This is a genomic window from Pseudomonas sp. SDO5522_S412 (assembly GCF_054071215.1).
This window is the reverse complement of the sequence record NZ_JBSVWQ010000004.1, coordinates 1-89,405: the sequence shown is the minus strand read 5'-3', so window position 1 is coordinate 89,405 and position 89,405 is coordinate 1. Positions and strand designations below refer to the sequence as shown.

73 protein-coding genes, 1 other RNA gene, 3 pseudogenes and 1 riboswitch are annotated in these 89,405 nt (G+C 61.7%); of the genes and pseudogenes, 40 read left to right on the top strand and 37 right to left on the bottom strand.

Annotation, left to right across the window (positions count from 1 at the left end):
* Window positions 1-77: 77 nt before the first annotated feature.
* Window positions 78-2,216 (bottom strand): annotated as a pseudogene (locus tag ACW9I6_RS02285) (methyl-accepting chemotaxis protein).
* Window positions 2,217-2,468: 252 nt separating this feature from the next.
* Between ACW9I6_RS02285 and ACW9I6_RS02280 the strand changes: the two are divergent.
* On the top strand, window positions 2,469-3,287 hold the full coding sequence (locus ACW9I6_RS02280; RefSeq protein ID WP_003216165.1) for a M48 family metallopeptidase: 819 nt from the start codon (window positions 2,469-2,471) through the stop codon (window positions 3,285-3,287).
* 160 nt (window positions 3,288-3,447) lie between these two features.
* Here ACW9I6_RS02280 and ACW9I6_RS02275 read toward each other — a convergent pair whose 3' ends face one another.
* From ACW9I6_RS02275 to ACW9I6_RS02265, 3 genes are all read right to left on the bottom strand, one after another.
* Window positions 3,448-4,032, bottom strand: coding sequence for a TMEM165/GDT1 family protein (locus ACW9I6_RS02275; RefSeq protein WP_003216166.1), 585 nt, complete (start codon window positions 4,030-4,032; stop codon window positions 3,448-3,450).
* Between the two features lie 87 nt (window positions 4,033-4,119).
* Window positions 4,120-4,241: riboswitch (yybP-ykoY riboswitch) on the bottom strand.
* Between the two features lie 50 nt (window positions 4,242-4,291).
* Window positions 4,292-5,290 carry a class I SAM-dependent methyltransferase gene (locus ACW9I6_RS02270; protein ID WP_008434258.1) on the bottom strand — a complete coding sequence of 333 codons (999 nt, stop codon included), beginning with the start codon at window positions 5,288-5,290 and terminating at the stop codon, window positions 4,292-4,294.
* Between the two features lie 30 nt (window positions 5,291-5,320).
* On the bottom strand, window positions 5,321-6,286 hold the full coding sequence (locus ACW9I6_RS02265) for a 2-hydroxyacid dehydrogenase (protein ID WP_003216168.1): 966 nt from the start codon (window positions 6,284-6,286) through the stop codon (window positions 5,321-5,323).
* Between the two features lie 84 nt (window positions 6,287-6,370).
* Here ACW9I6_RS02265 and ACW9I6_RS02260 point away from each other — a divergent pair, with 84 nt between their 5' ends.
* From ACW9I6_RS02260 to ACW9I6_RS02240, 5 genes are all read left to right on the top strand, one after another.
* On the top strand, window positions 6,371-7,003 hold the full coding sequence (locus ACW9I6_RS02260; protein WP_003216169.1) for a LysE family translocator: 633 nt from the start codon (window positions 6,371-6,373) through the stop codon (window positions 7,001-7,003).
* A 131-nt stretch (window positions 7,004-7,134) separates the two neighbouring features.
* Window positions 7,135-8,817: a fatty acid--CoA ligase gene (locus ACW9I6_RS02255; protein WP_134327311.1), complete on the top strand. Its 1,683-nt coding sequence runs from the start codon at window positions 7,135-7,137 to the stop codon at window positions 8,815-8,817.
* Between the two features lie 331 nt (window positions 8,818-9,148).
* Window positions 9,149-11,011 (top strand): DUF1302 domain-containing protein, encoded by a 1,863-nt coding sequence (locus ACW9I6_RS02250; protein ID WP_003216171.1) that lies wholly within the window; start codon window positions 9,149-9,151, stop codon window positions 11,009-11,011.
* Window positions 11,012-11,054: 43 nt separating this feature from the next.
* A complete protein-coding gene (locus ACW9I6_RS02245) occupies window positions 11,055-12,419 on the top strand; it encodes a DUF1329 domain-containing protein (protein ID WP_003216172.1) in 1,365 nt (454 codons plus the stop codon).
* 309 nt (window positions 12,420-12,728) lie between these two features.
* Window positions 12,729-15,458 (top strand): LuxR C-terminal-related transcriptional regulator, encoded by a 2,730-nt coding sequence (locus ACW9I6_RS02240; RefSeq protein WP_457338801.1) that lies wholly within the window; start codon window positions 12,729-12,731, stop codon window positions 15,456-15,458.
* Between the two features lie 9 nt (window positions 15,459-15,467).
* Here ACW9I6_RS02240 and ACW9I6_RS02235 read toward each other — a convergent pair whose 3' ends face one another.
* The 5 genes from ACW9I6_RS02235 to ACW9I6_RS02215 are packed head-to-tail and all read right to left on the bottom strand — an operon-like array spanning window position 15,468 to window position 19,281.
* On the bottom strand, window positions 15,468-15,812 hold the full coding sequence (locus ACW9I6_RS02235) for a hypothetical protein (protein ID WP_003216175.1): 345 nt from the start codon (window positions 15,810-15,812) through the stop codon (window positions 15,468-15,470).
* A 23-nt stretch (window positions 15,813-15,835) separates the two neighbouring features.
* On the bottom strand, window positions 15,836-16,390 hold the full coding sequence (locus ACW9I6_RS02230; RefSeq protein ID WP_008434246.1) for a PqiC family protein: 555 nt from the start codon (window positions 16,388-16,390) through the stop codon (window positions 15,836-15,838).
* A gap of 17 nt (window positions 16,391-16,407) precedes the next feature.
* Window positions 16,408-18,063 carry a PqiB family protein gene (locus ACW9I6_RS02225; protein ID WP_177020460.1) on the bottom strand — a complete coding sequence of 552 codons (1,656 nt, stop codon included), beginning with the start codon at window positions 18,061-18,063 and terminating at the stop codon, window positions 16,408-16,410.
* The gene (locus ACW9I6_RS02220) at window positions 18,044-18,688 is read right to left on the bottom strand and encodes a paraquat-inducible protein A (protein WP_003216181.1); all 645 of its coding nucleotides are present in this window, start codon (window positions 18,686-18,688) and stop codon (window positions 18,044-18,046) included. Before ACW9I6_RS02220 ends, ACW9I6_RS02225 begins: the two co-directional genes overlap by 20 nt.
* On the bottom strand, window positions 18,685-19,281 hold the full coding sequence (locus ACW9I6_RS02215) for a paraquat-inducible protein A (RefSeq protein WP_008434242.1): 597 nt from the start codon (window positions 19,279-19,281) through the stop codon (window positions 18,685-18,687). The genes ACW9I6_RS02220 and ACW9I6_RS02215 overlap by 4 nt, the downstream gene beginning before the upstream one ends.
* A gap of 179 nt (window positions 19,282-19,460) precedes the next feature.
* On the opposite strand from ACW9I6_RS02215, the gene ACW9I6_RS02210 reads away from it, so the two are divergent.
* The gene (locus tag ACW9I6_RS02210; protein ID WP_003216184.1) at window positions 19,461-20,105 is read left to right on the top strand and encodes an MBL fold metallo-hydrolase; all 645 of its coding nucleotides are present in this window, start codon (window positions 19,461-19,463) and stop codon (window positions 20,103-20,105) included.
* Between the two features lie 218 nt (window positions 20,106-20,323).
* A complete protein-coding gene (locus ACW9I6_RS02205) occupies window positions 20,324-21,094 on the top strand; it encodes an OmpA family protein (RefSeq protein ID WP_032899265.1) in 771 nt (256 codons plus the stop codon).
* Window positions 21,095-21,161: 67 nt separating this feature from the next.
* Here the strand turns inward: ACW9I6_RS02205 and ACW9I6_RS02200 are convergent, their stop codons facing one another.
* The 4 genes from ACW9I6_RS02200 to ACW9I6_RS02185 all read right to left on the bottom strand — a co-directional run bounded on the left by ACW9I6_RS02200 (window position 21,162) and on the right by ACW9I6_RS02185 (window position 24,608).
* Window positions 21,162-21,743, bottom strand: a complete 582-nt coding sequence (locus ACW9I6_RS02200) for a BON domain-containing protein (protein ID WP_087692852.1) — start codon at window positions 21,741-21,743, stop codon at window positions 21,162-21,164.
* Complete coding sequence (locus tag ACW9I6_RS02195) at window positions 21,740-22,333, bottom strand: phosphoheptose isomerase (protein WP_003216190.1); 594 nt, start codon at window positions 22,331-22,333, stop codon at window positions 21,740-21,742. The genes ACW9I6_RS02200 and ACW9I6_RS02195 overlap by 4 nt, the downstream gene beginning before the upstream one ends.
* A gap of 92 nt (window positions 22,334-22,425) precedes the next feature.
* The gene (locus ACW9I6_RS02190) at window positions 22,426-22,797 is read right to left on the bottom strand and encodes a YraN family protein (protein WP_003216193.1); all 372 of its coding nucleotides are present in this window, start codon (window positions 22,795-22,797) and stop codon (window positions 22,426-22,428) included.
* Window positions 22,797-24,608, bottom strand: a complete 1,812-nt coding sequence (locus ACW9I6_RS02185; RefSeq protein ID WP_307520973.1) for a penicillin-binding protein activator — start codon at window positions 24,606-24,608, stop codon at window positions 22,797-22,799. Before ACW9I6_RS02185 ends, ACW9I6_RS02190 begins: the two co-directional genes overlap by 1 nt.
* 176 nt (window positions 24,609-24,784) lie before the next feature.
* Here ACW9I6_RS02185 and rsmI point away from each other — a divergent pair, with 176 nt between their 5' ends.
* The 18 genes from rsmI (at window position 24,785) to lpxC (ending at window position 44,293) form a co-directional block, all read left to right on the top strand.
* Entirely contained in the window at window positions 24,785-25,690 is a 906-nt protein-coding gene (gene rsmI, locus ACW9I6_RS02180; RefSeq protein ID WP_161635740.1) for a 16S rRNA (cytidine(1402)-2'-O)-methyltransferase, read from the top strand.
* 95 nt (window positions 25,691-25,785) lie between these two features.
* Window positions 25,786-26,139: RNase P RNA component class A (gene rnpB / locus ACW9I6_RS02175), an RNA gene on the top strand.
* A 355-nt stretch (window positions 26,140-26,494) separates the two neighbouring features.
* Complete coding sequence (mraZ, locus tag ACW9I6_RS02170; RefSeq protein ID WP_003171868.1) at window positions 26,495-26,950, top strand: division/cell wall cluster transcriptional repressor MraZ; 456 nt, start codon at window positions 26,495-26,497, stop codon at window positions 26,948-26,950.
* Entirely contained in the window at window positions 26,947-27,894 is a 948-nt protein-coding gene (gene rsmH / locus ACW9I6_RS02165; protein WP_457338800.1) for a 16S rRNA (cytosine(1402)-N(4))-methyltransferase RsmH, read from the top strand. Before mraZ ends, rsmH begins: the two co-directional genes overlap by 4 nt.
* On the top strand, window positions 27,891-28,184 hold the full coding sequence (gene ftsL / locus ACW9I6_RS02160) for a cell division protein FtsL (protein WP_003216203.1): 294 nt from the start codon (window positions 27,891-27,893) through the stop codon (window positions 28,182-28,184). The genes rsmH and ftsL overlap by 4 nt, the downstream gene beginning before the upstream one ends.
* Window positions 28,184-29,926 carry a peptidoglycan D,D-transpeptidase FtsI family protein gene (locus ACW9I6_RS02155; protein WP_166742205.1) on the top strand — a complete coding sequence of 581 codons (1,743 nt, stop codon included), beginning with the start codon at window positions 28,184-28,186 and terminating at the stop codon, window positions 29,924-29,926. Before ftsL ends, ACW9I6_RS02155 begins: the two co-directional genes overlap by 1 nt.
* On the top strand, window positions 29,926-31,389 hold the full coding sequence (locus tag ACW9I6_RS02150) for a UDP-N-acetylmuramoyl-L-alanyl-D-glutamate--2,6-diaminopimelate ligase (RefSeq protein WP_003216207.1): 1,464 nt from the start codon (window positions 29,926-29,928) through the stop codon (window positions 31,387-31,389). The genes ACW9I6_RS02155 and ACW9I6_RS02150 overlap by 1 nt, the downstream gene beginning before the upstream one ends.
* A complete protein-coding gene (locus ACW9I6_RS02145) occupies window positions 31,382-32,752 on the top strand; it encodes a UDP-N-acetylmuramoyl-tripeptide--D-alanyl-D-alanine ligase (protein WP_457338799.1) in 1,371 nt (456 codons plus the stop codon). The genes ACW9I6_RS02150 and ACW9I6_RS02145 overlap by 8 nt, the downstream gene beginning before the upstream one ends.
* Window positions 32,752-33,834 (top strand): phospho-N-acetylmuramoyl-pentapeptide-transferase, encoded by a 1,083-nt coding sequence (gene mraY, locus ACW9I6_RS02140; protein ID WP_008434230.1) that lies wholly within the window; start codon window positions 32,752-32,754, stop codon window positions 33,832-33,834. Before ACW9I6_RS02145 ends, mraY begins: the two co-directional genes overlap by 1 nt.
* A 6-nt stretch (window positions 33,835-33,840) precedes the next feature.
* Window positions 33,841-35,187 carry a UDP-N-acetylmuramoyl-L-alanine--D-glutamate ligase gene (gene murD, locus ACW9I6_RS02135; RefSeq protein WP_076014386.1) on the top strand — a complete coding sequence of 449 codons (1,347 nt, stop codon included), beginning with the start codon at window positions 33,841-33,843 and terminating at the stop codon, window positions 35,185-35,187.
* On the top strand, window positions 35,184-36,407 hold the full coding sequence (gene ftsW / locus ACW9I6_RS02130) for a putative lipid II flippase FtsW (RefSeq protein ID WP_003216215.1): 1,224 nt from the start codon (window positions 35,184-35,186) through the stop codon (window positions 36,405-36,407). Before murD ends, ftsW begins: the two co-directional genes overlap by 4 nt.
* The gene (gene murG, locus ACW9I6_RS02125) at window positions 36,397-37,467 is read left to right on the top strand and encodes an undecaprenyldiphospho-muramoylpentapeptide beta-N-acetylglucosaminyltransferase (protein WP_008434228.1); all 1,071 of its coding nucleotides are present in this window, start codon (window positions 36,397-36,399) and stop codon (window positions 37,465-37,467) included. Before ftsW ends, murG begins: the two co-directional genes overlap by 11 nt.
* Window positions 37,460-38,905, top strand: coding sequence for a UDP-N-acetylmuramate--L-alanine ligase (murC, locus tag ACW9I6_RS02120; RefSeq protein ID WP_003216219.1), 1,446 nt, complete (start codon window positions 37,460-37,462; stop codon window positions 38,903-38,905). Before murG ends, murC begins: the two co-directional genes overlap by 8 nt.
* Window positions 38,902-39,858, top strand: a complete 957-nt coding sequence (locus ACW9I6_RS02115; RefSeq protein ID WP_003216220.1) for a D-alanine--D-alanine ligase — start codon at window positions 38,902-38,904, stop codon at window positions 39,856-39,858. The genes murC and ACW9I6_RS02115 overlap by 4 nt, the downstream gene beginning before the upstream one ends.
* Before the next feature lie 4 nt (window positions 39,859-39,862).
* Window positions 39,863-40,729, top strand: coding sequence for a cell division protein FtsQ/DivIB (locus ACW9I6_RS02110; RefSeq protein WP_023659197.1), 867 nt, complete (start codon window positions 39,863-39,865; stop codon window positions 40,727-40,729).
* A 15-nt stretch (window positions 40,730-40,744) separates the two neighbouring features.
* A complete protein-coding gene (gene ftsA, locus ACW9I6_RS02105) occupies window positions 40,745-42,007 on the top strand; it encodes a cell division protein FtsA (RefSeq protein WP_003216224.1) in 1,263 nt (420 codons plus the stop codon).
* A 65-nt stretch (window positions 42,008-42,072) separates the two neighbouring features.
* Window positions 42,073-43,269, top strand: a complete 1,197-nt coding sequence (ftsZ, locus tag ACW9I6_RS02100; protein ID WP_003216225.1) for a cell division protein FtsZ — start codon at window positions 42,073-42,075, stop codon at window positions 43,267-43,269.
* A gap of 112 nt (window positions 43,270-43,381) precedes the next feature.
* Window positions 43,382-44,293 carry a UDP-3-O-acyl-N-acetylglucosamine deacetylase gene (lpxC, locus tag ACW9I6_RS02095; protein WP_003216227.1) on the top strand — a complete coding sequence of 304 codons (912 nt, stop codon included), beginning with the start codon at window positions 43,382-43,384 and terminating at the stop codon, window positions 44,291-44,293.
* Between the two features lie 103 nt (window positions 44,294-44,396).
* On the opposite strand, the gene ACW9I6_RS02090 is transcribed toward lpxC, so the two are convergent.
* The 3 genes from ACW9I6_RS02090 to ACW9I6_RS02080 all read right to left on the bottom strand — a co-directional run bounded on the left by ACW9I6_RS02090 (window position 44,397) and on the right by ACW9I6_RS02080 (window position 48,856).
* The gene (locus ACW9I6_RS02090; RefSeq protein ID WP_457338798.1) at window positions 44,397-45,902 is read right to left on the bottom strand and encodes a diguanylate cyclase; all 1,506 of its coding nucleotides are present in this window, start codon (window positions 45,900-45,902) and stop codon (window positions 44,397-44,399) included.
* A 51-nt stretch (window positions 45,903-45,953) separates the two neighbouring features.
* Window positions 45,954-47,447: a sensor domain-containing diguanylate cyclase gene (locus tag ACW9I6_RS02085; RefSeq protein ID WP_177027787.1), complete on the bottom strand. Its 1,494-nt coding sequence runs from the start codon at window positions 47,445-47,447 to the stop codon at window positions 45,954-45,956.
* 86 nt (window positions 47,448-47,533) lie between these two features.
* A complete protein-coding gene (locus ACW9I6_RS02080) occupies window positions 47,534-48,856 on the bottom strand; it encodes an OprD family porin (RefSeq protein ID WP_457338797.1) in 1,323 nt (440 codons plus the stop codon).
* Between the two features lie 350 nt (window positions 48,857-49,206).
* Here ACW9I6_RS02080 and ACW9I6_RS02075 point away from each other — a divergent pair, with 350 nt between their 5' ends.
* From ACW9I6_RS02075 to ACW9I6_RS02055, 5 genes and pseudogenes are all read left to right on the top strand, one after another.
* Window positions 49,207-50,181, top strand: a complete 975-nt coding sequence (locus ACW9I6_RS02075) for a 2-hydroxyacid dehydrogenase (protein ID WP_003216236.1) — start codon at window positions 49,207-49,209, stop codon at window positions 50,179-50,181.
* Between the two features lie 28 nt (window positions 50,182-50,209).
* Window positions 50,210-50,308, top strand: a pseudogene (locus tag ACW9I6_RS02070) (outer membrane lipoprotein carrier protein LolA); the annotation flags it as partial.
* Between the two features lie 51 nt (window positions 50,309-50,359).
* Window positions 50,360-51,262: a chemotaxis protein CheV gene (locus ACW9I6_RS02065; RefSeq protein WP_102369883.1), complete on the top strand. Its 903-nt coding sequence runs from the start codon at window positions 50,360-50,362 to the stop codon at window positions 51,260-51,262.
* A gap of 3 nt (window positions 51,263-51,265) precedes the next feature.
* Window positions 51,266-51,748 carry a GNAT family N-acetyltransferase gene (locus ACW9I6_RS02060; protein ID WP_457338796.1) on the top strand — a complete coding sequence of 161 codons (483 nt, stop codon included), beginning with the start codon at window positions 51,266-51,268 and terminating at the stop codon, window positions 51,746-51,748.
* Window positions 51,749-51,856: 108 nt separating this feature from the next.
* Window positions 51,857-52,600 (top strand): YkgJ family cysteine cluster protein, encoded by a 744-nt coding sequence (locus tag ACW9I6_RS02055; RefSeq protein ID WP_003216242.1) that lies wholly within the window; start codon window positions 51,857-51,859, stop codon window positions 52,598-52,600.
* Window positions 52,601-52,603: 3 nt separating this feature from the next.
* Here ACW9I6_RS02055 and ACW9I6_RS02050 read toward each other — a convergent pair whose 3' ends face one another.
* The 4 genes and pseudogenes from ACW9I6_RS02050 to ACW9I6_RS02035 form a co-directional block, all read right to left on the bottom strand.
* Window positions 52,604-53,743: a methyl-accepting chemotaxis protein gene (locus ACW9I6_RS02050; RefSeq protein WP_457338802.1), complete on the bottom strand. Its 1,140-nt coding sequence runs from the start codon at window positions 53,741-53,743 to the stop codon at window positions 52,604-52,606.
* Window positions 53,744-53,896: 153 nt separating this feature from the next.
* Window positions 53,897-54,178, bottom strand: a pseudogene (locus ACW9I6_RS02045) (PAS domain-containing protein); the annotation flags it as partial.
* Window positions 54,179-54,285: 107 nt separating this feature from the next.
* Window positions 54,286-55,077 (bottom strand): transporter substrate-binding domain-containing protein, encoded by a 792-nt coding sequence (locus ACW9I6_RS02040; RefSeq protein ID WP_457338795.1) that lies wholly within the window; start codon window positions 55,075-55,077, stop codon window positions 54,286-54,288.
* Window positions 55,078-55,246: 169 nt separating this feature from the next.
* Window positions 55,247-55,489: a hypothetical protein gene (locus ACW9I6_RS02035; RefSeq protein WP_457338794.1), complete on the bottom strand. Its 243-nt coding sequence runs from the start codon at window positions 55,487-55,489 to the stop codon at window positions 55,247-55,249.
* A 214-nt stretch (window positions 55,490-55,703) separates the two neighbouring features.
* Between ACW9I6_RS02035 and ACW9I6_RS02030 the strand changes: the two genes are divergently transcribed.
* From ACW9I6_RS02030 to ACW9I6_RS02015, 4 genes are read left to right on the top strand one after another with little or no spacing between them, the layout of a single operon-like run.
* Window positions 55,704-56,870 (top strand): efflux RND transporter periplasmic adaptor subunit, encoded by a 1,167-nt coding sequence (locus ACW9I6_RS02030; RefSeq protein ID WP_457338793.1) that lies wholly within the window; start codon window positions 55,704-55,706, stop codon window positions 56,868-56,870.
* Window positions 56,867-59,962 (top strand): multidrug efflux RND transporter permease subunit, encoded by a 3,096-nt coding sequence (locus ACW9I6_RS02025; protein WP_008434191.1) that lies wholly within the window; start codon window positions 56,867-56,869, stop codon window positions 59,960-59,962. Before ACW9I6_RS02030 ends, ACW9I6_RS02025 begins: the two co-directional genes overlap by 4 nt.
* A 31-nt stretch (window positions 59,963-59,993) precedes the next feature.
* Window positions 59,994-60,671 (top strand): heavy metal response regulator transcription factor, encoded by a 678-nt coding sequence (locus ACW9I6_RS02020; RefSeq protein WP_003216255.1) that lies wholly within the window; start codon window positions 59,994-59,996, stop codon window positions 60,669-60,671.
* Window positions 60,661-62,025, top strand: coding sequence for a heavy metal sensor histidine kinase (locus ACW9I6_RS02015; protein ID WP_003216256.1), 1,365 nt, complete (start codon window positions 60,661-60,663; stop codon window positions 62,023-62,025). Before ACW9I6_RS02020 ends, ACW9I6_RS02015 begins: the two co-directional genes overlap by 11 nt.
* Before the next feature lie 12 nt (window positions 62,026-62,037).
* On the opposite strand, the gene ACW9I6_RS02010 is transcribed toward ACW9I6_RS02015, so the two are convergent.
* A complete protein-coding gene (locus ACW9I6_RS02010; protein ID WP_003216257.1) occupies window positions 62,038-63,006 on the bottom strand; it encodes a LysR family transcriptional regulator in 969 nt (322 codons plus the stop codon).
* A 182-nt stretch (window positions 63,007-63,188) separates the two neighbouring features.
* Here ACW9I6_RS02010 and ACW9I6_RS02005 point away from each other — a divergent pair, with 182 nt between their 5' ends.
* From ACW9I6_RS02005 to ACW9I6_RS01990, 4 genes are read left to right on the top strand one after another with little or no spacing between them, the layout of a single operon-like run.
* On the top strand, window positions 63,189-64,700 hold the full coding sequence (locus tag ACW9I6_RS02005; protein ID WP_032899258.1) for an efflux transporter outer membrane subunit: 1,512 nt from the start codon (window positions 63,189-63,191) through the stop codon (window positions 64,698-64,700).
* 10 nt (window positions 64,701-64,710) lie between these two features.
* The gene (locus ACW9I6_RS02000) at window positions 64,711-66,894 is read left to right on the top strand and encodes an FUSC family protein (protein WP_457338792.1); all 2,184 of its coding nucleotides are present in this window, start codon (window positions 64,711-64,713) and stop codon (window positions 66,892-66,894) included.
* Window positions 66,884-67,084, top strand: coding sequence for a DUF1656 domain-containing protein (locus ACW9I6_RS01995; protein WP_003216262.1), 201 nt, complete (start codon window positions 66,884-66,886; stop codon window positions 67,082-67,084). Before ACW9I6_RS02000 ends, ACW9I6_RS01995 begins: the two co-directional genes overlap by 11 nt.
* Window positions 67,085-67,094: 10 nt before the next feature.
* Window positions 67,095-67,955 carry an efflux RND transporter periplasmic adaptor subunit gene (locus ACW9I6_RS01990; RefSeq protein WP_087692839.1) on the top strand — a complete coding sequence of 287 codons (861 nt, stop codon included), beginning with the start codon at window positions 67,095-67,097 and terminating at the stop codon, window positions 67,953-67,955.
* A 102-nt stretch (window positions 67,956-68,057) separates the two neighbouring features.
* Here the strand turns inward: ACW9I6_RS01990 and ACW9I6_RS01985 are convergent, their stop codons facing one another.
* A complete protein-coding gene (locus ACW9I6_RS01985; RefSeq protein ID WP_003216266.1) occupies window positions 68,058-68,456 on the bottom strand; it encodes a hypothetical protein in 399 nt (132 codons plus the stop codon).
* Entirely contained in the window at window positions 68,453-69,643 is a 1,191-nt protein-coding gene (locus ACW9I6_RS01980; RefSeq protein WP_457338791.1) for an MFS transporter, read from the bottom strand. Before ACW9I6_RS01980 ends, ACW9I6_RS01985 begins: the two co-directional genes overlap by 4 nt.
* 111 nt (window positions 69,644-69,754) lie before the next feature.
* Here ACW9I6_RS01980 and ACW9I6_RS01975 point away from each other — a divergent pair, with 111 nt between their 5' ends.
* A complete protein-coding gene (locus ACW9I6_RS01975) occupies window positions 69,755-70,618 on the top strand; it encodes a LysR family transcriptional regulator (RefSeq protein WP_177044397.1) in 864 nt (287 codons plus the stop codon).
* A gap of 60 nt (window positions 70,619-70,678) precedes the next feature.
* Here ACW9I6_RS01975 and ACW9I6_RS01970 read toward each other — a convergent pair whose 3' ends face one another.
* The 14 genes from ACW9I6_RS01970 to ACW9I6_RS01905 form a co-directional block, all read right to left on the bottom strand.
* A complete protein-coding gene (locus ACW9I6_RS01970; protein ID WP_457338790.1) occupies window positions 70,679-71,491 on the bottom strand; it encodes an SDR family oxidoreductase in 813 nt (270 codons plus the stop codon).
* 20 nt (window positions 71,492-71,511) lie between these two features.
* Window positions 71,512-71,976, bottom strand: coding sequence for a hypothetical protein (locus ACW9I6_RS01965; protein ID WP_003216273.1), 465 nt, complete (start codon window positions 71,974-71,976; stop codon window positions 71,512-71,514).
* Between the two features lie 154 nt (window positions 71,977-72,130).
* A complete protein-coding gene (locus tag ACW9I6_RS01960) occupies window positions 72,131-73,582 on the bottom strand; it encodes a mannose-1-phosphate guanylyltransferase/mannose-6-phosphate isomerase (protein ID WP_003216275.1) in 1,452 nt (483 codons plus the stop codon).
* A gap of 149 nt (window positions 73,583-73,731) precedes the next feature.
* A complete protein-coding gene (locus ACW9I6_RS01955) occupies window positions 73,732-74,379 on the bottom strand; it encodes an alginate O-acetyltransferase AlgF (RefSeq protein ID WP_008434181.1) in 648 nt (215 codons plus the stop codon).
* A 16-nt stretch (window positions 74,380-74,395) separates the two neighbouring features.
* Window positions 74,396-75,583, bottom strand: a complete 1,188-nt coding sequence (locus ACW9I6_RS01950) for an alginate O-acetyltransferase (protein WP_177008751.1) — start codon at window positions 75,581-75,583, stop codon at window positions 74,396-74,398.
* Between the two features lie 11 nt (window positions 75,584-75,594).
* Window positions 75,595-77,160 carry an MBOAT family O-acyltransferase gene (locus ACW9I6_RS01945; RefSeq protein WP_008434176.1) on the bottom strand — a complete coding sequence of 522 codons (1,566 nt, stop codon included), beginning with the start codon at window positions 77,158-77,160 and terminating at the stop codon, window positions 75,595-75,597.
* Window positions 77,161-77,377: 217 nt separating this feature from the next.
* Complete coding sequence (locus ACW9I6_RS01940) at window positions 77,378-78,487, bottom strand: mannuronate-specific alginate lyase (RefSeq protein WP_457338789.1); 1,110 nt, start codon at window positions 78,485-78,487, stop codon at window positions 77,378-77,380.
* 8 nt (window positions 78,488-78,495) lie between these two features.
* Complete coding sequence (locus tag ACW9I6_RS01935; RefSeq protein ID WP_076014451.1) at window positions 78,496-79,944, bottom strand: alginate O-acetyltransferase; 1,449 nt, start codon at window positions 79,942-79,944, stop codon at window positions 78,496-78,498.
* A gap of 11 nt (window positions 79,945-79,955) precedes the next feature.
* Window positions 79,956-81,515, bottom strand: coding sequence for a mannuronan 5-epimerase AlgG (gene algG / locus ACW9I6_RS01930; RefSeq protein WP_043225844.1), 1,560 nt, complete (start codon window positions 81,513-81,515; stop codon window positions 79,956-79,958).
* Entirely contained in the window at window positions 81,515-83,002 is a 1,488-nt protein-coding gene (locus tag ACW9I6_RS01925) for an alginate export family protein (RefSeq protein ID WP_177027775.1), read from the bottom strand. The genes algG and ACW9I6_RS01925 overlap by 1 nt, the downstream gene beginning before the upstream one ends.
* Entirely contained in the window at window positions 82,999-84,423 is a 1,425-nt protein-coding gene (gene algK / locus ACW9I6_RS01920; RefSeq protein WP_457338788.1) for an alginate biosynthesis TPR repeat lipoprotein AlgK, read from the bottom strand. Before algK ends, ACW9I6_RS01925 begins: the two co-directional genes overlap by 4 nt.
* A gap of 90 nt (window positions 84,424-84,513) precedes the next feature.
* Complete coding sequence (locus tag ACW9I6_RS01915; RefSeq protein WP_003216292.1) at window positions 84,514-85,683, bottom strand: alginate biosynthesis protein Alg44; 1,170 nt, start codon at window positions 85,681-85,683, stop codon at window positions 84,514-84,516.
* Between the two features lie 36 nt (window positions 85,684-85,719).
* Window positions 85,720-87,201 carry a mannuronan synthase gene (gene alg8, locus ACW9I6_RS01910; RefSeq protein WP_003216294.1) on the bottom strand — a complete coding sequence of 494 codons (1,482 nt, stop codon included), beginning with the start codon at window positions 87,199-87,201 and terminating at the stop codon, window positions 85,720-85,722.
* Window positions 87,202-87,285: 84 nt separating this feature from the next.
* Window positions 87,286-88,602, bottom strand: coding sequence for a nucleotide sugar dehydrogenase (locus tag ACW9I6_RS01905; RefSeq protein WP_003216295.1), 1,317 nt, complete (start codon window positions 88,600-88,602; stop codon window positions 87,286-87,288).
* Window positions 88,603-89,405: the final 803 nt, after the last annotated feature.

The following is an 89,405-nucleotide window of genomic DNA, read 5'->3' as shown; positions in this document are numbered from 1 at the left end:
GCATTTCAACTGAAGGAATGCGATCAAATGTGGGAGCGGGCTTGCTCGCGAAGGCGCCCGAAAGGGCGCCGCTTGACTCAAACCTTGAACTGATTGATCAACCGCCGCTGCTGTTCCGCCAGCTTGGTCAGGTCTGCGCTGGCCGCGCTCGACTCATCCGCTCCGCCTGCCACTTCATTGGCCACCTGTCCGATATTGATCACGTTACGGTTAATGTCCTCGGCCACCGCGCTCTGTTCCTCGGCGGCGCTGGCGATCTGGGTGTTCATGTCGTTGATCACCGACACCGCCCGGGTAATGGTCTCCAGCGCCTGAGCCGCCTTGGCCGCGTGCTGCACGCTTTCATCGGTGCGGTTCTGGCTGTCTTCCATCACCCGCACCACGTCGCGGGTGCCCTGCTGCAGTTGCTGGATCATGGCCTGGATTTCTTCGGTAGCCTTCTGGGTCTTCTGCGCCAGGTTGCGCACCTCGTCGGCCACCACCGCAAACCCGCGCCCTTGCTCACCGGCCCGTGCTGCTTCGATTGCCGCGTTGAGCGCCAGCAGGTTGGTCTGCTCGGCAATCCCGCGAATCGCCGTGAGGATGGCATTGATGTTCTCGCTGTCCTTGGCCAGCGCCTGCACCACACCGACCGCCTTGCCGATTTCCTCGGCGAGGGCGCCGATGGAGGTGGAGGTGTCGCGCACAATCTGCATGCCCTGGCTCGCCGCTTGATCAGCGTGGCTGGCGGCCTGTGCGGCCTGGGTGGCGTTGCGCGCCACGTCCTGTGCGGTCGCGGTCATCTCGTGCACGGCGGTAGCCACCTGGTCGATCTCGACCATTTGCTTGTGCACGCCCTGGTTGGTACGAATCGCGATGTCGGCGGTGTGCTCCGAGGAGTCGCTGACCTTCTGCACCGAACTCACCACCTGGGTAATCATCCCCTGCAACTTGGCCAGGAATGTATTGAAGCCGCTGGCAATCGCCCCCAGTTCGTCGGCGCGATCACTGGTCAGGCGCCGGGTCAGGTCGCCCTCGCCCTGGGCGATGTCATTGAGCATCGCCACCATTTGCTTGAGCGGCCGGGCAATGCCGTGGCCCACCAGCCAGATCACCAGCAAGCCGATGCCGGCGATCAGCAGCCCGGCCACGGCCATGCCGAAAATATCGGTTTTGCGCTGGGCGTCGAGGTCGTGCTGCATCGCCTGCAGGTCGGCCATTACCGCACTCAGGGGCAGTTGCAGGAGCAGGGTCCAGCGGGCGTCGGTCTGGCCGATGTTGAACGGCAGGAACAGCTCGATATGCCCGTGTTGCTTGTCCACGTCGTAGCGCACTTCGCCGATATTCAACTGGCCGAGGTTGGCCAACTCGTTGCTGTCGAGCAGGTCGCTGGCCTTTTCCCCGAGCTTGCTGGCGTCCTTGGTGTAGGCCACCAGGCGGCCGTTGCTGGAAATCAGCGCCAACTCGCCAGCACCGTTGTACAAATTCTGATCGGCCTTGGTGAGCATTTCCTAGATGAAGTTCACCGACAGGTCGGCGCCGACGATGCCCTGAAAGGTGCCGTCGATCATGATTGGTTCGATAAACGAGGCGAGCATCACCATCGCATTCCCGACTTTATAAGGGGCCGGATCGATGGCGCAGGGCTTTTTGCTTTCCTTGGAACACAGGTAGTACTCACTGGCGCGCACGCCGGTGGACAGGATGGTCTGGTCGGCCACGTCAGCCAGTTTATCCAGGCCCAGGCTGCCGTCGGCATTGCGGAACCACCACGGCAGGAAGCGGCCGTTGGTTTCGATGCCGACCACCGGGCTGTTGACGTAGGCAGCATCGTTGTGGTCGATGGCGTTGGCTTCCCAGCCTATATAGGCGCCAAGAATCTTCGGGTTACGCACCACGGTTTCGTGGATCAGGTTGATCAGTTGTTCACGGGAGACCGCCAGTTGCGGGTTGCCGTTGGCGTCTTTCATGCCCATCAGGGCGTTGGCGGTGGCCAGGCCCTTGGCTGTCACCAGCGGTGCTTCGAGTTCGCGCTGGATCAGCGTCGCCTGGGTTTGCGCCAGGGCGGTCAGGCGCTGCTCGATGATTTGTTCGAATTGACCCTGGGTGCGTTCCTGCACCATCTCCTGGGTGCGCGCCCCGGCGAACAAGGCATACAGCACCAACACCGCCACCACGCTCAGGACAATGGCCCCGGCCAGTGCCGCGACAGAAAATTGAATCGACTTGAACTTCATGACGGCTCCGAACGCAGGGGGAGATTGGCTGCTTGTGTATATCGGCCGCGGGCGGGGGAGACATGAGGGCCATTACCTCAAAATGGCTGTGCCGGATGGGCGAATGTCGTAAATGGAAAGGTTGCCAGCGTTTGTGAATTTTTTGCGGCAGTGTGGGATGTATCTGAAATCAGGTGGCTATACGTCTGTTGTATCTGGCGTCGATACAATTGGCCGACTACGATACGCGCCATGTTTTCAGGGAGCAGGTTGATGAAAAAGACAGTGGCGGTATGTGCGTTGGGCGCGGCTTTGTTGCTCGCCGGTTGTCAGTCGGTCAACACCACCAGCGGCGGCGCCGTGGGCGTTGAGCGCAAGCAGTACATGTTCAGCATGTTGTCGAGCCAGGAAGTCGACCAGATGTATGCGCAGTCCTACCAGCAGACCCTGGGTGAAGCCAGCGGCAAGGGCCTGGTGGACAAGACCAGCGCCAACGCCAAGCGCGTGCAGGCGATTGCCAACCGCCTGATCGCCCAGGCGCCCACCTTCCGCCCGGATGCGGCGCAGTGGAAGTGGGAAGTGAACCTGATCAAAAGTGACGAGATGAACGCCAACTGCGGGCCTGGCGGCAAGATCTTTGTCTACAGCGCGTTGATCGACAATCTCAAGTTGACCGACGACGAACTCGCCGCCGTGATGGGCCATGAAATTGCCCACGCCTTGCGTGAGCACGGCCGCGAAGCCATGTCCAAGGCCTACGGTATCGAAATGGCGAAGCAGGGGGCCGGTGCGTTGTTCGGCCTCGGTCAGGACAGCTTGGCGCTGGCCGATACCGTGGCCAACTACGGCATGACCTTGCCCAACAGCCGCAGCAATGAAAACGAAGCGGACCTGATCGGCCTGGAGTTGTCGGCGCGTGCCGGTTACAACCCGAACGCGGCGATTACCCTGTGGAACAAAATGGCCAAGGCTTCGGAAGGCTCGCCACCTGAATTCATGAGCACCCACCCTGCCTCCGACAGCCGGATCGCCTCGTTGCAGGCGGCGATTCCGAAGGTGATGCCGTTGTATCAGCAGGCGAAAAAATCCTGATTTATAAGGCTGAAATGCAAATCTGAATGTGGGGGCCCGGCTTGTGTGGGAGTCGGGCTTGCCCGCGATGCAGGCACCTCGGTGTGTCAGTTGCACCGAGGTGATGCTGTCGCAGGCAAGCTAGCTCCTTCAAAAGCCCAGCCCCCATATGGGGTTGCGTTTAGATCCAGCCGCTGCTCTGCATGGCCTTGTACACCGCAACAATGGCCAGGATGAAGAATGCCGTAGCCGCCAGTCGACGAATCAGCGTCAGCGGCAGTTTGTCCGCGGCAAAATTACCCGCCAGCACCACCGGCACGTTGGCAATCAACATGCCCAGGGTCGTGCCGATAATTACCAGCCACAGTTCCGGGTATTGCGCCGCGAGCATCACGGTAGCGATCTGGGTCTTGTCGCCGATTTCCGCGAGGAAGAATGCGATCAGCGTGGTCAGGAAGGGCCCGAACTTGCGGGAAGTGCTGGCTTCGTCATCGTCGAGCTTGTCGGGCACCAGGGTCCACAGCGCCGTGGCGCAGAAGCTCGCCGCGAGTATCCAGTGCAGCACCGCATCCGAGAAGAAACTCCCGAACCAGGCCCCCACGGCACCGGCGGCCGCATGGTTGGCCAGGGTCGCGGCAACGATGCCGGCGATGATCGGCCAGGGTTTGCGAAAGCGTGCAGCGAGAATGAGTGCGAGCAGTTGCGTCTTGTCGCCAATTTCGGCCAAGGCAACGATTGCAGTAGGGACGAGCAGAGAATCCAGCATCAGGTAAGTTCCAGGGGCGGGTCGACACGGCTATGACACGTACAGCCTTCCCGCCCCGGGTAAGGTGTTCGTGTCATAGGTCTTGTCAAACCCCGGTCCGTCTGTGCGGACTCCTGGGTCGCATACGCCATGGCCTGTTGACCAAGTATGTTGACGTATGCCGGACGAGCGTGGCGCTCGTGGGAGACTACTCCCCTAGGACGGAGCGGATTCTGCCTAGGCAAAATCCATTCGGCAAGCCTTCTTTTGGAAAAAGATCTCAGCCGCGCTTGGCACGGTAAATGCGAAAACCCTGACCTTCTGCCTTGATTGCGCACACGCCAAGATGCTCTTCGATCAGCGGCTGATACTTCAGGAAACTGTTCGCAACCAAGCGAAGTTCGCCGCCTTTTGCCAGATGTTTGGCCGCTTTTCGTAGCAGGTTCTCGGTGGCGAAATAATCGGTGTGCACCCCGACGTGGAACGGCGGGTTGCTCAGAATCGCGTTCAGATTCATCGGAGCAGCGTCGATGCCATCACCGGTCAACACCTCGGCTTCCAGGCCATTGGCCGCCAATGTCAGGCGACTGCTGGCAGCGGCAAAGGCATCCACGTCGAGCATTGTCACCGTGTTATGCGGGTAGCGACGCTTGACCGCTGCCCCGAGCACACCCGCGCCACAACCGAAATCCAGCAAGTGACCGCTCGGCAACTTGTCCAGATGCTCCAGCAGCAATGCGGTACCGCGATCCAGCCGACCGTGGCTGAACACGCCCGGCAGGCTTACCACCTTGAGCGGGCCCTCAGCCAGCGGCACCTCGAACACCTGCGCCAGGCTCTCCAGTTCTACCGGCTCGGGGGCGTTGGCCACCGTCACCAGCCACAACTGGCAGTGCCGCGCATTGTCGAGCTTGCGCGGTTTGCCGAACGGGTTCAGTTGCTTGGCCGCGCTTTCGATGCCGCCTTTCTTCTCCCCCACCAGGTACAACTCCTTGCCGGGCAAACGCGCCGCCACGGCATTGAGCAGGTAATCGGTGAGGTCCTTGGACTTGGGCAGGAATACCACCGCGGTCTCGAACGAACGCTCGGGCACGTTCACACCAAACTGGCTGCGCTCGGCAAAACGTGCGTCCAGCGCGGCCTGGTCGCCGGCGTGCCAGCTCCAGCCATGGGCATTGGGCAGGCGGCCCAGCAGGTCGTCGGCGGGCAAGCCCACCAGCAGCACGTCGCCTTGAAAAAGTTCGGCCTGGCGAAGCAGTACTTCACTGCGCGGATCCATGGTCTGCTCCTTGAAAAGGGGCGCAGTTTATCAACTGACGACGCGCAGCGGGGCGCCGCTGAAAAAGCCCTGAGCGTTTTCGATCAATTGGCCGACGATCCGCTGCCGGGCTTCGCGGCTGCCCCAGGCGTTGTGCGGGGTGACGATCAAGCGCGGGATGTCGCCGGCCAGCAACGGGTTGCCGTTCACCGGCGGTTCCACGCTCAATACATCGGTCGCCGCGCCGCCCAGGTGCCCACTGCGCAAGGCATCGGCCAGGGCCTGTTCGTTGATCAAGCCACCACGGGCCGTGTTGACGATAAACGCGCCGGGCTTGAGCAAGGCGAGTTCACGGGCACCGATAAAGTCGCGGGTGTGTTCGTTGAGCGGGCAGTGCAGGGTCAGCGCGTCGACCTGCGCCAGCAACTCGTCCAGCGGCACGCGATCGGCGCGGGCCGGGCGGCCTGGAATCGCACCCAGGATCACGCGCATGCCAAAGGCTTCAGCCAGGCGCGCAACGGCACCGCCCAATTCACCATGGCCCAGCAGCCCGAGGGTTTTGCCTTCCAGTTCGACGATCGGGTAGTCCAGCAGGCAGAACTGCTTGGCTTGTTGCCAGTGCCCCGCCTGCACATCCCGTTGATAGTCGTTCAGGCGCGTCGCCAGGTTCAGCAGCAGCATGATCGTATGCTGCGCCACCGATGGCGTGCCGTAACCCTGGCAATTGCTCACGGTAACGCCGTGGGCGCGGGCGGCGGCGAGGTCGACGTTGTTGGTGCCGGTGGCGGTCACCAGGATCAGCTTCAGCTCGGGGCAGGCCGCCAGGGTCTCGGCATTCAGCGCGATCTTGTTGCTGATGGCCACCTGCGCGCCTTGCAGGCGTTCGATAATGTTTTCGGGTGTGGTCTGCTGGTGCAGGCTCAGTTCGCTGAAGAGTGCCTGCAACCCGCTGAGGTCCAGGTCCCCGAGGTCCAGGGAAGGGTGATCAAGGAAGACGGCGCGGCGATTGTTCGTCATCAACTGTACCTTTTGCGGCGGGATTCGAAGGCGTAATCTGCCGAGCCTATCAGATGAAATAATCAGTTACTTCCTGGAGTGTGCATGTACCTCACCGAGTTCTTGACCGTGGCACTGATTCACCTGTTGGCGGTGGCCAGCCCTGGCCCGGATTTCGCCGTGGTGGTACGTGAAAGCGTGACCCATGGCCGACGGGCCGGCACCTGGACGGCGTTGGGCGTCGGTTCGGCGATTTTCCTGCACGTGGGGTATTCGCTGCTGGGCATCGGCTTGATCGTGTCCCAGTCCATCGTGCTGTTCAATGCGCTGAAATGGGCGGCGGCGGCCTACCTGCTGTACATCGGCTTCAAGGCCCTGCGCGCCCAGCCGGCCAAGCCTGCCAGTGAAGAAGACCTGCACCTGGAAGCGGGCGAGCGCACTGCCCGTGGTGCGTTTACCTCAGGGTTTGTCACCAACGGCTTGAACCCCAAGGCCACGCTGTTCTTCCTGTCGCTGTTCACCGTGGTGATCAATCCCCACACGCCGTTGGCGGTCCAGGCCGGTTACGGCGTGTACCTGGCCGTGGCGACCGCGATCTGGTTTTGCCTGGTGGCCATGCTGTTCAGCCAGCAACGCGTACGCGCCGGTTTTGCACGCATGGGCCACTGGTTCGACCGCACCATGGGCGCGGTGCTGATTGCCATCGGCGTGAAGCTGGCGTTTACCAGCATGAAATAAGCCGGATGCTGGCGCAAAGCTAGCATTCATTGGGTTCTGCAAATCATTCCTTTGGCTGATTTGGCTGAAACATAAGCGCTCTACAGTGCAGATGTTTCAGCCAAGACCGTGCAGTCAGATAAGGGATTCGTATGTTGCAGACTCGTGTTATCCCGCCCGCCGAAGGCGCCTACCAATACCCGCTGTTGATCAAACGCCTGTTGATGTCCGGGACACGCTACGAGAAGACCCGGGAAATCGTCTACCGCGACCAGTTGCGCTACACCTATCCGACCCTGATCGAGCGCGTCGCCCGCCTGGCCAATGTGCTGACCGAGGCCGGGGTCAAGGCCGGTGATACCGTGGCCGTGATGGACTGGGACAGCCACCGCTACCTGGAATGCATGTTTGCCATTCCGATGATTGGTGCGGTAATCCACACCATCAACGTGCGCCTGTCCCCGGAACAGATTCTGTACACCATGAACCACGCCGAGGACCGCTTTGTGCTGGTCAACAGCGAGTTCGTGGGGCTCTACCAGGCCATCGCCGGCCACCTCACCACCGTCGACAAAACCCTGCTGCTCACCGATGGCGCGGACAAAACCGCCGAGCTGCCCAACCTCGTGGGTGAGTACGAAACATTGCTCGCGGCGGCGAGCCCCCGCTACGACTTCGAGGATTTCGACGAAAACTCCGTCGCCACCACCTTCTACACCACCGGCACCACGGGCAATCCCAAGGGCGTGTACTTCACCCACCGCCAACTGGTGCTGCACACCATGGGCGTGGCGACCATCATGGGCAGCGTCGACAGCGTGCGTCTGTTGGGCACCAACGACGTCTACATGCCGATCACTCCGATGTTCCACGTCCACGCCTGGGGCCTGCCGTATGTGGCGACCATGCTCGGCCTGAAGCAGGTTTATCCAGGCCGCTACGACCCCGAATACCTGGTGGAGCTGTGGCGCAAGGAGAAGGTCACCTTCTCCCATTGTGTGCCGACCATCCTGCAAATGGTGCTCAACGCCAAGGCCGGGCAGGGCGTGGATTTCGGCGGCTGGAAAATCGTCATCGGTGGCAGCGCCCTCAATCGTTCGCTGTATGAAGCCTCCAAGGCCCGGGGTATTCAGCTGACGGCGGCGTACGGCATGTCCGAGACCGGGCCGCTGGTGTCCTGCGCCCACCTCAATGAAGAACTGATGGCGGGTACCGAAGACGAGCGCACCACTTACCGCATCAAGGCTGGCGTGCCCGGGCCATTGGTGGAAGCGGCGATCATCGATGGCGAGGGCAACTTCCTGCCCGCCGACGGTGAATCCCAGGGCGAGCTGGTGCTGCGCGCGCCATGGCTCAGCGAAGGCTATTTCAACGAGCCGCAGAAGGGCGCCGAGCTGTGGGCCGGCGGCTGGATGCACACCGGTGATGTGGCCACCCTCGATGCCTTCGGCGTGATCGATATTCGCGACCGCATCAAGGACGTGATCAAGACCGGCGGCGAGTGGATCTCCTCGCTGGCCCTTGAGGACCTGGTCAGCCGCCACCCGGCGGTACGCGAAGTAGCGGTGGTGGGGATTGCCGACCCGCAGTGGGGTGAGCGCCCGTTTGCGTTGCTGGTGGTGCGTGATGGCCATGTGATAGGGGCCAAGGAGCTGAAGGAACATCTCAAGCCATTCGTGGAATTGGGCCACCTGAGCAAGTGGGCGATTCCAAGCCAGATCGCCGTTGTTACGGAAATTCCCAAGACCAGTGTCGGCAAGCTCGACAAAAAACGTATCCGTATCGACATCATCGAATGGCAGGCCAACAACAGCACCTTCCTCTCTACCCTCTGACGCTGCTTGCCGTGCCCTCGCGGGCACGGCAGCGCTCTAGTCCAAGCCTTCACTTGTGATTTGCCAATTTTCAGCCATCCTTCCGTCGCTGACCTTCGTCAGCATGGCGAAAAGGACTGTGGCAGACGGGTTGGTGATGCAAATCACACTTTAGAGGGATCAAGCGGTACCCCCTGCTGGCTATAGTTCATCCCAGAGTTTTTCAAGGTGCGGTGCTGTGAGCCCGGCGGGTTCATGTGTTCGCCCGGCATTGGAATCGTTGTATTCCGGCCGTTACAAGCCCTTGGAAACGACTCACTGCCATAACAATAATGCACATGGAGTAGCGTCGATGATCTCAGCACACCAGTTCTGGCGCCGGGCAAAACTGCCTTTGGCCGTCAGCCTCGCCTCTACGCTCGCCGGGCCTGCATTCGGCGTCAGTTTCAACATCGGTGAAATCGAAGGCAGCTTTGACTCGTCCCTGTCGGTCGGGGCCAGTTGGTCGACGGCGGGTCGCAATAAAGACCTGATCGGTGCCAACAACGGTGGCAGGGGGTTGTCGCAAACCTCGGATGACGGTCACCTGAACTTCGACAAAGGTGATTCCTTCTCGAAGATCTTCAAAGGCATTCATGACCTTGAGTTGAAATACGGCGACACCGGCGTGTTTGTCCGGGGCAAGTACTGGTATGACTTCAAGCTTAAAGACGACGACCTCGATTTCAAGAACATCAGCGACAACAACCGCCCAACAGGCGCCCGATCTTCCGGCGGGCAGATTCTCGACGCCTTCGTCTACCACAACTACTCGATTGGTGATGAACCGGGTTCCGTACGGTTGGGCAAGCAGGTAGTGAGCTGGGGTGAGAGCACGTTCATTGGTGGCGGTATCAACGCCATCAACCCGATCGACGTGGCTGCATTCCGTCGTCCGGGGGCCGAGATCAAGGAGGGCCTGATTCCGGTCAACATGTTCTACGTGTCGCAAACGCTGACCGACAACCTGTCGGCTGAAGGCTTCTATCAGATCGGTTGGGACAAGACCGTGACCGATAACTGCGGCACGTTTTTCTCGCAGCCCGACATCATTACCACCGGCTGTAACGATAATTTGCGGGTGTTGAACAAGCGTTCCACGATCAACCCGGCCGCTTTGCCGAGCTTGGCCGCCTTGGGCGTCGACGTTAATGACGAGGGCGTCCTGGTGCGCCGCGGTCCGAACCGTAACGCACGTGACGGCGGCCAATACGGCGTCGCAATGCACTACAACTTTGAGCCGCTGGACACCGAGTTCGGCGCCTACTACATGAACTACCACAGCCGTGCGCCGATTTTCAGTGCAACTGGCGCGCCTCAGTCGGTCTACGACAGAGCCAGGCCTTTGGGTCAGGCAGCTGCACTGGTGGTGGCGGGAAACTCGCAATACTTCGTTGAGTATCCGGAAGACATCCACCTCTTTGGCTTGAGTTTCTCCACCACGTTGCCTACCGGCACGGCATGGAGCGGCGAGTTGAGCTACCGGCCCAACGCGCCTGTGCAGTTGAACTCCACCGACATCCTGTTTGCCGGTGTTCGCCCTCTGGGCTTCCCGGTGCTCAAGGATGCTTCGTTGTTAAGCGGTGTACCAGGCCAGGATTTGCATGGTTATCGCCGTAAGGAAATCACTCAACTCCAAACCACGTTCACCCACTTCTTTGACCAGGTCATGGGCGCCAGCCGCCTGACGCTGGTGGGCGAAGTCGGTATGACCTATGTCGGCGGGTTGGAGAGCAAGTCCAAGGTTCGCTATGGCCGTGATCCGGTGTTTGGCCCGGGTACCCTGCCTAACGGCGCGTGTGCGGCATTGAACAACTCTACCGCCCAAGGTGCTGGCCTTCCCAATGCCAACGGCCTGAACACCAGTTGCAACAACGACGGCTTCACTACTGCAACTTCGTGGGGCTACCGTGGCCGTGCGATCTGGGAATACCCGGATGTGTTTGCCGGCGTCAACCTCAAACCCAACGTGGCCTGGTCCCATGACGTTAAGGGTTACTCGCCTGGCCCTGGCGGTAACTTCGAGGAAGGCCGCAAGGCGATCAGCCTCGGGCTGGACGCCGAGTACCAGAACACTTACACCGCGAGCCTGGCCTACACCAACTTCTTTGGTGGCGACTACAGCACCGTGGACGACCGCGACTTTGTCGCCTTGAGCGTCGGCGTGAACTTCTAAGCACACTCTCTTTAAGCAGTATGTTTTAAGGAAGAACCAGAACATGAAAATAACTAAAAATCTGTTGCAGGTGGGTGTGCTGGGGCTGTCGATCATGGCGGGTAGCGTCATGGCGGCGGTCTCGGCGGATGAAGCCGCCAAGCTCGGCACGACCCTGACCCCGATGGGCGCCGAAATGGCCGGTAACGCGGCCGGCACCATCCCTAAATGGTCGCCGCTGCCAACCAACGCCGGTGCCGTGGATGCCCGTGGCTTCCTGGCCAACCCATACGCCAACGAACAACCGCAATTCACCATCACCGCGCAGAACGTCGAGCAGTACAAGGACAAGCTGGCGCCGGGGCAGTACGCGATGTTCAAGCGCTACCCCGACACCTTCAAGATGCCGGTCTACCCGACCCATCGCGGCGCCACGGTGCCAGCTGATGTGTTCGCCGCCATCAAGAAAAACGCCACCAGCACCAACCTGGTGTCCGGCGGCAACGGCCTGGAAAACTTTGAAACCGCCGTACCGTTCCCGATTCCGAAAAGCGGCGTTGAAGTGATCTGGAACCACATCACCCGCTATCGCGGCGGCAGCGTGACCCGCCTGGTGACCCAGGCCACGCCGCAAACCAACGGCTCGTTCAGCCTGGTGTACTTCCGCGATCAGTTCGTGTTCCGCGACAAGATGAAGGACTACGACCCGAAAAACCCGGGCAACATCCTGTTCTACTTCAAGCAGCAAGTGACTGCGCCGGCACGTCTGGCCGGTGGTGTGCTGCTGGTGCACGAAACCCTCGACCAGGTGAAAGAACCCCGTTCGGCGTGGGTCTACAACGCCGGCCAGCGTCGTGTGCGCCGGGCGCCGCAAGTATCGTATGACGGCCCGGGTACCGCCGCCGACGGCCTGCGGACTTCCGACAACCTCGACATGTTCAACGGTGCACCGGACCGCTACGACTGGAAACTGGAAGGCAAGAAGGAACTGTACATCGCCGAAAACAGCTACAAACTCGACGATCCGAAGCTCAAGTATGTCGACATCATCAAGGCCGGCCACATCAACCAGGACCTGGCGCGCTACGAGCTGCGCCGTGTGTGGCATGTGGTTGCAACCCTGAAGGAAGGCCAGCGCCACATTTACGCCAAGCGTGACTTCTTCATTGACGAAGACACCTGGCAAGCCGCGGTCATCGACCACTACGACGGTCGTGGCCAGCTGTGGCGCGTGGCTGAAGCCCATGCCGAGAACTACTACGACAAGCAAGTGCCGTGGTACGCCCTCGAAACCCTCTACGACCTGCAGTCCGGCCGCTACCTGGCACTGGGCATGAAGAACGAAGAGAAACAGGCCTATGACTTCGGTTTCACCGCCACCACCAGCGACTTCACCCCGGCGGCCCTGCGCCAGGATGGTGTTCGCTAACTTGCTGTAAACGAGGCCGCATCCTCGAAGAAGCCCCGACTGGTTCGGGGCTTTTTTTTGCGCGACCACTGTGGCGAGGGAGCTTGCTCCCGCAGGGATGCGTAGCAGCCCCAAAAACGGGAGCGCTGCGCACTCCAGCGAGAGCAAGCTCCCTCGCCACAGAGTGTCGGTCGTTACAGAAGAAGTCCGGATATTTTTTGTTGTAGTCTTTTTCAGACAAATGTTGCAAAGATCTACAAAGCTGCCGCTTTTACCGCTAGTCTGCGGACATCTGCAATGCCGACAACAGCCTTCTACAAGAGCCCGGCGATGACTGATCTGTCCCGAATTCAAGGGCCTGCCAGCACGGTGATTCCGACCCTGGAAGGGCGCTTCTATCGACCCCCACTGCCTGACGGCTATGTGTTGCGACCGCGCCTGTGCGAACGGCTGAGCGAAGGGCTGGCCGGGCGTCTGTTGCTGGTCAGCGCCCCGGCCGGGTTCGGCAAGAGTTCGCTGGCGGTGGAGTTCTGCCAGAGCCTGCCGGCCCACTGGCAAAGCCTGTGGTTGGGGCTAAGTCCCCGGGACAACGACCCGGGACGTTTTCTTGAACGCCTGCTCGACGGCTTGCAGCAATACTTCCCGCAGTTGGGCGCCCAATCCCTGGGCCTGCTGAAAATGCGCCAGCGTCACCAACCCTTCGCCTTTGAAGAATGGCTCGACGGCCTGCTGGATGAACTGACGGTGCACCTGTCGACCCAGGCGCCGCTGTTGCTGGTGCTGGATGACTACCATCTGGCCCAGGGCCCGGTACTCGACCGCTGCCTGCAATTTTTCCTCAATCACCTGCCCGACGGCCTGCTGGTGCTGGTCACCAGCCGCCAGCGTCCCGACTGGCACCTGGCCCGACTGCGCCTGTCCCGGCATTTGCTGGAACTGCACGAGCAGGACCTGCGCCTGACTCACGGCGAATCCCTGGCGCTGCTGGATCGCCACAGCAGTTCATTGCGTGGTGAAGCCCTGGATAACCTGATCCGGCGCAGCGAAGGCTGGGTGGCCGGCCTGCGTTTCTGGCTGCTGGCGGCTTCCGAGGCCGGCAGCGAAGGTACGCTGCCCCAGGGTTTGCACGGCGGGGAAGGGCTGATCCGCGATTACCTGCTCGAAGAGGTCATCGACTGCCTGCCCTCGGAAGTCCAGGCGTTCCTCTACGACACCGCGTCCCAGGAGCGCTTTTGCAGCGAGCTGTGCGACGCCGTGCGCGAGGCCCACGACAGCACGGAAATCCTGCGCTACCTGCAAGCCCACCAGGTATTCCTGGTGCCGCTGGACGAGCAGGGCCATTGGTACCGTTATCACCATCTGTTTTCCGACCTGCTGCGCACCCGGCGCGCGAGCAATGCCGTGTTGCCGGCAGCCAGCCTGCACCTGCGGGCCTGCCGCTGGTTCAATGCCCAGGGCTTGATCGACGAGGCAGTGGAGCAGGCGCTGCGTGCGGGCCACCTGGATGTGGCGGCAAACCTGGTGCAGAACCTGTCCGAAGAGCAACTGCTGGCGGAGCAGAATGTCGGCATGCTGCTGCGCTGGAAAATGGACTTGCCCGACAGTTTGCTGATGAGTACGCCACGCCTGATCGTGCTCTACAGCTGGGCGTTGGGCCTGGCCTGCCAGCTGGATGCGGCGCAGGAACTGGCCAGCCACCTCAGCCGTTTTTTACCGGCCCCGTCGGCCACCGCGCAAAAGTCGATGCTGGCGCAATGGCTGGCCCTCAGCGGGATTATTGCCCGGGGCCGTGGTGATCGTGAGCTGACCCAGTCGTATTGCAGCGAGGCCCTGGAAAGCCTGCCGCACAAACGCTATGGCCAGCGGTTGATGTGCCTGTCGACCCTGTCCAACCTGGCCATTGTCGACGCCGACCTGTGGCGCGCCCGCGGCCTGAACCGCGAATCCCTGGAGTTGGCGCAGCGGGTCGGCAATCCATTGTTCGAAGCGCTGGCCCATTACGACCGAGCGCGTGTACTGCAGGCCCGTGGCGAGATCCTGCGGTCGCTGGATGAAGTGCGCCAGGGCCTGCAACGTTTGCAAGGCCTGGCGCCGCAACGGCTGTACGCAGTGCGCGCGCGCCTGGCGTTGTACGAAGGCTATTTGCTGCTGATGCGCTGCCAGCCTGAAGCCGGGCTCGCTCGGCTGCGTGCCGGGTTGACGGAGGCGCGAGCCTGTCGGGATATCAGCGTGTTGATCGGCCACTGTGTGATCGCCAGCTTCGAAGGTCGCCGTGGCGACTTCTCCGTGGCCTTTGCCGAATTGGCCGAGGCCGAGCGCTTGATGCATATCTGGGACGTGCCGCCGATTTTCTATCTGGCGATGATCACCCTGGTCAAATGCGAGCTATGGCTGGCTCAGGGGCGCACCGACCTGGCCGATGCCTGGCTGACGCGGCTGGGGCAAACCTACAACGGTGAACAGGCCGCTGCCGCACCGGAGTTCCACCCGCACCTGCCGCAACATATCGAGTTGCAACAGGCGGCACTCGACGCCATCCGTCATCAGCCGGCGGCTTCACTGCAACGGCTCGACGAACTGGCACGCCAGGCCCATAACAGCGGCCGGCAGATGATCAGCCTGATGGCGCTGACCCAGCAGGCACTGTTACTGCTGGACGGTGGCCAGGAAGCCCAGGCCCGCCCGGTGTTTGCCCGCGCGCTTGAAGCGGCTGCCGGTGGCGCGATGCAACCTTTCCAGCGCCTGTTGGAACGCTATCCCGAGTGGACGCGGGAGCAGCTTTCCCGGGATCCCCATGGACTGTTGAACCAGGGCCTGCTGGCACTCTTGCCGGATGTTGCAGTAGTTGAAACCCCACACACACTGGAGACCCTGAGCACCCGTGAACTGGCGGTGCTGCACCTGATCGCACAGGGTTGTTCAAACCAGGAGATCAGCAATCAGCTGTTTATCTCCCTGCACACCGTGAAAACCCACGCCAGCCATATCAACAGCAAGCTCGGGGTTGAGCGGCGCACACAGGCGGTGGCGCGGGCGCAGGAGATGGGATTGCTGGGGTAGAAACCTGGATCAATGGGATCGAAAGCCCCAGACGATTTCCACCACGCGGGCTGCCACCAGCACATAGATCAGGATAAGCAGCAGCTGAAGGACCAGGTGATAACGCAGCTTGGCGAGCCGGCGGATGCCATCGCTCACATTCAGCACCATCAGCAAGCTTGAGACCACGATCAAGCCCCACCCGGCCACGCTTGACGCCAGGATGCCGAGGAACAGCTCATGTTTCCCGGCCAGTGCGTTGGTGCCCGCAGCAAACAACAGCGCGCATACCAGCAGGTTCTTCACATTGTCGAAGACCTGGGTGCTGAAGTCATTCTCCAGCAGTTGCTGATACCACTTCCAGAATGTGCGCATGGCTCGATCCCCTGGATCAATGTTTACCGCACGGCGGGGCACTCACTCGATGACTTGTCGGCGGCCTGGCTGAGCAGCGCGGCAAACCGTTTGACGTTGTTTTGCTGCGCGATCACCAGGTCGTCAATGGTCGGGCCGGATGGCGACTGCACCACCGTGCGACACGTCAGCGGCGTGCGTTCGTCCGTGCCCGTCTGGCGAAGCCGCCATTTGACGTCGAGCAGGGCGTACTGCCCGGGGATCGAGTCAAAGCGCTGGACCTCAATGCGCACCGCCAGGTTTTTCCGGCTGCTGGCGAGTTGATCCACCAGCGCGCTGCGCAACTCATCCACCAGGCTGGCAGCCCACCATTGCGTCTCGAGAATGGCCACGCCGCTGTCACCCTGGCGGATGACAATCTGTGGCCGGTCGACCTGTGGCGGGACCGTGATGCTTTCAATCCGGATCTCGCCCCCCGCGGCCAATGACGCATTGCTGCGCTGCACCGGCGTCAGGGTATGAAATTGAATGGGCTCACTGCGGCACGCCGTCAGCAGCAGCAACCCGGTGAGCAGCGTGATCTTCAGCGGCAAAGCCATGGTGGTTGCTCCTGTGGTCATTTGCGCGGTGGCCCTTGCAGGTCGGAGGGCGCGGCGTTGTCGGGGCGACCGCGAATCAGCGATTCGGGATGGCGTGCCAGGTAGTCCGACAGCTCTCGCAGGGAGCGCGACATGCGGCTCAGTTCGTCCAGGGTCTGGGTCAACTGTTCCCGTTGCGGCGAATCCTCGGCCAGGGTCGAACTGGCGGATTGCAGGGTTTTACTCACGTCGGCCAGCGTGTTTTGCACCCCCGGCAGTGTCTTGGCGTTGAACTGGCCGAGACCCTTGCGCAGTTCCACCAGGCTGCCGTCGAGGTTGCCGGCAATTCGCTCGATCGGCAGCTGGTTGATCTTGTTGACGATGCCTTCGAGTTTTTCCTGCAGTTGTTCCAGGTTGCCGGGGATGGTCGGAATACTGACGGGGCGCAGGTTCGGGTCAAACACGACTTTGTCGGCCTTGGGGAAGAAGTCCAGGGCGATATACAGCTGGCCAGTGAGCAGGTTGCCGCTGCGGGCCTGGGCGCGCAGGCCGTGTTCGATGAAGCTGCCCATCAGGCGCACACCGCCGGCTTCGTCGTTGGGGTCATGCTTCAAGACCGTGAGCATTTTGGTGTTGGCTTCGCCGAGGCGCTGCGGGTAGATCACGATGCCGACGTTGACCGGGAAGCTGCGTTTTTTCTCGTCGAAATCCAGGTTGATCGACACCACTTTGCCGAATTCGATACCCAGGAACTCCACTGGCGCACCCACCGTAAGCCCGCGCAAGGCCTGGTCGAACCGCAGGTTCAGGTATTGCGCCTTGCCATTGGGCGGGGCCAGCGCGGTTTGCTGGTCGGCGAACAGTTCGTAGGAGTGTTCTTCGTCGGCCGGCTTGTCGTTGGGGCTGTAGGGCGGGGCGAGGAAGGCGATGCCGCCCACCAGCATGGACGACAAGGATTCGGTTTTCAGCGCAAACCCGTTGGCGCCGACACTCACATCAATCCCGCTGGCGTTCCAGAACCGGGTGTTCTCGGTGACGTAGGCGTCATTGGGTGCATGCACGAACACGTCGATGTTCACGCCCTTGCCGTCAGCGTCCAGGGCATAGGCCACCACCTGGCCAACGGGAATCTTGCGGTAGTACACGGGGGAGCCGATATCCAGCGAACCCAGATCCTGGGTGTGCAGCGTGAAGCGCTTGCCCGGTTCGCCATAGGTAATGGGCGGCGGGTTTTCCAGGCCGGTGAACCGGTTGGCGCGGGTATCGGACTGGCCGATATCGGCGCCGATGTAATCCCCGGAGAGCAGCGTGTCGATACCGGAAACGCCACCGGCGCCGATACGTGGGCGCACCACCCAGAACTGCGAGTCTTCACGGGTGAAGCTTTCAGCCTGTTTGGACAGTTTGATCGTGGCGTTGACGCTTTTCTGATCGTCGCTCAACTCCACGTCAGTCACCTGGCCGATCACCACGTTGCGGTATTTCACGTCGGTCTTGTTGGCGGTCAGGCCGCTGCCGGTCTTGAAGGTAATGGTAATGCTCGGCCCCTGCTGAAGGATGCTGTGCACCACCAGCGAAATGCCCACCAGCACCGCGACAATCGGCACGATCCACACCAGCGAGACGCTGAAGCGCCGCGTCTTGATCGCAGGCGAGCCCGCAGGCTGCGGTTTGTCAGTGGTTTGCGACGCCATCCGGCATCTCCTCGTTGTGTGGGTTTTCCCAGATCAGGCGCGGGTCGAAACTCATTGCCGAGAGCATGGTGAAAACCACCACCAGGCCAAAGAACAGAATGCCCAGGCGTGGCTCGATGGTGCCCAGGGCCTGGAACCGCACCAGGGCGGCCACCAAGGCCACCACGATCACATCCAGCATCGACCAGTAGCCAATCACTTCGACGAAGCGAAACAGCTTCGAGCGCTCCTTGCGCGCCCACTGGTTATTGCGCTGCACGGTGACCAGCAGCAACGTCAATGCGACGAACTTGATACCCGGCACCGCGATGCTGGCGATGAAAATGATCAGGGCGATGTCCCAGGCGCCGTGCTGCCAGAACTCCAGCACGCCGCTCATGATGGTGCTGTCGGCGCCCGAGCCGAGCATCGAGGTGTTCATCACCGGCAGTAAGTTGGCGGGCACGTAAAACGCCAGCGCCGTCAGCATATAGGCCCAGGTACGGGTCAGCGAATGGACCTTGCGCCGGTGCAGCGGCGCGCCGCAACGCTCGCATTCGTCGGGCGCGGTGCTGACGTCGCAAGCCTGGCCGCAGCTGTGGCACAGGCACAGGTTCAGCTCGCTGGCGGTCGGTGGACGGCTCATAAAATGTCCCACAGGTCGCGAATATCACGCCCGGCAATGCGGATCAGCAACAGGCTGAGGGCGGCCAGGGCAAACAGGCCGGTGCCGGGCAAAACATCCAGCATGCCGGCGAGTTTGAACACCGCCACCATGGCCCCCAGCAGGCAGACTTCGAGCATGCTCCAGGGCCGAAGCGCTTCGAGCCAGCGCATGCACAGCTTGAACGCCGGCGAGCGTTGGCCCTTCATCGCAAAGCCCAGCACCCAGATCAACAGCAGCAACTGGAACACCGGCGCGATGATGATGGAAATCGCCGCCACCAGCGCGATGAAGGTGATCGGGCCCTGGGCCAGTGCGACCACCGAATCCCATAACGTGGCGCTGCTTTTCAGGCCTTGCAGGCTGATGCTCATCACCGGGTAGAAGTTGGCGAAAATCCACAGCACGGTGGCGGTCAGGGTCAGGGCCAGGCGTTGTTCCACCGACAGCCCGTTATAACGCTGGAGTACGCCTGCGCAGCGGGTGCAAAGGGTCTTCTGATGTTTGGCGAGCGCGACTTTTTCGTACACGCAATCGCAGTGTTCGCAGATGATCAATGGGCTGAGGGTCGCCATAAGTCCCACTCCATGCGCTATACGTTGCGCGTTGTATGACTGGCGCCAGAGTAGCTTAGCAGTTGCCGGGTTTGACAGCCGTGCGCTCGCGAGCGCTTTCGGATCGGGTGCAGGGTCGAACATACTGTGCGCCAGAATGCAGTACAAAAGAGTGTGCCTTTGAATTTGCAGGAATACCCATGAATATTCAGTCTCCCGCGCTGATCCGCGAAACGTTCCCGGTAGGCCCGTTGCAGTGCAACTGCACGATCATCGGCGACCCCGTCACCAAAAAAGCCATCGTCGTCGACCCGGGCGGCAACCATGAGCTGATCCTGGCGCGCCTCGATGCGCTGGGCCTGAAAGTGGTCAGCATTATTCACACCCACGCCCATCTTGATCACTTCCTGGCCTCCGGGCAGTTGAAGGAAAAAACCGGCGCTACCCTGCACTTGCACAAGGAAGACCAGTTTCTGTGGGACAACCTGGAAATGCAGTGCCAGATGTTCCGCGTGCCTTACACGCCAGTGCCGTCGCCGGATCGTTGGCTGGAGGATGAAGAAGAGCTGGCCTGTGGTTGCGGGGTTGCCTTGCATACACCTGGACACACACCCGGCTCGATGAGTTTCTGGTTCGCCGATGCGAAGTTGCTGATTGCCGGCGACACCCTGTTTCGGCGGGGCGTGGGCCGTACGGATTTGTGGGGCGGTGACCAGGCGACCATCGTGCGCTCGATCAAGCAACGGCTCTACACCCTGGATGAGGCGGCGGTGGTGGTGACAGGGCACGGTCCGGATACGCGCCTGGGAGATGAAATGCGTGAGAATCCGTTTGTCCGCGCGTGAAGCAAAATGTGGGTAGTTTTTCGGATACCAAGTGGCAACTATCAGACGAAACATATAGAGAAAATGACAATTACCGTTCAGGAAGTCTCTGCTAGGGTTTGAGTGTGGCCGGGCTTGTGTGGAGATGGAATTTTTACCGTTTGTCGTGTTCCAAGCTCGGCACAGGTCCAATGCCAATGTCCTCTGCATCACCGAATGCAAAAGTAGGAGCTTCCTTCATGTTCACTTCTCGTCGTCTGCTTGTTGTTGCTACTGCCGTAGCCCTGTTGTCGGGCTGCGCTTCACCTAATCCTTATGACGGCAGCCAGGCACAGGGTGGTGGCTCTTCCGGAGTGAGCAACACCGCCAAGTATGGTGGCCTGGGCGCCCTGGCCGGTGCGTTGGCGGGTGCAGCCATCGACCACAACAACCGCGGCAAGGGTGCGCTGATCGGCGCTGCCGTCGCCGGTATCGGTGGTGCGGGCTACGGCTACTACGCCGACCAGCAGGAAAAGAAACTGCGCGCCAGCATGGCCAACACCGGTGTCGAAGTGCAGCGCCAGGGCGACCAGATCAAGCTGATCATGCCGGGTAACATCACCTTCGCCACCAACTCGGATGCGATCTCCAGCAGCTTCTACACGCCGCTGAACAACCTGGCGAACTCGCTGAAGCAGTTCAACCAGAACACCATCCAGATCGTTGGCTACACCGACAGCACCGGCAGCCGTCAGCTCAACATGGACCTGTCCCAGCGTCGTGCGCAGAGCGTGGCCAATTACCTGACCTCCCAAGGTGTCAGCCCGACCAACCTGAGTGCCCGCGGTGCCGGCCCGGATAACCCGATCGCCAGCAACGCCGATGTCAATGGCCGTGCCCAGAACCGTCGTGTGGAGGTCAACCTGGGCCCGATCCCTGGCCAGCAGTACGGTCAGCCGGCCGCCCAGCAGCAACAGGCGCCGCAGCAGAACAACCAGTTCCAGGGTAACCCGTATCAGCAGTACCAGTAACCTGTAGTCAACAAAAAGGGCGCCGTGCAATCCATGCACGGCGCCCTTTTTTGTGGCTGACGATAAATCAGTCGATGTATTCGAACAGCTTCACGATCTTCTGTACGCCGGACACACTTTGTACCAGGTTGGCGGCGCGGGTGGCTTCTGCCTGGGTCAGCAGGCCCATCATGTAGACGATGCCGTTGTCGGTGACGATCTTGATCCGAGAGCCGGGAATGGCGCTGTCGGTCAGCATCTGGGTCTTGATCTTGGTGGTCAGCAGGGCGTCGTTGCTGATTGCCAGCAGGGTGATCGGCTCCATCACCTGCAGTTCGTTGTGAACCTTCTTGACCCGCTGCACAGTGGCGGCAGCTTGTTCAGCCTGGGCCTTCAAGTCGGCGCGCGGGGTTTGGCCGGTGAGCAGCACCACGCCGTTGAAGCTGACGACCACGATGCGCGACGCGCCGTTGCCCAGGTCTGGAGCGGCCTTGGACACGTTGACGGAAACCTTGGTCTCGATCAGTGAGTCATCGATTTTGCTGCCGAAAGTGCGGGTGCCTTTATCGTCCTGGATGGGCGTGTCGCGGCTCGCTTCGATTACCGAGCTGCAGCCGCTGATGCCTAGGCACAGCGTGATTGCCAATAGGCTAAGGCGTTTAACGGTCATTCTTCACTCCCGAACAGTTGGCTGTCGATCAGATCGCACAGGCAGTGGATCGCCAGCAGGTGGACTTCCTGGATACGTGCGGTGACATTGGCCGGGACGCGGATTTCCACGTCTTCGGGCAACAGCAGCGAGGCCATGCCGCCGCCGTCACGTCCGGTCAATGCTACGACAATCATTTCACGATCATGTGCGGCCTGGATCGCTTGAATAATATTCGCCGAGTTACCGCTGGTGGAGATCGCCAGCAGTACGTCCCCCGGCTGGCCAAGGGCGCGGATCTGTTTGGAGAAGATTTCGTTGTAGCTGTAGTCGTTGGCGATCGAGGTGATCGTCGAGGTGTCGGTGGTCAGGGCGATGGCCGGCAGGCTCGGGCGCTCACGCTCGAAGCGGTTGAGCAGCTCGGAGGAGAAATGCTGGGCATCGCCGGCCGAACCGCCGTTGCCGCACGAAAGCATTTTGCCTTCGTTGAGCAAGGCGTTGACCATGACCTGACTGGCTTGCTCGATGTGCGGTGCAAGTACGTCCATCGCCTGTTGCTTGGTATCGATACTGGCCTGGAAAAGCTGGCGAATTCGGGATTGCATGTCCATCTGTGTGACCTTAAGTAGCGCGGCTGTTTGGCACAGGAATGTGCAGCCCGCAAAGCAAAGAGCAAAAGTGTGCGGTGTAGATGTCCGGCGAATCAGCTGTCAAAGGCATCTTGCAGCCAGTTCAGATCGGCTGTTCCCCGGGGAGTGCTTTCTATGGCAACCACATCGAAACGGCAGGGATGATCGGCCCAGCGACGCTCCTTGAGCAGGAAAAACTGCGCGGCGAGTATCAACTTCTGGCGCTTGCGCCCGTCGATACTGGCGAGCGCGCCACCCCATTGTGCGTGTTTTCTGTAGCGGACTTCGACAAATACTACTGTATCGCCGTCAAGCATGACCAGATCAAGCTCGCCGCGTTTGCATAACCAGTTCTGCGCCAGGAGGCGCAGACCTTGTCGTTGCAGGTACTCGAGAGCTTGAAGTTCGGCGTCCTTGCCGCTTTGTGCGCTTGACCGCTCGGGCATCAGCGCGGGGTATCAGGCAGGCGCTGGATCTCGCCACCGACGAACTTCGCCCATGGCATCTGGCGGTCGACACGCTGGCTGGCGCTGACGCCCAGGTTGCCCGACAGGCCGTCGACACGAGTGTCCGGCAGTGCCTTGAGCTGCCCCAGGCGCGGCGCCAGGCGGTAGGCATCCACACCCATCGCATAAAGACGGCCAAGGCTGCCGTTGGCTTGTGGCCATTGGGCAGCGACCTGGTTGCGCAGCGGGTCGGTGGTGTTCAGCAGCCAAGGGGTTTCGCAGAACATCACGTTGGTCATGTCCAGGTACTGGTTCTTGTCGCCACTGGCGCTGAACACGTGGGACGTCGCATACACCGGCACGTCGCCAGCGTATTGGAAGTTCAGGGTCGGCTTGATCTGCTGGGCCAGTTGCGGAGTCACGGCCAGGAAGATGAACTCGATGTCCTGGCGGCGCGAAGGCTGGGCGGAAACATCCGAACCTACCGTGCTTTGCAGGCTCTTGGCGCGGCCTTCGCTCTTGCGCAGCTGGAACAGGTCGGCAATCTGCTGGGCCAGGGCTACCGGCTGGTCAACGTACTCGACGCCCACCACGGTGCCGCCATTGGCTTCCCAATCCTGACGGAATGCCTTGTAGACGCGCTCGCCCCATTCGCCTTTCGGCACCATGGCGGCGGCGCGGTGCAGGCCATCGGCGCGAGCACGACGGGACACTTCACGGGCTTCGTCTTCAGCGGCCAGGCCAAACTGGAACAGTTGCGCCGGGTTCTGGTCGGCTTCGCTGTAGTTCAGGGCCAGGGTGGTGATCGGCAATTGCGGGCGTGCGCTGAGTTGCTTGACCAGCGGTTTCTCCAACGGGCCGACCACCAGTTGCACGCCGGCGGCCTGGGCCTTGGCGTAGAAGTCGTCGATGGAGGTCAGGCGCGAGCTGTCGTAGAACTCGATCACCGGCGGCTTCTGCCCGGCTTGTTCAGCCTGGTAGTGCGCGGCCATGAAGCCTTCGCGCAGCGCCTTGGCAACGCCGGCCAGCGGACCTTCCTGCGGCAGCAGCAGGGCGATCTTGTTCAGCGGCTGGCTGGCCAGTTCCTTGAGCTTGGTCAGCGGCTGCGGCAATTGCGAAGCTGCCGGGTGGCCAGGGTTCTGGGCGCGCCAGGTGTCGATGGCCGCCTGCTGTTGCTCCAGAGTGCCGGCGCCCTTGACTGCCTGGGCCAGGCTGATCCAGCCGTCCAGCGTCGGGTTGCCGCTGGCTTGCAGTTGATCGGCAGGCAAGGCGGCAATCAGTGCCCAGATGGCTTCGTGGTTGTTGTTGTAGGCATCGCCCGTCAGCAGCGGGGCCATGGCGACGCGCTCGCGGGCGGCGGCCAGGGTCTGGCCGTCGGCCTCATAGGCGCGGGCATGCACGGTGCCCGTGCGGATCTGCTGTTCAGGCGGCAGTTCCTTGAGGCTTTGCAGGCTCGGGTGATTCAAGGCCGTCAACGCTGCCTTGGGCTGGTTGCGGGCCATCGCCAGTTCAGCCGACAGGGTGCTGGCAAATACCTGCGCCGCCGGTTTCAGGACGTCCAGTGGCACCTGGGCAAGAATCTGCGCCGAGCGTCCCGGATTGTTTTGGTGGAACGCCAGGTCAGCCGCACTCAAGCGCAACAGCGCGGCTTTTTCCGGAGTCTTGGCCGAAGTCGCCTGTTCGAGCAGTTGCTCGATGCTGGCATCCGGAGTCCGGGGGAGGTCGCCAAGGCTGGACGAGGGCGAGCTGGCGCAAGCCGCCAACAGGGCAGCGAGGCAGAGGGCAGAGAACAGCCGCAGGCAAGCGATCATGTAAGTGTTCCTGATACCGATCAAATTAGCGTGGAATTGTACCCAAGCACTGGCCGGGGCGCGATGTTACTGGCGTGAAACCGTCTATTTAGGTCGTGTAAATGTTGCAGGAACCAATAGGCGGCTGAAATCGAACCCGCCCCGAGGGCATATATTCAAGGCGTCTACGCGCTACAATGTGGCTTTTGCCAACCATCGAGGTGTGCGTTTTGACTGCTCCAGGTCCTTTGAATTCCACTGCAGGCTCGCTTTTTGTCGTGGCGACGCCCATTGGCAACCTGGACGACATCAGTGCGCGTGCGCTGAAAGTGTTGCGCGACGTAAAACTGATCGCGGCTGAAGACACTCGGCACTCCCAGCGGTTGATGCAGCATTTCGGTATTCCGACCCCCTTGGCCGCCTGTCACGAACACAACGAACGTGAAGAAGGCAGTCGTTTTATCACTCGTTTGCTGGCGGGTGATGACGTGGCTTTGATCTCGGATGCGGGTACGCCGCTGATTTCCGACCCTGGCTATCATCTGGTTCGCCAGGCGCGGGCGGCTGGTATCAATGTAGTGCCTGTTCCGGGAGCGTGCGCGCTGATTGCTGCATTGTCTGCTGCCGGCTTGCCGTCGGACCGGTTTATCTTCGAAGGCTTCCTGCCCGCCAAGGCCGTCGGGCGCCGGGCGCGCCTGGAACTGGTAAAGGAAGAGCCACGCACGCTGATCTTCTACGAAGCCCCGCACCGCATCCTTGAGTGCCTGCAAGATATGGAGCTGGTGTTCGGCGGCGATCGCCTGGCACTGCTGGCGCGAGAAATCACCAAGACCTTCGAAACCCTCAAGGGCTTGCCGCTGCAGGAACTGCGCGAATTTGTCGAGGGCGACAGCAATCAGCAGCGCGGCGAGTGCGTGGTGCTGGTAGCCGGCTGGTCGGCGCCGGAAAGCGAAGATGCCGTGGGCAGCGAGGCAATGCGCATTCTTGACCTGCTGCTCAAGGAGATGCCATTGAAGCGCGCCGCTGCATTGGCCGCGGAAATAACCGGCGTACGCAAGAACGTCCTGTATCAAGTGGCGCTGGATAAACAAAAGGGCGAATAGTTCCGGGTTCTAACCTGCACTCCGTCTGAACATGATGGCATTAGTGTCTTTTAATACTTGTTCTAACGCCGCCGTGCCGTTAACCTGCGCGGCGGAGAGTCGATTGGGCAGTCGCTGCCTTCTATGAAAATTAGAGGGGGGAGGAAAGTCCGGGCTCCATAGGGCGAAGTGCCAGGTAATGCCTGGGAGGCGTGAGCCTACGGAAAGTGCCACAGAAAATAACCGCCTAAGTACTTCGGTACCGGTAAGGGTGAAAAGGTGCGGTAAGAGCGCACCGCACGACTGGCAACAGTTCGTGGCTAGGTAAACCCCACTTGGAGCAAGACCAAATAGGGTCCCAAGGCGTGGCCCGCGCTGGGACCGGGTAGGTTGCTAAAGATGTCCAGTGATGGCCATCGTAGACGAATGACTGTTCAAGACAGAACCCGGCTTACAGATCGACTCTCCACCTTTTTTCCTTCTGTCCGAATCTCGGGCAGGAACCTGGTAGTAACGCGAGAATCCCTCCCTGCTGAATCGTCAGCAGATGCGTCTTCGTAATACCGAAAAAATCTTACTCTTAATAAATTACTTTAACTTTAAGCCTTAGCTCTTTGAGCTATTTGGTGTTGTTGAGTCAAAATCGCCGTCAAACTCTCGTTTCTCCTCCCTTTACCTTCCTAAATCTCCGTTCTGTAAGGCTTTTCCTTGAATCCGCGCCTTGACGGTGTGGTGGGCGCATTCCTATAGTGTGCGCAAGTGGCGGAAAGTGGCACAAAGTGGGTTTTTTGAACGTAAAACGCTAAAATTTGGAGAAACGCATCTGTGTTTCGCGGAGCTAACGCTATCAGTCTCGATGCAAAAGGCCGTCTCGCCATGCCGAGCCGGTATCGTGACGAGCTCATTTCGCGAAGTTCCGGGCAATTAATCATCACCATCGATGCCGTTGATCCCTGTTTATGTGTGTACCCGCTCGATGAGTGGGAGCTGATTGAAACCAAGTTGCGTGCACTGCCTTCACTGCGTGAAGAGAACCGCCGCCTGCAACGCTTGCTGATTGGTAATGCCGTCGACCTCGAACTCGATGGCAGTGGTCGTTTCCTGGTTCCACCGCGTCTGCGCGAATACGCCAAATTGGACAAGCGCGCGATGCTGGTAGGCCAACTGAACAAGTTCCAATTGTGGGACGAAGATGCCTGGGATGCTGTTTCTGCAGCTGACCTGGCTGCTATTCAACAACCGGGCGCCATGCCTGATGAACTGCGTGATTTGATCCTGTGACTATTGATAGCGGCTTTAACCACATCACCGTACTGCTTGACGAAGCCGTTGAGGCTCTCGCCGTACGCGCGGATGGCTGCTATTTGGATGGCACCTTCGGCAGGGGCGGGCACAGTCGGCTGATCCTCAGCCAGCTGGGTCCGGACGGTAAGCTCCTCGGGTTCGACAAAGACCCTCAAGCGATTGCCACCGGGCAAGCGCTAGCGGCCGAAGACGGCCGCTTTGTCGTTGTGCAGCGCAGCTTTGCCGAGCTCGGTGCAGAAGTCGCCGAACGTGGCATGGCGGGCAAGGTGGCCGGGGTTCTGCTGGACCTGGGCGTGTCTTCCCCACAGCTGGACGACCCTGAGCGTGGCTTCAGTTTCATGAACGACGGCCCGCTGGACATGCGCATGGACCCAAGCCGTGGCATCAGCGCCGCGCAGTTCATCGCTACCGCTCCCCACGAAGAAATCACCCGCGTGTTCAAGGAATACGGCGAAGAGCGCTTCGCTGGCCGCATGGCGCGTGCCGTGGTCGAACGCCGGGAAATCCAGCCGTTCGAGCGCACGGCCGACCTGGCTGAGGTGCTGAAAGTCGCCAACCCTGCATGGGAAAAGGGCAAGAACCCGGCAACCCGTGCGTTCCAGGGCCTGCGTATTCACGTCAACAACGAATTGGGCGACCTGGAAGCCGGCCTCGAAGCCGCCCTGGAAGCTCTGGAAGTGGGCGGTCGCCTGGTGGTGATCAGCTTCCACTCCCTGGAAGACCGCATCGTCAAATTGTTCATGCGTCGCCTGGTCAAGGGCGAGTCCGACAACCTGCCGCGCAACCTGCCGGTGCGTTACGAAGCTTTTTTGCCGAAAATCAAAATCCATGGCAAAGCGCAGTTCGCTTCCGAAGCCGAACTCAAGGCCAACCCACGTGCCCGTAGCGCTGTCATGCGCGTTGCGGAGAAGTTGCGGTGAGCAAGCTTTTCGCCAAGCCCCTCCCGGGCGGCAGCTTCTTTATGTTGCTGCTATTTGTTGGCGTGCTGGTGTCCGCGATTGCGGTGTCCTACAGCGCCCACTACAACCGTCAACTGCTCAATACCCTGTACGGGGAATTGAGCGTGCGCGACAAGGCGCAGGCGGAGTGGGGCCGGTTGATCCTCGAGCAAAGTACCTGGACGGCCCACAGCCGCATCGAAGTGCTGGCCACTGAACAACTTAAGATGCACATCCCGGGCGCTGCAGAAGTTCGCATGGTGGCGCCATGATGAAACTCGAGGGCGCACTCTACCCGTGGCGTTTCCGCGTAGTGCTGGGGTTGCTGGCACTGATGGTGGGCGCGATTGCCTGGCGGATTATCGACCTGCAAGTGGTGGACCGTGACTTCCTGATCGGCCAGGGCGATGCCCGTAGCCTGCGGCATATCCCGATTCCTGCACACCGCGGCCTGATCACCGACCGTAACGGCGAGCCCCTGGCCGTCAGTACCCCGGTGACCACCCTGTGGGCCAACGCCAAGGAAATGCAGACCGCCAAGGACAAATGGCCGGAACTGGCTGCCGCCCTGGGCCAGGACCCGAAAGCCCTGAGCGAACGCCTCGAAGCCCAGGCCAATAAAGAATTCATCTACCTGGTTCGCGGGCTCACCCCCGAACAAGGCCAGCAAGTACTCGACCTTAAAGTCCCCGGTGTCTACGGCATCGAGGAATTTCGGCGTTTCTACCCGGCCGGCGAAACCACCGCCCATATGGTGGGTTTCACCGACATTGATGATCACGGTCGCGAAGGCGTGGAACTCGCCTACGACGAATGGCTGGCCGGGGTTCCCGGCAAACGACAGGTCATCAAGGATCGGCGCGGCAGACTGATCAAGGATGTCCAGGTCACCAAAAACGCCAAGGCCGGTAAGCCCTTGGCGTTGTCGATTGACCTGCGCCTGCAATACCTGGCCAACCGTGAGCTGCGTAACGCGATCATCGAGAACGGTGCGAAAGCCGGCAGCCTGGTGATCATGGACGTGAAGACCGGCGAGATTCTCGCCATGGTTAACCAGCCGACCTACAACCCCAACAACCGTCGCAACCTGCAACCGGCGATGATGCGCAACCGCGCCATGATCGACGTGTTCGAGCCGGGTTCGACCATGAAAGCCATTTCCATGAGTGCCGCCCTGGAAACCGGGCGCTGGAAACCGGCCGACAAGGTCGAGGTTTACCCGGGCACATTGCAGCTGGGCAAATACACCATTCGTGACGTGTCGCGCACCGAAGGTCCGGTGCTGGATTTGACAGGTATCCTGATCAACTCCAGTAACGTGGGCATGAGTAAAGTCGCCTTCGATATCGGCGGCGAAGCCATCTACCACCTCGCGCAGAAAGTCGGCCTGGGGCAACCCACCGGCCTGGACTTCCCGGGCGAACGTGTGGGCAACCTGCCGAACTACCGTGACTGGAAAAAAGCCGAGACCGCCACGCTTTCCTACGGTTATGGCCTGTCGGTAACAGCCATCCAACTGGCCCACGCCTTCTCGGTGCTGGCCAACAACGGCCGCATGGTGCCGCTGAGCCTGATCCACCTGGACGAGGCGCCGCCTGCGACCCAGGTGATCCCGGAAAACGTCGCGAAGACCATGCAAGGCATGCTGCAACAAGTGATCGAAGCACCGCGTGGCGTGTTCCGTGCCCAGGTGCCGGCGTATCACGTGGCAGGCAAGTCCGGTACCGCGCGTAAAACCGCCGTGGGTACCAAGGGCTACGCCGAAAACTCCTACCGCTCGCTGTTCGCAGGCTTCGGCCCGATGAGCGATCCGCGCTACGCCATCGTCGTGGTGATCGATGAGCCGAGCAAAGCCGGTTACTTCGGTGGCCTGGTATCGGCGCCGGTGTTCAGCAAGGTGATGTCCGGGACGTTGCGCCTGATGAACATCACGCCGGACAACCTGCCGGCTACCCAACAAGCGAACGCCGGCCCGCCGGCCGCTGCTGTAAAAGCCAATGGAGGGCGCGGCTGATGTCTCTGAGCCTGAACAAGATTTTTGCCCACGCCGGCCGCGATCTGCTGATTCGCGAGTTGACCCTGGACAGCCGTAATGTGCGTGCCGGCGACCTGTTCCTGGCAGTGCCGGGTGGCAAGTTCGACGGCCGTGACCATATCGCCGACGCGCTGCAACGCGGCGCTGCGGCAGTGGCCTATGAAGTGGAAGGCGCCACCGTGCTGCCGATCACCGACGTGCCTTTGATTCCGGTCAAGGGCCTGGCTGCGCAATTGTCGGACATCGCCGGGCGCTTTTATGGCGACCCGAGCCGCACCCTGAACCTGGTGGGCGTGACCGGTACCAACGGCAAGACCAGCGTGACCCAACTGGTCGCCCAGGCGCTTGACCTGCTGGGTCAGCATTGCGGCATCGTGGGCACCCTGGGCACCGGTTTCTACGGAGCGCTGCAAAGCGGGCTGCACACCACGCCTAACCCGATTGCCGTGCAAGCGACCCTGGCCGACCTGAAAAAGGCCGGTGCCAAGGCGGTTGCCATGGAAGTCTCGTCCCACGGTCTGGACCAGGGCCGCGTGACTGCCCTGGCGTTCGACGTGGCGGTGATGACCAACCTGTCCCGCGATCACCTGGATTACCACGGGACCATGGAGGCCTACGCCGCCACCAAGGCTCGGCTGTTTGCCTGGAATGACCTGAAGTGCCGGGTGGTCAACCTGGACGACGAATTCGGTCGCCAACTGGCCGCCGCCCAAGGCGACGGCCGCCTGATCAGCTACAGCCTGGAAGACTCCAGCGCCTACCTGTATTGCCGTGAAGCCACCTTTGATGACGAAGGCGTGCGCGCCACGCTGGTTACGCCACAGGGCGAGCACCATTTGCGCAGCACCTTGCTCGGGCGTTTCAACCTGAGCAACGTATTGGCCGCCGTCGGTGCCTTGCTTGGCCTGGATTACGCCCTCGACGAAATCCTGCGGGTGTTGCCGAAGCTGGAAGGCCCGGCCGGTCGCATGCAGCGCCTCGGCGGCGGCACCCAGCCGCTGGTGGTGGTCGATTACGCCCACACGCCGGACGCCCTGGAAAAAATCCTGCAGGCCCTGCGCCCCCACGCCAAGGGTAAATTGCTGTGCCTGTTCGGCTGTGGCGGTGACCGCGATCGCGGCAAGCGCCCGCTGATGGCGGAAATCGTCGAGCGCCTGGCCGACGGTGTGCTCGTCACTGACGACAACCCGCGCAGCGAAGACCCAAGCCAGATTTTCGATGACATTCGTGTCGGCTTTAAAGATGCGTCCAAGGCGACGTTCGTCGCCGGTCGCGGTGCAGCCATCGCCCAATTGATCGCCGGCGCAAGTGCTGACGACGTGGTGGTGCTGGCCGGTAAAGGTCACGAGGACTATCAGGAAATCAACGGCGAACGCCACGCCTTCTCCGATCTGGTCGAGGCTGATCACGCCCTGACCGCGTGGGAGGTGGCCCATGCTTAAGCCGCTTAAATTCAGCGAACTGACCCAGGCTTTGTCGGCCCGCGTGCTGTCGGCTGATTGCAGCTTTGATGGCGTCAGCATCGACAGCCGGACGATCAAGCCCGGGCAACTGTTTGTCGCCTTGGCCGGCCCGAGCTTCGATGGCCATGACTACCTGAATGACGTCGCTGCCAAAGGCGCTGTCGGCGCTCTGGTGCAGCGCGAAGTCGCTGACTCGACGCTGCCACAATTGCTGGTCGCCGACACCCGCCTGGCCCTCGGCCAACTGGGGGCGCTGAACCGTGCCGCCTTCACCAAGCCTGTTGCGGCGATCACCGGTTCCAGCGGCAAGACCACGGTCAAGGAACTGCTGGCCGGCATCCTGCGCACGCGCGGCCCGGTCCTGGCGACCCGTGGCAACCTGAACAATGACTTCGGCGCTCCGCTGACCCTGCTCGAACTGGCCCCGGAACACACGGCGGCCGTCATTGAGCTGGGTGCTTCGCGCATCGGCGAAATCGCCTACACCGTGGCCATGACCAAGCCTCATGTCGCGGTGATCAGCAACGCCGGTACAGCCCACGTCGGCGAGTTTGGCGGCCCTGAAAAGATCGTCGAAGCCAAGGGCGAAATCATCGAAGGCCTCGACGCATCCGGCACTGCCGTGCTGAACCTCGATGACAAGGCCTTCGAAACCTGGCGTGTACGTGCCGCCGGTCGCAAGGTGCTGAGCTTCGCGGTGCACAACGCCGCTGCCGATTTCCATGCCTCGAATATCAAGGCCGACGCTCGTGGCTGCCCGTCCTTCACCCTGCATACCCCGCAAGGTGACGAGCACGTACAACTGAACCTGCTGGGCAACCACAACGTCGCCAATGCCCTGGCTGCCGCCGCCGCCGCCCACGTGCTGGGCGTGTCGTTGTTTGGCATCGCCACCGGCCTTGGCGCCGTGCAACCGGTCAAGGGCCGCACCGTCGCGCAACTGGCCAGCAACGGCATGCGCGTGATTGATGACACCTACAACGCCAACCAGTCCTCGATCTGTGCCGCCATCGACCTGCTGACCAGCTTCGACGGTCGCAAGGTGCTGGTGCTGGGGGATATCGCCGAGCTGGGCGAGTGGGCCGAACAGTCTCACCGTGAAGTCGGCGCGTACGCGGCCGGCAAGGTCGATGCCCTGTACGCCGTTGGCCTGAACATGCTTCACGCCGTGGACACCTTCGGGCCGGGCGCCAGGCATTTCGCCAGCCAGGCCGAACTGATCCAGGCACTGAGTGCGGCTGAACAAGACAAACACACCACTATTTTGATCAAGGGATCGCGCAGCGCGGTGATGGAAAACGTCGTCGCGGCCTTGTGTGGCTCAAGTACGGAGAAACATTAATGCTGCTGCTGCTGGCTGAGTATCTGCAACAGTTCCACAAAGGCTTCGCGGTCTTTCAGTACCTGACCCTGCGCGGGATTCTGGGTGTGCTGACCGCGCTGTCGTTGTCGCTGTTCCTCGGGCCATGGATGATCCGTACCCTGCAAAACCTGCAGATTGGCCAGTCGGTACGCAACGACGGCCCGCAGTCGCACCTTTCCAAATCCGGCACCCCGACCATGGGCGGTGCGTTGATCCTGTCGTCCATCGGCATCAGTACGCTGCTGTGGGCTGACCTGCATAACCGTTATGTCTGGACCGTGCTGCTGGTGACCCTGCTGTTCGGCGCCATCGGTTGGGTAGATGACTACCGCAAGGTGATCGAGAAGAACTCCAAGGGGCTGCCTAGCCGCTGGAAGTATTTCTGGCAGTCGGTGTTCGGCCTCGGCGCGGCGATCTTCCTGTTCATGACTGCGCCAAGCGCGGTGGAAACCACCCTGATCATCCCGATGCTCAAGGACGCCAGCATTCCACTGGGCGTCGGCTTCGTGGTGCTGACCTACTTCGTGATCGTCGGCTCCAGCAACGCGGTCAACCTGACGGACGGCCTCGACGGCCTGGCGATCATGCCGACGGTGATGGTGGGCGGCGCCCTCGGCATCTTCTGCTATCTGTCGGGTAACGTGAAATTCGCTGAATACCTGCTGATCCCGTATGTACCGGGCGCAGGCGAACTGATTGTGTTCTGCGGCGCGTTGATCGGTGCGGGCCTGGGCTTCCTGTGGTTCAACACCTACCCCGCACAAGTCTTCATGGGCGACGTCGGCGCACTGGCGCTGGGCGCGGCCCTGGGCACCATCGCGGTGATCGTCCGCCAGGAAATCGTCCTGTTCATCATGGGCGGTGTGTTCGTGATGGAAACCCTGTCGGTGGTGATCCAGGTTGCCTCCTTCAAATTGACCGGGCGCCGCGTATTCCGCATGGCACCGATTCACCACCACTTTGAACTCAAGGGCTGGCCTGAGCCGCGGGTGATTGTCCGTTTCTGGATTATCACCGTGATTCTGGTTCTGTTCGGCCTTGCCACCCTGAAACTGAGGTAGAAACGAGTGTCCCTGATCGCTTCAGACCACTTCCGCATCGTTGTCGGCCTCGGCAAGAGCGGCATGTCCCTGGTTCGCTTCCTGGCGAACCGGGGCACGTCGTTTGCCGTGGCCGATACGCGGGAAAATCCACCGGAGCTGGTCACGCTGCGCCGTGACTACCCGCACGTGGAAGTGCGTTGTGGCGAGCTGGATGTCGAGTTTCTGTGCCGTGCCGATGAGCTCTACGTGAGCCCTGGCCTGGCCCTGGCGACCCCGGCCCTGCAAGCGGCGGCGGCCCGTGGCGTGAAGTTGTCCGGCGATATCGAGCTGTTCGCGCGTAACGCGAAGGCGCCGATCGTGGCCATCAGCGGTTCCAATGCCAAAAGCACCGTGACCACCCTGGTGGGCGAGATGGCGGCTGCGGCCGGCAAGCGCGTGGCCGTGGGCGGCAACCTCGGCACGCCGGCGCTGGACCTGCTCAACGACGACGTCGAGCTGTACGTGATGGAGCTGTCGAGCTTCCAGCTGGAAACCACTGACCAGCTCAACGCCGAAGTGGCCACCGTGCTCAACGTCAGCGAAGACCACATGGACCGCTACAGCGGTCTGCCGGCGTATCACCTGGCCAAGCACCGGATCTTCCGTGGCGCGCGGCAAGTGGTGGTGAACCGTCAGGATGCCCTGAGCCGTCCGCTGATCGGCGAAGGTCTGCCGTGCTGGACCTTCGGCCTGAACAAGCCTGACTTCAAGGCCTTCGGCCTTCGGGAAGAGAACGGCGAGAAATACCTGGCCTTCGAATTCCAGAACCTGATGCCGGTGCGCGAACTGAAAATCCGTGGTGCCCACAACCAGGCCAACGCCCTGGCGGCGCTGGCGCTCGGTCACGCCGTTGGCTTGCCGTTCGACGCCATGCTCTCGGCCCTGCGCAGCTTTGCCGGCCTTGAGCATCGCTGCCAGTGGGTTCGCGAGCTGGATGGCGTTGGCTATTACAACGATTCCAAGGCCACCAACGTCGGTGCGGCACTCGCTGCCATCGAAGGCTTGGGTGCCGACATTCAGGGCAAGGTCGTGCTGATTGCCGGTGGCGACGGCAAGGGTGCCGACTTCAAGGACCTTAAAGGCCCGGTCGCCGCCAACTGCCGCGCCGTGGTGTTGATGGGCCGTGATTCCGGCCTGATCGCCGATGCCCTGGGCGACGCCGTACCGCAGGTGCGCGCGCAGTCCCTGGACGATGCCATCGCCCAATCCAAAGCCTTGGCTCAGCCGGGCGACGTGGTGCTGCTGTCGCCTGCCTGCGCCAGTTTCGACATGTTCAAGAACTACGAAGAGCGCGGCCAGCTGTTCGCCCGCGCCGTGGAGGCCTTGGCATGAGTATCAATTTCCGTAACATCATCAAGCCGTACCCGTCGCCGATCATTACCGGGCGCGGTATCGACCTGGACTTCCCGATGCTCGCCGGTTGCCTCGCGCTGCTGGGCCTGGGCCTGGTGATGATCACCTCGGCCTCCTCGGAAGTGGCTGCGGTGCAATCGGGCAACACCCTGTACATGATGATCCGTCACCTGGTGTACCTGGTGATTGGCCTTGGCGCATGCATCGTCACCATGATGATCCCGATCGCCACCTGGCAGCGCCTGGGTTGGCTGATGCTGGTGGGCGCCTTCGGCCTGTTGGTGATGGTGATCCTGCCCGGCATCGGGCGTGAGGTGAACGGCTCGATGCGCTGGATCGGCTTCGGTGCGTTCAACGTGCAGCCCTCGGAAATCGCCAAGGTGTTCGTGGTGATCTACCTCGCCGGCTACCTGGTGCGGCGCCAGAAAGAAGTACGCGAAAGCTGGATGGGCTTCTTCAAGCCGTTCATCGTGCTGCTGCCCATGGCCGGCCTGTTGCTGATGGAGCCGGACTTCGGTGCCACCGTTGTAATGATGGGCGCGGCGGCGGCGATGCTGTTCCTCGGTGGCGTCGGCCTGTTCCGCTTCACCCTGATGGTGGTGCTGGCGGTGGCCGCCGTGACCATTCTGGTGCAGGCGCAACCCTACCGGATGGCCCGTCTGATTACCTTTACCGACCCGTGGTCCGATCAGTTCGGTTCCGGCTACCAGTTGACCCAGGCGTTGATCGCCTTCGGTCGCGGTGAGTGGCTGGGCGTGGGCCTGGGCAATAGCGTGCAGAAGCAGTTCTACCTGCCGGAAGCCCACACCGACTTCGTGTTCTCGGTACTCGCCGAAGAGCTGGGTGTGGTCGGTTCGCTGTGCACCGTCGCGCTGTTCGTGTTCGTGTGTGTTCGCGGCATGTACATCGGCTTGTGGGCCGAAAAGGCCAAGCAATATTTCGCCGCCTACGTGGCGTACGGCTTGTCGTTCCTGTGGATCGGCCAGTTCCTGATCAACATCGGGGTGAACGTCGGCCTGCTGCCGACCAAGGGCCTGACCTTGCCGTTCCTCAGCTACGGCGGCAGCTCGTTGGTGATTTGCTGCGCCTGTCTCGGGTTGTTGCTGCGTATCGAGTGGGAGAGTCGGACCCACCTGGGCAGCGAAGAGATGGAGTTCAGCGAAAGCGACTTCGCCGAGGAGCCGAACCATGGGCGCTAACGTGCTGATCATGGCAGGCGGCACCGGTGGCCACGTGTTCCCGGCGCTGGCCTGTGCCCGTGAGTTCCAGAATCGTGGCTACACCGTGCATTGGCTCGGTACGCCGCGCGGCATCGAAAACGATCTGGTACCGAATGCCGGCTTGCCGCTGCATTTGATCAACGTCACCGGCTTGCGTGGCAAGGGCAAATTGTCCCTGCTGAAGGCGCCGTTCGTGTTGCTCAAGGCCGTGTGGCAAGCGCGCAAGGTGATCCGCGAAGTGAAGCCGGTATGCGTGCTGGGCTTTGGTGGCTACGTGACCGGCCCGGGCGGTGTTGCGGCAAGACTCGCCGGCGTGCCAGTGATCGTCCACGAGCAGAATGCCGTGGCCGGCACTGCCAATCGCCTGCTGGTGCCCTTGGCTGCACGGGTATGCGAGGCGTTTCCGAAGACCTTTGGTGCCGCGGACAAGTTGCGTACCACCGGCAACCCGGTGCGTACCGAACTGTTCATGGACATCGCCCGCCAGCCATTGGCCGGTCGCAAGGCGCACCTGTTGATCCTGGGCGGAAGCCTGGGCGCCGAACCGTTGAACAAATTGCTGCCTGAAGCGGTGTCGCAACTCCCCGTGGAGCTGCGCCCCGAGATCTTCCATCAGGCCGGCAAGAACCACGATGAAGTGACCGCCACGCGCTACCGCGAAGCGGGTGTGGAGGCGAATGTGCAGCCCTTCATCAAAGACATGGCCCAAGCCTATGGCTGGGCCGACCTGGTGGTCTGTCGCGCAGGTGCGTTGACCGTCAGTGAACTGGCCGCCGCCGGTCTGCCGTCCTTGCTGGTGCCTTTGCCCCACGCGATCGACGATCACCAGACCCGCAACGCCGAATATTTGGCCGGGGAGGGCGCTGCCTTCCTGCTGCCGCAAAGAACGACTGGCGCCGCCGATTTGGCCGCACGCCTGACCGAGGTTTTGATGCAACCGGAACGACTGAACAGCATGGCGAGCACCGCAAGCCGCCTGGCCAAACCTGACGCAACCCGCACCGTGGTCGATATCTGCCTGGAGGTGGCCCATGGTTGAGAATCAGAAAGCCATGCCACAGCCGGAAATGCGCCGCATCCGTCGCATCCACTTCGTCGGTATCGGCGGCGTGGGCATGTGCGGGATCGCCGAAGTGTTGCTGAACCTGGGTTACCAGGTGTCCGGCTCCGACCTGAAAATGTCGCCGGTCACCGAGCGCCTGGAATCGTTTGGCGCGAAAATCTTTATCGGCCACCGCGCCGAGAACGCCGCCGAAGCCGATGTGCTGGTGGTCTCCAGCGCTGTGAACACCTCCAACCCGGAAGTGGCCACCGCCCTTGAACGCCGCATTCCCGTAGTGCCGCGTGCCGAAATGCTGGCTGAGCTGATGCGCTACCGCCACGGCATCGCCGTCGCCGGTACCCACGGCAAGACCACCACCACCAGCCTGATCGCCTCGGTGTTCGCCGCCGGTGGCCTGGACCCGACGTTCGTCATCGGTGGCCGCCTGAATGCAGCCGGCACCAATGCACAACTGGGGACCAGCCGTTACCTGATCGCCGAAGCCGATGAAAGCGACGCCAGCTTCCTGCACCTGCAACCGCTGGTGGCCGTGGTGACCAACATCGACGCCGACCACATGGCGACCTACGACGGTGACTTCAACAAACTGAAGAAAACCTTCGTCGAGTTCCTGCACAACCTGCCGTTCTACGGTCTGGCCGTGGTGTGCCTGGACGATCCGGTGGTGCGCGAAATCCTGCCGCTGGTGAAGCGTCCGACCGTGACCTACGGCTTCAGCGAAGACTGTGACGTGCGCGCGATCAATGTGCGCCAGCAAGGCATGCAGACTTTCTTCACCGTGCTGCGTCCTGACCGCGAGCCGCTGGATGTCTCGGTAAACATGCCGGGCAACCACAACGTACTCAACTCCCTGGCGACCATCTGCATCGCCTCCGACGAAGGCGTCAGCGATGAAGCCATCGTCGAAGGCCTGTCGGGTTTTGCCGGTGTGGGTCGTCGCTTCCAGGTCTACGGCGAACTGCCGGTGGACGGCGGCAACGTGATGCTGGTGGACGACTACGGTCACCACCCGACCGAAGTGGCAGCGGTGATCAAGGCCGTACGCGGTGGTTGGCCGGAACGCCGCCTGGTGATGGTGTACCAGCCGCACCGCTACAGCCGTACCCGCGACCTGTACGACGATTTCGTCAATGTACTGGCGGATGCCAACGTGTTGCTGCTGATGGAAGTCTACCCGGCCGGTGAAGAACCGATCCCGGGTGCCGACAGCCGCAAGCTGTGCAACAGCATCCGTCAACGCGGCCAGTTGGACCCGATCTACATCGAGCGTGGTGTGGACCTGGCGCCGATCGTCAAGCCGCTGCTGCGTGCCGGCGACATCCTGCTGTGCCAGGGTGCCGGTGACATCGGTGGCCTCGCCCCTAAATTGCTGGCAAGCCCGCTGTTTGCCGCCGCACAGGGGAAGTCGAAATGACCACTGACTACGGCTCCCTGTTCTCGACCATTCAACCTGCCGACTTCGGCCGGGTTGCGGTGCTGTTCGGTGGCAAGAGCGCTGAGCGTGAAGTGTCGCTGAAGTCCGGCAATGCCGTGCTGGAAGCGCTGCAAAGTGCCGGTGTGAATGCGTTCGGCATCGACGTGGGTGATGACTTCCTGTCGCGCCTGCAGGCCGAGAAGATCGACCGCGCCTTCATCATTCTTCACGGCCGTGGCGGTGAAGACGGCAGCATGCAGGGCCTGCTGGAGTGCCTGGGCATTCCGTATACCGGCAGCGGCATCCTCGCTTCGGCCCTGGCCATGGACAAGTTGCGCACCAAGCAGGTGTGGCACAGCCTGGGTATTCCGACCCCGCGTCACAGCGTGCTGTGCAGCGAAGACGATTGTATTTCTGCAGCCAAGGAACTGGGCCTGCCTTTGATCGTCAAACCAGCCCATGAAGGCTCCAGTATCGGCATGGCTAAAGTGAACTCAGCCGCCGAATTGATTGACGCATGGAAAGCGGCCAGTACCTACGATTCGCAAGTGTTGGTGGAACAGTGGATTCAAGGTCCCGAGTTCACCATCGCTACTCTGCGTGGCCAGGTATTGCCGCCCATCGCATTGGGCACGCCCCACACCTTTTACGACTACGACGCCAAGTATGTGGCCTCCGATACCCAGTACCGGATCCCGTGCGGCCTCGACGCAGCCAAGGAACAGGAATTGATGGACCTCACGGCGAAAGCCTGTGAGGCGCTGGGTATCGCCGGTTGGGCGCGGGCAGACGTGATGCAGGATGACCAGGGGAACTTCTGGTTCCTGGAAGTCAACACTGCACCCGGGATGACCGACCACAGCCTGGTACCCATGGCCGCTCGTGCCGCCGGCCTGGATTTCCAGCAGTTGGTGCTGGCGATCCTGGCAGCAAGCATAGAGCCACGAGGCTAAGACCATGAACGGCGCATCGCTTCGTCATCAGCAACCCGCTCCCGGCCGCAAGCCGGTGCCGCGTGGTGCCAGCCGAATGGTGGCTAAAGAGCCGATGTCGGCGCGCATGCCGAAAGCCAACTTTGGTTTTCTCAAGGCGCTGTTCTGGCCGGTGATCCTGGTGGCCCTGGGGTTCGGTACGTATGAAGGCGCCCAGCGCCTGCTGCCGTATGCCGACCGGCCGATCACCAAGATCAGTGTGCAGGGCGACTTGAGCTACATCAGCCAGCAAGCCGTGCAGCAGCGAATCGCCCCGTTTGTGGCGTCGAGCTTCTTCACCATCGACCTGGCAGGCATGCGCTCCGAGCTGGAACAGATGCCATGGATTGCCCACGCCGAAGTACGTCGCGTGTGGCCGGATCAAGTGACGATCCGCCTGGAAGAACAACTGCCCGTGGCCCGTTGGGGTGATGGTGCGCTGTTGAACAACCAGGGCCAGGCGTTTGCACCTCGCGAAGTGGCGAATTACGAGCACCTGCCGCAGTTGTTCGGGCCGCAGCGGGCGCAGCAGCAAGTGATGCAGCAGTACCAGGCGTTGAGCCAGATGCTGCGGCCGTTGGGCTTCTCGATTGCGCGACTGGAATTGCGCGAGCGGGGCAGCTGGTTTTTGACCACGGGTGCAGGCAGTTCCGGCCCGGGCATCGAGTTGTTGCTGGGACGCGGCAACCTGGTGGAAAAGATGCGCCGTTTTATTGCCATCTATGAAAAGACCTTGAAAGAACAGATTACGAACATTGCGAGCATCGACCTGCGTTACGCCAACGGCCTTGCCGTCGGCTGGCGGGCCCCTGCGGCGCCCACGGCAGCGCAACCTGCTGTCGCGAAGAATTAAGAAGAGGCAGGACCCATGGCAAACGTGCAAAGCGGCAAAATGATCGTCGGTCTGGATATCGGCACCTCCAAGGTGGTGGCGCTGGTAGGCGAGGTCGCGGACGACGGCACGCTGGAAATCGTCGGAATCGGCACGCATCCGTCCCGGGGCCTGAAGAAGGGCGTGGTGGTGAATATTGAATCCACCGTGCAATCGATCCAGCGCGCCATCGAAGAAGCGCAGCTGATGGCCGGTTGCCGGATTCACTCGGCATTTGTCGGCGTTGCCGGCAACCACATCCGCAGCCTGAATTCCCACGGCATCGTGGCGATTCGCGACCGCGAAGTCAGCTCGGCCGACCTGGAGCGGGTACTCGACGCAGCGCAAGCCGTGGCGATCCCGGCTGACCAGCGCGTGCTGCACACCCTGCCGCAGGACTACGTGATCGATAACCAGGAAGGCGTTCGCGAGCCCCTGGGCATGTCGGGCGTACGTCTGGAAGCCAAGGTTCACGTAGTGACCTGCGCCGTCAACGCGGCACAGAACATTGAAAAATGCGTGCGCCGCTGCGGCCTGGAAATCGACGACATCATTCTCGAGCAGTTGGCTTCGGCTTACTCGGTACTGACCGACGACGAAAAAGAACTGGGCGTGTGCCTGGTGGACATCGGCGGCGGCACCACGGACATCGCAATCTTCACCGAGGGTGCGATTCGTCACACCGCCGTGATCCCGATTGCCGGTGACCAGGTGACCAACGACATCGCCATGGCGTTGCGCACACCGACCCAGTACGCCGAAGAAATCAAGATCCGTTACGCCTGCGCCCTGGCCAAGCTGGCCGGTGCCGGTGAAACCATCAAGGTGCCAAGCGTGGGCGACCGTCCACCGCGCGAACTGTCGCGCCAGGCATTGGCCGAAGTGGTCGAGCCGCGCTACGACGAACTGTTCACCCTGATCCAGGCTGAACTGCGTCGCAGCGGCTACGAAGATTTGATCCCGGCCGGCATCGTGCTGACCGGTGGCACTTCGAAGATGGAAGGCGCGGTCGAACTGGCCGAGGAAATCTTCCACATGCCGGTCCGCCTGGGCGTGCCCCATGGCGTGAAAGGCCTGGGCGACGTAGTGCGCAACCCGATTTATTCCACCGGTGTGGGCTTGCTGTTGTACGGGCTGCAAAAGCAGACCGACGGCATTTCCCTGTCGGGCCCGAGCAACCGCGACAGCTACAGAAGCGACGACGAAGCGAAAGCGCCGTTGTTCGAGCGGTTGCAGGCTTGGGTGAAAGGCAATTTCTAAAGATTTACCGCAACACCGTTTCAAGTAGTAGGCGAAAAAACTAGAGAAATGAAAGGAGAGGGAAAATGTTCGAACTCGTAGACAACATCCCCGCAAGCCCGGTCATCAAAGTGATCGGCGTCGGCGGTGGCGGCGGCAACGCTGTCAACCACATGGTCAAGAGCAACATTGAAGGCGTTGAATTCATCTGCGCCAACACTGACGCCCAGGCCCTCAAAAGCATCGGTGCACGCACCATCCTGCAATTGGGCACAGCCGTGACCAAGGGCCTGGGTGCCGGCGCGAATCCGGAAGTCGGCCGTCAAGCCGCCCTGGAAGACCGCGAGCGCATCGCTGAAGTGCTGCAAGGCACCAACATGGTGTTCATCACCACGGGCATGGGCGGTGGTACCGGTACCGGTGCTGCGCCGATCATTGCCGAAGTGGCCAAGGAAATGGGAATCCTGACGGTTGCCGTCGTGACCCGTCCATTCCCGTTCGAAGGTCGCAAGCGCATGCAGATCGCCGATGAAGGCATCCGTCTGCTGTCCGAAAGCGTCGACTCGTTGATCACCATTCCCAACGAGAAGCTGCTGACCATCCTCGGCAAGGACGCAAGCCTGCTGTCTGCGTTTGCCAAGGCTGACGATGTACTGGCCGGTGCCGTTCGCGGTATCTCCGACATCATCAAGCGTCCGGGCATGATCAACGTCGACTTTGCCGACGTACGTACCGTGATGAGCGAAATGGGCATGGCGATGATGGGCACTGGCTGCGCCAGCGGTCCGAACCGTGCACGTGAAGCTACCGAAGCGGCCATCCGCAACCCGTTGCTGGAAGACGTGAACCTGCAAGGCGCACGCGGCATCCTGGTGAACATCACCGCCGGTCCTGACCTGTCCCTGGGTGAGTACTCCGACGTGGGTAGCATCATCGAAGCCTTCGCTTCCGAGCACGCCATGGTCAAGGTCGGTACCGTTATCGATCCGGACATGCGCGACGAACTGCACGTGACCGTTGTTGCGACCGGCCTGGGTGCGAAAATCGAGAAGCCTGTAAAGGTCATCGACAACACCGTCCATACCAGCCACGCCAGCCAGCAAGCTGCCGCTCCAGCGCCTTCGCGCCAGGAACTGCCGTCTGTGAACTATCGTGACCTGGATCGTCCGACCGTGATGCGCAACCAGGCTCAGGCCGGTGCTGCTGCATCCCGCAGCCCGAATCCGCAAGATGACCTGGACTACCTGGACATCCCGGCTTTCCTGCGTCGTCAGGCCGATTAATGGAATGTATCAGGGCTATGAAGGTGATTGGTGTTCAGCAAAGGTCTGGTCTGCTATTATCGCCAGCCTTTGTTGATACCAGTTCGCAATTTGCGCTGAAGCGGTCCAAGCCATGATTAAACAACGCACCCTGAAGAATATTATCCGTGCCACAGGTGTAGGTCTGCACTCCGGGGAGAAGGTATACCTGACCCTCAAGCCCGCACCTGTCGACACCGGCATCGTGTTTGTTCGTGCCGACCTGGACCCTGTGGTGCAGATACCTGCTCGCGCGGAAAATGTTGGCGAAACCACGATGTCGACCACGCTGGTCAACGGTGACGTCAAAGTGGACACGGTGGAGCACTTGCTCTCGGCCATGGCCGGTCTGGGCATCGATAACGCCTACGTCGAGCTCTCCGCGTCCGAAGTCCCGATCATGGATGGCAGCGCCGGACCCTTCGTATTCTTGATTCAATCTGCCGGCCTGGAAGAACAGGACGCAGCCAAGAAGTTCATTCGCATTCTGCGGGAAGTGACAGTAGAAGACGGCGACAAGCGCGCCACCTTCGTCCCGTTCGAAGGCTTTAAAGTGAGCTTTGAGATCGATTTCGATCACCCGGTATTCCGTGACCGCACCCAAAGTGCAAGCGTGGATTTTTCCAGCACTTCGTTCGTAAAAGAAGTCAGCCGCGCCCGTACCTTTGGTTTCATGAGTGACATCGAGTACCTGCGCAAGCACAATCTCGCACTCGGCGGCAGCGTTGAAAACGCCATTGTGGTCGACGCGGATGGTGTACTGAACGAAGACGGCCTTCGCTATGAAGACGAATTCGTGAAGCACAAGATCCTCGATGCAATCGGTGACCTCTACCTGCTGGGCAATAGCCTGATAGGCGAGTTCAAAGGCTTCAAGTCTGGCCACGCCCTGAACAACCAACTGCTGCGCAAGCTGATTGCACAGACAGATGCCTGGGAAGTCGTGACCTTCGAAGATGCCAGCACCGCACCGATCTCTTACATGCGTCCCGTCGCGGCGGTGTAAGTAACAACTCTCTTTCCTTTTGTTTTTAAAGGCCGCCTTCGGGTGGCCTTTTTTTTGATCGTTCCTACGCTCTGCGTGGTAACGCCTCCTGTGACGCTTCGCGTCACGGCTTTAAAGCGCCGGCATCAACAACGCGATTACGCCCGGTATGCTTGGCCTCATACAGCGCCTGATCGGCGTTGAGCAGTAATTCCTCCAGCGTGGTGCGGCTGTTTTTGGTCCAGGTACTGAGGCCGATGCTGACGGTAATCGGCACCGTATCCCCGCCCACTCGCGGCAGGTGTTCGACACTGCTGCGGATATGTTCAGCAATCACGCGTGCACCCTGGCTGTCGGTATGCGGCAGCACCACTGCAAATTCTTCCCCGCCATAGCGAGCCGCGAGGTCGGCCGGGCGGCGGATATTGCCCTCGATCACCTGCGCCACCGTGCGCAGTGCCTCGTCGCCACCTTGATGGCCATGTCGGTCGTTGAACGCTTTGAAGTGGTCCACGTCAATCATCAGCACCGTCAACGGCTCGGCCGAACGCTGGGCGCGGTCCCATTCCAGGCGCAGGCGCTGGTCCAGGGTGCGGCGGTTGGCCAGGCCGGTAAGCGCGTCGGTGGCTGCCAGTTCTGACAGCACCTGTTCGGCACGGTGGCGCCTGCGCAGTTCCATGCAGAGCATCCAGGTCAGCCACAAAAGGCCGATGCACAAAATCCCGGTGGCGCCGCTGATCACCAGTGCTGCGCGCTTCCAGGGGGCGAATATGTCATTCGTGGACAGCCCCACGACGACGATCAGCGGTAGATCGCCCACCGTTGAGAAGGTATACAGGCGGTGCTCCTCATCCACACTGGAGGTGCCGCGAAAGTTGCCGTCGCGCTCGTGCAATATGCGCGCGACGTTTGGCCGCTGGCTGAGGTCCTTGTCGATCATGTCCCGTTCCAGCAACGGCTGCTGGGCCAGCAGGATGCCTTGTTGGTTGATCAGGTTGATGGTGCTGTCGCTGCCGATATTCAGGCTGCGGAACAGTTGCTGAAAGTACGACAGGCGCATGGTGGCCACGGCCACGCCGAGGAATCGCCCATCCGGCCCGGAAACCCGGCGGCTGAAAGCGATACGCCATTGGTCGTCACACACGCAGCGCGCCATGAAGGGCCGGCTGATGAACAGCCCCAGGTCGGGATTCTGCCGATGGGCCTGGAAGTAGTCGCGGTCGGCGAAGTTGGCGGATTTGGGTGTCTGCAGGGCTGAGTCGGCAATCACGTTGCCATCCTTGTCCAGCAACAGGATGTCGCCTTTGTAGGGCGCCGCTTCGGAACGGTCGAACAGCACCAGGTGACGGATGCCGGCCGATACCCCAGCCAAATCAGTGCGTTCGGTGGCGGCGATCAGGCCTTTGATCGACAAGTCGTACAGCTCGACGTTGCGCAGCACGTCGGCGTCGATCAGTTGGGTGATGTTATTGGCCGTGCGCTGGGCCGCCTGCAACGTGTTGGCGTGTTCGCGAATCAGCAGCACCGCGACCACCGACATGATCAGCAGCACCGTGACGCAACTGCCGATGATCAGCAGCAGCTCCGGGCGGTGGGTGGGGCGGGGCGGGCGGGTAGTGCCTGGGCTCATCGGGCGTACTTCTGCTTCGAGGATGCCCTTAGCGTAGTTGCTGATAACGGCTTATGTGGCCTGGCTGTGAACGATGCGGTTGCGCCCGGAATGCTTGGCGTCATACAGCGCCCGATCGGCACTCAGCAGCAGCTCTTCCAGCGAGCCACGGCTGCGTTTGTCCCAGGTACTGAGCCCGACGCTGACGGTGACCGACAGCGCGTCGCCGTCCGCCGGTGGCAAGTGCTCCACCGCACTGCGGATATGTTCGGCGATGGTGCTCGCCCCCTCGCCGTCGGTATCCGGCAGGATCACCGCGAACTCTTCGCCGCCGTAGCGCGCAGCCAGGTCGGCGGGGCGACGAATATTGCTGCCGATGACCCGGGCCACGTTGCGCAAGGCCTCGTCGCCACCCTGGTGACCATGGCGGTCGTTGAAGGCCTTGAAGTGGTCGACATCAATCATCAGCAAGGCCAGTGGCTCGCCTGAGCGTTGCGCGCGCTCCCATTCCAGGCGCAGGCGCTGGTCGAGGGTGCGGCGGTTGGCCAGGCCGGTGAGGCCGTCGGTGGCCGCCAGTTCCGACAACACCTTCTCGGCGCGATAGCGGCGGCGCAGTTCCAGGCGCAGCATCCAGGTCAGCCACAACAGCCCCACACACAGCACGCCGGTGGCGCCACTGATCAGCAGGGCGGCGCGCTTCCAGGCGGCAAACACGTCATCGCTCGACAACGCCACCACCACAATCAGCGGCAGCGCGCCGACGCTGGTGAAGGTGTACAGCCGTTGCGCGCCACTGATGGCGGAGATGGCGCTGAAACTGCCGCTGCCTTCGCGCAGCATTCGCTTGAAGTTGGGCCGCGCGCTCAGGTCCTTGTTGATCATGTCTCTTTCGAGCAGCGGCTGCTGGGCCAACAGGATGCCGTCGTTATTCAGCAGGTTGATGCTGCTGCCGCTGCCGATGGTCAGGCTATTGAACAACTGGTCGAAATACGCCAGGCGCATGGTTGCCACCGCCACACCGGCAAACTCGCCATTGGGTCCGGGCACCCGGCGGCTGAAGGCGATGCGCCAGACTTGATCGCAGTCGCAACGAATCTTGAAGGGCCGACTGATGAACAGCCCGGCATCGGGGTTCTGCTGGTGGATCTGGAAATAGTCGCGATTGGCGAAATTACGTGGCGTGGGGGTCAGCGTGGAGGAGTCGGCGGTGACCGCGCCGGTTTTGTCCAGCAGCAGGACTTCGCCTTTGAAAGGGGCGGCCGTGGACTGGTCGAACTGCACCATATGCAGGACTTCGGCGGAAACCTGGGGCAGGTCATCGCGAGTGGTTGCGGTGATCAGGCCGTTCAGCGCCAGGTCGTAGAGCTCGACGTTGCGCAGCACATCGGCATTGATCAGTTGGGTGATATTGCTGGTGGAGCGCTTGGCTGCCTGCAAGGCGCTGGCGTGTTCGCGGATCAGCAATACGGCAACGATGACCACAATCAGCACGACAGTAAGGCCACTGCCCAGAATCAGCAAAAGCTCCGGGCGTGCAGGCAGGGTGAAGGCGCGGCGTTGACTCATGGGACTGGCTTCGGCACTCAAGATGCTGGCAGTTTAGTTCCATGCTGTGAAAAATAAGTCGTCGCCGCTAAAAGAAAGCCTGAAGGTTAAAAAACGTCAATCGGATAGTCGACGATCACGCGGTACTCATCCACGTCCCGGTCCACTGCCGCGTAGCCATTGCCGCCGCGATTGGTCGCCCATTGCAGGCGCACGGCCAGGTCCTTGGCCTTGCCGCCTTGCACCACGTACTTGAGGTCGATGTCCCGTTCCCAGTGCTTGGCGTTCTTGCCGTCGGCACTGTACCAGGATGAGTAACCACGGCTGTCCGGATCGACCGTGGTCAGGTCGGTCTTGCCGCTGATATACGACACCGCCGAGGTCAGGCCCGGCAGGCCCAGCCCGACGAAGTCATAGGCGTACTTGAGCTTCCACGAGCGCTCGTTGGGGCCGTTGAAGTCGGAGTATTGCTGGGAGTTGTCCAGGTAGATGCTGTCGCCCTGGCTGATGTAGTCGAACGGCGTGTTGCCGTTGACCCGCTGGTAGGCGGCGGTAACGCTGTGATTGCCCACGCCCACGGTGAAATGCAGGCTGTAGGTGTTGTTGTCGATGTTGCCCAGCAAGGCTTTGCCGGTCTCCTGGGTGTGGTAGTAGTGCAGACCCGGGTTCAGGCTGACCAGCTCGTTCAACTGCCAGGTGTAGTCCAGGTCGTAGTAGTACTGGTTCCAGATGTCCTTGAGTTCGGACGCGTACAGGTTGCTGGTCAGCCCCGGCACGCCGCTGAAGGACACGCCGGCCCAGTCCAGGTGGCGGCTGTCTTCGCTATTGGGCAATGCGCCGTAGCTGGTGCCGATGCGGCGACGGCCGCTCTGGTTGTAGAGCTTGGTGAAGCTGGCCTGGCCGCCCTCGAACATCCAGCCGTCCAGGCTGTGGTTGGTCAGGCTCACGCCGCGGAAGGTCTGCGGCAGCATGCGGGTCATGCCGCCGGCAATCACCGGGTTGTTGAGGAGCAGGTCGCCGGCTTTCAGTTCGGTGTCGAAGGCGCGCATTTTCAGGGTGGCGCCGGCGGTGGAGAACGAGCCGGGCGCTTTGCCGTTGCCGGAGCTTACCGGCAGGATGCTCGAGCCATCGGTGCCGCCACCGCCGTCGAGCTTGAGGCCGAGCATGGCGTTGGCGTCCAGGCCGAAGCCGACGATGCCGGGGGTGTAGCCGGATTCGAAGATGCCGATGAAGCCCTGGCCCCATTCCTTGCTGTCATCGGTGTGAATGTCGCGACGGTCGCGGTTCATGTAGTAGTTGCGGGTGTTGATCTTGAAGCTGGAACCTTCGACGAAGCCGTCGGTGGCCGGGGTGTCTGCCGCGTGGGCAAGGGGAACGATCGTTGCAGCAATCGCGATGAATAACGGGGTGAACGTCAGCGAGGTTTTCACCGGTGGAGCTCCTTTGGTCAATTGAAACCGGCCAGTGTTGTTGGGGTTCCTGGCCTTTTTTCAGCGCAAAAAAAAGCCGCTGAACTCAGCGGCTTTAAGACAGATTCCCAGTGTAGAGCCCTGGAAATAAGTCGAGGGAAATCGGGGGAGAGCGGGTCGGTCTTAACCGCTGCGCTCATCGATGCGACAAATTAGCGCAGGTGAGCGGTGCGATACAGAGTGTAACAAGATAATGACTGTTGCCCAAATCGCAACAGTCTGGCTGTGGGGTGTGAGGGCCGGCCTGACAAGCCCTACCCAAGAATGTTAGCGTGCTTGCCATTCCCACGTAGTCGATGAGCCTGCCTTCCATGAAAAAGACCGTCCTCGCCTTCAGCCGCGTCACCCCGGAAATGATCGAACGCCTGCAACAGGATTTCGATGTCATCGCCCCCAACCCCAAGCAGGGCGACATCAACGCCCAGTTCAACGAAGCCTTGCCCCATGCCCACGGCCTGATCGGCGTAGGCCGCAAACTGGGCCGCGCGCAACTGGAAGGTGCGAGCAAACTAGAAGTGGTTTCCAGCGTGTCGGTGGGCTACGACAACTACGACCTGGCGTACTTCAATGAGCGCGGGATCATGCTCACCAACACCCCGGATGTGCTCACCGAAAGCACCGCCGACCTGGCCTTCGCCCTGCTGATGAGCAGCGCCCGCCGCGTCGCCGAGCTGGACGCCTGGACCAAGGCCGGCCAGTGGAAAGCCAGCGTCGGCGCGCCGTTGTTTGGCTGTGATGTACACGGCAAGACCCTGGGTATCGTCGGCATGGGCAACATCGGCGCGGCGGTGGCCCGTCGGGGTCGCCTGGGTTTCAATATGCCGATTCTGTACAGCGGCAACAGCCGCAAGACCGAACTGGAACAGGAACTCGGCGCGCAGTTTCGCAGCCTCGACCAGTTGCTGGCCGAAGCCGACTTCGTCTGCCTGGTGGTGCCACTGAGCGAGAAAACCCGCCACCTGATCAGCCATCGCGAGCTGGGCCTGATGAAATCCAGTGCGATCCTGGTGAACATCTCCCGTGGCCCGGTGGTGGATGAGCCGGCGCTGATCCAGGCCCTGCAAAACCAGACCATCCGTGGTGCCGGCCTGGATGTGTACGAGCAGGAGCCGCTGTCCGAGTCGCCGCTGTTCCAGCTGAGCAATGCGGTGACCCTGCCGCATATTGGCTCGGCCACCAACGAGACCCGCGAAGCCATGGCCAACCGCGCCCTGGAAAACCTGCGCAGCGCCTTGCTGGGCGAGCGTCCGCAGGATCTGGTAAACCCGCAGGTGTGGAAGGGCTGACGACTGCTTGTTGTAGGTAGGAGCGAGCTTGCTCGCGAAAAGCGTCAACGATAACGCGGGCAGCCTGGATAAACACAGCGCCCTCAGGTTCTTCGCGAGCAAGCTCGCTCCTACAGTTTTTCGCGTGCAAGTCGATAACGGTCTATAGATCGTCATCCCTGATCCACAGAAGGTTTTTATGTCCACCACCAAAGCCCGCGCAGATTCACTCTCGCTTCTGCTCTTTACCTTGCGCAGCGGCAAGCTGATGGCGATCAACCTGCTGAAAGTCAGTGAAATCATTCCCTGCCCGCCGCTGACCAAGCTGCCGGAGTCGCACCCCCACGTCAAAGGCATCGCCACCTTGCGCGGCACTGCGTTGTCGGTGATCGACCTGAGCCGCGCCCTGGGGGAAATGCCCCTGCAAGACCCGGACGGCGGCTGCCTGATCGTCACCGATGTAAGCCGTTCCAAGCAGGGCCTGCATGTGCAGGCGGTGAGCAAGATCGTGCACTGCCTGACCACCGACATTCGCCCGCCGCCGTTTGGTTCCGGCGGTACGCGTTCGTTTATCACCGGTGTGACCCAGGTCGAAGGCGCCCTGGTGCAAGTGCTGGACATCGAGAAAGTCATCCACGGCATCGCCCCGGCGCAGATCGAAGCGGCGCCCACCGACCTGACCATGGAAGAGGCCGAAGTGCTGGGCAACGCCCGAATCCTGGTGGTGGACGACAGCCAGGTAGCGCTGCAGCAGTCGGTGCACACCCTGCGCAACCTCGGCCTCACCTGCCACACCGCCCGCAGCGCCAAGGAAGCCATTGACCGTTTGCTGGAGCTGCAAGGCACCGTCGAGCAAATCAACGTGGTGGTCTCGGACATCGAAATGTCCGAAATGGACGGCTACGCCTTCACCCGTACCCTGCGGGAAACCCCGGACTTCCAGGACCTCTATGTGCTGCTGCACACCTCCCTGGACAGTGCGATGAACAGCGAAAAAGCCCGCCTGGCCGGTGCCAATGCGGTACTCACCAAGTTTTCTTCGCCGGAACTGACCAAGTGCCTGGTGGTAGCCGCCCAGACCGTGGCGCAACAGGGCCTGTGACCGGTGGGTGAATATTTCCAGCTGCTGCGCCGCGACCTCACCGGCAGCCTGCCCGCCCCGCAATGGCCGGCGGATATCCAGCTGGATCATTACCGCGAAGCCATGGCCCCGGCGATCCACGCGGTATTGAGCCTGGCCCAGGAACAAGGCGGCGGACGGGTCGGCTCCCTTGAGCACTGGCGCCAGCAGTTCGTTACCGATGCCGAGTTCGACCCAAAACTGTGCCTGGTGGCGAGTAACGCCAGCGGCATCCTGGGTGTGTCCCAATGCTGGACCAGCGCCTACATCAAGAACCTGGCCATTCTCCCCTGTGCCCAGGGCATGGGGTTGGGCCGTGCGTTATTGCTGCACACCTTCCAGGTGTTCAAGCAACGCGGCGAAGCGTTTGTCGACCTCAAGGTGCTGGAGTCCAACTTGCGGGCACGGCAGTTGTATGAACGTGCGGGCATGGTGTTTGTGCTTCGCGACCTTGTCCCCGAGGACTGACGGCGCTGGCGCATAACTTGCTTTGCACAGAGGCAGAACGGTGAACAGAGGCAAAAACCCGCCACCGTTCATGAGTGCCTTCTGACCTTGCCTGGTGACAGATCCTCCATGAATACCCATTTTTCCTGCGTCGGTTGCGGCAAATGCTGCACCGACCACCATGTGCCCTTGACCCTCGAAGAAGCCCGCAGCTGGGCGGCTGACGGCGGTAATGTCATCGTGCTGGTGGAAGGTTTCCTGGGCAGTGGCCTGGGGCTGCCCGAGTTGCAACGTGACCACGCACAACGCCGTTCCGCCATCGTGCCCAGCGGCAATACCGAGGCGTATGTGGCAATCACCTTTGCCGCCTATAACGCCGGGCGCTGCCGGAATCTTGACGAAGACGACCGTTGCCGCATTTACGAGCGGCGGCCGTTGGTGTGCCGCATCTACCCGATGGAGATCAATCCGCACATCCCGTTGAACCCGGCAGCCAAGGACTGCCCGCCGGAATCCTGGGAGCAGGGGCCGGCGCTGATCGTGGGGGGCGAGTTGATGGACAAGGAGCTGGCCGAGTTGATCCGCCGCTCACGCCAGGCTGACCGCGATGATATCCAGGCCAAGGAAGCCGTGTGCGGGTTGCTGGGCATCCATACCACGGCGCTCAAGGGCGATGGGTTTACCGCGTACTTGCCCGACATGGGCCTGTTTGCCCAGGCGATCGAGTTGGCGACGCAAGAAGTCGTGCAGGCCAATGAGTGGGTGTTTCATGTGTCCGGGATGGACATTGCCGAGCAACTGCTGGATGCCGGCGCCCGGATTGCCACCGAGGTGCCGGCGAACTACGCCTTCATTTCATTGCGGGCGGCTTAAGCGCTAGCGGCGCTTGCCCCAGAATTCCTCCGCCAACCGCCGCAAGTCATCCGCCAGCCCCGCCACGTCCCCTGAGCTGAGCTGGCTCTGCTGGCCAGCGCTGACCGTCACTTCCCCGGCATTGCGAATGCCGATGATGTTGCGATTGATGTCTTCGCTCACCGCACTCTGTTCTTCCACCGCCGCCGCGATCTGCTGGCTCATGGCGGTAATTCGGGTCACTCGCTGGCTGATCCCATCCAGTGCGGCAGCGGCGCGCTGGGCCTGATCGACGCTGGCCTCCACATGCTGGCTGCTTTGCGCCATCGCCTGCACCGCATCCCGGGCGCCGCCTTGCAGGGTGCTGATCATGCGCTGGATCTCATTGGTCGAATCCTGCGTACGCTGGGCCAGGCCTCGTACCTCATCGGCCACCACGGCAAACCCGCGTCCTTGCTCCCCGGCCCGCGCCGCTTCGATGGCGGCATTCAGCGCCAGCAGGTTGGTCTGTTCGGCAATCGCCCGGATCACTTCCAGCACCCCGGAAATATCGCCGCTGTGGCTTTCCAGTTGATGGATCACTGCGGTGGCCCGCGCCAGTTCGTCGGACAAACGCAGCACCGCGTCGCGGCTTTCATCCACCCGTTGATGGCCCTCGCGGGTTTCGCTGCCGGCCTGGTCAGCGGCCCTGGACGCCTGCAGCGCGTGCTCGGCGACTTGCGCCACGCTGGCGGCCATTTGATTGATCGCAGCGGCGACCTGATCCGTCTGGGTCTGTTGGCCGAGGCTGCTGGTGTGGCTGCTGTCCAGTTGTTGCACCAGCGCCGCGGCATGGCCGGACAGACGTTGCGACGCATCGCCAATCCGGCCGACCACCGCGCCCACCTGGGCCTCCAGCATCTGCATGGCAAACTCGATACGCCCGAACTCGTCCTTGCGCCCGGTGTAGATCGCCTGGCTCAGCGGGTTATCGGCAATCAGCCGTGCCCGCTGGTTCAACTGTGCCAGGGGCCGTAACAAGCCGTGCACACCCGCTATCCCCGCGGCGCAGGCCGCCGTTCCCGCCAGCAGTTGCCAGGTCAGCGAATAAGGCGCCAGCCCAAGGCCCAATGCCCAGGTTGTGGCGCAAGCCCCCAGGACCCATGCCGACAGCTTGAAGGTCATGCCCACCACGGGCCGTGCTCGCCGAGTGCCGGCACGCAGGCGGGCATAGGCCCGTTCGGCCCGATGCACCCGCCGTGCATCGGGCTTGGTGCGCACCGATTGATACTCCACCGTCACGCCGTCCCGGGTGACCGGCGTGGCATAGGCACTGACCCAATAGTGATCGCCGTTCTTGCAGCGATTTTTCACCATACCCATCCACGAGCGACCGCTTTTCAATACCTGCCACATGTGCGCAAACGCCGCGGCCGGCATGTCCGGGTGACGCAGCAGGTTGTGCGGCGTGCCCAGCAGCTCCTCGCGGGTGTAGCCGCTGATATCGATGAAGTCCTGGTTGGCGTAGGTAATTGCGCTGGTCAGGTCGGTGGTCGAGAGGATATTGGCGTCGGGGGCAAAATCCACATTTCGACCGGTGACCGGCAGATTGATCTTCATGGAAAAGCGCGCTCGTGATTGTTGGAGGAGTCGGCAGGGCGTCGACTCTAAGCGCACCGGTTGGGCAAATACTGATCCAGCTCATGTTCCGCGCAATTAATTGGCCATTACGGTCTGGAGAGCGGCGCGTCCAGCCGGTAGGGCTCGATGATGCGTTGGTATTCGCCGCTCTGCTTCAGTTGCTCGAGGGCGTGATTGAGGGCGCTGCGCAAGGCGGTGTCGGGCTTGCGCAGTGCGATCGCCACGCCGTTACCCAGCAGTTCGGTGGAGACGTGAGGGCCGAGGAAGTCGAAAACCTGACCATCAGCGGTGTCGAGCAGCGCCTCACGGATTTCCACGGTGCCTTGCAATGTTGCATCGATGTCGCCTGCCAGCAGGCTGCGGATCAACTCGTCATTGCGCCAGAATGCCTTGACGATGACCCCCTTGGGCGCCCACTTCGACAGGGCGAAGGCTTCGCGGTTGCTGCCCACCAGAACGCCCACGCGCTTGCCCTTCAGTGACCGTGGGGTCGGCTTCAACCCCGATGTCTTGCGAGCCACCAGGCGCGTGGTGATCGGATAAAGGTTATCGGTGAAATTCACCCGCTGGCGCCGTTTCAGTGTAGCGGCCATGCCCATGATCGCGTCGAATTGCCTGGCTTCAAGGGCGGGGAAGTTTTCCACAAGGACCTGGTCGACCCAGGTACACCGCACATTGAGCTGTATGCACAGGGCATTGCCCAGCTCGATGTTCAGCCCTGCAAGCTGGCCATGTTGATTGCGGCTTTGGAAGGGTGGAAATTGCGCAGCAACGGCGAAACGAATTTCATGCCGTGGTTGACCGCTGGCCGCAGTGGTGGAGAAAACGCTGGCCATCAGCGACAACAACAGCACGACACAGGTGCGTATCAGAACCACAGGGGACGTCCTTTTCCAGAAAACCAGCTTTACCACGTCCAGCCCCGAGCGAAAGAGTCGGGGCAAGCGGGTGTCATGCAAGCTTTCAAGAATTGGCCGCAGGCCTACAAGGCGAAAGGTCAGTAACTGTTGTAGGCATAAATCTCCATTGCGGAGGATTTATTACCGGTCAGCGCTTGCCCATCGAGCGACGGGTGCCGGGAGGCGCCATGCCCGGGCTCTTGGTGTGGCCGTTCTTGGCGCCGTTTTTGTACCACGGCTGGCTGGCGTTTTTCGCCCCGGCCAGTTCGCCCGGCTTGAACGGAAACTTGAACGCCGGGATCTCGGCCTTGGTTTCGCCTTCGACGCTGTCAGGGTTGGCCTGTTGGTCGATGTCGACCGCTTCAACAGCGGGTTGTGTCAGGGAATTCATGGAAGCTCCGGGGAGTACTGAAAATGACGCGGGCCCGACTTGCAGGCCACACCGCCGCGCAGTATACCTGCGCGCCTCGGATCTTTAACCACTGCTCGTACGAATGGTCGGACTTTACTGACGGCGCTGTCAGTTAGCAGTCACTTTGCTGACCCGGTTGGCGGGCTATAAAGAGCCTTCATTCTTCCGATCCTTTGCCCTGGCGCCTCACCCCATGCACATTCAACGAAAACCTGCCTTGATCTTGGGCGTCCTTGTGGTACTGGCCGTGGTTGCCTGGGTGGTGACCCGCCCGGCCAAGACCAAACTGACCGCATCGTCGGCGATCCCGGTGCGGGTGATCAGCGTCAAACAGCAGGACATCCCGCGGTTTGTCAGCGGCATCGGCTCGGTGCTGTCGTTGCACAGTGTGGTGATTCGCCCGCAGATCGACGGCATCCTCACCAAATTGCTGGTCAAGGAAGGTCAACTGGTGAAGGCCGGTGACCTGCTGGCGACCATTGATGACCGCTCGATCCGCGCCAGCCTGGACCAGGCCAAGGCGCAACTCGGGGAAAGCCAGGCGCAACTGCAAGTCGCGCTGGTCAACCTCAAGCGCTACAAGGAACTGAGCATCGACGACGGCGTGTCCAAGCAGACCTATGACCAGCAACAAGCCCTGGTCAACCAGCTCAAGGCCACGGCCCAAGGCAACCAGGCCGCGATTGATTCGGCCCAGGTGCAGCTTTCGTACACCCAGATTCGCTCGCCGGTTACCGGTCGCGTCGGGATTCGCACAGTGGATGAAGGCAACTTCCTGCGCATGAGCGACACCCAGGGCCTGTTCTCCGTGACCCAGATCGACCCCATTGCCGTCGAGTTCTCCCTGCCGCAACAGATGCTGCCGACCCTGCAAGGCCTGATCGCCGCGCAACTGCCCGCCGACGTCAACGCCTACATGGGCGCCGACACCGACGGCCAGACCGGCGACCTGCTGGGGGAGGGCCGCCTGAGCCTGATCGACAACCAGATCAGCGGCACCACCGGCACCATCCGCGCCAAGGCCGAGTTCAGCAACGGCGCACAGAAACTCTGGCCGGGGCAGTTGGTGACGATCCGCATCCAGACCGCCCTGCACAAGAATGCCCTGGTGGTGCCGCCTACCGTGGTGCAACGCGGCCTGGATTCGCACTTCGTGTACCGGCTCAAGGGTGACAAGGTTGAGGTGGTGCCGGTGCAGGTGCTGTACCAGAACAGCGACATGAACATCCTCCAGGGTGTGCAGGCCGGCGATGTGCTGGTCAGCGACGGCCAGTCCCGGCTCAAGGCGGGCGCCCAGGTCGATGTGCTCAAGGAGCCGCCGCAGGTGATCCAGACCGTTGATGCCAAGGTGCAGCCATGAGCGGCAGTCGTTCGCCATCGGCCTGGTGCGTCGACCACCCGGTCGCCACCTTGCTGCTGACCTTCGCTTTGGTATTGCTCGGGATGATTGCCTTTCCACGCCTGGCCATCGCCCCACTGCCGGAAGCGGAATTTCCGACGATCCAGGTCAGCGCCACGCTGCCCGGCGCCAGCCCGGACACCATGGCCTCATCCGTGGCAACGCCGCTGGAGGTGCAATTCAGCGCCATCCCCGGCATGACCCAGATGACCTCCAGCAGCGCCTTGGGCTCCAGCCTGCTGACCCTGCAATTCACTCTCACCAAGAGCATCGACACCGCCGCCCAGGAAGTGCAGGCGGCGATCAACACCGCGTCCGGCAAACTGCCCAGCGACATGCCGAGCCTGCCGACCTGGAAGAAAGTCAACCCGGCGGACAGCCCGGTGCTGATCCTCAGCGTCAGTTCCGACAGCATGCCCAGCACCGAGCTGAGCGACTACGTGGAAACCCTGCTGGCCCGGCAGATCAGCCAGATCGACGGGGTCGGCCAGATCAACATTACCGGCCAGCAACGCCCGGCCATCCGGGTGCAGGCGTCGGCCGATAAACTCGCGGCCATCGGCCTGACCCTGGCGGACGTGCGCCTGGCGATCCAGCAATCGAGCCTGAACCTGGCCAAGGGCGCGATCTACGGCGAGAACAGCGTGTCGACCCTCTCGACCAACGACCAGTTGTTCCACCCCGAGGATTACGCCCAACTGATCGTGTCCTACAAGGACGGGGCACCTGTACAGCTGCGGGATATCGCCAAAGTCATCAACGGCTCGGAAAACGCCTACGTGCAGGCCTGGTCCGGCGACACCCCAGGCGTCAACCTGGTGATCTCCCGCCAGCCCGGCGCGAATATCGTCGAGACCGTGGACCGCATTCAAGCCGAACTGCCGCGCCTGCAAGCCATGCTGCCGGCCTCGGTGCAGGTCAGCGTGTTGACCGACCGCACCAAGACCATCCGCGCGTCCCTGCATGAAGTGGAAGTGACCCTGCTGATCGCCATCCTGCTGGTGGTGGCGGTGATGGCGCTGTTCCTGCGCCAGCTGTCGGCCACGTTGATCGTGTCCAGCGTGCTCGGCGTGTCGCTGGTGGCCAGTTTTGCCCTGATGTACCTGATGGGCTTCAGCCTGAACAACCTGACCCTGGTGGCGATCGTGATCGCCGTGGGGTTTGTGGTGGACGATGCGATCGTGGTGGTGGAGAACATTCACCGCCACCTGGAGGCGGGCCTCGACAAGCGCGAAGCCGCGATCAAGGGCGCGGGTGAAATCGGTTTTACCGTGGTCTCCATCAGCTTCTCGCTGGTGGCGGCGTTTATCCCGCTGCTGTTCATGGGCGGTGTCGTGGGGCGGTTGTTCAAGGAGTTTGCCTTGACAGCCACCTCGACCATCCTGATTTCGGTGGTGGTCTCGCTGACCCTGGCGCCGACCCTGGCCGCATTGTTCATGCGCGCACCAACCCATCATGCCCACGACAAACCCGGTTTCAGCGAACGCCTGCTGGCCGGCTATGCGCGCAATCTGCGCCGCGCCCTGGCCCATCAACGCACCATGGCCGCGATCTTCATGGTGACCCTGGCCCTGGCCGTGGTCGGCTACGTGTTTATCCCCAAGGGTTTCTTTCCGGTACAAGACACCGGCTTCGTCCTCGGCACCAGCGAAGCGGCGGCCGACGTGTCGTTCCCGGACATGGTCGCCAAGCACAAGGCAATCGCCGAGATCGTCAAGGATGACCCGGCGGTGGAAGCGTTCTCCCATTCGGTGGGTGTGACCGGCAGCAACCAGACCATCGCCAACGGCCGGTTCTGGATTGCCTTGAAAGATCGCGGGGATCGCGACGTGTCGGCCAGCCAGTTTATCGACCGGATCCGCCCGAAACTGGCGAAAGTGCCGGGCATCGTCCTGTACCTGCGGGCCGGCCAGGACATCAACTTAAGCTCCGGCCCCAGCCGCGCCCAGTACCAGTACGTGCTCAAGAGCAATGATGGCCCGACCCTGAATACCTGGACCCAGCGCCTCACCGAAAAACTGCGGGCCAACCCGGCGTTCCGCGACCTGTCCAACGACTTGCAGCTGGGCGGCAGCATCACCCACATCAGCATCGACCGTCAGGCCGCCGCGCGGTTTGGCCTCACCGCCACCGATGTGGACCAGGCACTGTACGACGCCTTCGGCCAGCGCCAGATCAACGAATTCCAGACCGAGATCAACCAGTACCAGGTGGTGCTGGAACTGGACACCCAGCAACGCGGCAAGGCCGAAAGCCTGAACTACTTCTACCTGCGCTCGCCGCTGACCAACGAGATGGTGCCGCTGTCGGCGGTGGCCAAGGTCGACCCGCCCACCGTCGGGCCCTTGTCCATCAGCCATGACGGCATGTTCCCGGCGGCCAACCTATCGTTCAACCTGGCACCCGGCGTCGCGTTGGGCGATGCGGTGATCCTGCTCAACCAGGCGAAGAATGAAATCGGCATGCCGACCACTATCATCGGCAACTTCCAGGGCGCGGCCCAGGCGTTCCAGAGTTCATTGGCCAGCCAGCCCTGGCTGATCCTCGCGGCACTGGTGGCGGTTTACATTATCCTGGGTGTGCTGTACGAGAGCTTCGTGCACCCGCTGACGATCATCTCCACCTTGCCGTCGGCGGGGTTGGGGGCGCTGATCATGTTGTCACTGATGGGCCAGGACTTTTCGATCATGGCGTTGATCGGCCTGGTGCTGCTGATCGGGATCGTGAAGAAGAACGGTATCCTGATGATCGACTTCGCCCTGGACGCCCAGCGCGTACGCGGCCTGCCGCCCGAGGAAGCGATTTATGAGGCGTGTGTCACGCGGTTCCGGCCGATCATCATGACCACCCTGGCCGCCCTGCTGGGTGCGGTGCCGCTGATGCTGGGCTCCGGCCCCGGCGCGGAAATGCGCCAGCCGCTGGGTATCGCGGTGGTGGGCGGGTTGCTGGTGAGCCAGGCGCTGACGCTGTTCACCACACCGGTCATATACTTGTACCTCGAGAAGTTTTTCCACAGACCCAAACCAGCTCCCCAGCTGGCAATCACACACTGAGGCTGAGGCCCCGTCCTGGAACAAAAGGCTCATGCGTGTACTGATTATTGAAGACGAAGAAAAAACCGCCGACTACCTGCACCGCGGCCTGACGGAGCAAGGCTATACCGTCGACGTCGCCCGTGAAGGCGTCGAAGGGTTGCACCTGGCCCTGGAGAACGATTACGCGGTCATCGTGCTCGACGTGATGCTGCCCGGCCTGGATGGCTTTGGTGTATTGCGCGCGCTGCGGGCGCGCAAGCAGACGCCGGTGATCATGCTCACCGCCCGCGAGCGCGTGGAAGACCGTATTCGCGGCCTGCGCGAAGGCGCGGATGATTACCTCGGCAAGCCGTTCTCGTTCCTCGAACTGGTGGCGCGCTTGCAAGCCCTTACCCGTCGCAGTGGCGGGCATGAGCCGGTGCAGGTGACCATCGCCGACCTGTGGATCGACCTGATCAGCCGCAAGGCCAGTCGCAACGGCGTTCGCCTGGACCTGACCGCCAAGGAGTTCTCGCTGCTCAGCGTATTGGCCCGGCGCCAGGGTGAAATCCTGTCCAAGACCTCGATTGCGGAAATGGTCTGGGACATCAATTTCGACAGTGACGCGAATGTGGTGGAAGTAGCGATCAAACGCCTGCGGGCCAAGCTCGACGGGCCGTTCGAACAGAAACTGCTGCACACCATCCGTGGCATGGGGTACGTGCTGGAGAACCGCAGTGTCGGCTAACTCCATCGCCCTGCGCCTGAGCGGCATGTTCACCCTGGTGGCGCTGCTGATCTTCCTGTTGATCGGCGGCGCGCTGTACCAGCAGGTGGACAAAGGCCTGGGCCTGCTGCCGGGGGCCGAGCTGGATGCGCGCTACAGCGTGCTGGAGTCTTCGGTCAATCGCTTCGGTACGCCGGACCATTGGGCGAAGATCACCGCCAAGCTCAAGTTGTTGGGAGAGGAAGACAAGCGCATTCGCTTCTGGGTGGTGAGCAGCGACCCGACCTACGAATACGGCAACCCGGACGCGCAGATTCGCGCCTTCGCCGCCGGCCCGACCGGCAAGCGCGACTTGCGCCTGCCGGGCCATGCCTACCCGTTCAAAGTATTGGTCAGCCAGTTTCCAGCCAAGGAGCAGCGCCCGCCGCTGCGTTTCCTGATCGCGGTCGACACCGAGAACTTCCGCGCCACCCAGCATCAACTGCTGGTGGCGCTGATCGGCCTGGCGTTTGTCGGCGTGCTGCTGGCCTCGCTGCTGGGGTTCTGGGTGGCGCGCATCGGTCTCAAGCCGCTGATCAAGCTGTCGGACGAGGCGCAGAAGCTTGCACCGCCGAAACTCTCCGGGCGCCTGCAATTGTCGCCATTGCCGCCGGAGCTGAAGCAGTTCGTCAACTCCTTCAACTCGACCCTCGACCGGGTGGAACAGGCCTATTCGCGCCTGGAGTCATTCAACGCCGATGTGGCCCATGAGCTGCGCTCGCCGCTGACCAACCTGATCGGCCAGACCCAGGTGGCGCTGACCCGTGGGCGTTCGGCCGAGCATTATTTCGAGGTGCTGCAATCGAACCTCGAAGAGCTGGAACGGCTGCGCTCGATCATCAATGACATGCTGTTCCTGGCCAGTGCAGACCAGGGCAGCAAGGCCACCAAGCTGATCACCAGTTCGCTGGCGGATGAAGTGGCGACCACCCTGGACTACCTGGACTTTATCCTCGAGGACGCCCAGGTGCAGGTGCGTGTGACCGGCGATGCCCAGGTGCAGATCGAGAAGGCGCACTTGCGCCGGGCGTTGATCAACCTGTTGAGCAATGCGGTGCAGCATACGGCGCCTGGCCAGGTGATCGAGGTGAAGATCGAAGTGCTGGAGGACCACGTGGCGATCGGGGTGACCAACCCGGGCGATGAGATTGCCAGCGAGCATCTGCCCCGGTTGTTCGAGCGGTTCTATCGGGTGGACGCGTCCCGCAGCAATAGTGGGGCGAATCACGGGTTGGGACTGGCGATCGTCAAGGCGATCGCGTTGATGCACGGCGGAGATGTGTTTGTGCGCAGCGAGGGCGGCGGCAACACCTTTGGCATTACGCTGCCGGTGTAGCGGCTGCCCCCCTCAGTTACTCAGTCGTACCCCGCCCAAACTGCCACTTAGCTCATAGGCCGCCAGTTCCGCCTGATGCGCGGCCATGATTTCCGGCAGGGAACTGCGCAGGTATTCCACCCACGTCTTGATCTTCGCATCCAGGTATTGGCGCGACGGGTAGATGGCGTACAGGTTGAGCTCCTGGGAGCGGTAGTTGGGCATCACCCGCACCAGGGTGCCGTTGCGCAGCCCTTCAATCGCCGCATACACCGGCAACAGGCCAACGCCCATGCCGCTGGTGATCGCGGTTTTCATCGCATCCGCCGAGTTCACCAGGAACGGTGAGCTGTTGATCGCCACACTTTCCTGGCCTTCCGGGCCATTGAACGACCATTTATCCAGCTGAATCACCGGGCTGACCAGGCGCAGGCACGCGTGGTTGAGCAGGTCGCTGGGCCGTTGCGCGCAGCCGTTGGCCTTGACGTAGGCCGGCGAGGCACAGGCGATGCTGTAAGTTATCCCCAGGCGCTGCGAGACAAACCCCGAATCCGGCAACTCGCTGGCGAGCACGATGGACACGTCGTAACCCTCATCCAGCAGGTCCGGCACGCGGTTGGCCATGGTCAGGTCAAAGGTCACGTCCGGGTGGGTGCGGCGGTAGCGGGCAATCGCATCGATCACGAAGTGCTGGCCGATGCCGGTCATGGTGTGCACCTTCAACTGCCCGGCAGGGCGGGCGTGGGCGTCGCTGGCTTCGGCCTCGGCTTCCTCGACGTACGCCAGGATCTGCTCGCAACGCAGCAAATAGCGCTTGCCGGCCTCGGTCAGGGCGATGCGGCGGGTGGTGCGGTTGAGCAAACGGGTTTGCAGATGGGCCTCAAGGTTGGAGACCGCGCGCGAGACGTTGGCCGTGGTGGTGTCCAGTTGCACGGCGGCGGCGGTAAAACTGCCGGCTTCGGCCACACAACTGAAGGCGCGCATGTTTTGCAAGGTGTCCATTAAGGTGCTCTCAGGGGAGATGGCAAATTGTGACACGAAGTTGCAGGATCCAGTGATCCCTACGAACGGATTATCGCCTGAACGGTAACAAAGATTCACAAGAATCCCACCTTATCGCCATCCGGCCCGCCCCTTAGAATTGCGCCACCTTCCCCGCAACACCCTCTCAGGAATTCGCAGCAGTGCCGCGTCGCATCAGCAGAGAGCTGAAGACTCTCAGTGTTTGGGCCTTATCGTTAGCAATCAGCGGCTGCATCGGAACCGGAGGAATTGCCCCTCAAGGCCAGTCACTCGTCGCCAATTCATTGGCCACCGACGAGGCGATCAAAAGCGCTGCCCAGGACGCCCACTGGCCCACCGCGCAATGGTGGCAAGCCTACGGCGACCCGCAACTCAACCACTGGATCGACCTCGCCGTGCAAGGCAGCCCGAGCATGGCCATGGCCGCTGCACGTGTGCGTGAAGCCCGGGCCATGGCCGGGATCGCCGAGTCGGCCGAGTCGTTGCAGATCAATGGTGATGCCACGCTCAAGCGCCATAACTGGCCCAGCGACCAATTCTACGGCCCGGGCGCGCTGGACAATTCCACCACCTGGGACAACAACGCGTCCCTGGGGCTGAGTTATGCCCTCGACCTCTGGGGCCGCGAAAGCAACGCCACCGAGCGCGCCGTGGACATGGCCCACATGAGCGCCGCCGAAGCGCGCCAGGCGCAGCTCGAATTGCAGAACAACGTGGTGCGCGCCTATATCCAGCTGTCGTTGCACTTCGCCCAGCGCGATATCGTGGCCGCCACCCTGGCCCAGCAACAACAGATTCTCGACCTTGCGCAAAAGCGTTTGAATGGTGGGATCGGCACCCACTTCGAAGTCAGCCAGGCCGAGACGCCGCTGCCGGAAACCCATCGCCAGCTGGACGCCCTGGATGAACAGATCGCCCTGAGTCGCAACCAGTTGGCCGCGCTGGCGGGCAAAGGGCCGGGGGCGGGCGCGCAGTTGCAGCGGCCCACCTTGTCCCTGGCCGCGCCGCTGAAACTGCCGTCGAGCTTGCCCGCCGAACTGCTCGGCCAGCGCCCGGACGTGGTCGCCAGCCGCTGGCAAGTGGCGGCCCAGGCCCGTGGCATTGATGTGGCCCACGCCGGTTTCTACCCCAACGTCGACCTGGTGGGCAGCCTCGGCTACGTCGCCACCGGCGGCGGGATGCTGAGTTTCCTGACCGGCAAGAAACTCAACTACACCGCCGGCCCTGCCATCAGCCTGCCGATCTTCGACGGTGGCCGCCTGCGCTCGCAACTGGGTGAAGCCAGCGCCGGCTACGACATCGCCGTCGCGCACTACAACCAGACCCTGGTCAACGCGCTCAAGGGCATCAGCGATCAGTTGATCCGCCGCGAGTCGATGGACAAGCAGCAAGCCTTCGCCGCCGAATCCGTGGCCTCGGCGCAGAAAACCTATGACATCGCGATGATCGCCTACCAGCGCGGCCTCACCGACTACCTCAACGTGCTGAATGCCCAGAGCCTGTTGTTCCGCCAGCAGCAGGTGCAGCAGCAGGTCCAGGCTGCACGCCTGAGTGCCCACGCCGAACTGGTGACCGCGTTGGGCGGTGGCCTCGGTGCCGGCAGCGATGTGCCTCAGGACAGCCAGACCTTACCGAGCAAGACCCCGGCGGCCCTCGCCGTGTTTGATCACTGAGTAGGATGCGATGACTCCCTTGCCTGCACCGCTGCGCTGGTTGCACTCGCTTGAGTGGCGCCGTGGTTTCTTCGATTGGGCGCGCAGTGATGGCGTGACCTGGGTCTATATCTTCAAGGTGCTGATCGCGGCGTTCCTGACGCTGTGGCTGGCCATGCGCCTGGAATTGCCGCAACCGCGTACCGCGATGATCACGGTGTTTATTGTGATGCAGCCGCAAAGCGGCCAGGTGTTCGCCAAGAGTTTCTACCGCTTCCTGGGCACCCTGGCGGGCTCGGCGGTGATGGTGTTCCTGATCGCGTTGTTTACGCAGAACACTGAACTGTTCCTCGGTTCGCTGGCGATCTGGGTCGGCATCTGCACTGCTGGCGCGACCCGCAATCGCAACTTTCGCGCCTACGGTTTTGTGCTGGCCGGCTACACCGCGGCGATGGTCGGCTTGCCGGCCCTGGCCCATCCCGACGGCGCGTTTATGGCGGCGGTGTGGCGAGTCCTGGAAATCTCGTTGGGGATTGTCTGCTCCACGCTGGTCAGCGCCGCGATCCTGCCGCAAACCTCCAGCGCTGCGATGCGCAACGCCCTGTACCAGCGCTTCGGTGTGTTCGCGCTGTTCGTCACCGACGGCCTGCGCGGTCGCAGCGAGCGCGAAGGCTTTGAACGCAGCAACGTGCGCTTTATCGCCGAAGCCGTGGGCCTGGAAGGGCTGCGCAGCATCACCGTGTTCGAAGACCCGCACATGCGGCGGCGCAATGGCCGGCTGACGCGCTTGAACAGCGAGTTCATGGGCATCACCACGCGCTTCAACGCCTTGCACCAATTGCTCGAGCGCCTGCGCAGCCAGGAGGCCGATCACGTGGTGGCTGCGATCAAGCCGGGCCTGCAAGACCTGGCGGAACTGCTCGACGGTTTTTCCGGCCGTGCGCTCACCAGCCCCGATGCGGCGCGCCTGGCCAATCAGTTGAACGCCTACAAGGAAGGCCTGCCCGCCAAGGTGCGCAGCCTGCGCACCCGCTTCCAGGAAAGCGCCCCCAGCGACGCCGAACTGTTGGACTTTCACACCGCCTATGAGCTGCTGTACCGCTTCGTCGACGACTTGCACAACTACGCCCAGACCCACGCCTCCCTGGCGGATCACAGCCACGAGCGCGAACACTGGGACGAACCCTACACCCCAAAAACCAACTGGCTGGCCTGCGCCGCCTCGGGGATTCGCGCCTCGTTTATCCTGATCGTGCTCGGCAGTTACTGGGTGGCCACGGCCTGGCCCAGTGGCGCCACCATGACCCTGATCGCCGCGGCGACGGTGGGTTTGTCGGCCGCCACCCCCAACCCCAAGCGCATGGCCTTTCAAATGGCTTGCGGTACCTTGATCGGGGCGCTGGTGGGCTTTGTCGAAATGTTCTTCGTGTTTCCCTGGATCGACGGTTTCCCGTTGCTGTGCGTGATGCTCGCGCCGGTGATCATCTTCGGTTCGTTCCTGGCTTCACGCCCGCAGTACGCGGGAGTCGGCGTCGGGTTGCTGATCTTCTTCAGCACCGGCTCGGTGCCGGACAACCTCACGATCTACAACCCCTACACCTTCATCAACGACTACATCGCCATGGTCATCGGCATGCTGGTGTGTGCGGCGGCGGGCGCGATCATCCTGCCGCCCAACAGCCGCTGGTTGTGGCGTCGGCTGGAGCAGGACTTGCGCGAGCAAGTGGTGTTCGCCATCAGCGGCAAACTCAAGGGCCTGGCGTCGGGTTTCGAAAGCCGCACCCGCGACCTGCTGCACCAGGCCTACGGCTTTGCCGCCGGGCAACCCCAGGTGCAACGCAACCTGCTGCGCTGGATGTTCGTGGTGCTGGAAGTCGGTCACGCGATCATCGAGTTGCGCAAGGAACAGGCAATCCTGCCGGTGCACCCGGCGTATGCCGAGTCCCAGCCGTGGCGCCAGGCGATCCGGGTGATGGGCCGTTCGCTGGTGCGGCTGTTCCTGCAACCCAGCGCCAGCAACCTGGAGCGCAGCCTGATCGCCGTGGACCATGCCATCAGCCGCGTGCAGGCCACCGACGAACCCTTCGCCCCGCACTTCGACACCTCGGCCCTGCGCCGGGTGAAAAGCTACCTGCACTTTATCCGCACCTCATTGCTGGACCCGCAATCACCCCTGGCTGCCCTCAAGCCCGAAGGACCCGCCCATGCCTCGTGAAATCGCCTTCCACGGCGTCTACATGCCCACCATGACCCTGATGTTTCTGATCGCGGCGGGCCTGGCCTGGGCCCTTGACCGGTTCCTGGCCGGCTTTGACCTGTACCGTTTTTTCTGGCACCCGGCGCTGCTGCGCCTGAGCCTGTTCGCTTGCTTGTTCGGCGCCCTGGCGCTGACCGTCTACCGTTGAGAATGCCCCGATGAAAAAGTTTTTCAGCCTGCTCGCGACCTTGCTGGTACTGGCCCTGGCGATCTGGATTGGCCGCACGTTGTGGGTGCACTACATGGAAACTCCCTGGACCCGCGATGGCCGGGTGCGCGCCGACATCATCAACGTCGCCGCCGACGTCACCGGCGAAGTGGTCAACGTTCCGGTGCGTGACAACCAGTTGGTGAAAAAGGGTGACCTGCTGATGCAGATCGACCCTGAGCATTACCAGATTGCGGTCAAGCAGGCGCAATCCCTGGTGGCTTCCCGCAAGGCCACCTGGGAGATGCGCAAGGTCAACGCCCACCGCCGCGCCGACCTCGACGCCCTGGTGATCTCCAAGGAAAACCGCGACGACGCCAGTAACATCGCCGACTCGGCCCTGGCCGACTACCAACATGCCCTGGCCCAGCTTGAAGCGGCGCAACTGAACCTCAAGCGCACCCAGGTGGTGGCGGCGGTCGACGGCTACGTCACCAACCTCAACGTGCACCGCGGCGACTATGCGCGTATTGGCGAGGCGAAGATGGCGGTGGTGGATATGAACTCGTTCTGGGTGTACGGCTTCTTTGAAGAAACCAAGCTGCCCCACGTCAAAGTCGGGGACAAGGCCGACATGCAGTTGATGAGCGGCGAAACCCTCAAGGGCCACGTGGAAAGCATTTCGCGCGGCATCTACGACCGGGACAACCCGGAGAGCCGCGAGTTGATCGCCGATGTGAACCCGACGTTCAACTGGGTGCGCCTGGCCCAGCGGGTGCCGGTGCGGATTCATATCGATGAAGTGCCGGAAGGTGTGCTGTTGGCGGCGGGGATCACCTGCACCGTGATCGTCAATCAAACACAGAACTGAATGTGGGAGCGTGCTTGCTCGCGAAGGCAGTGTGTCAGTCAACGAAAATATCGACTGATCCACCGCATTCGCGAGCAAGCCCGCTCCCACATTTTTACCGTGTCAGGCCTGTAGAAACGTCTCGTGCAAGTGGCGCCACAGCAGGGCGCCACTGGCCTGCTTTTCAAACACCACGGTCGATCGCCGATCGGTTTGGGCACCGCTGCCATCCACCTGCTGTTCGCGATAACTTACCGTCGCGCCACGGGCATGTCGGTCAATCCCGGCAAACTCGCTGAGGCTGATCTTGAACCCGGGCCGCTTGCCGCCAGCCTGGCTGAACAGCTGGTTGAGCAGTGCAAAATCCAGTTGTTTGCCCGCCGGGGTGATCATGGAAAAGTCCGGCGAAAAACGCCTCAGCAAAACCTCCAGTGTTCCCTCGGGGGCTGTGCCGGCAAACCATTGCTCGATCTCGACATGGGCCTGGATCACTTCATCAAAAAAATCGCGGTAGTCAATCATCGTGTGGGCTCGCTGGCAGGGTGAAGCAGTGTCCGTACCTTGGACGCATCCAGGCACAGTACGGCAAATAACGGAAACAGGGTCAACGCCGCGGCAATCGCGAAGGTGACGGTGAACGAGTCCAGCGCAGCCAGCACCCCACTGAGCACGGCGGCACCGAGGCAAAAACTCAATTGCCGATTGATGTTCCACAATGCGCTGGCATGCCCCATGCGCTCGGCCGGAATGTCGAGAAAGGCCAGGGTTTGCGCGGTGCTGCTGCACAGGCTGCCACCCAGGCCCATCAGGAGGTAGGCGAGCACCACGACAACCGGGTGCGGCTCGATCAGCAACAGGATGCCGAGGGCTTGCAGCAGCATGCCCGCCAGCAGCAGCGGCCTCGGCCCGCAGCGATTGAACAGTTTTTTGCTCAAGGCAATCGCCAGCCCCGAGGCCAGCGCCCACGGCAGCATCAGCGCGCCGATGAGGCTGGCGGTAAAGCCAAGACCGTGCAGATAAAGAATCGCCACCAGGCTGGTGCCGATAAACACCCCCGGGATGAACAGGTAAACCAGCATCGCGACCCGCAGCATCGGGCGGCGAGCCTGGCCCAATACGTGACCGAGCTCCAGCGCCGGGCGTGTGGACGCGGGCGTGTCTGCCACCAGCCAGCGCAAGGTCAACATCAAGGTGATCAGCGCCAGCGGCAGGTTGGCGAAAAAGATCCAGCGCCACGACACGCTGTCCACCACCAGGCCGCCCAATGCTGGCGACAACGCCGGAATCAGCAGCGCCACCAGCATGACCCTGGCTGTCAGTTGGCTGCGTTCTGCCGGCGGAAAATGCCGATAGGCCAAGGCTTGCCCCACCGGAATCAACAAGCCGCCACCCAAGCCCTGCAACAGGCGCCAGCCGATCAGCGCTTCAATCGAGGCGGCCTGGCCCACCAGCACCGAGGCTACGCCGAACAGCAGCAGGCTGATGGCAATCAACCGGCGCTCACCCAGCAGCGCCGCCAGCCAAACACTCAGGGGAATGACGACGGTCAGGCCGAGCATGTAGGCGTTGCCGATCCATGCCAGTTGCGTGACCGAGGCGTGCAACTCGCGGGCGATGTCCGGGTAAGCGATGGTGGCGACAAACATGTTCACCAGGTCGAGGGCGAAGCCCAGTAGAAAGATCCAGGTGACTTTCGAGCGGTAGGTCATTGCGCAGTTCCTGCTGTGGATGGCGGCAGGGTAGGTGGGTGCGGGCACTTGGGAAACAGCGGTTTGACTGTTAGTTTGTCAAAAATATTTTGACAAATGAGGGCGTGGCTAATGGTCAGCCTGGATCGTTTCGACACCTTCAAGGCCGTGGTCGAGGCCGGTTCGTTGACGGCAGCCGCTGATGTCCTCGGGCAGACGCGAGCAGTGGTGAGCTTCAACCTCAAGCGCCTGGAAGCCGAACTGGGAGTGACCCTGCTGACCCGCAGTACTCGGCAACTGGCACTGACCGATGCGGGCGAACGCTTTTACCTGCGCTGCACGCGCATGCTGGAAGAAGCGCGCCTGGCGGTGGAAGAGGCCCGTTCGGAGCACAGCCAGCTCAAGGGCACATTGCGGATCACCACCACCGTCGAATACGGATTGGCGGTGGTGGTGCCGGCAGTGGAAACCTTTCGCGGCCTGCACCCGGAATTGAACATCCAGTTATCCACCTCCTCCAGCCACGCCGACCTGATCTCCGAGCGCTTCGATGTGGCTATTCGATTGGGGCGGATGCTCGACTCCAATCATCGGGCGGTGCAGCTGTCGAGCTACGAAATCCTCGCCGTGGCTGCACCGGGGTTTGCCGGGGTCGCCACGCTGGAAGAACTGGAGCAACTGCCCAAGCTGGGGCACGGGCGGCTGACGGAGTTGACGGTGGTCGACCCGGCCGGCCATGAGCACCTGTACCGTCCAGGCCCCGGCAAGGCTTCACTGGTTGCCGACAGTGCCGCGATTCTCCAGGCGTTTGCCGTGCGCGGGCACGGCGTGGCGATCCTGCCCCAGTGGTTGGTGCAGGAAGACCTGGATGCGGGGCGTTTGGTGCGGTTGCTGCCGGGGTATCGATTTGCGCCGCAGGGGGTTTACGCGTTGTACCCGGATACCCGGCATTTGCCCCTGAAAGTGCGGGCCTTCATTGATTTCATGAAAGGCTGATCAGCCGAGAAACCGTGTGGCGAGGGAGCAAGCTCCCTCGCCACGGGGAGGCGGGGGCTCTTAGAGCCGGCCGCTCAGGCCAAAGCGTTTTTTCAAGACAGTCTCCAGCAAACCCTTGGGCAGCAACGCCGCCATCCACGGCAGTGCCCGGCAGCCATTACCCGAGCGCAACAGGCGCGGCGGCGTGGTCTGTTGCACGGCCTTGAGCACGTCTGCCGCAAACTGGCTGGCGGGCGTAGGCCGATCCTGGGAGGCCTTGGCCCGGGCGCGGATGCTTTCGCGCAGTGGCCACCAGGGCGACTTTTCATTGATCAACAGTTCGGCCTGGGTGCCGGCGTTTTTTGCAAAACTTGTATCGATGGCACCCGGCTGCACTTCCATCACCCGCACGCCAAACGGTGCGAGCTCCATGCGCAACGCATCACTCAAGGCATGCACTGCGGCTTTCGAGGCGCAATACGCACCGGCGAACGGTGTGACCAACACGCCGGACACGCTGCCGATATTCACCACCAACCCTTTACGGCGACGCAGGGCCGGGAACAGCGCCTGAGTCACGCCGACCACTGAGAATACGTTGGTCTCGAATTGCTGCTGCATCGCCTGGGTGCCGCCGTCGAGCAACGGACCCATGGCGCCATAGCCGGCGTTGTTGATCAGCACATCCAGCTCGCCGACCTGCCCGGCCAACTGCGCCAGTGCAGCGCTGTCGTTGACGTCCAGTTGCACCGCGTTAAAGCCGGCGCTGGCAAGTGCCGCCACATCCTCGCTGCGCCGGGCGCTGGCCCACACGTCAAAGCCGGCTTGCCTGAAGGCGTCCGCCAGGGCACGGCCAATGCCACTGGAGCACCCGGTGATCAGTACGTTGGGCATGGATCAGTCCTTTGTCGTTATCAGTCAGAGAAGCTGCCTTGCAAATGCTCGGCACGAAATTCCAGGGTTTGCGGGCGGTAGCCGGGGCGCAGCGGCGGCACTGGCAGGCAGTCTTCCCAGGTGGCGCCGGCCTGCAGTTCGCCGGGGCCGCGATAGCGCGGGGCAGCGTACACGTTGTCTGCCAGGTTGACCGTATCGCCCGGCGCATACGCGGCGATGCGCCAACGCAATTCGGTCAGCGGTACGTTGTTGCCGTTGTTCAAGGTGAGCTTGAGCGGGCGGTCTGCGGGGCATTCTTTCGGCGCGTAGACGGTACGCAGTTCCAGGCGTGCCAATTGCTGGGCCTCGCGGTTGTCCAGCCACACCACCCATACCGCCACCAGGCCCAGGCCGACGGCGGCCGCGAGGGAAACCGGCAACGCCCTGGCGGGGTAGCGCAGCAAGAGGATCAGCCAGGTGATAATCAGCAAGACACCAAAGAACATGGCAACAACCTCGAAAACGGAACGGGCATCCTAACCAAGCGTAGGTGGAGTTGACCATCTTCGGGTTCCCCGGCCCCAAAGAAAAAGCCCCCGGCCCACCGGCTGCGGATAGGGGACGCAGTCGGTGGGGCGGGGGCTTGTTGTGCTGCTCTGTTTACTGCGCGATGGTTTTCACCGAAACGCCACGCTCGATTGGCGTGGATCGACCGTAGATATCTTCAAAGCGTTCGATATCGTCTTCACCCAGGTAGCTGCCGGACTGCACCTCGATAATCTCCAATGGAATCTTGCCCGGGTTACGCAAACGGTGCACCGAGGCAATCGGGATGTAGGTGGACTGGTTTTCGGTGAGCAGGAACACGTTCTCGTCACAGGTGACTTCGGCGGTGCCGCTGACCACGATCCAGTGTTCGGCGCGGTGGTGGTGCATCTGCAACGACAGGCACGCGCCCGGTTTCACCGAGATGTGCTTGACCTGGAAGCGCCCGCCCATATCCACCGAGTCGTACGAGCCCCATGGACGGTACACCTCGCAGTGGTTCTGGGTTTCGCTGCGGCCCTGCTCGTTGAGGGTGTTGACCATCTGCTTGACGCCCTGGACCTTGTCCTTGTGGGCAATCATCATCGCGTCCTTGGTTTCCACCACCACGATGTTTTCCAGGCCAATCACCGACACCAGCTTGCCGTTGCCGTGGATCATGCAGTTCTTGCTGTCCTGGATCACCACGTCGCCCTTGCTGACGTTACCGTTGGCGTCTTTTTCATTCACGTCCCACAGCGATGCCCAGCAACCCACGTCGCTCCAGCCGGCAGTCAACGGCACCACGCAGGCCAGTTGGGTTTTTTCCATCACGGCGTAGTCGATGGAATTGTCCGGGCAGCAGGCGAAGGTGGATTCGTCGATGTCGATGGTGTCGGCGGTTTGGTTGCTGCGTTCCAGGGTCAGCAGGCAGGTGTCGTAGATGTCCGGGTCGTGTTTTTTCAGCTCTTCGAGGAAGCGGCTGGCACGGAACAGGAACATGCCGCTGTTCCAGAAATAACCACCGCTCTTGACGAATTCGGCGGCGCGTTTTTCATCGGGTTTTTCCACGAACTGTTGCACGCGGCTGACGCCTTCGGGCAGCAGCGAATCGTTGGTCGACTTGATATAGCCGTAGCCGGTCTCCGGACGGGTGGCCGGCACACCGAACAGCACCATTTCGCCACGCTCAGCCGCCACAGTGGCCAGGGCCAGGGCGCGTTGCAGGGCTTTCTGGTCATCCAGCACATGGTCGGCGGGCAGCACCAGCATCAGCTCGTCGCGGCCTTCGTTGACCAGCATCATCGCCGTCAGGGCCACGGCCGGCGCGGTATTGCGGCCGAACGGCTCCATCAGGATGCGCTGGGTTTCCAGTTTGCGGGCAGCCAGTTGCTCGTTGACGATAAAGCGGTGGTCCTTGTTGCACACCACGATGGGCGCGTCCATGCCGTCGAACACCAGGCGCTCCAGGGTTTGCTGGAACAAGGTGTGCTCGCCGGTCAGGGCCAAGAACTGCTTGGGAAACTGTTTACGCGAAAGCGGCCAAAGACGTGAGCCGCTACCACCGGAAAGGATTACTGGGATCATGGTGTTTCTCCTTGAATCAAATTTGGTTAGAGCCTGTGGGAGCCGGGCTTGCCCGCGATGGCATCACCTCGGTGTACCTGATACACCGAGTTGTCCGCATCGCAGGCAAGCCAGCTCCCACAGGGGGCAGCGTCAATCTGAAAATCTAATCAGCGGGTCGACACAGGGCGTTTCACCCACACTGGCGACAGGTTGGCGCCGGTGCCGGTGACGTACAGCACTGCGGCCTCACCGCGTTCCAGAGCTACCGGCTTCACGTCGCCGACTTTTTTATCGCCTTCATACAGCGCCAGGCTGACCTTCACCGGGTTGATCTCGCGCTCGCCACGGCCCTTGGCGGCCACGGCCTGGACCACGTCGGTCTTGCCATCGGCGGTTTTCAGGGTCAGCGACTTGTCACTGAGGTTCTGCACGCGCACCAGGGATTTCTGCTTGTTCTTGAACGGCGGTTCTTCGATCAGTTGCGGTTGGCCGCTGCCGCTGCTGACCAGGGTGTAGTAGTGGTCGGCGGCGAGCTTGACCGGCAGGGTCTGGCTGCCGACCTTGGCGCTGTAGTCACCGCCCGGCATGAAGCTGAAGTCACTGCTGGCCAGCGGTGCAACCTCGTTGAGGTTGGTGCTGCCGACGGTGGCGCTGACTTCCTGGTTGCTGGCGTTGTACACCCGCACAAAGCTCGAGCCTTTTGGCGCGACGGGACCGTAGAGGGCGGCGTCGCCACCGGCGAAGGCGGACATCGAAACAACGCTCATGCCGGCGACGAGGGCAAAAGTTTTTGCGAGGTTAGTAGTGAAAGTCATGTGAGTTACCTCTCTTTCAGTTTTGCGCCCGGTCGGGCGTCTCGGAGTTCATGTTTTTAACGGTGGGGGTGTTGATAGCCATGTTCTGTTGGCGCATACCGGCTTGTTTGAGCTGCGCAACCCACTGCGGGTCGGCATCGCCGATTTCGTTGTTCACAGGCAGATAACGCTCGGGAAACTCCCAGATCAGCACCTGTGGCGGGCTGTTCTTGAAGTCGTCGCTTTTCAGGTAGCTGAGCATCGGCAGGATCGGGCCGTGGCCGTCTTCGGAGTAGTTGATGACGTCGCTGCCCAGGGCTTGCTTCAGCGCGCCGACAAAGTTCCAGTTCGGGTTGGCGCTGTAGCTGGTGCCCACCAGTGCCACCGGGGTTTCACTGTCGGTGAACAGCGCATCGTCGCCTTTGGTTTCAGCCAGGTGCGTCACGCGTTTTTGCAGTGGCTCCTTGGGCGGCATCAGGTTTTCGAACAGCGGGTCCAGCGGCAGGAACAGGCGCAGGTCGCCCTTGTGTGGCTCGGTCTTCTCGGCTTCGGTGACAAAGCGTTGAGGCTCGCCGCTCAGGGGCGTTTTGTTGGCAATTGTCTTGGCCAATTCTTTGGCCGCCACTTCAGCGCCGTCCGGGGTCCAGTGGGTGTCGGTGCGCAGGAACACTTGCTGGCCGTGCAGCTTGGCCTGTTGCAGCGGACCCATCAGGTCAGGGGCGACGATCTTGTCGGCGGCCATGCGGGCATGGAAGTCCTGGTACAGACCGGCGCGGATGCTCGCCGGCTGCACTTCACCCAGGTGTTCCGGGTACAGCCGCACCTTGGCTGGCACGATCGCCATCACCAGTTGGATACCCTGGGCCTTGAGCTTCTGGCGCACGCCTTCCACCAAGGCGTAGTTGCCTTGCAGGTTCTGGTCTTCGTTGACGATCGGGTTGAATTCCTCGTCGCTGTACAACCAGTGGTCGCGGCCAATCACCACGCCAGGGCGGCCTTCGTTGAACAGCTTGTAGTCCAGCGCTGCCCAGAGGTTGGTGCCCAGGCGCTTGATCGGGAACTGGTCGTCGTAGTGGGTCTCGACGGCCTTTGTCCAGCGGCCGTTGAGCACGGTGGCGTCGGCGTTGGTGCTGAAGCCGAAGAAACTGCGCATCGACCAGGCGCCCAACGCCAGCAGCACGGCGAGGAACAAGGCGATGTAGAGGACGCGTAATGAACGGGTCATGGTCGGCTCCCTCAGAACTGGAAGTAAAGGAACGGCGAGAAGCTCTGCGCCGAAAGTTTGAGAATCGACGCCACGAACAGCAGCAGTACTGCGGCGCGCATGGCGTAGCGTGGCCAGGTGGCGCTCCAGTAGGCCGGTTGCACGGTGGCCTCGGTGCCCACGGTGTAGCCGGGCTCATGGATGCTGCCCGGGTTGTCGCCCGGTACGGCCTTGATCAAGCCCGGTTGCGCAGTCGCCGGGCCATCGGCCTGGGTGTTCACCGCAGGCTTGGTTTTTTCCGGTGGGCGGTTGCTGTAGAAGTCCCGCAGGCCGAAGAACGCCAGGGTTGCGTACGCCACCACCAGGGTTGCCACTTGCAGGCCGGTGAGGCTGGCGCGGTTGAGTTCCGACAGCGACCACTCGCCGAAGCTGAACATCGCGCCGTACATACGGCCGGCGACGTGCAGGTTTTCCGAGCGGAAGATCACCCAGCCCATCACCACCAGCAGGAAGGTGAAGGCCCAGCGCACAACGTTGAAACTGCGCGGTGCGGTGTTGAGGCCGATGGCTTTTTCAATCGCCAGCCACATGCCGTGCCAGGCGCCCCACACGATGTAGGTGATGTTCGCACCGTGCCACAGGCCACCGAGGAGCATGGTCAGGAACAGGTTGCGGTAGGTGGTCAGCGTGCCTTTACGGTTGCCGCCCAGGGTGATGTACAGGTAGTCACGCAGCCAGGTGGACAGGCTGATATGCCAGCGCCGCCAGAACTCGGTGATCGACTGGCTGATGTACGGCTGCTTGAAGTTTTCCATGAAGCGAAAACCCATCATCAAGCCCAGGCCGATGGCCATGTCGCTGTAGCCGGAGAAGTCGAAGTACAGCTGCGCGGTGTACGCCAGTGCGCCGAGCCAGGCATCGCCGGTGGTGGGGTTTTGCAGGGCGAAGCAATGATCGGCGACCACCGCCAGGGTGTCGGCGATAAACACCTTCTTGATGAAACCCTGCATGAACCGCGTGCAGCCCTCGGAGAATTTATCGAGGGTGTGGGTGCGGTTGTTGAACTGGTCGGCCAGGTCGCGAAAGCGCAACACCGGGCCGGCAATCAGATGCGGGAAGATCGCCACGAACGCCGCAAAGTCGATCAGGTTGCGGGTGGCCGGGGTGTCGCCGCGGTACACGTCGATGATGTAGCTGATGGACTCGAAGATGTAGAACGAGATCCCGATCGGCAACAGCACGTGGGTCAGGATGAAAGGCTCAAGGCCGGCCGACTTCATCATCAGGTTGATGCTGTCGACACCGAAGTTGGCGTACTTGAAGTAGCCGAGGATGCACAGATCGACCGCCACGCCCAGCAGCAGCCAGCGCTGGGCGGGCTTGGTGCGCACGCCTGCCGCACCGACCTTGAGGCCGATCCAGTAGTTCCACAGCGTCACGGCGGCGAACAGCGCCAGGAAGTCCACTCGCCACCAGGCGTAGAACACATAACTGGCAACCAGCAGCAGCAGATTGCGATAGCGTTGCCCGCTCAGGTAGTACAAGCCGAGGAAGATCGGCAAGAACAGGAACAGGAACACATTGGACGAGAAAACCATCCCGATCTCTCCATGTTTAACCAACAGTCAAGGGCCAACGGCCCCCCCAAACCCCCCACCGAAAACGGAGAGGGGCGGTATTACATTCCCACTGACGAAACCGGCTCAAAATGTGGGAGCGGGCTTGCTCGCGAATGCGGTGTGTCATTCAACACAGAGGGCGACTGATACACCGCCTTCGCGAGCAAGCCCGCTCTCACATTTGAAGTGCGTTTCGTCAGCTGCCTTTGTTGCCTTTCTCATGCGCCGGGTCGTAGACCTTGGTCAGGTCACCCCCCAGGCGGAACGTCTTGAACGGCTGCATCCCGTGCTTGCGCTCGATCACATCCGGGGCGCAGGTGTAGAGGGTGCAGAAGGGCTCAAGCCAGGCAAATTTCATGTCTTCCTTGAGGTCCTTCATGTCCTGTTCCTTGCCGTTCTTCTGCTCGAAGATCTCCGGGTCTTTCACCCCGGCCAGCACCTTGTCACCCAGGCGTTTCAATGCGCCGTTGTTTTCCTGGCGCAGGTCCACACCGTTCACCAGGGCAAAACTGGCGATCATCGCCAGCGGCGGCAGGGCGTAGTTGTGGTACGACAGGGCCCGTTGCTGACGCTTCAATTCGTTCGGCAGGAAGCCTTGGGCATCCACCTGGTTGGCGCCGACCTTGTATTCCTTCACGGCCCAGTCAAACAGGTCGCGGCGGTTCACGGCGACGGAGGTCGCCATCACCGACCAGGCAGCCCAGTAGGAGTGGTTGTTGGTTTTATCCAGCGGCAGGTTGTCCCAGTCGCTCACCACTTGGTCGGCCATTTTGCTGAACCAGGCTTCGATCAACTGCGACTCCTGCTGGTGGTTGGCCAGCGGATGAGAGTCGGAGAACTTCAGGCGCACATAGGCCGACGCCATGCTGCCCAGTGCCCATTTGCGCATGGACTTGCCGGTGTGGTTGAAGTCCTTGGACATCAATGCATCGGCCTTGGCCCAGCTGGTGAGCCAGTTCAGCGTGCATTCCAACTGCTCCGGACGGCCGTCGCGCATGAATTGCATCACGCGCTTGCTGGTGTCTTTTTCCAGCCTGGTGATGTCGGCGGTGCTGTCGCGAAAGGCTTTTTCGGACTGCACATTCAGGGTGGAACGAGCCTTGTCCGAACCTTCGTACTTGCTGCGAAATTGCAGCGAGCCGGTGTACGGCGCCGGCATGGCGTCGCAGTCATTCTTGAAGTCGCCGGTCTTGAATGCTTCCACCGGGGCGAAATAACCCTGGGGCGGACGCAGTGGTGCGGCGGCGTTGACTTGGCCGGCAAACATCGCCAGGCCCAGCAGCGTTGGAATCAATAACTTCTGCATAAGTAACCTCATTGCCCCGTTGAAGCAGTCTGTTGACCACCGGCGGGGAATACGTTGCGTGTGCAAATTTTCGCTTCGACTTTCTGCGCGGCCTGGCCCGCTTCAGGGCCCTGCACTTCCACGGCCAGCAGGTTTTGCGTGGCCCAGTCTTCATCGGTGCGCAGTTCAAAGGCGAAACGCCCGTCTGTATCGGATGTTTCGGGTTTCTCGATCTTGATGTCCTCGTGGCGCCCGTTCATGTACCAGAGGGTGGCTTGCAGGGTTTTCACCGATGGGTCGGCGAAGCGGATGTCGACCTGGTGACTGCTGTTGCGCAGGTCTTTGTTCGAACTGTTCACCAGCAATTCGTTCTTGCCGGGTTTCAGCGTGGTGCTGGCGCTCATCTGGGCGGTCTTGCCTTCACAGCCGTTGTCCAGCAGCGACATCATCTGGCGGTAGATGGTCTCCTGGTCCAGGCGATACAGCGGCGAGAATTCCCAGATCAGGATCTTCGGCGGGGTCTTCTGGAATTCTTCGCTGCCCAGGTACTGGATCATCGAGCCTTCCAGGCCACCACCGGGGAAGGCGACGTTGAGGATGTCGGCACCGATTTCCTGTTCCAGGAAGCCGGCGAAATTGTAGTTCTTGCCACTGTGGCTGGTACCCACGAGGGTGATCTGCGGGTTGCCGGAATCACCGAACAGGTCGCCGTCTGCCGCCTCGCCCTTGGGCTCGGTGGTGAACTGGTCCATGTACTGGATCGCGTAGCTGGTGCCGCACAGTTGCCCGGCCATGTTGTGCAGGGTGCCGGTCTTGCCCATGCGCCCGGAACGTTTGGTCTCGAATTCACGCTGCGGGATGCCGGCAAATTCAGGCATCGCCCGCACTTTCGCGCCGACGATTTTGGCGGTGCGCTGGGCGCCGTATGGCGTCCAGTGTTGGTCGCCGCGGAAGTAGAAATCGTGGGCCGGCAATTCATCCGGCAGTTGCTCGTTGGTCAGCGGCGACAGGTCCGGTACGACGTAGCCCATCTTGGCGAAGCGCCCGAGCATGGTCTTGTAATTGCCCAGGGCCTTGTCGAAATCGAACCTGGCTTTCTCTTCAGGGTTGAGCTTGTTGCGGTTCACCAAGCCACGGGTCGGCTGGTAGACCACCACCAGTTCCACGCCCTTGCTCTTGAACGCATCGTGCAGCTGCTGCATGCGTTTGTAGCCGGCGGGGCTGGTGTCGAATTCGGTGCGCAGGTCTTCCTGGGTCCGGAACAGCCAGTCGCCCTGGGCTTGCACCAGGGTGGTGAAGTTCTGCTGGTAGCGCGTGGTGTAGTTCTTCGCGTCGTGGGCGGCCGGGCACAGGCTGCAGCACGGTTCGGCGGTGAAGGTTGGCGCCTTGATTTCGTCGGCGCGCACGCCCTGGCTGGCCGCGAGCAGGCCGAGGGTCAAACCCGAAAGGCTGAGCAGTTTGATCATGTGTGGGTGCATAAAGGTCATCCTCAGTCCTGCATTTCGGTCTGGCGTTCGACAGGGTCGATCAGCACGGCTTTCTTCTGGCGTACCAGCAAGTCGAGGATCTCTTCCTGGCGATCGCCAAGAACGCCCGAGAAGCTGATGCCACTGGATTTGGTCGGCGCAAGCATCGATACGCGGTACAGCTCGACGCTCAGCGGCGAGTCGATGGACAGCGGCCCGCTGCCGTTGGCGGCCAGTTCACCGCCGACCACGATCAGCGAGACCTTGGTGTCGAACGGGTCGAGGGCGATGTCGCGGTCGGTGTCGGTCAAATCCTTGATGTGGCCGTACACGCCGGTCAGCCCGTTGGCCATGGCAATGTTCTCGTACAGGCGAATGTTCACGCTGTTACGCACGCGGATGCCGTGGCGACGGTTGCTGATCACCTTGTTGCCCCACAGCAGGTTATCGCCGCTCTCATAGAGGGTGATGCCGTCGGTGTGGTTGCGGTAGATCTCGTTGTCGGCGATCAGGTTGTTGACGCTGTTACGGTCGATCACCAGGCCCGAGAGCTTGTTGTCGAAGCTGCGGTTGTTGAAGATGAAGCTGTCGTTCACTTCCCGGGAAATGATGATGCCGTGCTTCTTCTTCGTGCCGTAGACGGTGTTGTCGGTGATGATCAGGCCGTGTGAACGGTCGTGGGGGTCAATGCCGTAGACGATGTTGTCTTTGTAGGTATTGCCCTTGAGCACAAAGCCGGTGGTTTCGTAGCAGTAGAAGCCGTACCACATGTCCGAGAACTCGGAGTCGACGATCCAGCCCGTCGGCTCGGGGCGCTTGAGCACCTTGGCCATGTTCGGCGTGTACTGGGAAATACTCACGCCATACGACTTACTGTTGGCGTAGCCGAAACTGGCCATCTTGCTGTTGGCGATGTAGGTCTCGGTGCCGCCCCAGGCCAGCAGGAACGGGCGGAATTCCTTGGGCGACTGGAAGGTCGCCGGGCCGTTGGTCTTCTCGCGCCAGCCGGTGATTCTGGTGTCACGTACGAACAGCTGGCCGTCGTTGATCAGGAACGAACCGGCTTCCTGGGACAGGCGCAGCTCTTGAGTCTGCTTGTCGATTTCGAGGATGCCTTTACGGCCCACCACGATCGGCAACTTGGCCAGGAACACCCCCGGCGAGGTTTCGCTGAAGTACTGCTTGGGCACTTTCTTCAGCAGGTCCTTGAGGTTCATGTAGCCGTCGTCGACAAAGATCGCCTGGGGAATGCCGTGCTGGCGCACTACCCATTCGGCCATCTTGTTGTCGCCGCCGATGAAGTCCTTCAGGGCGTCTTCCTGCATCATCCGGCGGATGCTGATTTTGCCTGGCTTGGTACGCACGATCTTTTTCGCGATATTGGCCGCGGTGTAGCCGGACACGTCCGGCAGCGCAGGCTTGGCCATCTCCAGCGGCTCGGTCGGCGGGCTGGAGATGGTGTAGGTCTTGGCCTGTTGCAGCTCTTTGGCGATGGTCGGCGCTTTGTCGGCGAAGGCCGAGGCGCTGGCCAGCAGCATGGCCGCGACGAGCAGGCTTTGAGACTTCATTGCGCAGGCTCCCATCAGAACTTCCAGATCACGTCGACAAAGGCGCGATGCATGTACGAGTCGACCTGGCTGCCATAGGCGTCGCCCGGCTTGAACACGCCTGCACGGAAGCGCACCAGGGCCGACGGCTCGTCGATCGACTGGCTGAGCCCGGCCGGCAGCAGGCCTTTCTTGAAGTACTTGGTGACCACCAGGTCCATCTCCTGGCCGAGATCTTTCTTGCCGTCTTCAAGCGGCAGGGACGTGCTGGACAGGATCGCGCCGGTCACGTCATCGGTGTTGTTCTGCACGGCATCGATGCCGTTGCTGCCCACCGGCTTGTTGCCGTCGACGCGCCAGAACTTGTGGTACACAAGGCTTGCGTCATAGTCCTCGCGCAGCTGCCAGGACCCGAACAGGCTCATGGACTGCATGTTGTTCATCTCGCCGCGAAACGCTTCGCCGAAGCGGTGGACGCGGGACTGGGTACCGGTCCAGTTCGAACGGTTGCTTTGCAGGCCGTTCTGCTCGTATTCGGCACTGGCGCGGGAGTAGGCGGCGCCCACTTGCCACTGCGGGTCGAGACGCAGGCGTACACCCAAATCGGTGGCCCAGCCATTCACGTCATCGCTGCGCTTGGCGTTGGTGGGGCGGGTGCCGTCGGCGTTCAAGGCGTTGACCGTGTCGCGGTCGCCCTGCATGCCGGTGACGCTCGCCCAGTAGTTGACGGTGTTGGTGTTGCGCCAGTTGTAGGCGTCGCTGTTGGCTTCGATGCCGAGCCAGGTCAGGTCGCCGTTCTCGCGCTTGTCCAGCGAGTCGGTGGCCACGCCCGGTTCCGGGTAGTCGAGCTTGCCGTCATCATGGGTGTGGTGCGCGCGCAGGCCGATCCACTGGCCTGGCGTCCACTGATAGGCGGCGTCGGCGTACAGGTGCTGACGGTCCTTGTCCTTGGGCGACAGTTCCTTGAGGTCGGTGCGGTATTCGCTGAAGCGCTCGGCGACGCCGACATTGGCCTTGAGCAAGGTGGTGTCGAAGGTCCAGTTCAGCGCTTCGATATTGGTGTCGCGCCATTGGCCGTCGTCATTGCGCAGGCGTTGGCGACCGAGCTTGAGGATCTCGCCGGGGTAGGGCGTGAAGCCGCCATAGGCGACCCAGAACTCGCGCATCGCCAGGTAGTTCTTCTTGCTCTTGCGGTCGTCATTGCTGGTCTGTTGAGTGGCATCATCCGAGGACTGTTGCAGGGTGTCGGTCTCGATGATGTCGCTGGAGGTCACGGCCTGGCCCATGGCGTAGGCGCTCCAGTTACCGCTTTCACCGTAGATCCACGGGCGCAGGTCAAGGCCGATGCCGTTGACGTCGCCGCCTTTCTGGGTGCCCAGGTCGCGGTCATCTTCGGACTGGCCGGTGACTTTGACTTCCAGGCCGAAGTTCTTGGCTTCGGTCAGCGCCGCCAGGGTCGGGCACGACCACAGCAGGGCGAAGGTCAGGCCGATACCGGCCTTGACGAATGGGTTGAGCTTCATAGGGATTCCTCGCCGTCTTCTTCTTGCAGGGCGTGCAATTGCAGCGTGCTTTGGGCCAGGGTGCCGCGCACGGCCAGCTCCTGTTGCACCAGGCGTTGGCCTTCGGCGCGTTGTTCCGGGGGCAGCGGCGCTTCGAGCTGGGTCGCCAGGTCGTTGGCTTCCGGCGTGTCCTGGGCCTTGGCCAACTGGCTGAAGACATAGGCGTTAAGCGGGTCGGGCTTGGTGCCCTTGCCTTGGGAAAACAGCTGGGCAATCGCGAAGTCGGCGCTGTTCTGGCCGTTGCGCGCAGCGGTCAACAGATGGTCCAGGGCCTTTTGCGAATAGACCTTGCCCAGGTAGCCACGGCGGTAGATCTGGCCGAGGTAGTAGTCGGCGGCGACTTCGCGGCCGACGGCTTTCTGGAAGTGCTCTTCGGCGGCCTTGGCGTCAGCCGGAACCCACTTGCCTTCGTAGTAGAGCTTGCCCAGCAACAGTTCGGCGCGGGGCTGGTCGGCGGCGCGGCCGTTGTCGAGGTACTTCATCATCTGGTCGACGTCGCCCAGTTCCGGGAAGTCGTAGAGCAGTTGCGCCAGGCTGACCCAGGAGGCCGGGTAGCCGGGGGCGATTTTTTCCAGCAGGGCCTGGGCGGTTTTTTCGTCGGTCTTGCCCAGGCTTGCATCACCCAGTACACGAGCCACGCTGTCGACCCGTTGGGCGGTGACGGTGCCGCGGCTGTAGCCGGCTTCCATCTGCTTGAGCAGGTCGGCCTGTTTTTCCGGCTCGGCTTTTTTCTGGTAGACCGTGGCCAGCTCGACGTAGCAGATATCGGTGGTGTTCAGCGCCGCCTTGCAGATGCTTTCCACTTCATCCAGGTGCTGGTCGTAGGTGTCCTGGGTGCGATACAGCAGCACCTGGGCGAGACCGGCTTCCGGGTAACCCGAGGCGCGCCATTTGCTGATCTGCTGCTGGGCGTTGATGTTCGGGAAACTGTGCGGGTATTGCAGGTAGAGCATTGCCAGCGGGATCAGGGTGTTGCCTTCGCCATTGGCAAAGGCTCTTTTCAGCAGGCCTTCGGCTTCATGGTGTTCGGCTTCGGTCGCGCCGGGCTTGGCCACCAGCAGGCGGCCCAGGCGTGCCTGGGCACGGGGCGATGTATCGGCGGCCGCGCGGTACGTCGCTTCGGCCTGCTTGATTTGCTCGGGGTCGCGGGTGCCGACCTGGATATCCGCCAGGCCCACTTGGGCCTCGCTGTAGCCCAAATCCGCGAGCTGCTGGTAGTTCTGCTGGGCAGTGACGGTGTCGCCACGTTTCAGCGCTTCATTGGCCAGGCGTTGGTCGGGCAGGCCGGCGCAACCGGCGAGGCTGACCGCAACAGCCAGCAACGCCGCAGTTCCCATGTGGGAGCGGGCTTGCTCGCGAAGGGGCCCTGTCAGTTGATGCATGTGTTGGCTGACACACTGCTTTCGCGAGCAAGCCCGCTCCCACAGGGATTGCGGTGTTTTTGAGAGAGTCATCACAGGCATGTCCTCTGCTTACAGACCGTTGGCCATGGCTTTGTCGATCAGCCAGTTCAGGGACGGGCCGCGATCGCTGGTCACTTCAACCGGGCGACCGGCGTAGGTGCTGTCCAGCGGGGCGTCGGGTTTGATCTGCACGCGGATGTCGGAGGACATTTCGCTGCTGTTCAGGCTGGTGCTGCTGACGATGGTGCCGGTGCGTACCTGCTCTTCATCCGCTACCTGGAAGTTCACGCGGGTGCCCGGGCGAACGTCGGCAAACTGGCGATAGGAGAAGCGCGCATCAACGTTGGCCTGGCTGCCGCGTGGCACCAGTTGGAAGATCACGTCGCCCTTGCTGGCGTACTGACCGTCGGCGACCAGTTGCTGGGCCACGACGCAGTCGCACGGGGAGGTGAGGGTGCCGGTCATTTGCTTGCCGAACAGCTCTTCGACCTTGGCCGGTTGCAGCTGGTCTTCGTCCAGATGGCCCTTGAGTACGTCGAGCATGCTGGTGCTGAAGGTTGCCAATGGCGCGCCTTTGGCGGCGACCGCATCGCCTTTGATCAGGCTTTGCACGGTGCCATCGCGGGGCATGGTCACGTTCATCCCGGGCACGCTCACCAGGCCGGAGGTGGCGTGGCTGACGAAGTACATGCCGTACACCGATTTGACCACGAAGCCGAATGCCGCCAGGCCCACCACGAAGATCCCGAGGCTGAAAGTCACCGCCCGCAGGCGGCCACCGACGCTCATGTTGCTGCCGCCGTCCTTGACCTTGCGCGCCTTGGTGAAGTTGTCGCGTTGCAGGGTTGCCAGCACGTCACCCATGGTCACGATGTCACCGGCCAGGTGCGAGGTGATCAGGTGGCGCAGGGTGGAGATGTCTTGTGCATCGAGGTTCTGGAACTGGCAACCGGTGCGGCCGGTCTGGCGGTCGTAGGAGCGAATCTGCAGCTCGACGTCCATCGCCAGGCCCAGGTTGTCGATCACGAACTGCAAGCGACCCTTGTGCACATCGCCGACTTTCAGCGGCTGCTGCGGGGCGTTGAAGGCCAGGCCGCCGGCGGACAGGTCGATCACCCGCACTTCCATCGGTGTTTGATCGGCGCCGAAGAAGCGCAGCTTGGCCGGGATTTTGACCCGGGCGTGTTGGCGCTGGGCTTCGGATTCGTGGACAACGTTGGCGTTTACTGGGCTATTCATGGTGTTTAGTTCCTAGTTAATTCAGGCTTGGCAGGGTCAAACCATCATCAGCAACACGGCGACGAAAATGCTGCCGGCGGAGAAGGTCATGGTCCGAGACGACCAGGTGTTGAACCAACGTTGAAAGCTGGCCAAATCGCGGGTCAGTTTGGTGTCCTGGCGGGTCCAGGACTGTTGATCAAGGCGGAAGAACACGTAGATCTTCACCAGCGCGCCCATGATCTGGTTGTAATAGAGAATCACCGGGTAAGCCGGGCCGATCTTGTGGCCGGAGCACGACAGCAGCAGGGTCAGAATCAGGCGGGTGATGCCGATCCACAGCAGGTAGGCGAGGATGAACGCGCCGCCGTATTTGAAGGTGGCGATGATCGCCACGGTCAGCCCCAGCAGAGAGGTCCACATCGACACGCGTTGATCAAACAGCACGATGCTGGTGAACAGGCCCAGGCGACGCATACCCAGGCCCAGGGCACGTGAGTTCTGGCGCAGGTTGTTGCCGTACCAGCGGAACATCAGTTTGCGGCTGGCCTTGATAAAGCTCTTTTCCGGCGGGTGTTCCACGGTGTGGATCGCGGCGTCCGGTACGTAGAAAGTGTCGTAGCCCAGGCGCATCAGGCTGAACCAGCTGGACTTGTCGTCACCGGTCAAAAACTTGAAGCGGCCCAGGCGCCAGTGTTGCAGCGAGTCGCTTTCCACATCGGCAATGAAGCCCGGGTCGGTGACCACGTTGGCGCGGAATACCGACATGCGGCCGGTCATGGTCAGCACGCGTTTGGACAGGGCCATGGAGCACATGTTGATGTGGCGCTGGGCGAAGCGCAGCTTGTGCCACTCGCTCATGATGTAGCCGCCGCGCACTTCGCAGAACTCGTTGGTGGTCAGGCCGCCGACATTGCCGAACAGCTGGAACCACGGCACGGTCTTGCGCACTACGCCCTCGGCGAGCACGGTGTCGCCATCGATCACGGCCACTACGGCGCGGTTGTCCGGTAGGTGGCGGGAGATGGCGCGAAAACCGAAGGCCAGGCCGTCACGCTTGCCGGTACCGGCGATGCGCACGAAGTCCAGCTTGACGTGGTCGGGCGGGTTCATCCTGGCCCACAGGCTCTTGACCAGCAGCTCATCGGACATTTCCACCAGGGAGCAGACCACGGTGGTAGGGAAGCCACATTCGATGGCCTCGCGGATCACCGAGCTGTAGACCTGGGCCGTGGTCAGCGCGTCGATCCGAAAGCTGGTAACCATCAGGAATACGTGGGACGGGTCTGCCGCCTTGCCCAGCTTGCGCACTTTGCGCCGCAGGTGCGGGTAGACCACGTACAGGAACAGCATGCCGCGAAAGAAATGCGTAGCACCCATCGAGTAGCGCCAGATACCGACGGCGCCAATCAGGAAAATAAAATTCTTCGACTCTGAGTCGAACGTACTCGCCGGCAACAGCAGGGCGAGTCCCATCAGCAGGCTCAGGAAAAACAGCCAGCCGGCAGATTGGAGGAGTACGTGTTTTAACTTGGACATAGGCGTCATTCCGCAGGTGAAGGAGGCTTCAAGCAGCAAGCGCCGGGGATCAGGACGCTTGCCGCTTGAAACTTGCCGTTGCTGTTACCAGCAAATGCCTTCGGTACGGCCGCTCACGCTGGTGGCCTTGGACATGAAGCCCACCAGGTCGACCACTTGCTTGCCGTGGGGTGCGTTGTGCGCCAGGGCACGGAACTTCTCATCGCGGTTGCCCAGGATGATCACGTCGGAGTTGTTGATCACTTCGTCGAAGTCCGAGTTGAGCAGGGACGACACGTGAGGGATCTTGCCTTCGATGTAGTCCTTGTTGGCGCCGTGCACGCGAGCGTATTCGACGTTGCTGTCGTAGATGCTCAGGTCGAAACCCTTGCCGATCAGCATCTCTGCCAGTTCCACCAGCGGGCTTTCGCGCAGGTCATCGGTGCCGGCCTTGAAGCTCAGGCCCAGCAGGGCGACTTTGCGTTTGTCGTGGCTGGAAACGATGTCGAAAGCGTTTTGCACCTGGGACTCGTTGCTGCGCATCAGCGAGTTGAGCAGCGGCGCATCCACGTCGAGGGAGCCGGCGCGGTACGTCAGGGCGCGCACGTCCTTGGGCAGGCAGGAACCGCCGAAGGCAAAGCCCGGGCGCATGTAGTACTGGGACAGGTTGAGGGTCTTGTCCTGGCAGACCACTTCCATCACTTCGCGACCGTCGACACCCACCGCCTTGGCGATGTTGCCGATCTCGTTGGCGAAGGTCACTTTGGTCGCATGCCAGACGTTGCAGGTGTACTTGATCATCTCGGCGACGGCGATGTCCTTGCGGATGATCGGCGCGTCGAGTTCTTCGTACAGCGACTGCAGAACATCGCCGGAAGCGGTGTCGAATTCACCGATGACGGTCATCGGCGGCAGGTCGTAGTCGGCGATGGCGGTGCTTTCACGCAGGAACTCAGGGTTTACGGCGACGCCGAAGTCGACGCCGGCTTTCTTGCCCGAGCAGTCTTCGAGAATCGGAATCACCACATTGGCCACGGTACCTGGCAGCACGGTGCTGCGGACCACGATGGTGTGACGGGAGGTCTTGTCACGCAGGACAAAACCGATCTCGCGGCACACCGATTCGATGTAGTTGAGTTCCAGGTCGCCGTTCTTCTTGCTCGGCGTGCCGACGCAAATCATCGACAGGTCGGTATCACGGATTGCCTCGGCGAAATTGGTGGTGCCGCGCAGTCGGCCGGTTTGAACGCCCTGGCTTAACAGCTCGCCCAGACCCGGTTCAACGATGGGGGATTTACCCGCGTTGATCAGGTCGATCTTTTCCTTGGAGATGTCTACGCCAACGACCTCATGGCCCCGTGCAGACAGGCAACCGGCACATACCGCGCCGACGTAACCCAAACCAAATATGCTGATGCGCATCGCATTTACCTCATTGTTAATCGTGCCACTAGATGGCCGGAGTTCATGTTTTGAAGCGTCACCCAGGCACTGGGAAGTGCGACGAATAAACGTCGGTATATCCAGTGCAGGCATACTAAAAGTCGAGTGACTAACTAATGCACTCAAGTTGTGCGCAACTTGGCCTTATTGTTGGGGCTTGCCCTGAAATGCAGCCAGCCTTCCTGGGGAAGGGCCTGGCGCCAGTGCCGCAAGGCGTTGACAGGGGCTTTGAGCCCTTATATATCAACGGCTTGGGTTGTCTCACTGACCCATACAGGTGAGCTCAGCCTTGGCCTTGTCGGAGAAAGTAGTGAAACCTTTGCGTCCGCCTTCAACTAATCAGTTGATGATTTGACCATTGAGTCAAAGTTATATGACAACTTTGCTACTTCCCTTGGTCGCCACGTAAGTCATCTCTTACATCTTCAGAGATAATCGTTACCGGTGGTATGAGCGGTGCTTTAGGACATAGTTCCTGTCCACTCATCCTGTTTCCGGAAATTTCTTGAAATATTAGGAAAGATGGCACTAGTACTATTCTGATAGCACTTGCTATTTAGGCCAGTAGTTGCGGGGAGTTGCGAGGGGTAAATAGTTTTGTGCCACTACTGTTTTAAAAAAGTGGTGCCACTACGAAAAAAATTGACGAATGTCGAGTGAAATAAATGTTAGGGAATCTGAAGAATTATTTTTGACGCCAAATAAATGGCGAATTCGGAATTGGAATGCAAACAAAATGTGGGAGCGGGCTTGCTCGCGAAAGCGGCGTGTCAGGCAATAAA

Coding starts and splice junctions, on each gene's coding strand:
- ACW9I6_RS02280 (WP_003216165.1), top strand. CDS start 2,469: ATGAAAAAGACAGTGGCGGTATGTGCGTTGGGCGCGGCTTTGTTGCTC.
- ACW9I6_RS02275 (WP_003216166.1), bottom strand. CDS start 4,032: ATGCTGGATTCTCTGCTCGTCCCTACTGCAATCGTTGCCTTGGCCGAA.
- ACW9I6_RS02270 (WP_008434258.1), bottom strand. CDS start 5,290: ATGGATCCGCGCAGTGAAGTACTGCTTCGCCAGGCCGAACTTTTTCAA.
- ACW9I6_RS02265 (WP_003216168.1), bottom strand. CDS start 6,286: ATGACGAACAATCGCCGCGCCGTCTTCCTTGATCACCCTTCCCTGGAC.
- ACW9I6_RS02260 (WP_003216169.1), top strand. CDS start 6,371: ATGTACCTCACCGAGTTCTTGACCGTGGCACTGATTCACCTGTTGGCG.
- ACW9I6_RS02255 (WP_134327311.1), top strand. CDS start 7,135: ATGTTGCAGACTCGTGTTATCCCGCCCGCCGAAGGCGCCTACCAATAC.
- ACW9I6_RS02250 (WP_003216171.1), top strand. CDS start 9,149: ATGATCTCAGCACACCAGTTCTGGCGCCGGGCAAAACTGCCTTTGGCC.
- ACW9I6_RS02245 (WP_003216172.1), top strand. CDS start 11,055: ATGAAAATAACTAAAAATCTGTTGCAGGTGGGTGTGCTGGGGCTGTCG.
- ACW9I6_RS02240 (WP_457338801.1), top strand. CDS start 12,729: ATGACTGATCTGTCCCGAATTCAAGGGCCTGCCAGCACGGTGATTCCG.
- ACW9I6_RS02235 (WP_003216175.1), bottom strand. CDS start 15,812: ATGCGCACATTCTGGAAGTGGTATCAGCAACTGCTGGAGAATGACTTC.
- ACW9I6_RS02230 (WP_008434246.1), bottom strand. CDS start 16,390: ATGGCTTTGCCGCTGAAGATCACGCTGCTCACCGGGTTGCTGCTGCTG.
- ACW9I6_RS02225 (WP_177020460.1), bottom strand. CDS start 18,063: ATGGCGTCGCAAACCACTGACAAACCGCAGCCTGCGGGCTCGCCTGCG.
- ACW9I6_RS02220 (WP_003216181.1), bottom strand. CDS start 18,688: ATGAGCCGTCCACCGACCGCCAGCGAGCTGAACCTGTGCCTGTGCCAC.
- ACW9I6_RS02215 (WP_008434242.1), bottom strand. CDS start 19,281: ATGGCGACCCTCAGCCCATTGATCATCTGCGAACACTGCGATTGCGTG.
- ACW9I6_RS02210 (WP_003216184.1), top strand. CDS start 19,461: ATGAATATTCAGTCTCCCGCGCTGATCCGCGAAACGTTCCCGGTAGGC.
- ACW9I6_RS02205 (WP_032899265.1), top strand. CDS start 20,324: ATGTTCACTTCTCGTCGTCTGCTTGTTGTTGCTACTGCCGTAGCCCTG.
- ACW9I6_RS02200 (WP_087692852.1), bottom strand. CDS start 21,743: ATGACCGTTAAACGCCTTAGCCTATTGGCAATCACGCTGTGCCTAGGC.
- ACW9I6_RS02195 (WP_003216190.1), bottom strand. CDS start 22,333: ATGGACATGCAATCCCGAATTCGCCAGCTTTTCCAGGCCAGTATCGAT.
- ACW9I6_RS02190 (WP_003216193.1), bottom strand. CDS start 22,797: ATGCCCGAGCGGTCAAGCGCACAAAGCGGCAAGGACGCCGAACTTCAA.
- ACW9I6_RS02185 (WP_307520973.1), bottom strand. CDS start 24,608: ATGATCGCTTGCCTGCGGCTGTTCTCTGCCCTCTGCCTCGCTGCCCTG.
- rsmI (WP_161635740.1), top strand. CDS start 24,785: ATGTGGCTTTTGCCAACCATCGAGGTGTGCGTTTTGACTGCTCCAGGT.
- ACW9I6_RS02155 (WP_166742205.1), top strand. CDS start 28,184: ATGAAACTCGAGGGCGCACTCTACCCGTGGCGTTTCCGCGTAGTGCTG.
- ACW9I6_RS02150 (WP_003216207.1), top strand. CDS start 29,926: ATGTCTCTGAGCCTGAACAAGATTTTTGCCCACGCCGGCCGCGATCTG.
- ACW9I6_RS02145 (WP_457338799.1), top strand. CDS start 31,382: ATGCTTAAGCCGCTTAAATTCAGCGAACTGACCCAGGCTTTGTCGGCC.
- mraY (WP_008434230.1), top strand. CDS start 32,752: ATGCTGCTGCTGCTGGCTGAGTATCTGCAACAGTTCCACAAAGGCTTC.
- ftsW (WP_003216215.1), top strand. CDS start 35,184: ATGAGTATCAATTTCCGTAACATCATCAAGCCGTACCCGTCGCCGATC.
- murG (WP_008434228.1), top strand. CDS start 36,397: ATGGGCGCTAACGTGCTGATCATGGCAGGCGGCACCGGTGGCCACGTG.
- murC (WP_003216219.1), top strand. CDS start 37,460: ATGGTTGAGAATCAGAAAGCCATGCCACAGCCGGAAATGCGCCGCATC.
- ACW9I6_RS02115 (WP_003216220.1), top strand. CDS start 38,902: ATGACCACTGACTACGGCTCCCTGTTCTCGACCATTCAACCTGCCGAC.
- ACW9I6_RS02110 (WP_023659197.1), top strand. CDS start 39,863: ATGAACGGCGCATCGCTTCGTCATCAGCAACCCGCTCCCGGCCGCAAG.
- ftsA (WP_003216224.1), top strand. CDS start 40,745: ATGGCAAACGTGCAAAGCGGCAAAATGATCGTCGGTCTGGATATCGGC.
- ftsZ (WP_003216225.1), top strand. CDS start 42,073: ATGTTCGAACTCGTAGACAACATCCCCGCAAGCCCGGTCATCAAAGTG.
- lpxC (WP_003216227.1), top strand. CDS start 43,382: ATGATTAAACAACGCACCCTGAAGAATATTATCCGTGCCACAGGTGTA.
- ACW9I6_RS02090 (WP_457338798.1), bottom strand. CDS start 45,902: ATGAGCCCAGGCACTACCCGCCCGCCCCGCCCCACCCACCGCCCGGAG.
- ACW9I6_RS02085 (WP_177027787.1), bottom strand. CDS start 47,447: ATGAGTCAACGCCGCGCCTTCACCCTGCCTGCACGCCCGGAGCTTTTG.
- ACW9I6_RS02075 (WP_003216236.1), top strand. CDS start 49,207: ATGAAAAAGACCGTCCTCGCCTTCAGCCGCGTCACCCCGGAAATGATC.
- ACW9I6_RS02065 (WP_102369883.1), top strand. CDS start 50,360: ATGTCCACCACCAAAGCCCGCGCAGATTCACTCTCGCTTCTGCTCTTT.
- ACW9I6_RS02055 (WP_003216242.1), top strand. CDS start 51,857: ATGAATACCCATTTTTCCTGCGTCGGTTGCGGCAAATGCTGCACCGAC.
- ACW9I6_RS02050 (WP_457338802.1), bottom strand. CDS start 53,743: ATGACCTTCAAGCTGTCGGCATGGGTCCTGGGGGCTTGCGCCACAACC.
- ACW9I6_RS02035 (WP_457338794.1), bottom strand. CDS start 55,489: ATGAATTCCCTGACACAACCCGCTGTTGAAGCGGTCGACATCGACCAA.
- ACW9I6_RS02030 (WP_457338793.1), top strand. CDS start 55,704: ATGCACATTCAACGAAAACCTGCCTTGATCTTGGGCGTCCTTGTGGTA.
- ACW9I6_RS02025 (WP_008434191.1), top strand. CDS start 56,867: ATGAGCGGCAGTCGTTCGCCATCGGCCTGGTGCGTCGACCACCCGGTC.
- ACW9I6_RS02020 (WP_003216255.1), top strand. CDS start 59,994: ATGCGTGTACTGATTATTGAAGACGAAGAAAAAACCGCCGACTACCTG.
- ACW9I6_RS02010 (WP_003216257.1), bottom strand. CDS start 63,006: ATGGACACCTTGCAAAACATGCGCGCCTTCAGTTGTGTGGCCGAAGCC.
- ACW9I6_RS02000 (WP_457338792.1), top strand. CDS start 64,711: ATGACTCCCTTGCCTGCACCGCTGCGCTGGTTGCACTCGCTTGAGTGG.
- ACW9I6_RS01995 (WP_003216262.1), top strand. CDS start 66,884: ATGCCTCGTGAAATCGCCTTCCACGGCGTCTACATGCCCACCATGACC.
- ACW9I6_RS01990 (WP_087692839.1), top strand. CDS start 67,095: ATGAAAAAGTTTTTCAGCCTGCTCGCGACCTTGCTGGTACTGGCCCTG.
- ACW9I6_RS01985 (WP_003216266.1), bottom strand. CDS start 68,456: ATGATTGACTACCGCGATTTTTTTGATGAAGTGATCCAGGCCCATGTC.
- ACW9I6_RS01980 (WP_457338791.1), bottom strand. CDS start 69,643: ATGACCTACCGCTCGAAAGTCACCTGGATCTTTCTACTGGGCTTCGCC.
- ACW9I6_RS01975 (WP_177044397.1), top strand. CDS start 69,755: ATGGTCAGCCTGGATCGTTTCGACACCTTCAAGGCCGTGGTCGAGGCC.
- ACW9I6_RS01970 (WP_457338790.1), bottom strand. CDS start 71,491: ATGCCCAACGTACTGATCACCGGGTGCTCCAGTGGCATTGGCCGTGCC.
- ACW9I6_RS01965 (WP_003216273.1), bottom strand. CDS start 71,976: ATGTTCTTTGGTGTCTTGCTGATTATCACCTGGCTGATCCTCTTGCTG.
- ACW9I6_RS01960 (WP_003216275.1), bottom strand. CDS start 73,582: ATGATCCCAGTAATCCTTTCCGGTGGTAGCGGCTCACGTCTTTGGCCG.
- ACW9I6_RS01955 (WP_008434181.1), bottom strand. CDS start 74,379: ATGACTTTCACTACTAACCTCGCAAAAACTTTTGCCCTCGTCGCCGGC.
- ACW9I6_RS01950 (WP_177008751.1), bottom strand. CDS start 75,583: ATGACCCGTTCATTACGCGTCCTCTACATCGCCTTGTTCCTCGCCGTG.
- ACW9I6_RS01945 (WP_008434176.1), bottom strand. CDS start 77,160: ATGGTTTTCTCGTCCAATGTGTTCCTGTTCCTGTTCTTGCCGATCTTC.
- ACW9I6_RS01940 (WP_457338789.1), bottom strand. CDS start 78,487: ATGCAGAAGTTATTGATTCCAACGCTGCTGGGCCTGGCGATGTTTGCC.
- ACW9I6_RS01935 (WP_076014451.1), bottom strand. CDS start 79,944: ATGCACCCACACATGATCAAACTGCTCAGCCTTTCGGGTTTGACCCTC.
- algG (WP_043225844.1), bottom strand. CDS start 81,515: ATGGGAGCCTGCGCAATGAAGTCTCAAAGCCTGCTCGTCGCGGCCATG.
- ACW9I6_RS01925 (WP_177027775.1), bottom strand. CDS start 83,002: ATGAAGCTCAACCCATTCGTCAAGGCCGGTATCGGCCTGACCTTCGCC.
- algK (WP_457338788.1), bottom strand. CDS start 84,423: ATGCATCAACTGACAGGGCCCCTTCGCGAGCAAGCCCGCTCCCACATG.
- ACW9I6_RS01915 (WP_003216292.1), bottom strand. CDS start 85,683: ATGAATAGCCCAGTAAACGCCAACGTTGTCCACGAATCCGAAGCCCAG.
- alg8 (WP_003216294.1), bottom strand. CDS start 87,201: ATGTCCAAGTTAAAACACGTACTCCTCCAATCTGCCGGCTGGCTGTTT.
- ACW9I6_RS01905 (WP_003216295.1), bottom strand. CDS start 88,602: ATGCGCATCAGCATATTTGGTTTGGGTTACGTCGGCGCGGTATGTGCC.